The sequence below is a fragment of the Prevotella communis genome (genome assembly GCF_022024115.1).
Classification (GTDB): domain Bacteria; phylum Bacteroidota; class Bacteroidia; order Bacteroidales; family Bacteroidaceae; genus Prevotella; species Prevotella communis.
The window spans coordinates 2,304,274-2,419,616 of record NZ_CP091792.1; the positions used below are offsets into that span (position 1 = coordinate 2,304,274).

96 protein-coding genes, 4 tRNA genes, 1 other RNA gene and 2 pseudogenes (2 of these 103 only partly in view) are annotated in these 115,343 nt (G+C 49.8%); 48 read left to right on the forward strand and 55 right to left on the reverse strand.

Annotation, left to right across the window (positions count from 1 at the left end):
- The 13 genes from L6468_RS09605 to L6468_RS09665 all read left to right on the forward strand — a co-directional run.
- Nucleotides 1–42 carry the end of a bifunctional folylpolyglutamate synthase/dihydrofolate synthase gene (locus L6468_RS09605; protein WP_237793086.1) on the forward strand. Its footprint begins 1,278 nt before the window's first position, so only the last 42 of its 1,320 coding nucleotides appear in the window; its start codon lies off the left edge, out of view; it ends in the stop codon at nucleotides 40–42.
- Nucleotides 43–143: 101 nt separating this feature from the next.
- Nucleotides 144–1,235, forward strand: a complete 1,092-nt coding sequence (locus L6468_RS09610) for an aldose epimerase family protein (protein WP_091817400.1) — start codon at nucleotides 144–146, stop codon at nucleotides 1,233–1,235.
- A 20-nt stretch (nucleotides 1,236–1,255) separates the two neighbouring features.
- On the forward strand, nucleotides 1,256–2,419 hold the full coding sequence (gene galK, locus L6468_RS09615) for a galactokinase (RefSeq protein ID WP_091817397.1): 1,164 nt from the start codon (nucleotides 1,256–1,258) through the stop codon (nucleotides 2,417–2,419).
- 46 nt (nucleotides 2,420–2,465) lie between these two features.
- Complete coding sequence (locus L6468_RS09620; protein ID WP_091817395.1) at nucleotides 2,466–2,897, forward strand: hypothetical protein; 432 nt, start codon at nucleotides 2,466–2,468, stop codon at nucleotides 2,895–2,897.
- A 2-nt stretch (nucleotides 2,898–2,899) separates the two neighbouring features.
- The gene (locus L6468_RS09625) at nucleotides 2,900–4,117 is read left to right on the forward strand and encodes a GH25 family lysozyme (RefSeq protein ID WP_091817392.1); all 1,218 of its coding nucleotides are present in this window, start codon (nucleotides 2,900–2,902) and stop codon (nucleotides 4,115–4,117) included.
- Between the two features lie 149 nt (nucleotides 4,118–4,266).
- On the forward strand, nucleotides 4,267–5,823 hold the full coding sequence (locus tag L6468_RS09630; RefSeq protein ID WP_091853706.1) for a sensor histidine kinase: 1,557 nt from the start codon (nucleotides 4,267–4,269) through the stop codon (nucleotides 5,821–5,823).
- Between the two features lie 36 nt (nucleotides 5,824–5,859).
- Nucleotides 5,860–6,558 carry a response regulator transcription factor RprY gene (rprY, locus tag L6468_RS09635; RefSeq protein ID WP_091817388.1) on the forward strand — a complete coding sequence of 233 codons (699 nt, stop codon included), beginning with the start codon at nucleotides 5,860–5,862 and terminating at the stop codon, nucleotides 6,556–6,558.
- Nucleotides 6,559–6,573: 15 nt separating this feature from the next.
- Nucleotides 6,574–8,913 (forward strand): transglycosylase domain-containing protein, encoded by a 2,340-nt coding sequence (locus L6468_RS09640; RefSeq protein WP_237793087.1) that lies wholly within the window; start codon nucleotides 6,574–6,576, stop codon nucleotides 8,911–8,913.
- Between the two features lie 114 nt (nucleotides 8,914–9,027).
- Nucleotides 9,028–10,821, forward strand: coding sequence for a dihydroxy-acid dehydratase (gene ilvD, locus L6468_RS09645; RefSeq protein WP_237793088.1), 1,794 nt, complete (start codon nucleotides 9,028–9,030; stop codon nucleotides 10,819–10,821).
- A gap of 57 nt (nucleotides 10,822–10,878) precedes the next feature.
- Nucleotides 10,879–12,588, forward strand: coding sequence for a biosynthetic-type acetolactate synthase large subunit (ilvB, locus tag L6468_RS09650; protein WP_237793089.1), 1,710 nt, complete (start codon nucleotides 10,879–10,881; stop codon nucleotides 12,586–12,588).
- A gap of 3 nt (nucleotides 12,589–12,591) precedes the next feature.
- Nucleotides 12,592–13,140 carry an acetolactate synthase small subunit gene (gene ilvN / locus L6468_RS09655; protein ID WP_091817378.1) on the forward strand — a complete coding sequence of 183 codons (549 nt, stop codon included), beginning with the start codon at nucleotides 12,592–12,594 and terminating at the stop codon, nucleotides 13,138–13,140.
- A 24-nt stretch (nucleotides 13,141–13,164) separates the two neighbouring features.
- Nucleotides 13,165–13,923, forward strand: a complete 759-nt coding sequence (locus tag L6468_RS09660; RefSeq protein ID WP_237793090.1) for an acyl-[acyl-carrier-protein] thioesterase — start codon at nucleotides 13,165–13,167, stop codon at nucleotides 13,921–13,923.
- Between the two features lie 89 nt (nucleotides 13,924–14,012).
- Nucleotides 14,013–16,172: an elongation factor G gene (locus L6468_RS09665; RefSeq protein ID WP_091817371.1), complete on the forward strand. Its 2,160-nt coding sequence runs from the start codon at nucleotides 14,013–14,015 to the stop codon at nucleotides 16,170–16,172.
- A gap of 85 nt (nucleotides 16,173–16,257) precedes the next feature.
- Here the strand turns inward: L6468_RS09665 and L6468_RS09670 are convergent.
- Nucleotides 16,258–16,340: transfer RNA gene (locus L6468_RS09670), tRNA-Tyr, on the reverse strand.
- Between the two features lie 165 nt (nucleotides 16,341–16,505).
- Here L6468_RS09670 and L6468_RS09675 point away from each other — a divergent pair.
- On the forward strand, nucleotides 16,506–17,381 hold the full coding sequence (locus L6468_RS09675) for an alpha/beta hydrolase (RefSeq protein ID WP_237793091.1): 876 nt from the start codon (nucleotides 16,506–16,508) through the stop codon (nucleotides 17,379–17,381).
- A gap of 497 nt (nucleotides 17,382–17,878) precedes the next feature.
- Here L6468_RS09675 and L6468_RS09680 read toward each other — a convergent pair whose 3' ends face one another.
- Entirely contained in the window at nucleotides 17,879–18,514 is a 636-nt protein-coding gene (locus tag L6468_RS09680; RefSeq protein ID WP_091817366.1) for a lactate utilization protein, read from the reverse strand.
- 195 nt (nucleotides 18,515–18,709) lie between these two features.
- Between L6468_RS09680 and L6468_RS09685 the strand changes: the two genes are divergently transcribed.
- The 3 genes from L6468_RS09685 (at nucleotide 18,710) to L6468_RS09695 (ending at nucleotide 19,007) form a co-directional block, all read left to right on the forward strand.
- A tRNA-Ser gene (locus L6468_RS09685) sits at nucleotides 18,710–18,796 on the forward strand.
- Between the two features lie 27 nt (nucleotides 18,797–18,823).
- Nucleotides 18,824–18,895: transfer RNA gene (locus L6468_RS09690), tRNA-Glu, on the forward strand.
- A gap of 40 nt (nucleotides 18,896–18,935) precedes the next feature.
- Nucleotides 18,936–19,007, forward strand: a tRNA-Glu gene (locus L6468_RS09695).
- A gap of 88 nt (nucleotides 19,008–19,095) precedes the next feature.
- Here L6468_RS09695 and L6468_RS09700 read toward each other — a convergent pair.
- Both L6468_RS09700 and rnpB read right to left on the reverse strand, forming a co-directional pair.
- Nucleotides 19,096–20,421 carry a YihY/virulence factor BrkB family protein gene (locus tag L6468_RS09700; protein WP_091853712.1) on the reverse strand — a complete coding sequence of 442 codons (1,326 nt, stop codon included), beginning with the start codon at nucleotides 20,419–20,421 and terminating at the stop codon, nucleotides 19,096–19,098.
- A gap of 92 nt (nucleotides 20,422–20,513) precedes the next feature.
- Nucleotides 20,514–20,894: RNase P RNA component class A (rnpB, locus tag L6468_RS09705), an RNA gene on the reverse strand.
- Between the two features lie 287 nt (nucleotides 20,895–21,181).
- Between rnpB and L6468_RS09710 the strand changes: the two genes are divergently transcribed.
- Genes L6468_RS09710 through ispE form a run of 4 tightly spaced genes read left to right on the forward strand, consistent with a single transcriptional unit; the run spans nucleotide 21,182 to nucleotide 26,028 of the window.
- On the forward strand, nucleotides 21,182–22,618 hold the full coding sequence (locus L6468_RS09710) for a PDC sensor domain-containing protein (RefSeq protein ID WP_237793092.1): 1,437 nt from the start codon (nucleotides 21,182–21,184) through the stop codon (nucleotides 22,616–22,618).
- Nucleotides 22,602–24,530 (forward strand): sensor histidine kinase, encoded by a 1,929-nt coding sequence (locus L6468_RS09715; protein ID WP_237793093.1) that lies wholly within the window; start codon nucleotides 22,602–22,604, stop codon nucleotides 24,528–24,530. Before L6468_RS09710 ends, L6468_RS09715 begins: the two co-directional genes overlap by 17 nt.
- Entirely contained in the window at nucleotides 24,530–25,183 is a 654-nt protein-coding gene (gene nth, locus L6468_RS09720) for an endonuclease III (protein WP_091817354.1), read from the forward strand. The genes L6468_RS09715 and nth overlap by 1 nt, the downstream gene beginning before the upstream one ends.
- A gap of 14 nt (nucleotides 25,184–25,197) precedes the next feature.
- The gene (gene ispE, locus L6468_RS09725; protein ID WP_237793094.1) at nucleotides 25,198–26,028 is read left to right on the forward strand and encodes a 4-(cytidine 5'-diphospho)-2-C-methyl-D-erythritol kinase; all 831 of its coding nucleotides are present in this window, start codon (nucleotides 25,198–25,200) and stop codon (nucleotides 26,026–26,028) included.
- Here the strand turns inward: ispE and L6468_RS09730 are convergent.
- From L6468_RS09730 to L6468_RS09755, 6 genes are all read right to left on the reverse strand, one after another.
- Nucleotides 26,018–26,284 (reverse strand): PqqD family protein, encoded by a 267-nt coding sequence (locus tag L6468_RS09730; protein ID WP_091817348.1) that lies wholly within the window; start codon nucleotides 26,282–26,284, stop codon nucleotides 26,018–26,020. The genes ispE and L6468_RS09730 overlap by 11 nt on opposite strands.
- On the reverse strand, nucleotides 26,281–26,760 hold the full coding sequence (locus L6468_RS09735) for a S24/S26 family peptidase (RefSeq protein ID WP_091817344.1): 480 nt from the start codon (nucleotides 26,758–26,760) through the stop codon (nucleotides 26,281–26,283). Before L6468_RS09735 ends, L6468_RS09730 begins: the two co-directional genes overlap by 4 nt.
- Nucleotides 26,736–27,620 (reverse strand): hypothetical protein, encoded by an 885-nt coding sequence (locus L6468_RS09740; RefSeq protein WP_091817341.1) that lies wholly within the window; start codon nucleotides 27,618–27,620, stop codon nucleotides 26,736–26,738. The genes L6468_RS09735 and L6468_RS09740 overlap by 25 nt, the downstream gene beginning before the upstream one ends.
- On the reverse strand, nucleotides 27,607–28,059 hold the full coding sequence (locus L6468_RS09745; RefSeq protein ID WP_143005762.1) for a hypothetical protein: 453 nt from the start codon (nucleotides 28,057–28,059) through the stop codon (nucleotides 27,607–27,609). The genes L6468_RS09740 and L6468_RS09745 overlap by 14 nt, the downstream gene beginning before the upstream one ends.
- Nucleotides 28,060–28,093: 34 nt before the next feature.
- Nucleotides 28,094–28,954 (reverse strand): sigma-70 family RNA polymerase sigma factor, encoded by an 861-nt coding sequence (locus L6468_RS09750; protein ID WP_091817336.1) that lies wholly within the window; start codon nucleotides 28,952–28,954, stop codon nucleotides 28,094–28,096.
- A 114-nt stretch (nucleotides 28,955–29,068) separates the two neighbouring features.
- A complete protein-coding gene (locus tag L6468_RS09755; protein ID WP_237793095.1) occupies nucleotides 29,069–30,562 on the reverse strand; it encodes a Do family serine endopeptidase in 1,494 nt (497 codons plus the stop codon).
- A gap of 239 nt (nucleotides 30,563–30,801) precedes the next feature.
- Between L6468_RS09755 and L6468_RS09760 the strand changes: the two genes are divergently transcribed.
- The 7 genes from L6468_RS09760 to rlmH all read left to right on the forward strand — a co-directional run bounded on the left by L6468_RS09760 (nucleotide 30,802) and on the right by rlmH (nucleotide 39,346).
- Nucleotides 30,802–32,025, forward strand: coding sequence for an HD domain-containing protein (locus tag L6468_RS09760; RefSeq protein WP_237793096.1), 1,224 nt, complete (start codon nucleotides 30,802–30,804; stop codon nucleotides 32,023–32,025).
- A 44-nt stretch (nucleotides 32,026–32,069) separates the two neighbouring features.
- The gene (lpxD, locus tag L6468_RS09765) at nucleotides 32,070–33,107 is read left to right on the forward strand and encodes a UDP-3-O-(3-hydroxymyristoyl)glucosamine N-acyltransferase (RefSeq protein WP_237793097.1); all 1,038 of its coding nucleotides are present in this window, start codon (nucleotides 32,070–32,072) and stop codon (nucleotides 33,105–33,107) included.
- 4 nt (nucleotides 33,108–33,111) lie between these two features.
- Entirely contained in the window at nucleotides 33,112–34,494 is a 1,383-nt protein-coding gene (locus L6468_RS09770; protein ID WP_237793098.1) for a bifunctional UDP-3-O-[3-hydroxymyristoyl] N-acetylglucosamine deacetylase/3-hydroxyacyl-ACP dehydratase, read from the forward strand.
- Nucleotides 34,495–34,503: 9 nt separating this feature from the next.
- On the forward strand, nucleotides 34,504–35,274 hold the full coding sequence (lpxA, locus tag L6468_RS09775) for an acyl-ACP--UDP-N-acetylglucosamine O-acyltransferase (protein WP_237793099.1): 771 nt from the start codon (nucleotides 34,504–34,506) through the stop codon (nucleotides 35,272–35,274).
- Complete coding sequence (gene miaA, locus L6468_RS09780) at nucleotides 35,271–36,167, forward strand: tRNA (adenosine(37)-N6)-dimethylallyltransferase MiaA (RefSeq protein WP_237793100.1); 897 nt, start codon at nucleotides 35,271–35,273, stop codon at nucleotides 36,165–36,167. Before lpxA ends, miaA begins: the two co-directional genes overlap by 4 nt.
- Nucleotides 36,164–38,545: a transglycosylase domain-containing protein gene (locus tag L6468_RS09785; protein ID WP_237793101.1), complete on the forward strand. Its 2,382-nt coding sequence runs from the start codon at nucleotides 36,164–36,166 to the stop codon at nucleotides 38,543–38,545. The genes miaA and L6468_RS09785 overlap by 4 nt, the downstream gene beginning before the upstream one ends.
- 330 nt (nucleotides 38,546–38,875) lie before the next feature.
- Entirely contained in the window at nucleotides 38,876–39,346 is a 471-nt protein-coding gene (gene rlmH / locus L6468_RS09790; RefSeq protein ID WP_091817317.1) for a 23S rRNA (pseudouridine(1915)-N(3))-methyltransferase RlmH, read from the forward strand.
- 52 nt (nucleotides 39,347–39,398) lie between these two features.
- Here the strand turns inward: rlmH and L6468_RS09795 are convergent, their stop codons facing one another.
- The 13 genes from L6468_RS09795 to L6468_RS09855 form a co-directional block, all read right to left on the reverse strand.
- Nucleotides 39,399–41,804, reverse strand: a complete 2,406-nt coding sequence (locus L6468_RS09795; RefSeq protein WP_348535108.1) for a glycoside hydrolase family 2 TIM barrel-domain containing protein — start codon at nucleotides 41,802–41,804, stop codon at nucleotides 39,399–39,401.
- A gap of 133 nt (nucleotides 41,805–41,937) precedes the next feature.
- The gene (locus L6468_RS09800) at nucleotides 41,938–42,360 is read right to left on the reverse strand and encodes a hypothetical protein (RefSeq protein ID WP_237793102.1); all 423 of its coding nucleotides are present in this window, start codon (nucleotides 42,358–42,360) and stop codon (nucleotides 41,938–41,940) included.
- Nucleotides 42,338–42,742 (reverse strand): hypothetical protein, encoded by a 405-nt coding sequence (locus L6468_RS09805; protein ID WP_237793103.1) that lies wholly within the window; start codon nucleotides 42,740–42,742, stop codon nucleotides 42,338–42,340. Before L6468_RS09805 ends, L6468_RS09800 begins: the two co-directional genes overlap by 23 nt.
- 64 nt (nucleotides 42,743–42,806) lie before the next feature.
- A complete protein-coding gene (locus tag L6468_RS09810; protein WP_237793104.1) occupies nucleotides 42,807–45,218 on the reverse strand; it encodes a DUF3987 domain-containing protein in 2,412 nt (803 codons plus the stop codon).
- Nucleotides 45,215–45,604 (reverse strand): hypothetical protein, encoded by a 390-nt coding sequence (locus tag L6468_RS09815; RefSeq protein WP_237793105.1) that lies wholly within the window; start codon nucleotides 45,602–45,604, stop codon nucleotides 45,215–45,217. The genes L6468_RS09810 and L6468_RS09815 overlap by 4 nt, the downstream gene beginning before the upstream one ends.
- An 88-nt stretch (nucleotides 45,605–45,692) precedes the next feature.
- Nucleotides 45,693–46,388: a phage antirepressor KilAC domain-containing protein gene (locus L6468_RS09820; protein WP_237793106.1), complete on the reverse strand. Its 696-nt coding sequence runs from the start codon at nucleotides 46,386–46,388 to the stop codon at nucleotides 45,693–45,695.
- A 23-nt stretch (nucleotides 46,389–46,411) separates the two neighbouring features.
- On the reverse strand, nucleotides 46,412–46,693 hold the full coding sequence (locus L6468_RS09825; protein ID WP_237793107.1) for a hypothetical protein: 282 nt from the start codon (nucleotides 46,691–46,693) through the stop codon (nucleotides 46,412–46,414).
- Between the two features lie 263 nt (nucleotides 46,694–46,956).
- Entirely contained in the window at nucleotides 46,957–47,418 is a 462-nt protein-coding gene (locus tag L6468_RS09830) for a hypothetical protein (RefSeq protein ID WP_237793108.1), read from the reverse strand.
- The gene (locus tag L6468_RS09835; protein ID WP_237793109.1) at nucleotides 47,388–47,894 is read right to left on the reverse strand and encodes a hypothetical protein; all 507 of its coding nucleotides are present in this window, start codon (nucleotides 47,892–47,894) and stop codon (nucleotides 47,388–47,390) included. Before L6468_RS09835 ends, L6468_RS09830 begins: the two co-directional genes overlap by 31 nt.
- 165 nt (nucleotides 47,895–48,059) lie before the next feature.
- Complete coding sequence (locus L6468_RS09840; RefSeq protein WP_237793110.1) at nucleotides 48,060–48,941, reverse strand: helix-turn-helix transcriptional regulator; 882 nt, start codon at nucleotides 48,939–48,941, stop codon at nucleotides 48,060–48,062.
- 41 nt (nucleotides 48,942–48,982) lie between these two features.
- Nucleotides 48,983–49,696: a four helix bundle suffix domain-containing protein gene (locus L6468_RS09845; protein WP_237793111.1), complete on the reverse strand. Its 714-nt coding sequence runs from the start codon at nucleotides 49,694–49,696 to the stop codon at nucleotides 48,983–48,985.
- Nucleotides 49,697–49,809: 113 nt separating this feature from the next.
- On the reverse strand, nucleotides 49,810–51,549 hold the full coding sequence (locus L6468_RS09850) for a RagB/SusD family nutrient uptake outer membrane protein (RefSeq protein WP_237793112.1): 1,740 nt from the start codon (nucleotides 51,547–51,549) through the stop codon (nucleotides 49,810–49,812).
- An 11-nt stretch (nucleotides 51,550–51,560) separates the two neighbouring features.
- Nucleotides 51,561–52,001: a hypothetical protein gene (locus L6468_RS09855; RefSeq protein ID WP_237793113.1), complete on the reverse strand. Its 441-nt coding sequence runs from the start codon at nucleotides 51,999–52,001 to the stop codon at nucleotides 51,561–51,563.
- Nucleotides 52,002–52,501: 500 nt separating this feature from the next.
- On the opposite strand from L6468_RS09855, the gene L6468_RS09860 reads away from it, so the two are divergent.
- Together L6468_RS09860 and L6468_RS09865 are read left to right on the forward strand one after the other, a co-directional pair.
- On the forward strand, nucleotides 52,502–53,053 hold the full coding sequence (locus tag L6468_RS09860) for an HU family DNA-binding protein (protein ID WP_237793114.1): 552 nt from the start codon (nucleotides 52,502–52,504) through the stop codon (nucleotides 53,051–53,053).
- Nucleotides 53,054–53,292: 239 nt separating this feature from the next.
- Nucleotides 53,293–53,394, forward strand: coding sequence for a smalltalk protein (locus L6468_RS09865; RefSeq protein ID WP_237793115.1), 102 nt, complete (start codon nucleotides 53,293–53,295; stop codon nucleotides 53,392–53,394).
- Nucleotides 53,395–53,467: 73 nt separating this feature from the next.
- On the opposite strand, the gene L6468_RS09870 is transcribed toward L6468_RS09865, so the two are convergent.
- The 9 genes from L6468_RS09870 to L6468_RS09910 form a co-directional block, all read right to left on the reverse strand.
- Nucleotides 53,468–54,940 carry a glycoside hydrolase family 28 protein gene (locus L6468_RS09870; RefSeq protein WP_431356626.1) on the reverse strand — a complete coding sequence of 491 codons (1,473 nt, stop codon included), beginning with the start codon at nucleotides 54,938–54,940 and terminating at the stop codon, nucleotides 53,468–53,470.
- 126 nt (nucleotides 54,941–55,066) lie between these two features.
- Entirely contained in the window at nucleotides 55,067–55,798 is a 732-nt protein-coding gene (locus tag L6468_RS09875; RefSeq protein ID WP_091817307.1) for a YebC/PmpR family DNA-binding transcriptional regulator, read from the reverse strand.
- Nucleotides 55,799–55,835: 37 nt separating this feature from the next.
- On the reverse strand, nucleotides 55,836–58,283 hold the full coding sequence (gene pheT / locus L6468_RS09880) for a phenylalanine--tRNA ligase subunit beta (RefSeq protein WP_237793116.1): 2,448 nt from the start codon (nucleotides 58,281–58,283) through the stop codon (nucleotides 55,836–55,838).
- A gap of 113 nt (nucleotides 58,284–58,396) precedes the next feature.
- Complete coding sequence (locus L6468_RS09885; protein ID WP_091853734.1) at nucleotides 58,397–59,191, reverse strand: prephenate dehydrogenase; 795 nt, start codon at nucleotides 59,189–59,191, stop codon at nucleotides 58,397–58,399.
- Between the two features lie 3 nt (nucleotides 59,192–59,194).
- Nucleotides 59,195–60,259, reverse strand: a complete 1,065-nt coding sequence (locus L6468_RS09890; RefSeq protein ID WP_091853736.1) for a bifunctional 3-deoxy-7-phosphoheptulonate synthase/chorismate mutase type II — start codon at nucleotides 60,257–60,259, stop codon at nucleotides 59,195–59,197.
- A gap of 3 nt (nucleotides 60,260–60,262) precedes the next feature.
- Nucleotides 60,263–61,423 carry a pyridoxal phosphate-dependent aminotransferase gene (locus L6468_RS09895; protein ID WP_237793117.1) on the reverse strand — a complete coding sequence of 387 codons (1,161 nt, stop codon included), beginning with the start codon at nucleotides 61,421–61,423 and terminating at the stop codon, nucleotides 60,263–60,265.
- A 32-nt stretch (nucleotides 61,424–61,455) separates the two neighbouring features.
- A complete protein-coding gene (locus tag L6468_RS09900; RefSeq protein ID WP_091817292.1) occupies nucleotides 61,456–62,286 on the reverse strand; it encodes a prephenate dehydratase in 831 nt (276 codons plus the stop codon).
- A 230-nt stretch (nucleotides 62,287–62,516) separates the two neighbouring features.
- Nucleotides 62,517–63,395, reverse strand: a complete 879-nt coding sequence (locus tag L6468_RS09905) for a tetratricopeptide repeat protein (protein ID WP_237793118.1) — start codon at nucleotides 63,393–63,395, stop codon at nucleotides 62,517–62,519.
- 76 nt (nucleotides 63,396–63,471) lie between these two features.
- Nucleotides 63,472–63,660 (reverse strand): hypothetical protein, encoded by a 189-nt coding sequence (locus tag L6468_RS09910; RefSeq protein WP_237793119.1) that lies wholly within the window; start codon nucleotides 63,658–63,660, stop codon nucleotides 63,472–63,474.
- 160 nt (nucleotides 63,661–63,820) lie between these two features.
- Between L6468_RS09910 and L6468_RS09915 the strand changes: the two genes are divergently transcribed.
- The gene (locus L6468_RS09915; RefSeq protein WP_237793120.1) at nucleotides 63,821–65,059 is read left to right on the forward strand and encodes a type IX secretion system plug protein; all 1,239 of its coding nucleotides are present in this window, start codon (nucleotides 63,821–63,823) and stop codon (nucleotides 65,057–65,059) included.
- Here the strand turns inward: L6468_RS09915 and L6468_RS09920 are convergent.
- From L6468_RS09920 to bamG, 6 genes are all read right to left on the reverse strand, one after another.
- Complete coding sequence (locus L6468_RS09920) at nucleotides 65,038–65,655, reverse strand: radical SAM protein (protein WP_237793121.1); 618 nt, start codon at nucleotides 65,653–65,655, stop codon at nucleotides 65,038–65,040. The genes L6468_RS09915 and L6468_RS09920 overlap by 22 nt on opposite strands.
- On the reverse strand, nucleotides 65,648–66,502 hold the full coding sequence (locus L6468_RS09925; RefSeq protein WP_237793122.1) for an energy transducer TonB: 855 nt from the start codon (nucleotides 66,500–66,502) through the stop codon (nucleotides 65,648–65,650). The genes L6468_RS09920 and L6468_RS09925 overlap by 8 nt, the downstream gene beginning before the upstream one ends.
- A gap of 199 nt (nucleotides 66,503–66,701) precedes the next feature.
- Nucleotides 66,702–68,849 (reverse strand): peptidylprolyl isomerase, encoded by a 2,148-nt coding sequence (locus L6468_RS09930; protein ID WP_237793123.1) that lies wholly within the window; start codon nucleotides 68,847–68,849, stop codon nucleotides 66,702–66,704.
- Between the two features lie 95 nt (nucleotides 68,850–68,944).
- Nucleotides 68,945–70,219: a hemolysin family protein gene (locus tag L6468_RS09935; RefSeq protein ID WP_431356686.1), complete on the reverse strand. Its 1,275-nt coding sequence runs from the start codon at nucleotides 70,217–70,219 to the stop codon at nucleotides 68,945–68,947.
- Nucleotides 70,219–70,755, reverse strand: a complete 537-nt coding sequence (locus tag L6468_RS09940; RefSeq protein ID WP_091817271.1) for an LPS export ABC transporter periplasmic protein LptC — start codon at nucleotides 70,753–70,755, stop codon at nucleotides 70,219–70,221. The genes L6468_RS09935 and L6468_RS09940 overlap by 1 nt, the downstream gene beginning before the upstream one ends.
- Nucleotides 70,756–70,833: 78 nt before the next feature.
- A complete protein-coding gene (bamG, locus tag L6468_RS09945; protein WP_237793124.1) occupies nucleotides 70,834–72,096 on the reverse strand; it encodes a BamG family beta-barrel-assembly machinery protein in 1,263 nt (420 codons plus the stop codon).
- A 186-nt stretch (nucleotides 72,097–72,282) separates the two neighbouring features.
- Between bamG and L6468_RS09950 the strand changes: the two genes are divergently transcribed.
- From L6468_RS09950 to L6468_RS09995, 10 genes and pseudogenes are all read left to right on the forward strand, one after another.
- On the forward strand, nucleotides 72,283–73,356 hold the full coding sequence (locus tag L6468_RS09950) for an Lnb N-terminal periplasmic domain-containing protein (protein ID WP_237793125.1): 1,074 nt from the start codon (nucleotides 72,283–72,285) through the stop codon (nucleotides 73,354–73,356).
- Nucleotides 73,346–74,932 (forward strand): alkaline phosphatase family protein, encoded by a 1,587-nt coding sequence (locus tag L6468_RS09955; protein WP_237793126.1) that lies wholly within the window; start codon nucleotides 73,346–73,348, stop codon nucleotides 74,930–74,932. Before L6468_RS09950 ends, L6468_RS09955 begins: the two co-directional genes overlap by 11 nt.
- A 104-nt stretch (nucleotides 74,933–75,036) precedes the next feature.
- Nucleotides 75,037–78,411, forward strand: a complete 3,375-nt coding sequence (gene secA / locus L6468_RS09960; protein WP_237793127.1) for a preprotein translocase subunit SecA — start codon at nucleotides 75,037–75,039, stop codon at nucleotides 78,409–78,411.
- Nucleotides 78,408–79,112, forward strand: coding sequence for an ABC transporter ATP-binding protein (locus tag L6468_RS09965; protein WP_237793128.1), 705 nt, complete (start codon nucleotides 78,408–78,410; stop codon nucleotides 79,110–79,112). Before secA ends, L6468_RS09965 begins: the two co-directional genes overlap by 4 nt.
- Before the next feature lie 103 nt (nucleotides 79,113–79,215).
- Nucleotides 79,216–79,512 (forward strand): annotated as a pseudogene (locus L6468_RS09970) (HU family DNA-binding protein); the annotation flags it as partial.
- 252 nt (nucleotides 79,513–79,764) lie between these two features.
- Nucleotides 79,765–81,342, forward strand: coding sequence for an Rne/Rng family ribonuclease (locus tag L6468_RS09975; protein WP_237793129.1), 1,578 nt, complete (start codon nucleotides 79,765–79,767; stop codon nucleotides 81,340–81,342).
- Between the two features lie 121 nt (nucleotides 81,343–81,463).
- Nucleotides 81,464–83,791: a hypothetical protein gene (locus L6468_RS09980; RefSeq protein ID WP_237793130.1), complete on the forward strand. Its 2,328-nt coding sequence runs from the start codon at nucleotides 81,464–81,466 to the stop codon at nucleotides 83,789–83,791.
- Between the two features lie 53 nt (nucleotides 83,792–83,844).
- Nucleotides 83,845–85,035: a glycosyltransferase family 2 protein gene (locus L6468_RS09985; RefSeq protein WP_237793131.1), complete on the forward strand. Its 1,191-nt coding sequence runs from the start codon at nucleotides 83,845–83,847 to the stop codon at nucleotides 85,033–85,035.
- Between the two features lie 164 nt (nucleotides 85,036–85,199).
- Entirely contained in the window at nucleotides 85,200–86,375 is a 1,176-nt protein-coding gene (locus L6468_RS09990; RefSeq protein ID WP_176756985.1) for an ATP-binding response regulator, read from the forward strand.
- 23 nt (nucleotides 86,376–86,398) lie between these two features.
- Complete coding sequence (locus L6468_RS09995; protein WP_237793132.1) at nucleotides 86,399–87,457, forward strand: endonuclease/exonuclease/phosphatase family protein; 1,059 nt, start codon at nucleotides 86,399–86,401, stop codon at nucleotides 87,455–87,457.
- A gap of 67 nt (nucleotides 87,458–87,524) precedes the next feature.
- Here L6468_RS09995 and L6468_RS10000 read toward each other — a convergent pair.
- The 14 genes and pseudogenes from L6468_RS10000 to L6468_RS10065 all read right to left on the reverse strand — a co-directional run.
- Nucleotides 87,525–87,983, reverse strand: a pseudogene (locus L6468_RS10000) (alanyl-tRNA editing protein); the annotation flags it as partial.
- Between the two features lie 12 nt (nucleotides 87,984–87,995).
- On the reverse strand, nucleotides 87,996–88,853 hold the full coding sequence (locus tag L6468_RS10005) for an inositol monophosphatase family protein (RefSeq protein WP_237793133.1): 858 nt from the start codon (nucleotides 88,851–88,853) through the stop codon (nucleotides 87,996–87,998).
- A gap of 130 nt (nucleotides 88,854–88,983) precedes the next feature.
- The gene (locus L6468_RS10010) at nucleotides 88,984–89,400 is read right to left on the reverse strand and encodes a hypothetical protein (RefSeq protein WP_237793134.1); all 417 of its coding nucleotides are present in this window, start codon (nucleotides 89,398–89,400) and stop codon (nucleotides 88,984–88,986) included.
- Entirely contained in the window at nucleotides 89,378–89,782 is a 405-nt protein-coding gene (locus tag L6468_RS10015; RefSeq protein ID WP_237793135.1) for a hypothetical protein, read from the reverse strand. The genes L6468_RS10010 and L6468_RS10015 overlap by 23 nt, the downstream gene beginning before the upstream one ends.
- 63 nt (nucleotides 89,783–89,845) lie before the next feature.
- A complete protein-coding gene (locus L6468_RS10020) occupies nucleotides 89,846–92,113 on the reverse strand; it encodes a DUF3987 domain-containing protein (RefSeq protein WP_237796670.1) in 2,268 nt (755 codons plus the stop codon).
- Between the two features lie 155 nt (nucleotides 92,114–92,268).
- Nucleotides 92,269–92,655 carry a hypothetical protein gene (locus tag L6468_RS10025; protein WP_237793136.1) on the reverse strand — a complete coding sequence of 129 codons (387 nt, stop codon included), beginning with the start codon at nucleotides 92,653–92,655 and terminating at the stop codon, nucleotides 92,269–92,271.
- Nucleotides 92,656–92,743: 88 nt separating this feature from the next.
- Nucleotides 92,744–93,439 (reverse strand): phage antirepressor KilAC domain-containing protein, encoded by a 696-nt coding sequence (locus L6468_RS10030; protein ID WP_237793106.1) that lies wholly within the window; start codon nucleotides 93,437–93,439, stop codon nucleotides 92,744–92,746.
- A 23-nt stretch (nucleotides 93,440–93,462) separates the two neighbouring features.
- Entirely contained in the window at nucleotides 93,463–93,744 is a 282-nt protein-coding gene (locus tag L6468_RS10035) for a hypothetical protein (protein ID WP_237793107.1), read from the reverse strand.
- A gap of 288 nt (nucleotides 93,745–94,032) precedes the next feature.
- On the reverse strand, nucleotides 94,033–94,626 hold the full coding sequence (locus L6468_RS10040) for a hypothetical protein (protein ID WP_237793137.1): 594 nt from the start codon (nucleotides 94,624–94,626) through the stop codon (nucleotides 94,033–94,035).
- Nucleotides 94,627–94,629: 3 nt separating this feature from the next.
- Nucleotides 94,630–95,715 carry an AAA family ATPase gene (locus tag L6468_RS10045; RefSeq protein ID WP_237793138.1) on the reverse strand — a complete coding sequence of 362 codons (1,086 nt, stop codon included), beginning with the start codon at nucleotides 95,713–95,715 and terminating at the stop codon, nucleotides 94,630–94,632.
- Between the two features lie 83 nt (nucleotides 95,716–95,798).
- Complete coding sequence (locus L6468_RS10050) at nucleotides 95,799–96,566, reverse strand: hypothetical protein (protein WP_237793139.1); 768 nt, start codon at nucleotides 96,564–96,566, stop codon at nucleotides 95,799–95,801.
- Between the two features lie 219 nt (nucleotides 96,567–96,785).
- Entirely contained in the window at nucleotides 96,786–97,763 is a 978-nt protein-coding gene (locus L6468_RS10055; RefSeq protein ID WP_237793140.1) for a hypothetical protein, read from the reverse strand.
- Between the two features lie 158 nt (nucleotides 97,764–97,921).
- Complete coding sequence (locus L6468_RS10060; protein WP_237793141.1) at nucleotides 97,922–99,976, reverse strand: DEAD/DEAH box helicase; 2,055 nt, start codon at nucleotides 99,974–99,976, stop codon at nucleotides 97,922–97,924.
- Nucleotides 99,976–101,646, reverse strand: coding sequence for a site-specific DNA-methyltransferase (locus L6468_RS10065; RefSeq protein ID WP_237793142.1), 1,671 nt, complete (start codon nucleotides 101,644–101,646; stop codon nucleotides 99,976–99,978). The genes L6468_RS10060 and L6468_RS10065 overlap by 1 nt, the downstream gene beginning before the upstream one ends.
- A gap of 979 nt (nucleotides 101,647–102,625) precedes the next feature.
- Here L6468_RS10065 and L6468_RS10070 point away from each other — a divergent pair.
- Together L6468_RS10070 and L6468_RS10075 are read left to right on the forward strand one after the other, a co-directional pair.
- Nucleotides 102,626–103,159, forward strand: coding sequence for an HU family DNA-binding protein (locus L6468_RS10070; protein ID WP_237793143.1), 534 nt, complete (start codon nucleotides 102,626–102,628; stop codon nucleotides 103,157–103,159).
- A gap of 70 nt (nucleotides 103,160–103,229) precedes the next feature.
- Nucleotides 103,230–103,328, forward strand: a complete 99-nt coding sequence (locus L6468_RS10075; RefSeq protein WP_176756895.1) for a smalltalk protein — start codon at nucleotides 103,230–103,232, stop codon at nucleotides 103,326–103,328.
- A 65-nt stretch (nucleotides 103,329–103,393) separates the two neighbouring features.
- Here L6468_RS10075 and L6468_RS10080 read toward each other — a convergent pair whose 3' ends face one another.
- Nucleotides 103,394–105,013 (reverse strand): alpha-amylase family glycosyl hydrolase, encoded by a 1,620-nt coding sequence (locus tag L6468_RS10080; protein ID WP_237793144.1) that lies wholly within the window; start codon nucleotides 105,011–105,013, stop codon nucleotides 103,394–103,396.
- On the reverse strand, nucleotides 105,000–105,887 hold the full coding sequence (gene fabD, locus L6468_RS10085; protein ID WP_237793145.1) for an ACP S-malonyltransferase: 888 nt from the start codon (nucleotides 105,885–105,887) through the stop codon (nucleotides 105,000–105,002). The genes L6468_RS10080 and fabD overlap by 14 nt, the downstream gene beginning before the upstream one ends.
- Before the next feature lie 243 nt (nucleotides 105,888–106,130).
- Here fabD and pyrB point away from each other — a divergent pair, with 243 nt between their 5' ends.
- From pyrB to L6468_RS10110, 5 genes are all read left to right on the forward strand, one after another.
- The gene (gene pyrB, locus L6468_RS10090) at nucleotides 106,131–107,078 is read left to right on the forward strand and encodes an aspartate carbamoyltransferase (protein WP_091819280.1); all 948 of its coding nucleotides are present in this window, start codon (nucleotides 106,131–106,133) and stop codon (nucleotides 107,076–107,078) included.
- A 16-nt stretch (nucleotides 107,079–107,094) separates the two neighbouring features.
- The gene (locus tag L6468_RS10095) at nucleotides 107,095–107,541 is read left to right on the forward strand and encodes an aspartate carbamoyltransferase regulatory subunit (protein ID WP_091819281.1); all 447 of its coding nucleotides are present in this window, start codon (nucleotides 107,095–107,097) and stop codon (nucleotides 107,539–107,541) included.
- A 31-nt stretch (nucleotides 107,542–107,572) separates the two neighbouring features.
- Nucleotides 107,573–108,772: a GTP-binding protein gene (locus L6468_RS10100; protein ID WP_237793146.1), complete on the forward strand. Its 1,200-nt coding sequence runs from the start codon at nucleotides 107,573–107,575 to the stop codon at nucleotides 108,770–108,772.
- A gap of 221 nt (nucleotides 108,773–108,993) precedes the next feature.
- Nucleotides 108,994–110,274 carry a serine hydroxymethyltransferase gene (gene glyA, locus L6468_RS10105; RefSeq protein ID WP_237793147.1) on the forward strand — a complete coding sequence of 427 codons (1,281 nt, stop codon included), beginning with the start codon at nucleotides 108,994–108,996 and terminating at the stop codon, nucleotides 110,272–110,274.
- An 87-nt stretch (nucleotides 110,275–110,361) separates the two neighbouring features.
- A complete protein-coding gene (locus L6468_RS10110) occupies nucleotides 110,362–114,726 on the forward strand; it encodes a CotH kinase family protein (RefSeq protein WP_237793148.1) in 4,365 nt (1,454 codons plus the stop codon).
- A 69-nt stretch (nucleotides 114,727–114,795) separates the two neighbouring features.
- On the opposite strand, the gene L6468_RS10115 is transcribed toward L6468_RS10110, so the two are convergent.
- Nucleotides 114,796–115,343, reverse strand: the 3' portion of a protein-coding gene (locus tag L6468_RS10115) for a leucine-rich repeat domain-containing protein (protein ID WP_176756945.1). Its footprint extends 259 nt past the window's final position; 548 of the gene's 807 nt are visible here — the last part of the coding sequence; the start codon falls outside the window, past its right edge; it ends in the stop codon at nucleotides 114,796–114,798.

Consider the following 115,343-nt stretch of genomic DNA (forward strand, 5'->3'; position numbering starts at 1 on the left):
AGTACGTATGTGGTATCAGACTTTATGAAATCGCGCATTTAGTTGTTTTTAACACCAAATTTTTACCGATTTGTTTGCACAAGTCGGTATTTTTTTGTTACTTTGCAAAAGGAATAATTAATTCGTAACTAAAAACAAACATTATGGCGAACACAACAGAAAATGCGAATCTGTGTGGTCTGAAGCGCGAAGACTTCCAGACCACAATTAATGGTAAGAAAACCGACCTTTACATTTTACGCAACCGCAAGGGTTACGAAGTAGCTATCTCAAACTATGGCGGTGCTATCTGTGCCATCATGGTTCCCGACAAAGACGGCAACGTTGGCAACGTCATTCAGGGACACGCCAATATCCAGCAGCTTATGAGTGGAAACGAACCATACCTTTCAACACTGATTGGTCGTTGGGGTAACCGTATCTGCAAAGGTACGTTCATCCTGAACGGCAAAGAGTATCAGGTAGCACTCAACGATGGTCCTAACCACCTGCACGGCGGTCTGAAGGGATTCAACGCAAAGGTATGGGATGCCCGTCAGATGGGTCCACGTTCACTGGCTTTGCACCGTGTTTCTTCATACGGTGAAGAGGGCTACACAGGCGAGCTCGACGTCACAGTAGAATTCACCTTCACAGATAACAATGAACTCGTATTGGAGTATCTGGCTACCACCAACAAGAAGACCGTTGTCAACCTGACACACCACGCTTTCTTCTCATTGGCAGGTACAGCCGATCCTACTCCTACAGTAGACGATCTGGTTTGCGAGATTAACGCAGACTTCTATCTGCCCACCGACGCAACAGCCATTCCTACAGGTGAGATCCTGAAGGTAGAAGGCACACCATTCGATTTCCGTCAGCCCAAGGCTATCGGCAAGGAGATTGATGCAGACAATGAGCAAATTAAGTTTGGTAAGGGCTATGACCACAACTACGTACTGAACAAGCAGGAAGAGGGTGAGTTGAGTTTCGCCGTACGTCTGACAGAACCCAAGAGCGGACGTACGCTGGAGTGCTACACCACAGAGCCTGGTATGCAGCTCTACACAGGTAACTACCTGAATGGTTACAAGGGAGCTAACGGTGCGACCTTCCCCCGCCGTTCAGCAGTATGTCTGGAGGCACAGCACTTCCCCGACTCTCCCAACCGTCCCTACTTCCCCAGCGTTATCCTGAATCCAGGTGAGCGTTACAAGCAGAAGACAATTTACAAGTTTGGCGTTGTCAAATAAAACAGAACTAAAATACATCTATGGATATTGAATTTGTAAGAAGTCGCTTCATCAAGCACTTTGACGGAAAGACAGGAAATGTCTATGCATCTCCTGGCCGTATCAACCTGATTGGTGAACATACTGACTATAACGGCGGATTTGTCTTCCCTGGCGCGGTAGACAAAGGAGTAATCGCTGAAATGCGCGCCAACGACACAGAAGACACCGTGATGGCCTATGCTATCGACCTGAAGGACCGTGTGGACTTCAAGTTGAGCGACCCTGCAGGTCCCAAGGCTTCCTGGGCCCGCTACATCTACGGCATCGCATTGGAAATGAAGAAGTTGGGTGTTCCCGTGAAGGGTTTCAACATTGCCTTTGCTGGTGATGTACCCCTCGGTGCCGGTATGTCTTCAAGTGCTGCCATGGAAAGCTGCTTTGCCTGTGGCCTCAACGACATCTTCGGCGACAACAAGGTCTCTCAATGGGACATGGTGCTGGCTGGTCAGGCAACAGAGCACAACTACTGCGGCGTGAACTGCGGTATCATGGACCAGTTTGCCTCTGTATTCGGCAAGGCAGGCTGTCTGATGCGCCTTGACTGTCGCAGTCGTGAGTTCGAGTATTTCCCATTCAAGCCCGATGGCTATCGTCTGGTATTGCTCGACTCTGTAGTGAAGCACCAGTTGGCTGGCTCACCCTACAACGATCGTCGCAACTCATGCGAGAACGTGGTGAAGCACATCCAGGCTAAGCACCCCGAGGGCAAGTTTGAGACCCTGCGCGACTGCACATGGGAGCAGCTCGAAGAGGTGAAGGCCGAGGTTGGTGAAGAGGACTACAAGCGCGCTAAGTTCGTGCTTGGCGAGAAGGACCGCGTACTGGCAGTCTGCGATGCCCTGAACGAAGGCGACTACGAGAAGGTGGGCGAGTTGATGTACAAGACACATGAAGGTCTGTCAAAAGACTACGAGGTTTCTTGTGAGGAACTCGACTTCCTGAACGATATCGCCAAGGAATGCGGCGTTACCGGTTCCCGTATCATGGGCGGCGGCTTCGGTGGCTGCACCATCAACCTGGTACGCAATGACCTGTATAAGCAGTTCGTCGAGACTGCCAAACAGAAGTTCAACACCAAGTATGGCCATGAGCCCAAGGTTTATGACGTAGTCATTGGCGATGGCTCTCGCAGACTTTGCTAAACAATAAAAGCCCCCTGAGCCATCAGGGGGCTTAAATTTTAATATTATGTTTCAGATAGACCGTTCATATATAGACCACATATCCTTAGAATCTATCCAGGGACACATCTGGGATATCCGTACAGACCACAAGGACGACCCCACCCTGCCCAGAATAGAAAACTACCACATCACGGAGAAAGCCTTCGAGGATTATCTGGAGAAGAAACAGAAATTCGAGGACTTCAAGGACTCCTGGCGTACCCGTCGCTACATCATCCTGGGATTGGCATTTATCATCCCTGTGGCATTGTTCAGTCTTTTAGTAAGAGGTTCAAACACAGCACTCTACGCCTATTCGTCAGGTTTCCTGCTCTGCACGCTCATCTATTTAATCTACACATTAATAGAAGCGACAAAAGCCAAGAAATTCCGCAACAACCCATACGAAACATTTATTAAAGCATTATTATCCTGGGAGGCGAATCAACGCGCCTGATTATGCACTACTTATTATCCATCATATTAGCTATCAGTTCGTTTAGTACAAAACACCAACAGATACAAAACGAGCTCACTTATTACCTACAACGCCACTCCGTCCAGGACGAAGGTTTTGATATGGTTGCCCGTTATGCTGAAAAGGGTGACTCCACCTTAGCTGCCTATATGCCAAAAGGCAAACTGACGATGACCAGTTTCCTGCATCTGAAAGACTATCCCCGCGAAGGGAAATGCCTGACAAAAGATATGTATGGTCGCATTATCATAGGTCAGTTTCATGCCGACACACTGATGTACGGCATCCGCATTGACGCCCACGGCACCTATGCAGGCCAGTTCGACAGACACATGATGGCCAGTGGACACGGTTCCTACCAGTCGGCCGACTATCAATACTACGAAGGTCACTGGGAGATGGACAGACGTCATGGCTTCGGTTTCTGCGTATCACCCGATTTCCTGAAAGCCGGCATCTGGAAGAAAGACCGCTATATGGGCGAAAGAATGGTATATACCACAGAGCGCATCTATGGTATCGACATCTCGCGCTACCAGCATGAACAAGGGCGTAAGCGCTTCAATATCAACTGGAAGCAGCTACGCATCAAGGGACTTGGACGCCGTATCAGCACCAATCGCGTCAATGGCGAGGTGGACTATCCCGTTTCGTTTGTCTATATCAAATCAACGGAAGGCATCTCAATCCTGAATCGCTATTACGCGAACGACTATAGGAGTTGTCATCTCAACAAGATTCCCGTTGGAGCCTATCATTTCTTCTCCACCCGCCAGGATCCCACAGCTCAGGCCAATCATTTCCTGAGACATACCAGTTTTAAGCGTGGCGACCTGCCCCCAATGCTCGACATAGAACCCAGTGATGCCATGATCAAGCAGATGGGCGGTCCTGAGATACTATTCAAGAATATCCGTACCTTCCTGAAGGTTGTAGAGAGACGACTGGGCGTCCGTCCACTGCTGTATATCAACCAGCGCTTTGTCAACACTTGGCTGGACTATGCCCCAGACCTGAAGAAAGACTATCATTTCTGGATTGCGCGCTATGGCGAGTACAAACCCGACATCCATCTGTCATTGTGGCAACTCAGCGCCGACGGCTATGTGAAAGGCATCCAGGGACATGTGGACCTGAACGTATTCAACGGCTATCAGGGACAGTGGGAAGAATTCGTTAGCGAGCATTGCATACGCTGAGCAAAACGACACTTTATAATTCAATATTTTTAATTACACAAATAATTTATTGTTAAATACTTAAAATATTAACAAAATCAATTAACCAAAAATACCGTTGTATTTAAAAACTTCCTATCTTTGCGACATCGAATCAAGAAAATAAGAAGATGAAGAAATCAACGATATGGGTCATAGCAATCATCATGGGTCTTTCCTTCCTGGGATTACTCTACATGCAGATCTCTTACATCGAAGAGATTGCCAAGATGAAGAAAGAACAATTTGATGAGAGCGTCAACAGAAGTCTTTATCAAGCCTCCAGGAATCTGGAGCTTAACGAGACGCTGCGCTACCTTGAGAAAGACGTCAACGACGTTGAGCGCAGAGCCTATTCACAGGATTCCGTCATTGTCAACGGACTTGATGGCAGCATCCAGCACGCCCATCAGTTCTCCGTATCAGCAGAGGACGGCACCTTCTATTCAGAGTTTGAGCTGAAGACCTTCGCCACCAAGCCAGCCAATGTGCCCAAGGCCATGATGATGCGTACAGACAAGGACCAGTTGTCGGAAGCTACGAAATCGCTTCAGGAGATTGTGCGCAATCGCTATGTCTATCAGAAAGCCCTGCTCGACGAAGTCGTATATAATATATTGTATACAGCCAGTGAGAAGCCCCTGAAGGAGCGCATCAATTTCAAGCTCCTGGACCAGGATATCCGCAACGAACTGCAGAACAACGGTATCGACATCCCCTACCACCTGACAGTATCTACTGCCGACGGACGTGAGATTTACCGTTGTCCCGAATATAACGAGAAAGGTGAACAGTGGAGCTATTCACAAACCCTGTTCCACAACGATGCCATCAACAAGCGAGGCGTTGTCAGGATTCACTTCCCAGACATGGACTCATACATCTATTCCAGTGTACGGTTCATGATTCCTGCCGTGATTTTCACCATCGTCCTGCTGCTCACATTCATCTTCACCATCGTGGTCATCTTCCGTCAGAAGCGTTACACAGAGATCAAGAACGACTTCATCAACAACATGACCCATGAGTTGAAGACCCCTATCAGCAGTATCTCACTGGCCGCTCAGATGCTTGGTGATGAGTCAGTTACGAAGAGTCCTACAATGATGAAGCACCTCAGCACCGTGATTGGCGACGAGTCGCGCCGTCTGCGTTTCCTCGTAGAAAAAGTGCTGCAGATGTCCATGTTCGACAGAAAGTCGACCTCCTTCAAGAAGAAAGAGCTCGACCTCAACGAACTCCTGGAGCAGACTGCTGCAACCTTTAATCTCCGCGTAGAACATACAGGCGGCAAGATCAACACCGAGATAGAAGCCGTTGACTCTGCCATCTTCGTGGACGAGGTGCACTTCCAGAATGCCATCACCAACCTGTTGGACAATGCCGTGAAATATCGTAAGGCAGACCAGCCCGTCAATATCCATATCCGCACATGGAACGAGGGCGAGCACCTCTGCTTCTCCATCAGCGACGACGGCCAAGGCATCAAGAAAGAGAACGTAAAGAAAGTCTTCGACAAATTCTACCGCGTCCATACAGGTAATGTACACGATGTGAAAGGCTTTGGACTGGGTCTAGCCTACGTGAAGGAGATTATCAACCTGCACGACGGAGAGATCAAGTGCGAGAGTGAGTTGGGCAAAGGCACCAAGTTCACTGTCAAGCTCCCTATTTTGCAAGAGAATTAAACAATTAGAATATTAATCATTTAAACATTTAGAATTATGGAAGACAGACTAAAAATCTTGCTTTGCGAGGACGACGAGAACCTCGGCATGTTGTTGCGTGAATATCTGGCAGCCAAAGGCTATGAGGCCGAGCTATGCCCTGATGGAGAAGCCGGTTTCAAGGCTTTCACAAAGACCAAGTTCGATATCTGTGTGCTCGACGTGATGATGCCCAAGAAAGACGGTTTCACACTGGCTCAGGAGATCCGCACCGCCAACGCCGAAATCCCCATCATCTTCCTCACCGCCAAGACCCTGAAGGAAGATATCCTGGAAGGTTTCAAACTGGGTGCCGACGACTATATCACCAAGCCCTTCTCTATGGAGGAGCTCGTATTCCGTATTGAGGCCATCCTGCGCCGCGTTCGTGGTAAGAAGAACAAGGAGTCTACCATTTACCGCATCGGCAACTTCGTGTTCGACACCCAGAAGCAGTTGCTCACCATCGGCGACCAGCAGACCAAGTTGACCACCAAGGAGAATGAGCTCCTGGCTCTGCTCTGCTCACACGCCAACGAGATCCTGCAGCGCGACTTCGCCCTGAAGACCATCTGGATTGACGACAACTACTTCAATGCCCGTTCTATGGATGTGTATATCACCAAGTTGCGCAAACATCTGAAGGATGACCCACAGATTGAAATCATCAATATCCACGGTAAAGGTTATAAACTCATCACACCAGAAGAGGAATAAACAGCACCATTGCATATGAGAAAATGGTTTATCGGATTCCTATGGACACTGCTCGCCGTTGTTGTCATCGGCGCAGCAGTGTGTTTCTGGGCTATATCCGAAGGAAAGATAGGCTACATGCCTCCTATCGAGGACCTGCAGAACCCCATCAACCGTTATGCCACACAGGTATATTCCTCTGATGGAAAACTGCTTGGTACATGGAGCATTAGCCGTGAAAACCGTGTCATGGTAAACTACTCAGAGATAGCGCCGTCGCTCATCCAAGCCCTTGTGGCCACTGAGGACGCCCGTTTCTATGAGCATTCCGGCATCGACTTCTACGCCCTGGGGCGTGCCATCATCAAACGTGGCGTCATGGGTCAGAAAGCAGCCGGTGGTGGTTCTACCATTACACAGCAGTTGGCCAAACAGCTCTTCTCAGAGACAGCCCATTCTACGATGGAGCGTGCCCTGCAGAAGCCCATTGAGTGGGTTATCGCCGTGAAGCTGGAGAAAAACTACACGAAGGACGAGATTATCACCATGTATCTCAACTACTTCGACTTCCTCCATAATGCGGTGGGTATCAAGACTGCAGCCAACACCTATTTTTCAAAAGAGCCATCAGAACTGACGATTACTGAGAGTGCCACACTGGTAGGCCTCTGTAAGAACCCCTCGTATTTCAATCCTGTGCGATACCCCGAGCGTTCACTGGAGCGCCGTAACGTCGTCTTAGGCCAGATGCTGAAAGCCGACTATCTCACACAGGAAGAGTATGACAGTTGCTGCCAGGTGCCTTTGAACCTGAACTTCCATGTTGCTGACCATAATGACGGAGAAGCCACCTATTTCCGCGATTTCCTGGCCCATTACATGATGGCAAAGAAACCCGTAAGGTCCGACTATCCAGACGGTTACTACGTGAAGTACTACATGGACTCCCTCTATTGGGAACAGGATCCGCTGTATGGCTGGTGCAACAAGAACGTGAATCGCAATGGCGAGCACTACAACATCTACACAGATGGTCTGAAGGTGTATACCACCATCGACTCACGCATGCAGCAGTATGCCGAACAGGCCTGCTACGACCATATTGTGAAGTATCTGCAGCCAGAGTTCAACAAGGCCATGCGCAACAAGCCCAACGCGCCCTATTCTCGTAATCTGACGCAGGCCGAGATACAGAAGATTCTGCAGCGCAACGTCCGTCAGTCAGAGCGCTATCGCGTGATGAAGAACAGTGGCAGTAGTGACGAGGAAATCAGGCGTGCCTTCGCAACGCCCGTGCCCATGACCATCTTCACCTACCATGGCGAGGTGGACACCACGATGACACCGATGGACTCTATCCGCTATTACAAGTCGTTCCTGCGCACAGGCTTCTTCAGCATGGAGCCCCAGACAGGAGCCGTGAAGGCCTATGTGGGTGGACTCAATTTCCGTCATTTCGCCTACGACATGGCTACACAGGGACGCCGTCAGGTAGGTTCTACCATCAAGCCCTTCCTCTATTCACTGGCTATGGAGAACGGTATGACACCCTGCGACGAGGTGCCCAATGTGCAGGAGACCTATATGGTCAACGGCAAGCCATGGACCCCACGTAACGGCAGTCGTGCACGCTATGGTGAGATGGTAAGCCTGAAATGGGGTCTTCAGCAGTCAAACAACTGGATATCAGCTTATTTGATGATGCACCGTCTGACACCGGAAGGTTTTGTAACCCTGCTCCACAACTACGGCATCCGCAATCCTGAGATTCACCCGGCACCATCACTGTGCCTTGGTCCCTGCGAGATTTCCGTTGCCGAGATGGCCAGTGCCTACACCGCCTTCATCAACCACGGTATCCGTTCGGCACCATTGTACGTCACCAAGATTGTGGACAACGAAGGCAACACGCTGGCCGAGTTCAAGCCACGCATGAACGAGGTTATCAGTGGCGATGCAGCCGACAAGATGTTGTACATGCTTCGTGCCGTTGTTGATGGCGGTACAGCCGGACGCCTGCGCTTCCGCTATAACATCACGGCACCGCTGGGCGGTAAGACAGGTACGACCACCAACAACAGCGACGGATGGTTTATGGGCGTAGCCCCAAGACTCGTCTCTGCCTGCTGGGTAGGAGGTGATGACCGCGATATCCACTTCGACTCCATGACCTATGGTCAGGGTGCCTCCATGGCGCTGCCTATCTTCGGTCTCTACATGAAAAGTATCTATGCCGACTCCACCCTGCCCTATTCACAGGATGACCAGTTCGACCTACCCCCTGGATTTGACCCGTGTAGCACTGAGGACGATATGCGCATCGTTGACGGCGCACCTGGTGAAGCTGACGAAATCATTGAACAGATTTTCGAATAATCTTTGATTTTAATTATAATTTGGTAGTTTTCCGCAAATTTACTAACGAAAGTGTTGGTGATTTGCGGAAAATGCTTTATTTTTGCAGTTCTTTAAGAAAATCAAGATACGATTATGAAACATCAACTGAGAAGTAGCATCTGCACAGAAGGCAGACGTATGGCAGGAGCGCGCGCCCTTTGGGTGGCAACAGGTATGAAACGTGAGCAATTCGGCAAACCTATCATTGCCATTGTCAACTCCTTCACCCAGTTCGTCCCTGGTCATACCCATCTGCACGAGATTGGTCAGATTGTCAAACAGGAAATCGAGGCCATGGGATGCTATGCAGCAGAATTCAATACAATAGCCATTGATGATGGTATCGCCATGGGACATGATGGCATGCTCTATTCACTGCCCTCACGCGATATCATTGCCGACTCTGTGGAGTATATGGTCAACGCCCATAAGGCAGATGCCATGATTTGCATCTCCAACTGCGACAAGGTGACACCAGGCATGCTGATGGCCTCTATGCGCCTGAACATCCCCACCGTGTTCTGTTCTGGCGGACCTATGGAGGCAGGCAAATGGCGTGGCGAGAATGCCGACCTGATCACAGCGATGATCAAGGGTGCCGACCCCTCTGTATCCGACGAGGAGATGGCTCAGATTGAAGGCTGTGCCTGTCCTGGATGCGGCTCATGCTCAGGTATGTTTACTGCCAACAGCATGAACTCACTCACAGAGGCTATCGGCCTCTCTCTGCCAGGCAATGGTACTATCCTGGCTACCCACGCCAATCGTATCGAACTCTTCAAGGCTGCTGCCCGTCAGGTGGTAAAGAATGCCCTGGCTTACTATGAGGATGGCGACGAGAGCGTACTGCCTCGCAATATCGCTACGCGCGATGCTTTCCTCAATGCCATGACCCTCGACATCGCCATGGGTGGCTCTACCAATACGGTGCTCCATCTGCTGGCTGTGGCTCAGGAGGCTGGTGCCGACTTCACCATCAAGGATATCGATGAACTGAGTCGTAAGACGCCCTGCCTCTGCAAACTGGCTCCCAACACGCAGAAATACTCTGTTCAGGAGTGCAACCGTGCCGGTGGCATCCTGGGCATCATGAACGAGCTCAACAAGGGCGGACTTATCCGCACCAATGCGCCTCGCGTGGATGGCATGACGCTGGGCGAGGCCATGAAGGCTTATGATATTACTAGTGAGACTAGTAAGACTAGTATCTACTTCTCTGCCCCAGGCAACCGATTCTCTACCAAGATGGGCTCACAGAGCGAGGTATATCCATCACTCGACACAGACCGTGCCAATGGCTGTATCCGTGATATCGCACATGCCTACACCAAGGATGGCGGACTGGCTGTGCTTTTCGGAAATATCGCACAGGACGGTTGTGTGGTAAAAACAGCCGGTGTTGACGAGAGTCTGTGGCATTTCGAAGGTCCTGCCGTGGTCTTCGACTCTCAGGAAGATGCCTGCGAGGGCATCCTTGGCGGTAAGGTGAAGAAAGGCGACTGCGTCGTCATCACCCACGAAGGTCCCAAGGGCGGTCCCGGCATGCAGGAGATGCTCTACCCCACCTCATACATCAAGTCTATGCATATGGGTAAGGAGTGTGCCCTGATTACCGACGGACGCTTCTCTGGTGGCACCAGCGGCCTCTCTATCGGCCATATCTCACCCGAGGCAGCCTCTGGCGGCAACATCGGCAAGATTAAGGATGGCGACATCATCGAGATTGACATCCCCAACCGTTCTATCAACGTAAGACTCTCAGACGAGGAACTTGCAGCCCGTCCTCAGCAGCCCCTGAAGCGCAATCGCGTGGTCAGCAAGGCGCTGCGTGCCTATGCACAGAGCGTATCGTCAGCAGACAAGGGCGGCGTTAGAATCATTGATTAAGACTCTCCCCCGCCCCCTCCCTGGAGGGAGGGGAGAAATTACATATTTATCAGAGAAATGTTGAAAGATAGAATTACAGGCGCAAAAGCGCTGATGCGCGCACTACAGGCCGAGGGCGTGAAGACCATCTTCGGCTATCCTGGTGGCAGTATCATGCCCACCTACGACGCGCTCTACGACTATACACGAGGCGAGAAAAAATGTTTCGACCATATCCTGGTACGCCACGAACAGGGAGCTACCCATGCTGCTGAGGGCTATGCCCGCGTCAGTGGCGAGGTTGGTGTGGTACTGGTGACCAGTGGTCCTGGTGTGACCAACACGCTGACAGGTATCGCTGATGCCATGATGGACTCTACGCCTATCGTAGTCATTGCCGGTCAGGTGCCTACAGGTGCGCTGGGTACTGATTTCTTCCAGGAGGTCGACCTCGTAGGCGTGGCACAGCCTATCTCCAAGTGGAGCTATCAGATACGTCATGCATCCGATGTGGCATGGGCTGTGAGCCGTGCCTTCTATATCGCGCGCACAGGACGTCCTGGTCCTGTGGTGCTCGACTTCACCAAGAACGCACAGACTGAGGAGATTGACTGGGAGCCCAAGAAATGCGACTTTATCCGTTCTTACGTGCCCTATCCTAAGCTCGACAACGAGGCTGTTCGCCAGGCTGCCGAACTCATCAACAACGCGAAGCGTCCTTTGGCACTCGTGGGTCAGGGCGTAGAACTGGGTAACGCGCAGGAGGAACTGAAGGCATTCCTCGAGAAGGCCGACATCCCTGCCGGACGCACCATGCTGGGACTCTCTGCCCTGCCCTCTAATCATCCGCTCAACGTAGGCATGCTGGGTATGCATGGCAATTATGCCGTGAACCTGAAGGAACAACAGTGCGACGTACTCATCGCTATCGGCATGCGCTTCAGCGATCGTGTGACAGGAAACCTGAAGACCTACGCCAAACAGGCCAAGGTGATTCATCTGGATATTGACCGTTCTGAGATTGACAAGAACGTGAAGGCCCATGTGGCTGTGGTGGCCGACTGTAAGGAGTCGCTCCCTGCCCTCACGGCGCTGGTCAGCAAGAACAACCATCAGGAGTGGCGCGACTCTTTCCATGAGCTCGACGAGAAAGAGCGTACCAAAGTCATCGAGCCGGCCATCCATCCCAAGGAGGGTCCACTGCTCATGGGCGAGGTGGTCAATGCTGTTGCCGAGCAGGCAAAAGAAGACGCCATACTCGTAACGGATGTTGGTCAAAACCAGTTATTTGCAACCCGTTACTTCAAGTATCACAATAAGCGCAGCATCTGCACCAGTGGTGGTCTTGGCACCATGGGTTATGGTATGCCTGCAGCCATCGGTGCCACCTTCGGTGCCCCTGATCGTCAGGTATGCTGCTTCATGGGCGATGGTGGTTTCCAGATGTGTATCGAGGAACTGGGCACCATCATGGAACAGAAGGCGCCAGTGAAGATGATTCTCATGAACAACCACTACCTGGGCAACGTACGCCAGTGGCAGGACATGTTCTGGATGCGCCGCAAGTCGTTCACCAAGATGATGAATCCCTGCTACGAGCTCATCGCTCAGGGCTACGGCATCCCCTATCAGGCCGTGACAGACCGTAAGGACCTGGCGTCAGCCATCGAGAAGATGTTTGCCACCGATGGTCCATTTATCCTGGAGTGTGCTATCAAGGAAGACGATGACGTGCTGCCTATGACGCCTCCAGGTATGGATGTTGATAAGATGAAATTGGAGATTTAAAATATGGAAGACAAGAAAAAATTATACACCCTGCTCGTCTATTCTGAGAACGTGGCAGGTATCCTGAACCAGATCACCGCCGTGTTCACCCGTCGTCAGGTTAATATCGAGAGTCTGAACGTATCGGCCTCCAGCATCCCTGGCGTACACAAATACACCATCACCGCCTGGAGCGATGAAGACCAGATTAAAATCATCACCCGTCAGATTGAGAAGAAAATCGACGTGGTGAAAGCCAACTATTTCACTGACGACCAACTCTTTATCCGCGAGGCTGGCCTCTATAAACTTTCTACGGAGAAGGTGCTGGCCAACCCTGAGATTTCGCGCACCGTGCGTCGCTATGACGCCACCATCACGGAGGTGAACCCCACCTATACCATTGTGATGAAGAGCGGCAAGACCGACGATATCATCGAACTATTCCGCGCGCTCGACGCCTACGAGTGCGTGCTGCAGTACACCCGCTCAGGTCGTATTGCCGTGACGCGCGGCATGCAGGAGCAGGTCAGCGCCTTCCTCGAAGAACGCGAGGAGACAAGGGAAGCGTGAATCTTATCAATATGAAATAAAAATATGAAAAACATGGATAAAATAGGAAAATACGAATTCTTGGCCGAGCCGTTCCACTGCGACTTCTCAGGCCGTCTTTTCATGGGCCATCTGGGCAACCACATGCTCAATGCAGCCGACTTCCACTCGTCGGCCCGAGGCTTTGGTATGAAATACCTCATGACCATCAACCGCTCGTGGGTGCTCTCGCGCCTGGCTATCGAGATGGAGGAGATGCCCCAGCAATACACCAAGTTCAATGTGGAGACATGGGTAGAGAGTGCCATGCGCTATTTTACCAGCCGTAACTTCGCCGTCACAGGTGTTGATGGCAAGGTCTATGGCTACGGACGCTCTATCTGGGCCATGATCGACACCGACAGTCGCCAGCCAACGGACATCTTCTCGATAGACAATGGCGCCATCAACAACTGGATTGTGGCAGACAAGGACTGCCCTATCGACAAGGGCGGACGCGTGAAGATGAGCGACGGCGCCGAACTCATCCGCACCATCGACACTTTTTACAATGATGTAGATATCAACGGGCATATCAACTCCGTGAAATACATTGAGCACGTGCTCGACCTCTGGGACCTCGACTGGTATCGCACACATGCCATCAAGCGCTTCGAAATAGCCTATGTGGCCGAGGCTCACGCTGGCGACAAACTCTCTTTCCATCAGGAACATACGGCCGACGACGAGTACTGCGTCCGCATTGTTCGCACGGATGGCACCGAATGCTGTCGCAGCAAAGTGACATTTACAAAAATATCTTAATTTTTCTGATAAACCTTTGGCGTTTTCAATGAAAATGCCTAATTTCGAACCCACAATTTATTATACCTATAACCTAAAGACTATAAAGTATGAAAGTTTATCAGACAAACGAGATTAAGAACATTGCATTGCTTGGCAGTGCGGGTAGCGGCAAGACTACTCTTGCCGAAGCAATGGTTTACGAGGCCGGCATCATCAAGCGTCGCGGCACCGTAGAAGGTAAGAACACCATGAGCGATTATTTCCCCGTTGAACAGGAATATGGCTACTCGGTGTTCTCTACTGTTTTTCATGTGGAGTGGAATAACAAAAAACTCAATATCATTGACTGTCCAGGTTCAGACGACTTCGTAGGTGGTGCCATCACCGCCCTCAACGTCACCGACCAGGCTGTTATTCTGCTGAATGGCCAGTATGGCCCTGAGGTAGGCACCCAGAATGCCTTCCGCTACACAGAAAAGCTGCAGAAGCCCGTCATCTTCCTGGTAAACCAGTTGGATAAGGAGCACTGCGACTTTGACACTATCCTTACTAATATGAAGGAGATCTACGGTGAGAAGTGCGTACCCGTGCAGTATCCTATTGCCACAGGTCCTGATTTCAACGCCGTGATCGACGTGCTTCTGATGAAGAAATACTCATGGAAGCCCGAAGGCGGTGCTCCTATCATTGAGGAGATTCCTGCCGACCAGATGGAGAAAGCAAAGGAGTTGCACGCTACCCTCGTAGAGGCTGCTGCAGCCAACGATGATACACTGATGGAGAAATTCTTCGAGAGCGAGAGCCTCACTGAGGACGAGATGCGCGAAGGTATCCGCAAGGGTCTGGTAACCCGTTCTATCTTCCCCGTGTTCTGCGTCTGCGCAGGCAAGGATATGGGTGTGCGCCGTCTGATGGAGTTCCTGGGCAATGTGGTGCCCTTTGTGAGCGAGATGCCCAAGGTGCGCAACACCCGTGGCGAGGAGGTCACCCCCGATGCCGCAGGCCCCACATCGCTCTATTTCTTCAAGACGGGCGTAGAGCCCCACATCGGCGAGGTGCAGTATTTCAAGGTGATGAGTGGCGCTGTGAAGAGTGGCGACGACCTGACCAACTCCGACCGTGGTTCTAAGGAGCGCATCGGCACCATCTATGCATGTGCAGGAGCCAACCGCATCCCAGTTGACGAACTGAAGGCCGGCGACATCGGCTGTACCGTGAAACTGAAGGACGTGAAGACCGGCAATGCCCTCAACGGCAAGGACTGCGAGTGGCGCTACGACTTCATCAAGTATCCTAATTCTAAGTATTCTCGCGCCATCAAGGCCGTCAACGAGGCCGAGACCGAGAAGATGATGGTGGCCCTGACCAAGATGCGTCAGGAAGACCCCACATGGGTTGTAGAGCAGTCTAAAGAGCTTCGCCAGATCATCGTTCATGGTCAGGGAGAATTCCACCTGCGCACCCTGAAATGGCGTATGGAGAACAACGAGAAGATCAAGATTGAGTATATCGAGCCCAAGATTCCTTATCGTGAGACCATCACGAAGATGGCACGTGCCGACTATCGCCACAAGAAGCAGTCAGGCGGTGCTGGTCAGTTTGGTGAGGTCCACCTGATTGTAGAGCCCTATGCTGACGGTATGCCCGATCCTACATCATTCAAGATTAACGGCCAGGAGTTCAAGATGAACATCAAGGGCAAGGAAGAGATCGACCTGGAATGGGGCGGCAAACTCGTCTTCATCAACTCCGTGGTGGGTGGTGCCATCGATATGCGCTTCATGCCCGCTATCCTCAAGGGTATCATGGAACGCATGGAACAGGGTCCTCTGACAGGTTCTTACGCTCGCGACGTGCGCGTTATCGTCTACGACGGTAAGATGCACCCCGTTGACTCTAACGAGCTCTCATTCATGCTGGCTGCACGTAATGCATTCAGCGCTGCCTTCCGCGAGGCTGGACCTAAGGTGCTGGAGCCTATCTACGACCTCGAGGTCTATGTACCTGCCGACTATATGGGCGACGTGATGAGCGACCTGCAGGGGCGCCGTGCCATCATCATGGGTATGGACTCTGAGGCTGGCTATCAGAAGCTCTCTGCCAAGATTCCTTTGAAGGAGCTCTCCAACTATTCTATCGCACTGAGCTCTATCACTGGCGGTCGTGCATCGTTCACCACCAAGTTTGCCTCTTACGAACTGGTGCCAAACGATATCCAGCAGACCCTTATCAAGGAGCACGAGGCCGAACTCAAGGACGAGGACTAACCCCTCGCCTATCGATAAACGAAAAAAAAGATGCGTCTCAAAAGAGGCGCATCACTTTTTTGTTTTCAAAAAGCTTTTAGTGAAGTGGGTGCTGATGGATTCGAACCACCGAAGTCGAAAGACAGCAGATTTACAGTCTGCCCCATTTGGCCACTCTGGAAAACACCCGTTTTTCAAAAGCGAGTGCAAAGGTACTGATTTTTTTCGAGACTACCAAATATTTTTCGCAGAAAAAAATCTTTTCAAAGAAAAAGTACGTCTTGTTTAAACCTCAGGATAGTGCCCCCGTCTAATTACGTAGTAAATTTAATCAATCATTAATTGCTTAAAACAATGAAAAAAATTTATTTCGCAGCATTGCTTTGCCTCTCTGTGATCACAGCCAATGCCCAGGAGCCCCAGATTCCCATGTTCGGTGGCCCACAAATTGATGTAAAGTTTAATGAGTACAAGGCAGCCCCTCAGGGTTTCGACCAGGAGCGCGAAGGCATCGTCAAAGGCACCGTGCAACTCATTGAGTATCAGTCCGAATCTGTTGGTACCACCCGCAAGGCCAACGTCTACCTGCCTCCCGAGTACGACGCCAAGAAAAAGTACAGTGTGCTCTACCTGCTCCATGGCATCGGTGGCGACGAGAACGAGTGGTACAGAGACGGTGGTGTGCCCCACATTATCATGGACAACCTCTATGCCGACGGAAAAATAGCCGACATGATTGTGGTCATGCCCAACGGACGTGCCCAGAAGGACGACTCACGTGCAGGAGGCATGGGTTCTTTCAGAGCTTTCGGTGATTTCGACAAAGACCTCATCGGCAGTCTGATTCCCTACATCGAGAAGAATTTCAGCGTCTATACCGACAAGAACCACCGTGCCATCGCCGGTCTGTCAATGGGTGGCGGACAGTCGCTCAACTTCGGACTGGGCCATATGGACGTCTTTGCCTACGTAGGCGGTTTCTCTTCTGCACCCAACACCATGCGTGCCGCACAGCTCATCCCTGATGTGGACAAGGTGAAGAAGGAAAACAAGCTCCTGTGGATGGTATGTGGCGGTGCCGACGGACTGATGAACAACAGTGCTCAGCTCAAGGCCTTCTGCGACGAGAAGGGCATCCCCTGCACCCTTATCAACTATCCAGAGCAGGGCCACAACTTTGTAGTGTGGAAGTACGGACTCTACAACTTCGCCCAGCTGATTTTCAAATAAAACACGCTTCTACAGAGCAAAATACAGAGGATGAGCCATGTGACCCATCCTCTTTTTTTTATTTCTCATACCTATTTCGGATTAACCAAACCTTACAATCTTACATTCTTACAATCTTACATTTGGTATAAAAAAAATGCGGAGAGAAGTATAAGTAATATAATAATATTATAATATTATTATATTACTTAACTCCAACCTCAAAAAAAACATATGAAATGTAAGAATGTAAGATTGTAAGATTGTAAGATATTCATGTTTTCATATTTCTTGACAAATAATAATTGTAGATATCATTTTTTATGAGTACCTTTGCATCGTCAATAAGGGATAAATATTGCGCCCTAACTAGCGAGAATAATTTTCCTAGTGCACGAGGAAAATTGGAAGCACGAAGACACTATAGAAGCCCGAAATTGACACCAATAAAAATAATTAACAATACCATTTAAAACACATTTAGATTATGCCATTCTTTGAACTCATTAACCAGACCATCAGTATCCTAGGTTTTCACCTACCAACACAACGACATGTCGGCCCTGAGGGGAGTTCCTGAGGAAATGGACATAGTTACAGATAGACTGCGACGAGTTGCAGTTATGACACACACCGTCGGTCTTGCAAGGCGTCTTGACATCGAAGCGCGCCGCGTTGGTAGGCGCCGCCGTGCTGCGCGCCCTAGCCAGAGCAGCCTCCACACTTTGAGCCACCTTATTTATACCGACGATAAAGATCACCTTCTTCGGTCCCCAGGTGATGGCAGCCACCCGGTTTCCGTTGCCATCAATGTTCACAATGACGCCATCCTCAGAGATAGCATTGGCGCTAGACAGATAGACGTCTGAAGAGAACGCCCTGAGATATATCGCTTGTGCTTCCTCTGGCGTTGCAGCGAGGTCACGGTCGAGCACCTCGAGTGTACCACGGTCTTTAAGATACTGGGGGATACCCATGTCGCGGACAGTCATTGTACCGCCCCACGTCACACTGCTTCCGTCCTCAATGAGTTCAGAAACTTTCTTCACGGCCTCTTCTGCCGTCGCACAATAGAAGCCCTCCATATGCCGGCGCTTCAGGTTCTTGATAACGGTCTGAGCCAACTGCTCATTTCTTTGTTCCAGTGGTGTCATAGCAAAAAACTAGTTTATTCTCTTCTATAGTATATATATTTTGCCTGCAAATATAAGAAAAAAGAGCCATATTCGGCCATAATTTAAAGAAAACAGAAAATTATTGCAAAAAAATTTGTGAGAGTCAGAATTATTTCGTACCTTTGCACCCGCATTTGAGCGAGAATGCTTTTCGGACACCTTTAAGGGAACCGAGGAAGTTTGGGTGAGTGGCTGAAACCAGCAGTTTGCTAAACTGCCGTACGGGTTCCCGTACCGGGGGTTCGAATCCCCCAGCTTCCGCGCTCATAATATTACTGAAGAACCAATGGTCGATTCATCTAATGGTTAGGATACAAGATTCTCAATCTTGGCATAGGGGTTCGATTCCCCTATCGACTACGAAAGGGTTCTTTCAAGGTAAAAAGATTTATAAATGAATGGTCGATTCATCTAATGGTTAGGATACAAGATTCTCAATCTTGGCATAGGGGTTCGATTCCCCTATCGACTACAAAAAAGGCTTCTCATTTTTGAGAAGCTTTTTTTGTTTTTCAATTCTTAATTCCCACTCGCCTTAGGCGGCACTTCTTACTTAAATCCTAACTCCTTTCCACCAAGTCCTCCAGCTTCACATCCTTTGCCTGCTTGAGGTAGCCCATGCGCATCACCACAGCACGCCCCCACTCCGCATTCATCAGGTTGCTCAGCGGAAGGTCGAGCTTCCAACTGCCCTGCGCCTCCAGACGATCAATCATCACACCCACACTGAGATTATCAAGACTCTCGGCAGGCACAAAGACAGAGGTAGCACCCTTCTCATCAGACGATACCTCGATGACCATTTTAGCCTCGGCCAACTTAAACAGCAGGTCGTTGACAATACGGATGGGGATGCCCGTCTCCTTACGCAGATCATCGGCCGAGGGAGCCGCCTTGCCATCAGCAAAACGACGACAGATGCGCGACATGAGCAGAGCGGAAATCATCAGCTGGTAGCGATGCGAGATATCATCGGTATGCGCGTCGTAGTCGTAGAAATCCAGGTTCTGCGACGTATAGGTCAGTTCGGCACCAAACAGGCAGATAGTCCACGATATCTGCACCCAGAGCATAAACAGAGGCAGGGCAGCAAAAGAACCGTAGATGGCGTTATAGCCAGTGACCCACATCTGAGAATGGATATACACAAACTGCACCATCTGCATGGCGATACCCGAGAGGATGCCTGGCACAATGGCGTTCTTCACCTTGACATGCGTATTGGGCATCAAGACGTAGAGGGCGATGAAGAGCAGACACATCAGGAAATATGGCGTGGCATCAATAAAAAACTTCAGCGTAGAGCCCAACAGCAGGAAATCGTCCATGGAGTTGGCCATCGTGGCCAGAAACAGGCTGAGACCCGACGACACCACGATGAGGATGGGGAAAAGAAAGAACATAGACAGATAGTCCGTGATGGTACGGAAGATGCTACGTTTCTTCTTCACCTGCCATATCTCATTAAAAGTCAGCTCGATATTGTTGACCAGCATCATCACCGTGTAGAGCATAAAGATAAGACCCACACCCAGGAAGATGCCACTCTTGGTATGCACCAGATAACTGTTGACGAAGCCAACGATGACCTCGGCCACCTGAGGCTGCGACGAAAACGAGTCGAGGAACCATACCTCTATATACTTATTATAGCCGAAGCCGCGCGCTATGGCAAAGACCACAGCCAGGATGGGCACGATAGCCAGCAGCGTGGAATAGGTAAGCGCCGAGGCCTGATTGACCACACGCTTGGTGGTAAAGAAACGGATAGCCAGTGAGGCCACCTTGATAATCTCGTAGCACACACGGCGCACAGGCGACAGTTCCTCATCAGGAATACGCCAGATATCCACCTGCAAGAATCGTATCAGTTTTTTTAGTCCCATAAGCCTCTATAAAGCGGAAGCCGCTCGACCTTTGGTCGCTTGCACGGCAAGAAATTTTTCACTTTTCACTATTCACTTTTCACTAAAAAAAAGAAAGCATTGCCCCTATAAGCCGGGTTCTGTGCCAGCATTGCTGCCGGTGCCTGCCATTTATCTACTACGCATGTCACCATACGTCTCTAGCGTTCTACCCTCCATCGCATCCACGAAGGAACTCGGGCGGGCAACCCTGACATGGCGATGGTATACATGAACTTGCGGCCTCCAGTGGGAACAGCACAACGATCACCCGCTGCCTGGTGGTCTCTTACACCACCTTCTCACCCTTACCTCGCAAGCGAGGCGGTCATTCTCTTCTCCCCTGACCAACTGTCACCAGCTGCTTCTACTTTCAGAAGTGGAGCGCCCTGTGCCGCCCGGACTTTCCTCTCGTCTCTCCTTTCAGAAAGGCCAGCGACAAGCCGGAGCAGTGCTTTCAGCCTGCAAAGGTAGTGCAAATCGAGCGAAAAACCAAATTTATTTGAGTTTTTCCGAGATGCAGCCTACCTTCGACAAAGTCAGAGGTTGTAAAATTAGTGGCCAAAGGAACCAAAAGTATGATGCAAAGCACAGTAATTAACATTTTTTTTGAAACATACGTATTGTTTTTTCATGACAAATGCTTAATTTTGCTCACAAATATACTGTGAACATGCTACGTGCACCTAAAATAATCAACAAATCACTATCCATAAGGCTTAGTTTGATGATAGTGTTGGCCATGTCTATTTTGCTTCTGGCCTCAATGGTTTGCATGTTGTATTTTTCCAGGAAAGCCGTTAAGGAAGAGGCCACCCTGAACGCCCAGCAGACACTCGACGGCACCATTTCCCGCATAGACAACGTATTGCTGAGTGCCGAACAGACAGCCGGTAATTTCTACTTCATGATGCTTCCCCACCTGAACCAACCAGAGCAGATGTATAAGTTCAGCAGGGAACTGGTAGAGTCAAATCCCTTTATCATCGGCTGTGCCATCGCCTTTGAACCCGGTTTCTATGAAGAGGGCAAGGAGTTCATGGCTTATTATCACCGTACGGACGAATACGATCCCACACTGGTAAGGTCAGAGACATTTGGCTACTCACGCTATACCCAGCAGGCGTGGTACAAACAGCCTATACAGACAGGCAAATCGGGATGGATGAACCCCATGTCCGATGTGGAGGGTGTGACAGAGCCCATCGTCACCTTTGGAATACCCATACACCAGAGTGGCAGCGAGAAGCCCATCGGCGTGATGGGTATCGACGTGTCGCTCAAGTTGTTGTCAGACGTGGTACTGGCCTCCAAACCCTCGCTCCACTCATACAGCATCCTGTTTGACGGCGACGGTACGTATATCGTTCACCCTGACACCAGCAAACTATTCCACCAAACCATCTTCACGCAAGAGGAATACAAGACGGAGGACGGTCTGAAGGAAGCCGCAGACGCCATGCTCAGGGGCGAGTCGGGCTACAGACCATTCATGAAGAACGGCGCCAAGCAGTTTATCTTCTACAAGCCCTTTACACGACTTGCCGTGAAGGGTCGCTCCATGGAGACGCTCAACTGGCACGTGGGCATCGTCTATCCCAAGGAGGACGTCTATGGCGAGTACGACAACCTGTTGTACTATGTCTTTGCACTCGCCATCGTCGGCCTGATACTGATGTACATACTCTGTCATGTTATCATACGCTATATGCTGCATCCGCTGAAACTGCTCACCACATCGGCACAGCGCATCGCAGAGGGCAAGTTTGACGAGCGCATCCCTGCCAGTCACCACTCTAACGAGATAGGACATCTGCAGGACAACTTCAGGGCGATGCAACAGTCGCTGGCTGTAAACATCGGCGAGATGGAACAGCAGAAAGTCACGCTGCAGAAACGTGCCGACGAACTGAAAAAGGCTTACAACGATATCAAGAAGGCCGACCGCATGAAGACGGCATTCCTGCACAACATGACCAACCAGATGATTACGCCGGCAGCGCAGATAGACAAGGATGTAAGCACGATGTTTGCCGGCACCACGTCAACAGACGGCATTCTCACCCTGACGGAGGATGTACAGAAGAACGGTGAGGCCATCACCAAACTGCTCAACGACCTGATAAACATGTCGGAAGAGGAAATGAGAAAGGAGGACAGCTATGAAAATGAAGATTAGACTGCACCACCTTTCCACCAGGCTCGCCTTCGTGATACTGCTGCTGGCAGCACCCGTCTTCATCACGACGATAGGTGCGCTTTTCCTGGAGGCACGACAGGTAATCAGACATAAGGCCGTAGGACGTGCCAAGAGTGCGCTGAACGCCAGTATGCAGCGCCTGGACAGAAACCTGCTGGCGGTACAGACGGCCACCGAAGCGTACAGCTGGGTGCTTGAGGAGCAGTTGCACCCCGACTCATTCCTGACGCTCTCGCACAAGGTGGTGGCCCTGAACCCGCATATAGACGGCTGTTCGGTGAGCGGCGAACCTTTCCTGTTTCCCGACAAGGGGCGCTACTACTCGGCCTATACCGTGAGAGAGGACGACAGCGTGAAGACCGTGGTGGAAGATATATATGAATATTTCCAGAAGTCATGGTACAAACTGCCACACGACCAGGATGCTGCCTGCTGGGAGATATTTTTCGACGAGACCGACTCGCTGACGCTGACCATCGACGGCATGCTGGCATCGTACGGCCGACCGCTGCACAACCAGGACAACGAGGTGGTGGGCATCATCTCTACAGACCTGTCGCTGCTGAAAATCACAAAGATCATCAATCACGAGCGCCCCTACCCCAACAGCTATTTCATGATGCTCGACCACGACGGACGCTACGTGGTGCATCCCGACACTACGCGTCTGTTCAAAAAGACCATCTTCGACGATGCCGACCCTCGCACGCAGCAGGACCTCATCGCACTGGGTCACCAGATGACGGCCGGCAAGGAAGGAGGCATGGCGGTATATGTTGACGGCAAGGGTTACTTGGTGTGCTACAAGCCTGTGCCGGGCACTGACTGGAGCCTGGCCATCGTGTGTCCTGACAATGATATCCTGAAGAATTACTACATGCTGACCAACATCCTGGTACCCTTGCTGGTCATCGGATTGCTGATCATCGTGCTGCTGTGCTACAGGGCCGTGTCGCAGAGTTTCAGCAGCATCAGAGAACTGCTGGCGAAAACACGTATGATTGCTGAGGGCAACCTGGAGGTGTATATACGGCGCAGTAAGCGGATTGACGACATTGGACGACTGCAAAACAGTTTTGCCGCCATGCTACAGGCACTGCAGTTCCACATTGGCATCGTGCGCTTTATCACAGACAAACTGCAGCTGCGCAATAAGGAATTGGAAGAGGCCACGAAACTGGCTCAGGAGGCCAACAAGCAGAAAACGGCCTTCATTCAGAATGTGTCGCACCAGATACGCACCCCACTGAATATCGTCATGGGATTCTCGCAGGTGCTCCACGATACGACAGGAAAGAAGGAGGCGCTGCCCGAAGAGGAGATGAAGAGCATCGTCAGCACAATGGATCATCAGGCAAAACTGCTCCACCGTCTGATCAGCATGCTGTTTGACAGTTCCGACTCGGGCTTCTCCGAGGAACTGCGCACAGCGCAATTCGACATGGTGAGATGCAACGATATGGCACGCGAGTGTCTGGAATACCTGAAGAGCCACTACCCCAATATTCACATAGAACTCCAAACGGAGGTCGACGATGATGTCTGTGTAGAGTCCAACCGGGTTTACCTGATACGCTGTCTGAGTGAGCTGCTGTACAACTCTGCCAAATACTCTGACAGACAGCATATCGTCCTGAGAATCGTACCCACGGGCAGCGCCATACGCTTCATCGTAGAGGATACGGGTAAAGGTATCTCTGAGCCTTATCGCGACCTGATGTTCAAATTCTTCACAAAGATAGATGACCTGTCTGAGGGTTTGGGATTAGGACTGCCGCTGGCTAAGCGCCACGCGCTCAACCTGGGTGGCGACCTATGGCTCGACGACAGCTACCAAGAGGGGTGCCGCTTTGTGCTTGAGATTCCGTTAAAGCAGATTGAAAACGATTAATGAGAAGAGAAGAGAGATACAAACTGGTATTAGACTATTTTAGGAAGGAGATGCCCGAGGTGGACACAGAACTGACGTATGGCAGTGTGTTTCAACTACTGGTGGCTGTGGTGCTGAGTGCACAGTGCACGGACAAACGCGTGAACCAGGTGACACCCGAACTGTTTCAGCGCTATCCTGACGCGCAGCACATGGCACAGGCCGAACCCGACGAGATACTGGATTACATCAGTAGCGTGAGCTACCCTAACGCGAAGGCGAAACATTTGTCGGAGATGGCTCGACTGCTGATGGAGCGGCATCAAGGTCAGGTGCCTCAGGATATGAATGCGCTACTGGATTTGCCTGGCGTGGGACGGAAGACGGCCAACGTGATGCAAGCTGTAGCCTTTGGGCAGTCGGCTATGCCTGTAGATACGCATGTGTATAGGGTGAGCCACAGGTTAGGACTGGTCACGAAAAAGGAAAACACGCCCTACAAGGTGGAGATGATGTTAAGAAAACACATTCCTGAGCAGGAGATGGCGCAGGCCCACCACTGGCTGCTGCTCCACGGACGCTATGTATGCACATCGCGCAAGCCGCATTGCGAGAAATGCGCGCTGGAGCCATTATGTCCAAAGTATTTAGAGGATTCAAGATTAGAACACTGAGATAAAAAGAAAAAATGATTGTATTTCCTATTGCAAAGATTAATTTAGGACTGAATGTCGTAGAACGCCGGCCAGACGGCTATCACAATCTGGAGACCGTATTTTTCCCTGTAGAACTGAAGGATGCACTGGAGGTGCAAGAGATGAACGAGGCGTTCCCCTCGCCCTTCGACTGTGACCTGAAGGTAACGAATATCCATATTGAGGGCGACGAGCAGCGCAACCTGGTGGTGAGGGCCTATAACCTGCTGAAACAGGACTTTCCACAGATGCCACGCGTACATGCACACCTCTATAAGGCTATTCCCACGCAGGCCGGCATGGGAGGCGGGTCGAGCGACTGTGCCGCAATGTTGCTGGCGCTGAATGAGATGTGCCACTTAGGACTGACAGAACAGCAGTTGATTGACTATGCCGCACGCCTGGGTGCCGACTGTCCGATATTCATCCTGAACAAACCGGCTTATGCCGAGGGTATCGGAGAGCGTCTGCAGACGATAGATGTGAACCTGAAGGGCTACTACCTGGCTATCGTCAGACCTGACATCCCAGTGCCTACGAAAGAGGCGTTTTCACGTATTGTACCCCAGAAGCCCGCGAAGAACTGTCGTACCATCGTCAGTCAGCCTATTGAGACATGGCGCGACGAACTGGTGAATGATTTCGAGACGAGCGTCTTTGCCCTGCACCCCGAGATAGGACAAATAAAAGAACGGCTCTACCAGATGGGAGCCGTCTATGCCGCTATGAGTGGTAGTGGCAGTGCGCTGTTTGGCATCTTCCGCGAAGAGCCAGACCTCAGAGCCGACTTTGGCACGATGTATAACAAGGTGCTTAGGCTATGATGCCTGCCTCCTGCCACTTGGCAATGAGTTGGGTGGCATCCTGACGGGCAGTAGCCTCATCAATATCATATTCCTCAAGGAGCAGTTTCGTCAGCGTGTCAGCGTCAAAATCTGCTCCTTGAATGTGTTGCCACAGGTAGGCAGCCGACTCGTTCATGCTGATGATACGACTGAAATCAATATTCTCAATACCTTCTGCCACGATGATATTCTCACCGCAGATGGTACGCAATTTAAAACCTTTCTTTGTCTTCATTTGAATCGTTGGGGTATATGGGGATAAATAATAAATAGCAGGTAACGACGGAGGGGATAGAGGCGCGTCCACCACCAGGAATAGAGGCGCCACTTACGTCCGTCAGTACGGTCGAGCGTCTGTCTGCCCTTCCGATAAAAGCCCACGGCCTTTGCCCTGATGTCACTCAGCATACAGTGTTCGTCGCTGAGGTTGCCATCGCCACGAAGGGTCACCTGTCTGCCCTCGATACGGATGATGCGATGGAGCACGAAGAGACCCTTTGAAATCTCGGCCAGCACGGCATCGCCCACCTGCGGATGGTCGCAAAGCTGCAGCAGGGCCTTGTCGCGCCCGTCTTCCAGGAAGGGGCGCATACTGCGTCCACGCAAGGGAAGAGTGGCTGTATGCCCTTCGTTCAACTGCTCTATGACAAAGGGCAGGAACACATCATTGGGCATCTGGACGGTCTTTATCTGGTGATGGTCTTGTGGCATAGCACGGCTGCTTCTTGATCAGGTAAACAATACAGGGTATAGACAGGGGTGGTCTCGATGATACGTGACACGGCATCGCACAGGTGGTTGTAGATTACCGCGTCCCACTTCATGCTGCTACAGGCTGGAAGCACGGAGGCGAAAGCCTGAACGGGGCCCAGTTGCTCAATACGGTTCTGGGGGGCACGCTCTATACGGGTGACAGCACCCAGGCGGGCACGCACAGGACGATAGCAGGGCGTCTTACCACTCCAGGGAGAGCCAAAGATATAGGGCAGTCCGTCGTCCATGATTCGAACGATAGGATTATCATCGTTCATCAGCTGGCAGTCCTCGATATGTTTCAGCCAGAGCGAGGAATGTGTGCTCTTGCCGGTACCACTCTGGGCAATAAACGGATAGCCATAGCCATGATGCATGATGGTAGAGGCATGAATCAGCATGGTGTGCCGATAGGCCCCAGCAAAGGCATAGGCCAGCATCAGGGCATCATTAAGTCCGAAGGAGCGCATCAGCCAGTCGCCATTCAGCGCACAACGACAATCGGAGAAATCGCTATTGGCAATCAACAGACAGCAGTCGCGATCGTGGATATCACGGATGATAAACTGATAGCCTCCGTCAGGCAACTGATAGACCAGGGTGTCGCCATTGCCAGTATCAAACTTCCTGACGAGTTTCTTGTTGCCCGCAGGACGGATGGTGTCATCGACAGTCAGCGTGAAAAGAAAATCATCCGACTCCTGACAGCACTGAAACGCTCCAAAGGAAGGGAGCAGCGTCATTGAGTTGACAGTGGTGTCAGCGAACCGGATGCAGACTTGATGCCCTGCAATGAGAAAGACATTACTGTTCGGCATTCACGTCGTCGAAATAGTCACGAAGATTGATGGTCTTGAAATGAAACTCCTTATCCTCCAGATAGCGCAGGTCGTACTGCTGGTGCTGGTTCTTGGACTGCTGGGTATAGAGTTTCTTGAACTTCAGGAATTGCTTCTCCACCTTCTTCTTGTTCTTATTGGCATATACCACACAGGTGCGACGGGGCATCTGCTTCTGATTGGCCAGGAAGTCGCGCAACTGATAGGAATACAGTTCGCGCGTCTGCAAGAAATTATTCTTCTTCTCAATCCATGCGCTGTCAATCTCCTGCACATTGGTGAAGTGCACAATAGTATCATTAAACGAAGCTGCAAAACCAAAGATGTACATCTTGGGCACCTGCACCTTCTTGGCACTTGTCTGCACGCTCATGCCGAGTGCCATCACAGCAATGAGCATCATTACGACTCGTTTCAAAATATCACTAGTTTTATTATATTCTCTACTAAAATTAACCCAGATAGCTTTTCAGCATCTTGTTCTGGGTGTTGTTGCGGAGGCGGCGGATAGCCTTCTCCTTGATTTGGCGCACACGCTCACGGGTGAGACCATATCTGGTGCCAATCTCCTCAAGCGTCATCTCAGGCTGCTCTATGCCATAGTAGGCCTCGATAATCATGCGCTCACGCTCATTGAGACACGAGAGGGCCTTCTGTATCTCCTGACGAAGCGACTCCAGCACGAGCTGCTTGTCGGCAGAAGGCGAGTTATCGTTGACCAGCACATCCAGCAAGGAGTTGTCCTCGCCATCGGCAAAGGGTGCATCCACGGATACATGTTTGCCATTGATGCTCAGGGCCTCGTCAATCTTCTCCAGGGGCAGGTCCACCTGCTCAGAGATTTCATCAACCGACGGACGGCGCTCGTTTTCCTGTTCAAAGCGACTCAGCACCTGACTGATCTTATTGACGGAACTGACCTGATTAAGGGGCAGACGCACGATGCGACTCTGCTCGGCTATGGCCTGGAGGATGCTCTGACGAATCCACCACACGGCATAGGAGATGAACTTGAAGCCACGTGTCTCGTCAAAGCGCTCTGCAGCCTTGATAAGCCCCAGATTGCCCTCGTTGATGAGGTCTGGCAACGACAGGCCCTGATTCTGATATTGCTTCGCGACACTGACAACAAATCTAAGATTGGCTCTTGTGAGAGTTTCCAATGCTTTCTGGTCACCTTTCTTAACACGTGCTGCAAGTTCTACTTCTTCCTCCACAGTAAGGAGCTCCTCCTTGCTGATTTCCTGAAGGTATTTGTCAAGCGACTCGCCATCACGGTTAGTGATTGATTTAGTTATCTTCAATTGTCTCATAGCTCTATCAGTTTCTAGTCAATGTGCAAAGGTAAACCAAAAAAATGATATGGCCAAAAAAAAAGTGCAGATTCTTGGATAATCCTCAAATCTGCAACCTTTTATGAAAATAAATCAATCGTTCTGCAGCTGTACGATGAAGTAGCCGCGCTTACCAGTGGGGAAGATACCCTTGATAACGAGGACGGGCTCCTTAGAGGTAGAAGCATCCTTGACAATATCCTGCAGATCCTCAACAGTATTCATCGCCTCGTCGTTGACGCGCTGGATGATGAAGCCCTTAGGCACACCAGCCTCCTTCATCTTGCCGGCATTGACCTTGATAACCTCCAAACCGTAAGAAATTTCCAACTGCTCCTTCTGTGCCTTCGTCACCTCACGGAAGTCGGCTCCCAGCACGTCGAGGTCGGCATTCTTCACCACCTTGGTGTTGCCCTGCTCGTTGCGCAGCGTCACCGTCTTCGTCTGCTTCTTCTTGTTGTGCAGGTAGGTCAAGCTAATCTTATCGCCAGGACGCTTCTGGGCAATCAAACCAGAGAGGTCGCCAAACTTCGTCACCTTGTGGCCATCCACCTCAGTGATGATGTCGCCCTTCTCAATGCCAGCCTCGGCAGCAGCGCTATTCTCCACAACCTCAGCCACATAGATACCCTCCATAGTGCCATAGTCAGCATCCTTGCCATCCTCCTTCTCAATGTCAACCTGTGTCTTCACGTCGCGTCCGCTGATACCAATCATAGCACGCTGCACGGTGCCATACTGCTTCAGGTCGGCCACCACCTTGTTCATCATCGCCGTAGGAATAGCGAAGCCATAGCCGCTATATGAACCTGTCTGGGAATAAAGCATGGCATTGATACCAACCAGTTCGCCATTGGTATTGACAAGGGCACCACCTGAGTTACCTGCATTAATGGCAGCGTCGGTCTGGATGAAGCTCTCCACGCCATTGGCACCCAGTGTACGGGCCTTGGCTGAGATGATACCAGCAGTAACGGTATTGGTCAGACCGAGGGGGTTACCAATAGCCAGCACCCACTCACCTACCTTCACATTGTCACTGTTAGCAATACGGATAGCAGGCAGGTTCTTGGCATCAATCTTGATGAGTGCCAAATCTGTCGTTTTGTCAGCACCGATGATACGGGCAGAGTATTCCTTGTTGTCATTCAGCGTGACTGTCAGTTCGTCAGCACCGTCAACCACGTGGTTATTGGTGACGATATAGCCGTCTGCAGAGATGATGACACCAGAACCGGTGGCAGTCTTCTTAGGCGTCTGCACCTGCTGTTTGCGTGTGCCGCCCTGACCACGCTGTCCGCGTCCAAAAAAACCTCCAAACGGATCACTGAAGAAATCGTCAAAGGGGTCGCTCTGCACTTCTACAGTCTGGATTTTTGAATTCTGCACGTATTTAATATGTACAACACAAGGCAGCGCCTTTTCAGCTGCATAGGTCAGGTCAACAGGTTGAACGGCTGTGGCCGTTGACATTTCCAAAACTTCCGGCTCTTGCGTAGCAGCCTGTGTCTCACTGAATGCTGCTACTGAGAAAACAAGGGCTGCCATACTAAGAGAGGGCACCACATAATTTAAAATCTTTTTCATATCTTCTCGTATTATGTTAATGATTATTTCTTGCTAGAAAGCGTTGATGCAAATATATAGGCAAAAATCATGAAACTGACAATATGTCTCGATTTTTTCTTGCATTTTAACATTTCACGCAAAACCTTTAAAATCCGTTTGCTCGCTGACGAAAGAAATTTGCATTCGTTTAATAATTTAATTTAAGTAAATTTTTGCTTTTCACGCCATTTTTTCGTACCTTTGCAGTCAGAAGAATTATGGACGACGCAAAAATCATCAACGACCCGGTATTCGGGTTTATCAAAATACCACGCGGCCTGCTTTATGACATCGTGAAGCACCCGCTGTTTCAACGACTCAATCGCATCAATCAACTGGGTCTGGCATCTGTGGTCTATCCAGGTGCCCGCCATACGCGTTTTCAGCACTCGCTGGGGGCCTTCCACCTGATGAGCGAAGCCATCCAGTCGCTCCAGCAGAAGGGACAGTTTATCTTTGACTCTGAAGCCGAGGCAGTAGAGGCGGCCATCCTGATGCACGACATCGGGCACGGCCCGTTCTCGCACGTACTGGAGAATACCCTCATCAGGGGCATCTCCCATGAGGACATCTCGCTGATGATGATGGAGCAGATCAACAAGGATTTGGGAGGACAGTTGAACCTGGCCATCTCTATCTTCAAGGACCACTATCCGAAACGTTTTCTGCACCAGTTGATATCCAGTCAGCTGGACATGGACCGACTGGACTATCTGCGTCGTGATTCGTTCTTCACCGGTGTCACGGAGGGCAATATCGGCTCTGCCAGAATCATCAAGATGCTGAACGTGGTAGACGACCGTTTAGTGGTTGAACAAAAGGGTATCTATTCACTCGAGAACTACCTGACTTCCAGGCGGTTAATGTACTGGCAGGTATATCTCCACAAGACGGCTGTTGCCTACGAAAAGGTGCTGGTCAACATGCTGACCAGGGCAAAGGATCTGGCCAAACGGGGACATCAGGTATTTGCGTCGCCTGCCCTCTCCTACTTCATCGAAAACGATGTCAACGCACAATGGTTTGCCGACCACGAAGAGGCGCTTCACATGTACGAGGAACTGGACGACAGCGACATCTGGAGTGCCATGAAAGCATGGAAGCATTCCGATGACAAGATACTGTCGACCCTGGCTACGGATATGCTGGACCGCCGCATCTTCAAGGTGGAGGTACACGACAGTCCCATCACCGACGAACGTATTGACGAGCTGCAGACCATGATAGCGCGGAACATGGGCATCGACAAGCGCGATGCCCACTACATGATGAGCATCAACAGAATTCAGAAAGATATGTACGCCGTTGACGACGATTCTATCGACATTCTCTACAAAGACGGCACCATCAGGGACATCTCGGAAGCCTCGGAGATACTGAATGTGGCGCTTCTTTCTAAAAAAATACGAAAATATTACCTTTGTTATCAACGTTTTCAATAAAAATGCTTATCTTTGCATCCTAAAAAGAACACTGAATCATTATTATGGAGTTTACAGCCAAACAAATTGCCGAGTTTATCGGTGGCCGAGTGGAAGGCAACGATAATACAGCCGTCCATACATTTGCAAAAATAGAAGAGGGTCAGCCTGGAGCTATCTCGTTCCTCTCGAACCCCAAATATACCCACTATCTTTATGAAACAGCTTCCAGCATCGTCTTGGTGAACGATGATTTGGAATTAGAGCAGGAAGTGAAGGCTACACTGATTCGCGTAAAGAATGCCTACGAGGCTGTGGCCAAACTGCTGCAGCTCTACGAATCAATGAAGCCTAAAAAGACGGGCATCGATCCACTAGCTTTCGTATCACCTAAGGCCACACTGGGAAAAGACGTCTATGTTGGTGCATTCGCCTGCATCGGCGATGGTGCTGTCATTGGCGACGGCACACAGATTTATCCCCACGTAGTGATTGGCGAGGGTGTGAAGATGGGAGAGAAATGTCTTATCTATCCTAACGTCACCATCTATCAGGGATGTAAGATTGGTCAGAACGTAACGATTCACGCCGGCAGCGTCATTGGTGCCGACGGCTTCGGTTTCGCTCCCAACGTAGAGGGTTACGATAAGATTCCACAGATTGGTATCGTCATCATTGAGGATAATGTGGAGATTGGTGCCAATACCTGCGTAGACCGTTCTACGATGGGTGCTACCGTCATCCACAAGGGTGTCAAGCTGGACAACCTGATTCAGGTGGCTCACAACTGTGAGATTGGCGAGAACACGGTGATGTCTGCCCAGGTAGGCATGGCTGGCAGCACAAAGATCGGTTCGTGGTGTATGGTGGGCGGACAGGCTGGTTTCGCTGGTCATATCCACGTAGCCGACAAAACATTCGTGGGTGCTCAGTGTGGCGTCATCGGTGACACCAAGGGCAATGGCGAACAGCTGATTGGTTCACCTGCCATGGATCCAAAGGTGTACTTCAAGGGCATGGCCATCCTGCGCCGTCTGCCTGATATGTACAAGGAGATGAGCGCTCTGAGAAAAGAATTGGAAGAATTAAAAGCAAACAAATAAGCATATGAAACAGAAGACTCTGAAAGGCAGTTTCTCGCTCTGCGGAAAAGGCCTGCACACTGGACTGAGCCTCACGGTGACGTTCAATCCCGCTCCAGAGAATCATGGTTATAAGATTCAGCGCATCGATCTTGACGGCATGCCTGTCATCGACGCTATAGCCGAAAACGTAGTAGACACACAACGCGGCACAGTGCTTGGTAAGGGCGACATCCGCGTTTCAACAGTAGAACACGGTCTGTCAGCACTCTATGCACTTGGTATTGACAATTGCCTGATTCAGGTAAACGGTCCTGAGTTCCCTATCCTTGACGGCTCTGCCATCCAGTATGTCAATAAGATTGAGGAGATTGGTACTGAGGAACAGAATGCGCCAAAAGACTGGTATGTCATCCGCAAGAAGATTGAGGTAAGAGACGATGAGACCGGCTCTTGCATCACCATCCTGCCTGATGAGCAGTTCTCACTCACCACCATGTGCTCATTCGAGTCAAAATTCATCAACAGCCAGTTTGCAACGCTCGACGATATCACCAAGTATACCTCTGAGATTGCAGCTGCACGTACATTCGTATTCGTACGCGATATCGAGCCACTGGTTCAGGCTAACCTGATTAAGGGTGGTGACATGGACAACGCTATCGTCATCTACGAGCGTCAGACCACTCAGGAGCGTCTCGACATGCTGGCTGACCTGCTGCATGTAGAGCATCGCGATGCTACCGAACTGGGTTATATCCAGCACAAGCCACTGCAGTGGGAGAACGAGTGCACACGTCACAAGTTGCTCGACGTGATTGGCGATATGGCCCTCATCGGTAAGCCCATCAAGGGACGTATCATTGCAACACGTCCTGGACATACTATTAATAATAAGTTCGCGCGCGAGATACGCAAGGAGATTCGCAAGCACGAGATTCAGGCACCTGCCTACGATCCCAATGAAGAGCCTGTGATGGACGTGAACCGCATTCGTGAGCTGCTCCCCCATCGCTATCCCATGCAGTTGGTAGATAAGGTCATCGAGATTGGTCCTACAAGCATCGTTGGTGTGAAGAATATCACCAGCAACGAGCCATTCTTCACCGGTCACTTCCCTCAAGAGCCCGTCATGCCTGGCGTACTTCAGATTGAGGCTATGGCACAATGTGGCGGTCTGTTGGTACTCAACGCCGTTGAAGAACCTGAGCGCTGGTCAACCTATTTCATGAAGATTGACGGTGTCAAATTCCGTCAGAAGGTAGTTCCTGGCGACACCCTGATTTTCAAGGTAGAGCTGATTGCTCCTCTCCGTCATGGTATCTCAAGCATGCACGGCTATGCTTTCGTAGGCGACCACGTTGTTTCTGAGGCCACCTTCACCGCCCAAATTGTAAAGAACAAGTAAAAAGACAATATGAATCAAATACATCCCCTAGCAGTAGTTGACCCTGAAGCTAAACTGGGTGACAATAATATCATCGGTCCATTCTGCGTTATCGACAAGAATGTGGTGATGGGTGATAACAACCACCTGCTAAATAATGTGACCATCCATACAGGTGCCCGTATAGGTAGCGGCAACGAGTTTTTCCCTGGTGCCTCTATCTCAACAAAGCCTCAAGACCTGAAGTTTAAAGGAGAAGAGACAACCTGCGAGATTGGTGACAACAACTCTATTCGCGAAAACGTGACCATCAGTCGTGGTACGGCCAGTCGCGGCAAGACCGTCGTTGGTTCTGGAAACCTGTTGATGGAGAATATGCACATAGCCCACGACTGTATCATCGGTAATGGTTGTATCATCGGCAACTCAACCAAGTTTGCCGGAGAAGTGGAAGTTGACGACTTCGCCATCATCTCAGCCGAGGTGCTATTCCACCAGTTCATCCGCGTAGGCAGCTACGTCATGATTCAGGGTGGCAGTCGCACCAGTCAGGACATTCCTCCCTACATCATCGCAGGTAAGGAACCCATCCGTTTCGCTGGCGTCAATCTGATTGGCTTGCGTCGTCGCGGTTTCTCTAATGAGACCATCGAGATGATTCACGATACCTATCGCACCATCTATGCCAAGGGCATTATCAAGGATGGTGTTGCAGAGGCACGTTTAAAATATCCCGATAGTAAAGAGGTTGAATATATCTGCTCGTTCTTTGAGAACTCAAAGCGCGGAGTCATTCGTTGAAAAAGACGCTGATAGTCATTACCGGACCTACTGCCGTTGGAAAAACGGATTTATGTCTGGACATTGCCAAATATTTTGGCATTCCTATCATCAATGCCGACTCTAGGCAGATTTATCGTGAAATAAAAATCGGTACAGCCGCACCTACTGAAGAACAACTTCGGCAGGTGCGGCATTATTTTGTGGGAACACAGGCATTGACGGATTATTACAGCGCCTCTATCTATGAACAGGAGGTGATGAGCCTGCTCGACACGTTGTTCCAGACATCCGACTATGCCCTGCTCTCTGGTGGCAGTATGATGTATATCGATGCTTTGTGCAACGGCATCGATGATATCCCGACGGTAGATGACGAGACGCGTAACACGCTGAAGAGGCGCTTGGCTGAGGAGGGACTGGAGAGTCTCTGCGAACAGCTTCGCGTGCTCGACCCGGAGCACTACGAAATCGTGGACAAGAAGAATCCACGCAGAGTGGTTCATGCCCTGGAGATTTGTCTGATGACAGGTCGTACCTACACATCATTCCGCACCAATGAACACAAGGAGCGTCCATTCAACATCATCAAGATTGGTCTTACGCGTGATCGTGAGATTATCTACGAACGTATCAACAGGCGCGTGGATATCATGATGGAGCAGGGATTCCTTGACGAGGCACGCAGCGTCTATCCTCTGCGCCACCTCAATGCACTGAATACGGTTGGCTACAAGGAACTGTTTGCCTACCTGGATGGCACGTGGTCACTCGACGAAGCCATAGAACGCATCAAGGGCAATACACGCCGGTATGCCCGCAAACAACTGACCTGGTACAAGAAAGACCCTCTTGTCACCTGGTTTTCACCCGATGATAAAAAACTGATTCTCAATCATATCATTAAACAATGAATTATATCAGGAAAATCACTGCAGCCACATGGCTCTACTGTAAGAAAGCATTCAAATGGTATATGGGTATATTCAAGGGACGTCCTTGGTATATCAAGCTATTATCGGCAACGGCCTCTGTCATTGTCGCCTTCATACTATATCTGGGAGCTGTTGACATCAACTTCTTGGGATTGTTTGGTAAATCGCCCAGCATGGGCACCATTATCAACACACGTCCGGCTCAGGCTTCAGAGATCTATAGTGCCGACAGTGTGATGATTGGCAAATACTTCAGTGAAAACCGCACACCTGTGACGTACAATGATGTGAACCCTGTCTTCTGGACCGCCCTGATTGACACCGAAGACGAGCGTTTCTATCACCATTTCGGCATTGATTTCCAAGCTTTTGGTGCCGCATTAAAGGACTACGTCATCCATCATGATGCACGTGGTGCATCAACCATTACCCAACAGTTGGCCAAGAACCTTTTCCGCGTGCGTACAGAATATTCTACCGGTCTCCTGGGCAGCATCCCTGGTGTCAAAATGCTCATCATGAAGACCAAGGAGTGGATCACAGCCGTGAAACTGGAAGCCAACTTCAGTAAGGAGGAGATTCTGACAATGTATGCCAACACCGTTGACTTCGGCTCTAACGCCTTCGGCATCAAGACGGCCTGCAAGACTTATTTCAACACCACGCCACAGCACCTGACCCCCGAGCAGGCCGCCGTGCTGGTGGGCATGCTCAAGGCCACCACCTACTATAATCCCCGCCTGCATCCCGAGAACAGCATGAACCGCCGTAACGTGGTGCTGGGCAACATGTTGCAGCGAGGTCACCTCACCCAAGAGCAGTACGACAGCCTCACCATCAAACCCATTGAACTGGACTACAGCGTTGAGAATGCCTATGATGGAAAAGCGCTCTACTTCCGCGAAGCCGTGAAGGAATACCTGAGCGACTGGTGCAGAGAGAATGGCTACGACCTCTACACAGATGGACTGAAGATCTACACCACCATCGATACCGCCATGCAGCGCTATGCCGAACAGGCGGCATGGGAAAACATGAAACAGTTGCAACAGCGCTTTAACAACCACTGGGGCAGAGTCAATCCCTGGCAAGACGAGTATCATCGCGAGATACCTAATTTCATTGAGAACATCGCCAAGCGCCTGCCCTACTACAAATACCTGGACAAGCGTTTCGACCATAATCAGGATTCTATCGACTTCTATCTGAACCAGCCACACCCCGTGAAACTGTTCAGCTATGACGGTCCCTACGAAACAGAGATGAGCACGCTCGATTCCATCCGCTATATGGAGCATTTCATGCACTGTGGCTTTACGGCCATCGAACCAAAGACAGGATATGTGAAAGCCTGGGTAGGCGACCTTGACTTTGGTACATGGAAATACGACAAGGTGACAGCGATGCGCCAGCCCGGTTCTACTTTCAAGCTCTTTGTCTATACAGAAGCCATGAATCAGGGACTGACACCCAACGACCGCCGTGAGGACTCATATTTCAGTATGAACGTATGGGACAACGAACAGAAGAAGGAAGTGCTATGGGCACCTACCAATGCCAACGGATTCTTCACAGGCTATAACATGACCTTGAAGTCAGCCTTTGCCCAAAGCGTCAACTCAATCGCTGTTAAGATAGGACAAGAGATGGGTATAGACCGCATTGCAAAGACGGCGCACAAGATGGGTATCAAGAGTCCGCTTCACGAGACGCCCTCACTCGCCTTGGGCGCCAGCGATGTGAACCTGCTGGAACTGGTCAACGCCTATTCTACAATCGTCAATGACGGAATGGCACACGAGCCTGTACTCGTGACACGTATCCTCGACCGCGACGGCAATGTCATATACGAGGCATCCACCGAGCAAACCGAGGCTGTAAGCTATAGGTCTGCATTCTTTATGCAACAGATGCTGATGGCTGGCATGCGTGAACCAGGCGGAACCAGCATGAACATGTGGCGATATGTCAGGAATTTCAGTGATACCGACTTTGGTGGTAAGACAGGAACATCCAACAACCACTCTGATGCCTGGTTCGTAGGCATCAGTCCCAATCTGGTGTGTGGCGCATGGGTAGGCGGCGAATATCGCGCCATCCACTTCCGTACTGGTGAACTGGGACAAGGCAGCCGCACAGCACTCCCCATCTGTGGGCAATTCTTCGAGTCGGTTCTTAGCGACAAGCGATTTAAGCACTATCACGGCAAATTTGGTGCCCCTCGAGATGCCAGCATCCTGGACAGCATGTATCAGGGTATCAGCACCTACGAACCACTCGACAGTCTTGAAGAAGACAGTCTTGACGCCGAGCAGGAGCAAAATAACGAAGAAATACAGGATAGTATTGGCGCTTAGTATAAAAAGCCAAAAACAAGTTGTCGATAAAAATTCGGATAAAATAGACGAATATAGGCATTTTGAGGACTAACAAATGTTAAATAAGCGAATTGTGCACCCACACAACATTTTTTCATAAAAAAAGTTTAAGAAAAACTTGCGCAGTTCAATAATTTTCCATACCTTTGCCAACGTTATCCTGAAAACAATCTTTTTACCTTAAAAGAACTAATACCTATTGAAGATAAGGCGATTGGCTGTGAAGCCCGTCGCTTTTGCTTTTTTATATACGTCCGTATCTGATATTTACAGAAAAATCACTATCTTTGCAGCTGAATACAAGCAGATATGAAAACAGAACTAATCTTAGTTGGCAAAACCGTCAACAAACATTTCATTGCAGGCATCAACGACTATGCCGAACGTATCAGCCATTATATGCCCTTCAACATCATAACGATTCCTGAACTGAAAAACACCAAGAATCTCACGGAAGAGCAACAAAAGACGGCCGAAGGTGAGCTTATCCTTAAACAGATCCAGCCACAAGACACTGTGGTGCTTCTGGATGAACGCGGACGCGAACCACGCAGCGTTGAACTGGCTTCATGGCTTGAGCAGAAACGCAATACGGCCCGCCGACTCGTATTCGTCATTGGCGGACCGTATGGATTCTCTCCTGCTGTCTATCAGCGTGCTAATGAGCAGTTATCACTCTCACGCCTCACGTTCTCACATCAGATGGTGCGCCTGGTGTTTACAGAGCAGCTCTATCGCGCTTGCACCATCATCAAGGGTGAGCCTTATCATCACGAATAAAAAAAACACGCCACGCCCCCTCTCCTCGTCGTTCAGGAAAGGGGCGCGGACGTTATAGCGTGTGCAGTTTTGTCTTTACAGGTTTCATTCCAGGGGCACTAGCGGTGAGTACCACCTGCCCCTTTGCGCCAGCCTTTGAGCGCAGAATCACCGTGCACGTGCCGTTATAAAGACTGCGCCTGCAGCCCACGAGCATCTCGTTAGAGTTGATGTCGCCATTCACCACACCCACGATATCAGCAGGTCCCTCAACAGCGAAAGTCACCTCGCCAGCAGCCGTCTGCACCCTTCTGCCTTTCCTGTCCACAGCCACCACCTGCACATGCTGCAAGTCCGTGCCGTCGGCCCTCCACGCAGCGTTGTCAGTCTCTGCTTTCAGACGCACCGCCTCCGACGTTGTCTCTATCTGATGACGCGCCACCTCGCGCCCGTTGTTGCGCGCGATAGCCACCAGTTTGCCCTGCTCGTATTTCACGTTGTTCCAGCGAATCTGGTTGCGCATCTTCGCATCCTTCACGTCGTTCAGTTTCTTGCCCAGCGACCGGCCGTTGAGCACCAGTTCCACCTCCTCAGCATTCGTATACGTGACCAGCGACAGCACCTGTCCCTGCCTGCGGTTCCAGTGGTCAGTCATGCCGTCGTTGCCCGTCTGCACACCATTCCACATCATGTCGCCCTTCTTCTCGATCACCCCAATGTGCACCACCGGCTCATCAGCCTTGAAGAAACTCTTCATGTAGTACGCCTTCGGCTTCGCGTTCAGTTCCAGGTCGAACACTCCCTGACTCCAGCCCTTTGCAGGCCATCCCTGACTCTCGCCCAGGTAGTCTATAGCCCCCCAGTAAGCCAATCCCATGACCCGCTGCAAGTCCATCTCGAAAAAGTTCTGTCCCATAGCAGCCACCGACGCCTCACTCTGGTAGAACCTCATCCAGGGGAATCGACGCCCGTCGCCCGGGAAGTACATATATCTGTAGTTGTAAGCCTGCACATCCGTCACCATAGCCAGGTCGCACGGCAGCGAGTCCGTCTGCCAGTTGCGGTAGCGCGGATGCATGGCCACCGTGACCAGTCGTGTGGAGTCGTAGCGATGAATCAGTGTGCGCATCAGTTTAAACATCGTCACGCCAAAATCGTTAAACGGCTGGTTAGCATCCTGTTGCAGTTCGTTGCCCAGGCTCCACATCACCACGCTGGGCGAGTTTCTGTCGCGTTTGATCCACTCCGGCACATCCGTTTGCCACAGCGCCTCAAACGGCACCCGTCCGCCCGTATGCTGACGCGTCCATTTGTCGTAGAGCTCATCGACCACCAGGATACCATTCTCGTCGCACAGTTCGATGAACTCCCTGCTGTAGGGATTATGACTCGTGCGGATATGATTGATGCCAAACTGCTTCATCAGTTGTATGCGTTTCTCGATGGCCCTGGGATAGGCAGCCGCGCCCAGTGCGCCCAGCGAGTGGTGGTTGGCATACCCCTTCAGCAGCACCTTTTTGCCGTTGAGCAGCAAGCCCTCGTTGGGCGTTACCTCGACGGTGCGAATGCCGAAGCGCTCCTTCACACAATCCACCGCCACCCCCTTCTCGTTGTAGAGCGTAGCCACGACGGTGTAGAGGTTAGGATGGTCCGTGTCCCACAGTTGCGCATTGGGTATCTCCACCTCGGCCAACTGCTGTTCCACGATGCGTGTAGGCGTAGAGCGACGCATCTCTGTCCTCCCCTCATAGACCGTCTGTCCCTGCGGGTCGAGGATGCGCAGCGCTACCGGCATTTTCTTGTCGCGCCCGCGCGAAGCCACCTCGGCAGCGATGGTCACAAAGCGGTTGTCGCGCGTGGTGATGCGCAGCGGGTGACGCTCAAAATACAAGTCGCGGTTGGTGCTCACCAGTTTCACGTCGCGAAACAGTCCGCCCCCCGTGTACCAGCGAGAGTTGCCAGGATCGCGCGTGTCGGCACACACAGCCACCACGTTGTCCTGTCCCACCTTCAATTCCTGAGTCACGTCTATCTGGAACCCCACGTAGCCATAGTCCGTACCTCCCACCTTCTTGCCGTTCACATATACATCGCCCACATACATGATGCCACCGAAATCCAGCAGCAGTCGGCGCCCCCTGAGCGAGTCGGCCGGCACCAGGTGCAACCTGTACCATCCCTGCCCCATCTCCTTGAAGCCACGACTGCTCAGTCGGCTCTTGATATTGGCTGCAGGATCGTCATTATCAGCCTTCTCGCCAGCCGCAGGCGCCACCCACGGTTGCTCTATCTGGAAGTCGTGAGGCAAGCTCACCGTGCGCCATCCTGCGTCGTTCAGTTCCACGGCCGCCCCGTTTTCCACGTTGCCCGCCTGGAAGTGCCAACCGTTGTTCAGCACGGCCACGCTGCGCTGCGCCATAGTAGGCTGCACACACACAGCCGCCAAGGCCAGCAAAGTCCAAAATTTAGTTTTCATCATTTTGATTTGTTCGTTTTTAGTAATTGCGAATCCACTGTTGGAAATCCGACTGCAAAGATAGCGAAAAAAATGCGATTCCCCCGCTATTTGCAGTCGAATTTAAAGTATTTTCATGATTCTGGGCGTGCAGGTGTCAGATGCCGTTTCTGCACAGTTCCCATCCTCTTAGCATAGCAAACCAGTCGAAGCCCTCCGTGCCGCACTCCTGGATGCCCATGGCCGCGCCGAGGGCTATCCACCTGCCGGGCTTGTCGCTGGGTATGCCCAGCGGCTCGTCGGGCCCTATGCCCGTGAGTCTCGACACATTCTCTATATACGCCCGCGTATTATTCTCGTTGGGCGGTGCCCAGCGCGTGACTATCGCACGGATGGTATAGAGCCGATACGTGTGATAGTAGGTGCGGGTGAGCAGCACGAAGGCTGCCCGCCAGCCATACGCCATTGTTTCAAACTGACAGAACTGAGCATCTGTCTGCAAGGCCTTCATGCCCTGCCATTTATCCTTTGAACGTCTTATATTCAGCGGATTATTATTACGAATTCCTCTTGCAATCATTTCGTTTCTTCTTGTTTACGTTTATTGGTGTACTATTTGGAAAGGCTTCACTATAAGCCTTATCGAGCGCTTTCAGATTGACTTTCCGATAGCTGACGCCCGTTTTTACAGCCACGATAGCACGCAACAGTTCACGGTGCTTGCGCGGATAAAGACTCGGTATCGGCAGCTCGTTCCAGCCTTTCTGAGGCTCGTCATCGACCACAGCCATGTGACACACCTCCCAGATAAAATCGTCGGTGGCTTCGCTGCCAAACCATGCCTTCAACACATTGCGGATGCAATACCGCTTACACTGACCTCCGAGGAGGCGCCTCGTGCGCTCCAGCCTGCGCCAGAGCAACACAAAGCATTCCTGCGAATTGTTTAATTCTAAATTCATAATTCTAAATTTCAATATATCATAAAATCGATTTTGACCAAATGACCTTGACCAAATGACCACGTTACAACTTACGATAATTACCATCCTCTTCCAGTATCACGAGCTTTTGTTTGCGCCAATTCTTCAGCATCTGCCGCACGGTGTTATGGTTCACGTTGGCACCCTTCACCGCCACCGATTGCTGCATAGCCTGCTCGAAAGAGAACTGGATGTCCAGTCGCTCAAAGATGGAGTCGTTCTTGCCGCGCTTGGTGCGCTCACCGTTCATATTGCCGGCGTAGTCGCGACTCTGGAAGGCGTTCTCTATGCGGTCGCGGAAGAAGTAGAGCGCGTTCTCCAACAGCGAGTCGGCTATCACGTCGTAGACCTCCAGCATCGTGGGCGTCTGCGCCTTCAGCAGCATCTCCTTCCATAGTCCCGGCTGCTGCTTCAACTGTGCCTCTGCTCTGGTCAGCCCGTGCTTCTGAATAAGGCTTTCGCACACCTTGCATAGCATCAGACAGCACGTCATTCTTTGGGCTGTGACGCAGACGCGGAAGCGCTGACGGGCACGGGTGCGGTCGTCGTTCTTCATCGTCTCCAGTCGGATGCGCTCCACCCATTCACGGCCCTTGGCCTCCAGCTTGGGCAGCACCACCTCGCCATACATCAGCGGCAACAGATGGGCTATCTGCTGGATGCGGTCGCGCTGGCGGTCGGTCAGCACAGGCGGCTTGTCCTGCAGCGGTGCAAAGGTATTGTCGGGCGTACGGGCCACGGCGATACGGCTCTGGAAACCGTCGGTGTAGTTGTTCACCACGCGATACAGCGCATCGGGCGTGCCGCACATACACACGTTCCACAGCAGTTTGTCGATATGCACGTTCACCGCGTCAGCACTCCTTGCCTCACGCTCGTACTTCGTACCGTCGTAGCTCTGGCGCAGCATCACGGAGAAGTCGCTCATCGTGGATTTCCATTTCTGCGCCACGGTATCGGCCTCGGGTGTAAACGAGAAGGCGTGCTTGCCCTCCGTGTTGGCCAGACGCTCGGCCAGGTTGGCCACCGTATTGTTCAGCGTCAGACAGCGCACGGGCAGTTTCGGTTCCTCGGGCTGCTCCTTCTTATTCTTCGCCGCCCGCTTCTTGGCACGCCACTCATCCTCCTGCACCTGGTACATCTTGTCGAGCGCCTGCACCTCACTCATCCACGCCTCCACCACGGGGTCGATGCCACCCTTGCCGCTGGCAAAGTCGCCGGCGATATAGGCAATCAGGTTCAGCCCTCGCTTCTGCCCGTGCACATCCAGCTGCACGCCCGTGGCCAGCGTACCGATACAGGGGCAGATGGCGGTGATAACAGGCATGGAGAGCTGAGGACCGACGGCATCGATGGAGTCGCGGATGCCCATCGGCATTCGCTTAAGGGAAGAGTGAAGAGTGAAAAGTGAAGAATTTGCTACCGCATCATCATTGTCATCTTCATCCGCTAGGCCCTCCTCCCCTTTGGGGAGGTCGTGAGAGGTTAAGGCATTCAGTGTGTTGCGCAGCCTCTGCGGAAATCCGTTGTACTCCGAACTCAGTGCACTCTTAATCTTCGCCCGTTTCTCCTCTTCGGGGAACCCGTTGTAGCAGGGAATCACCTGATCCAGCCAGTCAGCATTCTTGCCACAGATATGCCTCAGGTCGCAGGCCAACTGATAGGTCAGCGTGTCGCGGTCGCCAATGGTCGGTTCAAACCCGTGGTTGTTCAGCTCCCAGTACTTCTTCAGTATCTGCTCAAACGGTATGCCGTGGTAGTCGCTAGGGAATTTATTGTCTAAGGAGTCTAGGAGTTTAGGAGTTTTTTCATCAGCACCTTGTCCTGATACTCCTTGATTTCTATTATTTGTAGTTCCATCAAATATCTCCTGCTTCACACTCTCGCTCACATTCTCCTCAAACAGTCGCTTATCAGGACCATAGAGCACATAGCTTCTCGGTACAGCAAACGACCCGCGAGCCAGGTCTTTTGTCTTGGAGTCATCGGTTACGCCAAGCTTAGCAGCAAGCCACTGTTTCGACTGGTCTATGCGCTCCGTTGGCGACAGATGGCCGAACTGACTTGGAATGATATACACTATGCGCAAGCCCTTGCCCGAACAACTTACGTGTACCAATACTATCAGATGCTCCAGCTCCAGCATAATAAGCGTCTGCACCAGTCGTTTCCACACCTCGCGCGGGTCTTCGCCGTTCAGCTCATCCAGATCCAGATAGGCCATATTCGTAGGCACAGCACTCTTGGCGTGTCGGTGCCCGTCGGTATAATGGGCCATAAACATGAGCAGCGGCAACCCCTGCTTCAGCGTCTTTGCCTCGTCACTATCGTGGTCTACGGTGGTCAGTTTCTGGCACACCTCTGCCACAACTGGCGAGTCCAGAATCTCGTTCAGTTTATCCTGAGGGCAAGCCAGAACCTGCGCTGACTTGCCATTCTTACAGTATGAAATCATCGTCTATGTCCCCTTCCATTTATCAGTTCGCGAATCACTTTCTGCGCTACCGCGCTGGCCTGACGCACCAGTTTCTCGGGCAACTGCCCCAGCTGATCCTCGTCGAGCGAGAAGTAGAAATAATATCGCTTATCCTTACCGTGCGACAGCGAACAGTTGTCTTCGCGGAATATAGGTTTGTTTTTGTGTCGTTTAGGTTTCTCAGTCATATACACGTTGCCGTCGCGCATCCCTTGTACGTGGAAATCGCCATGAAAGGCTTCTGCTGCCACATCCTCGCAGCACTCAAAATCAAGTGTACGCAGTCCTGATTCTTGCTTGCCGAAGGTCATCAGACCCTCGACCATTACCTGTTGTCCTAAAATAGGTGTTCTTCTAGTTTTCATTTTACTTAAGTTTTGCGAGCAGAAGTTTCAGAAATCCGATGGCCATCTTCACGTGAAGACTTCTTTCGCCTCAACTCAAGTTAGTTTTTTAGTGAAACAATGATTTGATGAATTCCTTGCCCTGCGGTGTCCACACCATGTATGGGCGCTGCTTCTTGTCACCATTCAGGGCGTAGTAGTGAAACATGCGTTCTTCCGTATAGCCGCATTCAGTATATTGGGCCTTGAGCTTGTAGCGTGAACCGTTCCAATACTGTATGCCCTTGTCCACCAAGAAGTGGTTCAGCGCGTTCGCCGTTGTTTCCAGGCTCTCGGCCACCTCTGATGCAGTGAAACAGTCGTCAGCAGGCAGGTTGGCACGCGATATGGTGCGAGCTATAATCTTGTTGGCCTCCTCAACCATCTCGCCCTCAGTCAGTGCCTCGCCAGTGCGCAGGTTCCTTGTTGGCAGATAACCGCCCGTCTGACGAATCTGCGGCAGCACCTCAGCCGTTACCCAGCGCTTAAATTCCTTAGCCTGCGGCAGCTTGGAGCTGAGTACCAGGGAGTAGAGACCAGACTCGTTGATGATAATCGTTTTCTGAGTTCCACCAAGGGGGCCCTGAATCAGGGCGTCCTTTTTGTCCTCATCATCAACATGAGCCGCTAAAGCATTACGACTTTTAGCATATCCCAGCGCCTGTGCCACATCCTTACCCACAAAGAAAGTCTCACCTTTCTCATTTGTCATTGTTCGAACCTCGCCGAACATATCATTCTTAAAAATCTGAATATTTGTTGTCATTGTTGTTTTTACCTTTTTATTTTTTACCTATTTACCTTTATCAGGTCTGTCGCCAGTATTTCCTGGAACGTCTGTCCCTGATATTCATGTGTAGAGAATCGGAGGGTGGCGATGACGATGTCACCCTCGTAGAACCTGCACGCCGCCAGATTACCCAGCATGGCGCACACATATTCATTTTCAAACTTTGAGCCCAGCTCCTTCAGCACGATGTTGCACTTCTGGATAACGCCCGACTCCTGTTTACTTGACTGTACGCTGAAGGCCTCGCCCTGGCGTACCACTTTCAAAATCTTTGTTTCCATTTTGTTGTTATTAAAAATCTGTTATTATAAATTTGTTAATGTGTTCTTGCGTCCTTTCAGTAGCAAGCGAGCAAAGCTCGAGCGACTGTGTCTTTAAAAACCCATTACTCTGTCTTTAAAACCCATTACTGTGTATCAACATGTCAAAGATCGCCTTGTCGTTGTTCGACGATGCAAAATTAGGCACAAAAAAAAGGTGCATGAAACAACGTCATGCACCTCTGTAGGTTATTCTGTAGGTTATGTAGGTTATTCTGTAGGTATTACGCTGTGCGCCTGTCCTCAACGGCATTTTTATACGCCTCCATCAGTTGCAGCACCCGCTGCTTGGCACCCTGCTGCGCCCATTTGTCCACATGCAGGCGCATATACGGATTATTTCTGAACGTATTCGACAGCAACCCCTCCTGACAATGGAAGTCGCGCTCAAACTGCCTCATATTATTGGCATAGCCGTAGCAGTCGCGACACGTGCAGAAGATGACCGCCAGCGCACTGTCGCCCCAGAAGTATTGACGCACACTGTCTACACATGTCGCCAGCGTCGCTACATCGGGCTGCTCATCATCCTGAGGCGCGTCTGGCGTCTTTGGCTCCGGCACGTGCTGGTTGACCGTCGCCCCGGGCATGGCAAACACACAGCCGCGGATATTGCCGTTGAATACCTGACAGTTTGAGCCAGGCTCAAAATTGTTCACAACATTTTTCTGATTGTCTTTTTCCATTTTTTCTTGTTCTTTTTGATATCGTTACGTTTCTTGTTATTCTTATTCCTGTCGCTCTGGACTTTGCCAAACTTACCGCTCACCCGGTCGTTGAACACCTGCGAACTGCTGCCCGCCTCGAAGTGGTTGTGAATCTCCATAGGCTTCGCACGCACCTCCGTCTCCAGGTGCTGTCGCTCCGTCTCCAGATGCTGGTTTCTCGCCTCCAGCAGTTGCCGTTGCAGGTCGTCTATCTCCTGTTGGTGCTGACGGCGCAGATCTTCTATCTCCTGATCCCGCTGCTCCAGCTGCTCGTTCAGGTCGTCCACCTCCGCCTGCAGCCGCTCGTTCTCGGCCTGGATATCGCCAATCACCTCCGTGGCCCGTGCCAGTCCGTCCAGCATTTTCATCTGTTCCATCATTCTTTCGCGCTCCCTGTCGAGCGCACGCCTGGCGCCATCGCTCCAATCTCTCAGTTCGTCAAAATTTACGTCCATTCTCTTCTAAGAATTTATAGTCCGTGAATATTACCACTACCGCAATGATATAAATCCAAAAAATCGCATCCATAATCTTAATGTTTTTAGTTCGACATATATTGATTTCGGATTGCAAATATACAACAGAGGGTGTCCCAGAAACCGGGGACACCCTCTTGAGATTTAATATCTATTAAGCATTTCTTTTATGATTTTACACATTTTAAGGCGAAGTTCAGGCGGGTCGACCACTTCCACGCCATGGTCGTATTTCAGCAGTTCGCCTAGGAAGTCGGGCGTGGGCCTGACGTCGAGCGTAAAGTCGGTATAGGCCTCGGTCGTGTCTGCCACCCGCTGCGAGTGGTGAAGTGGCAGCGTGCGCAGGTAGTTGGCCGTCTTGCCGTAGGCACGCACCACCACGTGCGTCAGCGGCGTTGTCTCGTCGGTCAGCACACCGTAGTATTCGCCGAAGTACTGCTCTGACGAGAAGTCGGCAGGCATCACGAAGGTCTCGTCGGTCATCTCTACCGACAGCATGCGGTCCAGCGAGTAGGTAGCCATGTGGTGGCCCGTAAACACCAGCAGATACCAGCGACGTCCCCACAGCTTCAGCACGTAGGGCTCCACCGTCTTCTCGCTCACCTCACAGCCGAAGCGCTGGTAGCGCATGTGCAGGCGGCGGTTCAGTCTGATGGCCTTGATTATCATCGGCAGGAACTGCTCGCCCTCGGGCACGCTCTCCAGAATGATGCGGTCCTTCACCGTCGAACTGTCGGCCAGTGCCACGTTCACCGTCATCGTCGACAGCAGCCAACTCTCAATCGAATGGTCGGCCAGCTCGCCCGGGTTCGAGAAATAATACTGGTACTTCTCGTCGCACTCCATCATCAGGCCAAACAACTCGAAGATTTTGTCACGATAGCGGTTGAACGACGAGCGATAGAGCGTGTCGCCCATCTTGTCGGCCGTCCATTTCTCCTGCAGCGCCTTCAGCGTGAGGCGCTCGTTCTGCCTGATGGTCGTTATCAGCCACAGGCACTGTCGTATTGTGTTGCTTTGATACATAGTATTTGATTCTAGTTGAGACTAGTCAAAACTAGTTTCCTTTATCCTCTTCTCTTTTCCCTTTCCTGCCGCAGCAGCACCTCCAGATGGCGCTTCTCATTGAGAAGCTGCTCAATGCGCTGCTCCAGGATAGGCACCTGCTGACGCAGGCTCTTGTTCTCTTCCCTCAGCCGCTGCAGGTCTTCGTCTATGCCCTTTCTGTAGCCCGTGCGGGCCGCATACATACGCTCCTTGATGCCACCCTGAGTGACAAACTGCTTATCAAGGCCACTCAGATAGGTCTTCATCATCTTGTCTGTCATGTGCAGCAGGGTCAGCGCCACGTTGCATTGCTCCTCGTCGCCCCACCGTTCAAAATAGGGTTCATAGTCGCTCACTTTATTATGCTGCCTGCAAAACTTCAGCAGCGTGTCGTAGCGGGGATTACCACTATCCCACACGGTAAGATGACGCGTGCAGAGGTAGTCCTCATAGTCTGCGCGCAGTTCCTTTAGCGACGAGCGTGCCACATTCAGCAGTTTCAGCTGCAGCTCTGTGGATGTCATGCCATCGGCAAATCCCTCTATGATATTCTGCTTTCCCGAGCGTGCCGCCTGTATCATCTGATCTACAGTGCGGTCAGCCTTAGCAGGCAGGAAGCGCTTGGCAAAATGATATGTCAGCGCATATAGCACCTCTGTCTTCTGATAAAAGAAGAGGTCCTGGTATTGCACCTCGTTCTGCAACACCTTCGGAATTTCCTTATCCTTGTCCATTTTTACCTTTTTACCTTAATAGAACCAATAATTTACCTGCAAAGGTACAAAAAAATCCCGCTCTGTTTGTGGATAGAACGGGAAAAATATTTATAAAAAAATTGAATCGAATCCTAGTATCCGGGATTTTGTGTGATATTGGGATTTGACATGATATCCACATAAGGAATTGGCATCAGTAACTCATAGTCGAAACAACCCGTAACAGATTGTGCCTGACCTAAACGCTTAAGAGCAGCCCAGTACCCAAAGTCGGCATAGGTGTATTTCTTCCATTCTGCAGCAACACCCTCTGGGCCTGAAGTGGCACCTCCATCACCTAATGAAACGTTAGTCTCCAATACTAATCCATCCTTACTGCCTGTAATTTCATACAGATACAACTGATGATGGGTGATAGTATAAACAGGGATATATGGTCCCGAGCTAGCTTGAGCCATTGCCCAGATAACAGGTCTTTCCATAGTTTGAAGAACAGACCTCGTCTGATAGATATACGAATCCTTGTCTATCTGGCTCAACGTATTCTGAGCCGCGCTTTTGCTCCCCAAAGTCAGTTCAATCTCTGCTTTTAGCATCTTGCCGGCATCCTTGTTGAAATAAAGTTTTCCTTCATTCTGATAATTACTTTCAGGGAGATTGCCCAAAGCATTGCAGATATCGCTGTATGCCAGTTGAAAGACTTCACTTTGGCTGCGTTGCGGTATGTTGCTGGCTTGTTCTGAAGACATGATTGCCTGAGTGATAACGGGGACGTTACCCCACAGCATGCCAAGGTTATAATAGATAAAGGCCCTGATGGCTCTCACTTCTGCTAAAAATTGCGTAACCTGCTGATTTAGTTGAAGATCACCTCGTTCTGCCATCTCTAGAGTGTAGTTGATTCTGTTTATGGTGCTATAAGCTGCCTGCCATGTATTGCTGACTACAGGACTCTGGGCAGATATCTGGTGTACTGTGTTAGGGGTTGATCTGGTTGCCTCCAATTGCAGTTGTCCCTCAACAAATGATGCGCAACTGGCATAAATAGGAGCACGGAGCGCAACAATATTTGACTGATAATCCTCCGTAATAGCATCCATGCTTTGATACACCACTTTGGTTAACACGACAGTTGCCTTGAGCTCGTCATCAAGTGTGCCCTCCATGCGCACGCTTATGGTACTATCTTTCTGCGAGAGCAAGGTGTAGACATACATCGGCTCGCTCGTCTGCTTATGATAGGTCTCTATTCTGCCGTTTTTGATGAGCCATGCGTCCTCCATAGAGTGGAAACCTACGCACGAACCGTCTTTCTTAAATGAGATTTCCTTATCCTTTTGGATATATGAGTTTCTGCCCTTTTCGATAGTAAAGTCCTTGACCTTCCATGAGAAGTCTCCTGCAATCAAATCATCAGTAAACGTCAACACAGGCTGGACGACACCGCTATCATCATCACTCTCACGGTCGAAATAATACTTAAAGGTGACGCCATTGTTTGCAGCACCCTCCCATATCATTCTTTTCCCGCTGAAGGTCACGGTAATAACAAAAGTGCCTCCGTTGTTGCTTTTGACCGTAACGGTGTTGCCATTGACAGAATAGGTGCCAGTATAGCCAAAGGATTGGGCGGTAGATGTATAAGTACCGCCTGCGTTGATTGTCACCTCTTTACCCACCATCAGGCCATCATAAGAATGACCTTGCTGCGTGTCGGTACTCTTAACGCACATCCATGTACCGATAGCTTTACTGATGAGTTCGCCATCAGAAATGACCTCAGTCTTCTCATCGTCGTCACCGCATGATACCATCGTAGGTATCATTAATGTCGCGAGCAAAAGAACGCACAAAAGTTTGAAATGTTTCATATCTTTCTCTGTTAAAAATCAGTATTACACCATTCGTAAGCATTACTTAGCCAAATACCAACTTGCTTGCTTCGGTCTAATTGAAGATATAATTTATTGGGCACACCTTCTTGGGTAATCTTCTGAATCGTACCTTTATACTTCGTAGGTATTCCATATGTAACAAAGGTGACATCAATGTTTGTACCCGATAGAACATAGGACATTGTATCTTGGTTGCAGACCCAAGAATCTACAACTTGTTGTGTAATCAAATGTCCGTTTCGGAACTTAATATATAGATTCTCATATTTAAATGATGGGACAGATTCCAATTCAGCTTTAGTAATATCGCAATAAACTGGGGTGTTGTCTATCCTATCATCGTCACCGCACCCACTGATTAATGACATAAGCATCATTGGCAATGCCAAAAGGAGGAACCTCTTCATAATAAGTTGTAGATTTTTCATATTATCGGTATCAAATACTTATATTTTTTGCAAAGGTACAAAAAATCCCGCTCTATTTGTGGTAGAACGGGAAAAAAATTTAAAAAATGTTTTTGCAGTTATGAATCATAGGACGCCTAGTGGCTTTTTATCATTTTACAATCTGTGGTCATTTGGTCAAGGTCATTTGGTCAAAATCAATTTCGGGAACGCGGTCATTGCTCACTATATATAAATATAAATATTTATATTATAGTGGCGGATTTTGACAGTCAGTTTTCGATTTTGACAAATGACCAAATGACCAAATGACCGCGCAAGACACAAAAATAGACAAAATAATCTTGGATATGTATTCGTAGACCGCAATGGAAATGTAGTACCTTTGCATTGTCAAAAATGAGCAACACGCCGTATCGCTGACAGCAAAACGCCGGCTCGCTGAAAGCAACACGCCGTTTCTCTCAAAACGACACAAATAAATCTCAAATCTCAAACCTTAAACCTCAAAATTAAAAACTATGGGAACAATTGAAATTAAGAAGGTGGAACGCAAGGTGACTGTGGGCAAGAAGGGCGAGCAGCGCCAGCAGGTGAAGAAGACCTACGGTAAGATTATCTATCGCGGCACGCTGCGACTCACCGACATGGCCGAGCACATCATGAAGCACGGCAGTATCTATACCGAGGACGTGGTCATCGGTGTGATCACCAAGCTGAAGAGCTGCATGCAGGAGATGCTGGCCGACGGCTACAAGGTGAAGCTCGACGGCATCGGAACCCTCTACCCTGTCCTCACCTCCAAGGGCGTCAGCGACGCGAAGGACTTCAGCGCATCCGAGAATGTCACCCGCTTGGGCATCGCCTTCCTGGCCGACCAGAGCAAGAAGTCTGCCTACAAGGCTTCCGCCATGCGTCAGGGCGCTACGCTGAGCACCCAGCTCTACAGCGAACTGACGGGTGAGGAGACGGAGAACGGAAACACGGAGTCAGGGAATAACGGAGGCACGGAGAACGGCGGCGGCAGTTCTAGCTCCGAATCCGGCAACGGCGGCGGTCCCGTCAATCCTTAAGCCTCGCACAGAGGTGATAATCTCACACAGAAATCACGGAAATCACAGAAATGAGAATCGCCAGCGATTCTTTATCCGCTGAATCCGATTAATCCGTGGTCGAAAGATTTCCGTGATTTCTATTTGCTTTGCAAATACTGGAGGCGCAGCCAATTTCTGTGATTTCTGTGATTTCTGTGTGAACTTAAAATAATCAGCGTGAAATATTAATCAATCAGTGTGAAACCTAACCATTTAAAATGATGAAGAACAAGACATTTTGGAAATTCGCAATCCAGACAGCCATTAGTGTGCTGTCGGCCATCGCAACGGCACTGGGAGTGACCAGCTGCATGGCATGAGATTCATGACCGATGAATCGTGATGAGAAGGGGGAGCACCGCAGCAACGGTACTCCCCTCTCTCTGTTTTTTATTACTGATAGAGCGTGATATTCACGTTTTTCTTGGTGATATTCCTGCTATACTGGAAGGTGGCATCATGACGGGCGGAGATGTGGATATTCTCCAGGTGGATGCCGTCTATGGGCATCTCGGGCAGCCCGTTGAACTCCATAGCATAGCCGGCATGATAGCAGTTCACGTTGCGGATGTCTATATGGCGGAATACGGGCGTCTCGTCGGTCACGGGCATCGCAGCCACACTGGTGCTGCTGGTGCCGCCCTCGGCCAGCACCTCGGCCACCGACTTGCCACCATAGTACATATTGAAGGTCACGGCATAGGTGGCGATATTGGTCATAGAGATGCCGTCGATGAAGATATTCTCCACGATGCCGCCGCGACCGCGGGTGGACTTGAAGCGCAGGCCCACATCGGTGCCCACAAACTGGCAGTTGCGCACGGAGATATTCCTGACGCCACCACTCATCTCTGAGCCCACCACAAAGCCGCCGTGACCGGCAAAGACGGTGCAGCCGTCGACCACCACATTCTGGCAGGGCATACCGCGTCGGCGGCCGTCGGCATCCTTGCCGCTCTTGATGCAGATACCATCGTCGCCGGCATCGAAGCGCGAGTTGACGATGAGGGCGTTCTTGCACGACTCTAAGTCGAGCGCGTCGCCATTCTGCGCATAGGCAGGATTTCGAGCCAATATACGGTCGATGATGATATTCTCGCACATCAGGGGGTGGATGTTCCATGCGGGCGAGTTTTGGAAGATGACGCCCTGCAGCAGCACGTTTCTGCAATCCACCAAACTTACCATCACGGGGCGCAGAAAGCGCTTCACGGCCTGCCAGTCGGCCTCTGTCTGAACGTCGGGCACATTCATGTTGGCGCCCTTTTCGCCCTTGGCATAGCCCTCTGAAGGCACCCAGTAGTCTTTTCTTATGGCCACGCTGCCGGGGACGGCCAGCAGGCGCTTCCAGTGGCTGTCGGTGACCTTGGCCCGCTTCACGGGGCGCCAGTACTGTCCGTTGCCGTCGATGACGCCATCTCCCGTGATGCTGATATTCTCGGCACCGCTGGCACTGAGGGGCGACTGGCAGCGGCGGGTGTCGAGCCCCTCGAACGAGGTGCTGACGAGGGGATAGAGCGACTCGTCGGGGGCGAAGAGCACCACGGCCCCTTTCTCCAGGTGGAAATCAATGTTTGACCGGAGCACGATAGGTCCGGTGAGCCACACGCCGCGGGGCACGATGAGGTGTCCGCCACCCTGCAGGCTCAGTGTCTTGATGGCCTTTGCAAAGGCGTCGGTGCAGAGCTTGGTGCCTGTGGGGTCGGCACCGAAATCGGTCAGCACCACCCGTCGCCCGGGTATCTTGGGAGCCTTGAATTCCGGCAGGGCAAAGGGCAGGTTGGCTGTGTACTGTTTGTAAGGATTCTTGGCCGCGGCACACACAGCCACAGCAACGAGCATAGCAGAAATTAGTTTTCTAAGCATAGTTAGTATTTTGTTTTGAGTATTTTAGTTTGGCGCCAAAGGTACGAAAAAAAAGCGATACAAGCAAAAGAAAAAGCGAGAAACCTAAAGATTCTCGCTTTTTTTTATACGAAACGCGGCAAGGCCTTACGCCTCCTCGGGCTTCATGTTGGTATAGACGGTCTGCACGTCGTCGAAGTCCTCGAGCTTCTCCACCATCTTGTCGATGGTCTCGCGCTGCTCGGCCGTCACGTCCTTCAGGTCGTTAGGAATACGAGTGAACTCGGCACCGGTCACCTCGAAACCGTTCTCCTCCAGATGCTTCTGCACTGCGCTGAAGCTTGAAGGGTCGGCATAGATAGTGATGCTGTTCTCCTCCTCGTCCTCGTCGTACTCGTCCTCCACGCCGTAGTCAATCAGGTCGAGAATCATCTCGTCCATATCCAGTCCGTCCTTCTTCTTGAAGGTGAACACTGCCTTGTGGTCGAAGAGGAACGACAGTGAGCCCTGTGTGCCCAGGTTGCCATTAAACTTGTTGAACACGGAGCGCACGTCGCCCACGGTGCGGGTGGTGTTGTCGGTCAGCGTCTCCACGAAGATAGCGATGCCGTGAGGACCGTATCCCTCGTAGTTCACCTCCTTATAGTCGCTCTGGTCCTTACCCATAGCGTTCTTGATAGCACGCTCAATGTTGTCCTTTGGCATGTTCTCGCGCTTGGCGTTGGCAATGATAGCACGCAGCGCAGGGTTGTTCTCGGGCTCAGGACCACCAGCCTTCACGGCGATGGCAATCTGCTTGCCGATTTTTGTAAATGTCTTGGCCATGTGGCCCCATCTCTTCAGCTTTGTAGCTTTACGATATTCAAATGCTCTTCCCATTGTATTTAATTCTTAATTCTAAATTCTTAATTCTAAATTAACGAAGTTCAGCATTTAGCTGCTTCTTCAGGTTGGCAATCAGCTTCTGCATGATGGCATCAATCTGCTTGTCGTTCATGGTCTTCTCTGTGTCCTGCAGGATGAAGTTCACTGCATACGACTTCTTGCCCTCAGGCAGGTTCTTACCCTCATAGACGTCGAAGAGCTCTACCTTCTTCAGCAGTTTCTTCTCCGTCTGACGGGCAATCTGCTCTATCTGGGCAAACTCCACGGCATTGTCAACAAGCAGAGCCAGGTCGCGACTCACGGCAGGATGCTTGGAAATCTCGGTGAAGGTCACCTCGTTCTTCTTCGTGGCCTTCATCAGTTGCGTCCAGTTGAGTTCGGCGAAATAGACGGGTTGCTGCAGGTCGAACTGCTTCAGCAGCTTCTTTGACAGGATACCCATCTCGATGAGTTTCTTGCCGCCGCGGTTCTCGATGACGATGCCGGCAGAGAAATCAGGATTCTCGCTCTTCTTCTGCACCATCAGGCCCTGCTTCATGCCTATGCGACTCAGGATATTCTGCACATAAGCGGCCAGTTCGTAGTAGGTAGAGTCCTCGTTGGGATGAGCCCAAGAGCCCTCTACACGCTTACCGGTGACCCAGATGCCCATGAAGTTCTCTTCCTTGTAGGCCTGAATAGGATTCTCCTCGTTCAGCTTCTCGGGGTCGAAGAAATAGCAGTTGCCAAACTCGAAGAAACGCAGGTTGGCCTGCTTGCGCTTCACATTGTGCTCCACGCTCTCAAGACCGCCGTAGAGCAGCGTCTGACGCATCACGCCAAGGTCGCTCGACAGGGGGTTCATAATCTTCACCACGGTGTCGCTCTCACCATAGTAGGCAGTCTTGGTGAGCGAGTTGTTCAGTATCTCGTTGAAGCCAGCACCCACCAGCTGCTCAGACACCAGGTTCTGCAACTTGTGCTTGCGGTCTTCCTCGCCCTTGATGACGAGGCTCGACTTCAGCTGTGTGGGTATCTCCACATTATTATAGCCATAGATACGCAGGATATCCTCTACCACGTCGCAGGGGCGAGTGACGTCCACGCGATAGGCGGGAATCTCCAGTTTCAAGCCCTCGGCCGTCTCCTGGAGCACCTTCATCTCCAGCGTCTGACAGATATTCTTGATGGTTTCTACGGGGATATCCTTGCCCACGAGGTTGTGCACGTAGCTGTACTGCAAATCGACGACGGCATTCTCCATCTTCTCTGGATAGACGTCGCAAATCTCCATAGACACCTTTCCGCCAGCCAACTCCTTGCAGAGCAGGGCGGCCTGCTTCAGGGCGTAGATCACGCCATTGGGGTCGATGCCACGCTCAAAGCGGAACGAGGCGTCGGTGCTCAAGCCGTGACGGCGGGCCGACTTGCGAATCCACGTGGGATGGAAGTAGGCGCTCTCGAGCACCACGTTTGTCGTGGTCTCGTAGGTGCCGCTACCCTTGCCACCGAATACGCCGGCTATACACATGGGCTCCTCTGCATTGCAGATAGCCAGGTCGCGCTCAGAGAGCTTGTGCTCCTCGCCGTCGAGGGTCACGAAGGGTGTGCCCTCGGGCATCGTCTTCACCACAATCTTGCGACCCTTCACCATATCGGCATCAAAGGTGTGCAGGGGTTGGCCGTAGGCCATCATCACATAGTTGGTGATGTCCACGATATTATTGATAGGACGCAAACCGATGGTGGTCAGCTTGTTCTTCAGCCAGTCGGGCGACTCCTTCACCTGGCAACCACTGACGCTCACGCAGGCATAGCGCTTGCAGGCCTCTGTGTTCTGAATCTCCACCTCGATGGGGAGGTCGTGATTGTCGACAGCGAAAGCGTCGTCGGAGGGGCGGTGCAGACTTGTCTCGTAGCCGTTTTGCTTGAGCCAGGCGTAGAGGTCGCGCGCCACGCCCCAATGAGACAGGGCATCGGCACGGTTGGCAGTGATGTCCACCTCGATGAGCCAGTCGCTCTCCAGATTGTAATACTCGGCAGCGGGCGTACCTACCACGGCGTCGTCGGGCAGCACGATGATACCATCATGACTGGTGCCCACGCCTATCTCGTCCTCGGCACAGATCATACCGTTAGACTCGACGCCACGCAGTTTGGATTTCTTGATAACAAATTCCTGGTCGCCGTCGTAGAGCACGCAACCCAGGTCGGCCACGATAACTTTCTGACCAGCAGCCACATTGGGTGCACCACACACAATCTGTGAGGGTTCGCCCTTGCCCAGGTCAACTGTGGTCACGTGCAGGTGATCAGAGTTGGGATGCACTTCGCAAGTGAGCACCTTGCCCACGTAGAGTCCTTTCAGCCCACCACGAATGGACTGCACTTCTTCCAGAGCGTCAACTTCAAGTCCCGTAGAGGTCAGCGCATCACATACCTGCTGCGGCGAAAGGTCGAAATCAACGTATTCTTTCAGCCATTTATAAGAAATATTCATTCCTAAAACAATTGTTTAAATTCGAATTCGGCTGCAAAGGTACAAAATAAATTGCAATTAACGCCAAAAAAAATCTGATTATCCATTGCGAATAACCAGATTTTCTCGTTTTTCTATCGCTTTATTTCAATGTCGCGGCGCACATTGTCGCGAATCTTGGTGAGATAGCGCTTCATGGCGGCAGCATCTTTTGTGTCGATAATCTCGAGCAGCTCCTTTAATTCTGTACGGATTTGCGACACCTGATCGTGGGTGTAGGGGTTGAACAGGATTTCCTGCAACAGGTAGTCGTCCTCATTGAGCACGCCCTTGGCAATGCGCATGTGGCGCTTGAAGGTGGTGCCGGGCGCATCCTGATGTTTCATCACGGCCGCAAAGACAAAGGTGGAGACGAAGGGGATACTCAGCGAGTAGGCCACCGTCTTATCGTGCTCCTCGAAGGTGTACTCGTAGATGTTGAGCCCCAGCTTCTGGTAGAGGTCCTTGAAGAAGCAGCGCCCCATGCAGTCGCCCTCCTGGATGATGATGGCGTTCTCCTCTGACAGTTGCTGCAGGTTGGCAAACGTGGGTCCAAACATGGGGTGCGTGGACACGTAGCGCATGCCCGTCTGCTCGTAGAAGTCCTTCAGGTCGGTCTTCACGGAGGCTATGTCGCTGATGATGCACTCCTTGGGCAGATAGGGTATCACCTCCTGGAACACGGGGATGGTGTATTTCAGCGTCACGGCATTAATCAGCAGCTCGGGCTTGAAGGCCTGAATCTCTTCGTAAGTAGTAAACCGCTGGCAGTTGTAGGTGAAACGCATGCGCTTGGCATCGCGCTCGAACACAGCCACCTCGTGGTCAAAACTCAGCAGGTCGATGAAGAAACTTCCCATCTTGCCTGCTCCCATCACTAATATTCGCATTTCTTATTTGTTGATAATTTCAATCTGTTGTCTTACACTCTCTTCGTGGATGCCCTCGAAGACTTTTGCCACAAACTCGGAACCCATGCCCAGAAGCGAACCCTGCGCGCCTCGCTTGGCCAGAATCTCGTTGTAGCGCGAGGTCTGCAGCACGGTCATATTATGCTCTTTCTTATACTGACCAATCTCACGGCACACACGCATACGCTTAGCCAGGAGGTCCATCAACTGGTTGTCCAGTTCGTCAATCTGCTTGCGCAACTGCTGGATGCCTTCTGTGGTGGCGTGCTCGTCGCGGATAACGAGCAGCGAGAGGATATAGTCGAGCACATCGGGCGTCACCTGCTGGGCGGCATCGCTCCAGGCTTTGTCGGGGTCACAGTGGCTCTCCACAATCAGGCCGTCGAAGCCCAGGTCCATAGCCTGCTGACACAGAGGTGCAATCAGCTCACGACGTCCACCGATATGACTGGGGTCACTGATGATGGGCAGCTCAGGAATACGACGATGCAACTCGATAGGAATCTGCCACATAGGCATGTTACGATAGATTTTCTTGTCGTAGGAAGAGAAACCACGATGGATGGCGCCCAGACGCTTCACGCCTGCCTGATTGAGGCGCTCCAACGCACCAATCCACAGTTCCAGGTCGGGGTTCACGGGGTTTTTCACAAACACAGGGATGTCAACACCCTTCAGCGAGTCGGCCAAAGCCTGCATAGCAAAGGGGTTTGCTGATGTACGGGCACCAATCCAAAGGATATCAATGCCATACTTCAATGCCAGTTCCACGTGCTCAGGCGTTGCCACCTCGGTAGAAACCAACATCTTCGTTTCCTCTTTCACCTGCTTCAGCCATTGCAAGGCAGGTTCGCCGTGACCCTCAAAGCCGCCTGGCTTCGTACGAGGCTTCCACACACCAGCACGGAAGTTGTGGCATCCTTTCATTGCCAACTGCTTGGCAGTGGTCATCACTTGTTCCTCGGTCTCTGCAGAACAAGGGCCTGCAATCACAAAGGGACGTTCATTGTCACTCGGAAGGTTCAGTTTTTCTAGTTCCAGTTCCATATCTTATAATGCTTTTTTGATTCTTTCTAATGCTTCTTGTATCTTTTCCTCCTTGGCACACAGCGAGATGCGGATATAACGCTCACCATTTGAACCAAAGATAAAGCCTGGGGTGATGAAGACGCGAGCCTCATGGAGCACACGCTCCGTCAGGTCTTCCACGTTCTGAATTTCAGCAGGTATCTTGCCCCAGAGGAACATGCCCACCTGATTCTTATCGTACGTACAGCCCAGCACATCCATAATCATCTCGGCCCACTGGCGACGACGGGCATAGGTCTCGATGTTATATTCGCGATGCCAAGCCTCATCATTCTTATAGGCCTCGGCAGCTGCCAATTGGATGCCACGGAATGTACCACTCTCAATATTGGACTGTACCTTCAGTATCCACTGGATGAACTGTGGATTTGAGGCACAGAGGCCCACACGCCAGCCTGGCATATTATGGCTCTTCGACATCGAGTTGAACTCAATACAGCAGTCCTTAGCGCCTGGTACCTGCAGGATGCTCAGGTGCTCCTCGCTCAGGATGAAGCTGTAGGGATTGTCGTTGACCACTACAATGTCGTGGTCCTTGGCAAATTTCACCAGGCGCTCATAGGTCTTCATCTGGGCACGACCACCCGTTGGCATATTGGGATAGTTGGTCCACATCAGCTTAACCTTCGAGAGATCCATCTTCTCCAGCTCATCGAAGTCAGGCTGCCAGCCATTATCCTCACGCAGGTTGTAGTTCACAATCTTTGCACCCAGAATCTTTGAGAGCGAGGTGTATGTGGGATAGCCAGGATTAGGCACCAGTACCTCATCGCCAGGATTCACGAAGGCCAGCGTCACGTGCAGGATACCCTCTTTGGAACCTATCAGGGGCAGCACCTCGGTCTTGGCGTCGATATCTACGTTATACCAGCGCTTATAGAACTGTGCCATAGCCTCGCGCAACTCAGGTGTACCCTGTGTAGGCTGATAGCCGTGTGCATTGGGCTGGTTGGCCACCTCACACAGTTTGTCGATGGTCTGCTTTGAAGGAGGCATATCCGGACTGCCGATGGCCAGTGAGATAATATCCTTACCTTCGGCATTGAGTTGTGCCACCTCCTTCAGTTTCCTGCTGAAGTAGTACTCCTGTACTAAACTTAATCTGTCTGCTGGTTGTATCATAATTATCAAATCAAAATCTTAAATCTCAAATCTCAAATCGCCCTATACTCTCCCAGGATTTTCAAATCACGTGTCAGGGGGATAATGGCATCCACCGCCTGACGGTAACGGGTCAGGTCGTTATAGGTCACATCCACATAGAACAGGTACTCCCACTCCTTGCCGATGATGGGCAATGACTGAATCTTTGTCAGGTTAATCTTATAGAACGACAGGATAGCAAGTACTGCTGAGAGCGAACCCTCTTCGTGAGGCAGGGAGAAGACGATGCTAGCCTTGTTTGACTCCACGAGCGGACGCAGCATGTCGGCTTTCTGAGGTGCCGAGCACACCAGGAAACGTGTATAGTTGTGCTTATTATCCTCGATACCGTTCTCCAGCACCTTCAGTCCATAGAGCTTTGCAGCCTCGGCATGACAGATAGCAGCCCATCCCTTATGGTGACCCTCGGCTATCATCTTGGCCGAACCTGCCGTATCGTCCCCTTCCACAATACGCAGATTGGGATGATGCTCTAGGTAGTGACGCGTCTGCATCAGGGCCACAGGATGAGAGTGCACCTCTGAGATGGTGTCCCAGTCGTCCTCTGGCAGACAACAGATGCAATGGGTGATGTGCAACTTATGCTCGCCCACCACCGTTGTACCACTGTCGCGCAGCAGTTCGTAGTTGTGCAACAGGCTGCCGGCTATCGTATTCTCGATGGCGGCCATACCTATCACCGTTGGGTCCTGACGCATACTCTCATACACCTGTTCAAAGGTGTTGCAGCAAATCAACTGCAACTGTTCTCCCTCGAAATACTGATGGGCGGCAATGTCGTGGAACGACCCGATCTCTCCTTGTATTGCTATTCTCTTCATACTCTAAAAAGAAGCCCCACTTTCACTCTTCGTGAAGCGGGGCCTTATTTAATTTTTTCAATGTTACAACTCATCATTTTTACATACGACTACCCGCTTCACAATTGCTTGTAAAGTAATAATAAAAATAGAAGTATGCATTAAATTTTATCATTTTTGTTACTATTTGTTATTTTCGAGTGCAAAAGTATAACAATTCTTTCAAATCACCAAACTTTTTCTTGTTTTTTTTACAATCCAAATGGATTAATGGCAGAATAGACGCGTTTCATAGCCTGTTCTACGCCTTCGGCCGAGTAATCACCACTCACATCGGCCAGTTCGTTGGGGTTCATCTCCAGCAGTTTCTGCATATCTTCCTCCGCACCTTTCTTGTCGCCCTGCTCGTAGCGTATCTGGCCACGCTCACGATAGGCATCCATCTGGAATGGATTCAGGTCTATCACCTTATTATAAATATTAAGGGCATCATCATTCTGTCCCTTGACATGAGCCACGCGTGCAGCCATCAGCAGCACCTCCTCTTCATCTTCGGTATGCGCCATCAACCAGTTGACATCCTCTTCCGCACCATTCACGTCGCCCAGTTTCAGAAGTGTCTTGGCACGAAGCAGACGGGCATCGTCCAGTTGTTCATTCAATACGATAGCTTTGGTCAAACGGGCAATACCGTTAATCAGATCACCCTGACCCAAAGCGGCCTGCGCCACCATATAGTTAGCCATGCCGTTTTCAGCATCCACACCCAGTGCCTGTTCACAGAAATTTTTCATCTGTTCATAATCCTCCTGCATATAAGCCACATGGGCTGCATGCAACATGATAGCAATATTATCCGGTTCGGCCTTGATGATGATGTTCAACTCCTCCAGGGCCTCATCCAGACGATTCAGGCGAATCAGTGTCTGAGAGAGATAATCATGCACTTCCAAGTCTTCCTGGATTTTCAGCGCCTCACGAAAACATTTCTCCGCATAATCAAACTGTCCCATGCGCATGGCTTTCACGCCATCATATTTAAACACGTCAAAGTTTTTAGCCTCGGCATTCTTTTTCTCTTCTTCAGGGTTACTCTCCTCCCCTCCGAAAAACGATTTCCAAAATCCCATAATTACAAATTATTTAAATTTTGGCGCAAAGTTACGAAAAAGTCGAGAGAAATGCAAAAGGAAAACTTGTTTTTCTTTATGATTTAAACAGATCTCCTTCCACCATTCTGCTTTCTATACGGGCACGCTCACGTCTCTGGTCAAGAGAGGGCACGTCGCACTTCTCTTGCGAGGGTGCAGGCTTATCCTCTGCCATCTCTTTAAAATCACCCATCAGGGCTACTGCTACTACTGAAATGATGTAAATCCAAAATAATGCATCCATAATCTTAATTGTTTTTTGAGTTATACATATTAATTTCTGGTTGCAAATTAAAGCGGAGGTCGTCCCAAAACGCAGGACACCCTACCCTGAATTAACTTCATTTAAGAAAATAATTCGATTCTGGCGTCCAATTTCACAGTTTTTTAGGTATCTTTGCCGCATGAAGAAGAAAATAATACTGGCCTTGCTCATGCTGGCACCGTTGTCGCTGAGCGCATGGCATAGCATAAAGGCACCAAATATCAAGAGTCTGCAGGTCATCAAGAACGATGACTTTGAGGCGCTCCCTGTATTGCAACTACATGGGCGAGACGTGCTGAGCATCAGCTTTGATGAACTGTCGCACAACTACCACCGCTTTATTTACCGCGTGGAACCCTGCAATCCCGACTGGACACCTGCAGAGGGACTCTTTGAGAGCGACTGGCTGGAAGGGCTTAACGACCAGCCTATAGAGCAGTATGATAACTCTATCAACACCACAGTCCTCTACACCCACTACGAGCTGCAGTTTCCCAACGAGCACACCAACCTGCGCATGAGTGGTAACTACAGGCTGCACATCATTGATGATGACAGCGAAGAGGAAGTCCTTGTGGTGGAATTGCGCGTTGCAGAACCCATCATGCTGGTAGGATTGGGCATCACCACAAACACAGACCTGGACCTGAACGGCCGATACCAGCAGGTAGGGATGACGGTGAAACTCAACGGACTCAGGGTGACAAGACCCAACGAGGAGATACAGACGTTTGTGATGCAAAACGGACGGGAGGACAACATGAAGGTGAACGTCACGCCAAATTATATCACCAACCAGAGTCTGCAATGGGAACACAACAAGCATCTGATATTCGATGCGGGTAATGAATACCATAAGTTCGAGATACTGGATCCGCGTCACACCACCATGGGACTGGCAGGCGTCAGATGGGACGAAACGACGAAGACCTGGCATGCAATGCCCATGCCCTGCGAACCCAGAAGGAGCTACCTCTATGATGAGGACACCAATGGTGCTTTCCTGCTGCGCAACAGCGACAACTATGACGCAGAACGAACATCAGACTATGTCTATGTACACTACGTTCTTCAGCCCTATCGTCCATACACAGATGCAAACATCATTGTAAACGGCAGATGGACCACAGACGCCTCGGACAACTACGTTATGACTTACAACGAGGAAAGCAAGACATATGACCTCACCGTGATGCAGAAACTAGGCTACTACAACTACCAACTGCTCCTGACGGATTATGACGGCACCACACATACGCTACCAGAGGAAGGCAGTTTCTTCCAGACAGAGAACACCTACCAGGCATTCGTGTATTATAAAGCCACAGGGGCACGAGCCTGGCGACTGGTGGGATATCAGGAGGTGACGTACAAATAATCAAAACAGTCAAAATCGCAGAAGCCCATTGTCTGCAGCACTTCCATACTCTTTTGTCTATCCTCCTCGGTGTTGTAATCAGGAATATGGGGCAATCGGATGGTTACTTTCTGACAATAGTCGTGACTAGCCAACCACGACAGATTCTCCTGTACAAGCCGGTTATCCCTTGAGGTATATCGCCGATAGATATCGGGATTCATGTCCTTCACATCAATATAATAATGGTCAATAAAGGGAGCCACGGCTTCAACAGCCTGCAGGGGTACATTCAGGGATGTCTCTATATAGATATGCCATTCCGCAGGACACAGTTGACAGAACGCAACTATCTCACGACTTCTGAGCAACGGTTCACCACCGCCAAAAGTGATGCCGCCGCCAGTAGCCTGGAAATACAGATTATCAACCATCACCTCATCTAGGATCTCCTGCACACTCATCTTTTTCCAAATGCCGTCAGCCTGCAAGCATTGCATATTCAGACAATATTTGCAGCGGAGCGGACAGTCGTGAAAAGCCACGAGCGTTGTCACGCCCTGTCCATCGGTAACCAGTCGGTGACGACAAAGACCGATAAGAGGGATGCTATTCATTCAGGCGAAATCTTACTGGAAGGGTAAAACCTACTCTTCTCGAAATCCCATTCTCCTTGCCTGGAAACCATTTAGGCATTGACTCCACCACCCTCAATGCTTCTTTATCCAGCAACGGATGAACGCTTTTAATAACCTTCGCATTAGTGATGGTGCCGTCTCTCTCCACAATAAAAGTAACTACTACCCGTCCCTCGATGCCTTTCAACATACATTCTGACGGATAACGTATATTCTCATCAAGAAAAGCCATTAATGCGGCATCACCTCCACGGAACATTGGCATCTGCTCTACAATGCCAAACACTTTGTTTAGATCTGGCTGTGGGGGACATTCGTCAACGACTACTTCCCCTACTCTCAGCACATGTTCCTCTTCCACTATGGCTGAATCCTTCATTTCCGTCGTGGTTTGGGATGCTGGGGCTTCAAACGGCGCAGTACGCTTCTTGATTGTTGCAGGGTCTTTCTTTATAATGACAGAATCAACAGGCGAGCGATATGCCACGTCGCCATCAACATGCTCCATCGTATCAATAACAGATTTGCAATGGCTGAGCGAATCCTGTCCCTCATCTATTTTATTCTCCGGCTTTACCTTATTATTACAGCCCGTCAATGCCGCAAGTCCTGCCGATATGCCAATGATAGCAACAGCCTTACCCAACTGCCGACGCATATCCAACTGCTGTTCCAGATATCTGACCTCAGCCTCACAAGCCGGACATGTACCAAGACACTCACCCTGATAATGACACACGCGTGGTTCATACTTGATGCCATTAGCATCGGCCACCTGCTTGCGGATGGTCTTCAGTACGCTGCAAATTGATTTTCCTTTTGACATAGATACTTTCAGGTTTTTATTGTTGATGCTGCAAAAGTAGTAATTAAACTTATTTCTGCAAAAGAAATGGCAGAAAAAGAATAAACAAGTAGTAAACAACCAGTAAACAAGGTTGTAAATAGCCGGTAAACAGGGACAAAAAAAGGGGAATGTGTCGTCATAAACACATTCCCCTTTGTATTTTATTTCGTCCCTTCTATTAGAAGAAGATGTAACGATTATCCTTGATGTCAAGGTTGTTGTACAGCTCCTGCATAGCCATGCGAACAGTCTGCTGCATGCCCTGCTGGCTCAGCATCTGCTGCTGTTGAGCGGCGTTGAACTGTACACCTGCACGAGCAGCACGATCCAGAACCTGGAAGAAGTAAGCGCCAGAACGACCCTTGACAGGAGCCTTAGAAACGGCACCCTTCTCAACACCTGCCACAGCACCACTCAGGGCAACCTCAGGTGACATTGCACCAGGAACATAAGCGGGAGAAGCGAAAGTGATGTGAGAAACGGTGTCAACACGAGCACCCTGAGCCTTAGCCTCAGCGATAGTCTTCACATTAGCCAGCTTCTCGGCCAACTTAGCATATTTCTTGTCGATGAGAACCTCCTGCTTCAGAGTCTCCTCAACAGAAGCCATTGACTCGTAGCCCTTAGGATTAACCTTGCTCAAACCTACAACCAACAGGCGGTCGTTATCGCCACAACGGTCATATACCTGTGAAATCTGGTTCTCCTCTGCCTCACTGAACACCCACTTCAAAGCATCGTGAGTAGAACGGATGTTGGCAATGGTGTGGTCAGTATTTCTGATGGTACGATCCAGAACGGTATAGCCATACTCAGCAGCCTTCTCCTGAAGACCTGCCAAATCCTGACTCTCGCTCACAAACTGACTGAACTTGTTGTAAGCCTCGTTATAAGTCTCGTTAGAGAAATCGATAGTACGCTTAACGATAGCTACGTCATACTTTTCTACAGAACCACGACGCTGAGTAACCTGCAACACAACGTTACCCTGAGCAAAGGTGAGATTCTTCACCTCGTTAACAGGTGCATTCAGAAGTGTTGTGAAATACTGCTTATCATCAGCGCTCAGTGTAGAAGCCTGCTCATAATCCGTAGAACGCATCCATGTCTTCTCAGCACGCTGACCATAGTTCTTTGCAATTGAATCGAAAGGAGCACCAGCGTTGACAGCTTTCACAATGCTATCAGCAGAAACTGCAGCACCATTCATACCCACCAAGGAGATGAAACGGTACTCGATAGAGTCGGCTACGCTGGTCTTACCCAGGAACTTCACTACATTGAAGGTGTTATCACGGCTCTCGAAAGGAGCTGTTACCTGACCTACGCTCATCTTCGTGATGCTATCAGCCAAATCTGTGGGCAGGGCAGCACGTGAAACGGGGAGACCCAGATAAGAAACATTACTCTGAGAAGTACGGATAACCTCTGTCACAGCAAGGCTGTCACCCTTGAGTTCAGCATAAGCCTTGTTCATCACCTTCATCAGTTCATCACGGTCTTTCTGAGAAGCAGCAACCTGAACGCTTACAAACTTGATGTCACGAGAATCCTGATAGTTCTTGAAACCTTCCTTCAGTTCCTCGTACTTAGCCTTCAGATCAGCCTCAGACACCTCAACGTCGTTATCGTTAATCTGGCTGTAAGACATTGAAGCAACGAGAGCCTGACTCTCAATGTTCTGATTGTCGAAAGCTGCCTTAGCAGAAACAGGGTTTGACAGAACGCAACCAGCGAGCAGCATCTGATACTTGTTGGTCAGCAGGTTCTGAGCCAGCATCTTCTCTGCAAGAGCCCAGCTATGAGTGAAAGCCTCATACTCCTCAGCTGCCTGAGCGTTGGTCTGAGCCTGAGCCTTCATATTCTCACGATACACATTCACCTTGTTAATGTCCAGCGTACGAGTCTGAGGATCAACAAGTCTTGAAAGCAGAGGATTCTGCATAATAGCAGGGTGTGTACCTTCCTGGAGCACCTTCACAACCTCGTCATCGGTAACGGTGAGGCCCAGTTCCTTTGCTTCTTTCTCAACCATCTTGTTCAGCACGCAGGTATTCCAAACCTCGTCACGCAAGCTGTTAAGCTGCTCTTCGTCAAAATTACCCTGACCCAAGAACTTCAACAGTTCCTGATACTCTCCGACGAGGGTCTGATACTCCTGAATGTCGATCTTATCGCCATCGATAGAACCAGCGATGCTGCTGTCCATCTGAGCGCGACCTCTACAAGTGCTAAAACCATCTTGTGCAATGAAGCCTACGAGACCCAAGGCCAAAATACCGACCAAGGCAGGTCCCCAGCTTCTGATTTTTCCAATTGCTGCCATTTTTTCGTTTTTAGTTTTTATTTATTTTTTATTTATAATTTTCTTGATTTACAGCCCGCAAAGTTACTAAGTTTTCTTGAATTATCGGCATTTTTTTACAAAAAATTGGTGTCTTCAACCACTTTTAGCCTGACAAGTTCTATTTTTGTAGCTGTATTTTTAATGATTTTGAATTCAAAACGACCAATTTTCACGACTTCATTCAGTTTGGGGAAGCTCTGATACTCATGGAGAATCAGTCCGCCAACAGTCATGTAATCATCATTTTCCGGCAAATCCAGGTCAAACATCTCATTGACCTTCTCAATCTCCAGACGGGCGGAAAGCAGATATTCACCATGTTCCAACTGCTTGGCCACATAGTGAGTAGAATCGTGCTCATCCTCAATATCTCCAAAAATCTCTTCCACGATATCCTCAAGTGCCACAAGACCACTCGTGCCGCCAAACTCATCAACCACCACGCCCAGCGATTTCTTCTGAGCCAGCAGCGTCTGCATCATCTTACTGGCGGCCATCGTCTCGGGCACAAATATCATTGTGCGCAGGCTCTTGGTCCAGTCCAGCGGGTTACGGAACATCTCCGACGAGTGGATATAGCCGATGATATGGTCGATATCCTCGTGATAGACCACAATCTTGGAATGTCCGCTCTCTATGAATTTCTGTTTCAGTTGTTCTATATCACACGTATCCTCAATCGCATCTATCTCCGTACGCGGCACCATACAGTCGCGCACCTTTGTCTCCGAGAAATCCAGGGCATTCTGGAAGATACGTACCTCCTCCTCGATATCCTCCTCGTTCTTGGCATTATCGATACTGCTCTGCACCAGATAGTCCAGATCCACCTTAGTAAACTCCTTGTCTTCCGTCGTAGAGTGCCATTTGATGCCAAACATGCCCAGCAACTCCTTCGAGAGCATCGTGGCAAAACGGGAAATGGGATAGAGCACCACATAGCACAGCCACGCAGGAAGCGCGAAAAAGGTCAGCATCATGTTGGCATTGCTCTTGAAGATAGTCTTAGGCAGGAACTCTCCCGTAAAAAGCACTATCAGCGTAGAGAGGAGCGTATCTGCCGTCACACGGGGAGCACCCTCCGGCAGTGGTGCAAAAAGGGTCTTGTCAAAGATATCAGCAAAGAGGATACCATAGACCACCAGGGCAATATTATTTCCAACGAGCATCGTGGACACAAAAGTATTGGGATGCTTATAGAACAGCGCGATGGCCTTCTGTGTCAGCCCGTTTTTCTCGCGTCCCATCTCCACCAGCATCCTATTGCTCGATACGAACGCTATCTCCATCCCTGAGAAGAAGGCGGAGAATATCATTGCAATTAGTAGTCCTATAATCAGTGGTGTCATTATTTCTTGTTTTCTGTGGAATCAGCCTTTTCCTCCTCCAGGTCATTGGGCAGGAATGAGCCTTTCGAATTAGTCACCATGTAATGCGTCATCTGCTCATCACTACGGAAATAGGTGCCCTCTATCGTACGTTCCGGCGTAACCAGGCGCGAGAAGACGGTGCTATAGAACTCATGTCTCAAACCGTCCCAATACAACTCCTCGCTCGTATAGATGAGTCCGTTGGTATTGCGCACATTCACGCGCCCACGCAATTTCCACAGACGCTGCTGGTCGAAATACCAGGCCGTATCAGCCTGGATATAGCCCTGGACACGGAATTTCTCGTCAAACTGTTCGAAGAAGATACCCTTCATAAACTCCCATCGCGAGGGCTGTCGCACCGTATTCACGTCCCACTGTTCCGTCACAATACGATATTTGATAACACCAGAGTCACTAATCAGCGTATTGACGCCATATGTCGTCATCATAGACACAGAGTCCTCCGGATTCACAGCAGGAGCCGTATGCTCGTGCGCCTCACTACAGGCCATCAACAGCGTAAGGGCAAGGACACTCCCCACCCCACACAGTCGTTTTATATAATTTTCAATTACCAATTGTCAATCAGTTTAGTCCACCTTCCACTTAGCAAACCAACGCTCATTAAACGTCAGACCGAGGTTGATGCGGAAAGTATTCTCAGTAATCAGGTCTTTGGCTGAAGTATGTGCCCACTGTGCGCTGATATTCAGGATAGACCTGTTGTTGTAGCTATTCTGCAAGGGTATGCCAAAACCGGCGCTGACACTCATCTCCTTGGGCCCCTCTTTGCCATTTATATAATAATAAGGTGTAGCATAGCCTGCTCCAATACGATAATGAACGCGGGACAGCAGGTTACGACTTGTGCTGTTAGGCACATAGTCAGCACCTACATTCACCTTGTATGAATCCTTCAGCAAACCGCTACGCAAGGCATAAACCGTATTGGCACCGCTCTGTACAGAACCAGGAAAATCAACACTGCCCCACTTCTGCATCATCACATCAGCACCAACAAACCATTTCGTACCATGTGTCCATCCCAGGCCAACGCCATAGGTCATAGGCACGCTCAACACATTCGTTGCGTCGTAAACGGTAGAGTCACCATTCTCAATGGTATAGCTGGAACGCAACTTATGTCCCAGGCCTACTGTCACACCCAGCGTCAGGTTATCCTTTCTTGACAAGGGCTGTTCCCACTGGGCACCCAACGTCACCAGATAGCTGTTCACATTACCAGAATACTTCCTTGAGAAGTCATTCACATACGTGGTACTGCTGGAAGAGATAGAACGTTCGAAAGTGCCCCAGAAATATGCCACATTAGCACCTATTGACAAAGGTTTCACCACATTCCATCCGATACCGACAAAAGCCTGATGCAGGCCACCAGAACCCTTTGTGGTCACAGGAACAGAACCAAAGGTCTCGTTGAGCGTGGCAGTAGAGGAATACTCGTAACCAATATTTGAATAAGGCAGGATACCGAAACTGGCACCAACCTTCGGCAGCAGCCTGAACGACCCTACCACATATTCAAAATCAGCATTATTGGCGTTTTTCTTACCATTACCTTCTTTGAAATTGGTAACCTGACCCGACAAGCCAATATCAAAGATCATGGTCAGCGAATCAACTGCAGAATAAGAAGCAGGGTTCAGGGAGTTGACCACATTACCCCTTCTAAGGGCCAGTCCGACTCCGTTCATGCCTCTGCTGGTACCCTGTGACTGATCTGTAAGAACACCCAAACCATACTGGCTATAGGGGGAATTCGTACCACTTTGGGCATTGGCAGACAAAGCGCCAACGCCAAAGGCAATAGCTAAGATTATATTTCTTTTCATATACGTTTTCAATATCAGGGTGCAAAATTATTAAAAAAAATCGAACTAAAAGCACTGAAAGTAAAAAATATAGATTAATTTTGCATCGTGAAACAATTCGAAAACATTTTTAGGACTCTTTTAATAGCCATTTTTGGTTTTATAGTACCCACGACAGCCTCGGCACAAGACGAGGTAAGACATCCCATGGACAGTGTGGAGATAGGACTTCTCACCTGTTCGCCTCATGAAGAGATCTACAGCCTCTATGGCCATACAGCCCTTCGCGTTCATGACTTAAGGAATAATGCCGACTGGGTATTCAATTACGGTGTCTTCAATTTCAAGACCCCAAATTTTGCGTTAAGGTTTGTTTTTGGACTGACAGACTACGAACTGGGCATCGCGCCCACCAGACCTTTTCTGGATTATTATGAAGAATGGGGCAGTCAGGTAACGGAGCAGGTGCTCAACCTCACGCCTGAGGACAAGCAGCGCATTATGGATGCGCTCGCCATCAACTACAAGCCCGAGAACCGCATCTATCGCTACAACTTCCTTTACGACAACTGTTCTACACGTCCCAGGGATATCATCGAGCACAACATCGAAGGGAAAATCGCCTACAACCCCAGAAAAGACTATGCACCGTCGTTCAGGGAGATGATCCGTGACCATACCGCGCGCCATCCATGGGCCACCTTCGGCAACGACCTCTTGCTGGGTGTGAAGGCCGATCACAAGACGGATATCCGCGAGCAGGAGTTCCTGCCTGAGAACCTGAGATACGACTTCGACCACGCCACCATTGAGCGGAATGGCGAGATCGTACCGTTAGTAAAGGAACGCAGGGAACTGGTTCGCCCTGGCGTACAGGTTATCGAGGAAGACTTCCCGCTCTCTCCCACCCTGTGCTGCATCCTGCTTCTTGTATTATCCATAGTCATCTTTGCCTACGAGTATATCAAGAAAAAGACGTTACGCTGGTTTGACATCCTCCTCATGACGTTGTCAGGACTGGCTGGTCTGGCGCTCTTCATCATGATATTCTCAGAGCATCCCACTACCAGTATCAACTTACAAATACTTATACTCAACCCACTCTCACTGTTCTTTATCTGGCCTGTACTGAAAGGCAGACGGACTGCGTGGTTCACCCTAAGCATGCTATGCACAATGGCCTTCCTCCTTGGCAGTTTCTGGCAAGACTACGCAGAAGGTATGGAAATTGTGGCATTATGTTTGCTGCTAAGATATTGGAGACATTATCATGACAAATAGATATCTGTACATCACGCTGCTGGCCGTACTCGGCTTCCACGCAGAGACCATGACAGCCCAGGTACAAGGGCAAGTCAAGGATGCACCACGTATCGTGGTGAGCATCACTATTGACCAGTTGCGTAGTGACTATCTGGAAGCTTTCATGCCACTTTATTCCGACAAGGGTTTCCAGAAGTTGCTTAATGATGGCAGAATCTATACCAATGCTACCTATCCCTTCACGCCTATCGACAGGGCATCGGCAACGGCAGCAATCTATTCAGGTACCACACCTTATTATAATAATATTATAGGGCAGCGCTGGCTGAACAGAAAGACGCTGAGACCTGTGGGATGTGTGGACGACGCCAAATACACGGGTGTCAGTACCACGGAGAAAACATCGCCCAACCAGCTGCTCACGTCGACGCTGGGTGACGAACTGAAGATTGCCTCTGGTGGCAAGGCACTGGTCTATGCCATAGCACCCTTCCGTGATGCAGCAGTACTGTCTGCAGGCCATGCTGCCAATAGCGCTATCTGGATTGACGACCAACAAGGCACCTGGTGCTCTACCTCCTACTATTCACAAGCACTTCCGCTCTGGGTGCAGGCCTACAACAGGCTCAGCGCTCCCCGCAACAAGATAGAGTCAACGGAATGGGAGCCTTATTCCTTGTTGGGCAGCAACTACTCATACCTGACTCAGGGTGGCGAGGTGAAGCCCTTCAAGCATAAGTTCAACGGCACGCATCAGTTCCAGCTCTACAAGACCAGCGCGCTGGTCAATTCCGATATCACGGACATGGCCATGCAATGCGTCACCAGCAGTGGCATGGGAAATGACAAAGTTACAGACTTGCTTTGCCTGACCTACTACGCTGGCACTTACGACCAGAAGACCGTGACAGATTGTCAGTTGGAGTTGCAGGACACCTATATCCGCCTGGACAACGAGTTGGGTCGCCTCATGGCATTCCTTGAGGAGAAGATGGGACGTGACAATGTACTCTATATCATCACCAGCACAGGACATTTCGATGAAGAGATACCTGACTACAGCGCCTATAAGATTCCTTCAGGAACGTTCTACATGGCTCGCACGGCGAACCTGATGAACATGTACCTGGGTGCAGTCTGGGGACAGGGCAACTATATCGAGACCACCTATCGCAACCATATCTTCCTGAACCGCCAATTGCTGGAAACCAAGAAGATAAGCATGGGTGACGCCCTCAGTCGTTCGCAGGAATTCCTGGCCATGATGTCAGGTGTGCGTAATGTCTATACATCCCTGCAACTGCTGACCAGCCAGAACGAGCAGACCTTAAAGGTACGCAATGGCTATACACCAGACAACTGTGGCGATATCGTTATCGAGACGGCTCCTGGTTGGACGATTACCAACGAGGAGACAAAAGAAAACGAGATTTCAAGAGCTTCGTTTACACAATTCCCTATTATATTCTTTGGCTCTGGCATTCATGCTGAGCGCATTCAGACACCCGTTACCGTAGACCAGATTGCGCCTACAGTAGCCCGCAGTATCCGTATCAGGGCCCCGAATGCGTGTTTCTCAAAGCCCTTATTCTGAGGTGTAAGAAACAAATAATAAGCGATTTATGCTAATAATTAGTAAAAAATCGCTAACTTTGCACGCAATTTTTTAATAAACGAAACAATATTACAATACAACATATGAATTTAAATAGTATTCTGAAGGCTCTGTTCGGCGACAAATCATCGCGCGACATGAAGAAGATTCAGCCTTTCGTAGAATTAGTAAAAGCAGCATCTCCAAAGATTGAAGCATTGGATAACGACGCACTTCGTGCCCGTACGCAGGAGATTCGTCAACAGGTGCAGGCTGCAGCAAAAGCACAGAAAGAAGAAATTGAGAAGTTGAAGGCCACTATCGAGGAGACTCCCCTGGATGAGCGTGCCGATATCTTCGCCAAGATTGATAAGAAGGAGAAAGAGGCCCTCGAGGAATACGAGAAAGCCCTCAACGAGGTGATGCCCGAGGTCTATGCCATCGTGAAAGAGACGGCCCGCCGCTTCGCACAGAACGAGGAGACCATCGTGACAGCCAACGACTTTGACCGTGAACTGGCTGGCGACCCACGCAAGGACTTCGTCACCATCGATGGCGACAAGGCTATCTATCATAACCACTGGACAGCTGGTGGCAATGACCTGAAATGGGAGATGATCCACTATGACGTACAGCTCTTCGGTGGCGTCGTACTGCATCAGGGAAAGATTGCCGAGATGGCCACTGGTGAAGGTAAGACCCTCGTTGCTACCCTCCCTGTATTCCTGAACGCCCTGACAGGTAACGGCGTACACGTTGTAACCGTGAACGACTACCTGGCTAAGCGTGACTCTGAATGGATGGGCCCGCTCTATATGTTCCATGGACTGAGCGTCGACTGTATCGACAAGCACCAGCCCAACTCTCCCGAGCGTCGCAAGGCCTATCAGGCAGATATCACCTTTGGTACCAACAACGAGTTTGGTTTCGACTATCTGCGTGACAATATGGCCATCTCACCTGCCGACCTCGTACAGCGCGCCCACAACTACGCCATCGTCGACGAGGTTGACTCCGTGCTGATTGACGATGCCCGTACGCCTCTGATCATCAGCGGTCCCGTGCCCAAGGGCGAGGTACAGATGTTCGAGGAATACCAGCCTCTGGTAGAAAAGCTCTTCGGTGTACAGAAGCAGTTGGCCACACAGTTCCTTGCTGATGCCAAGCAGAAGATTACCGAGGGTCAGAAGACCAATAATAAGGAAATGATTGAAGAGGGCTTCCTCTCACTCTACCGTTCTCATAAGTCACTCCCCAAGAACAAGCCCCTTATCAAATACCTCTCAGAAGAGGGTATCAAGGCCGGCATGCTGAAGACTGAGGAGAAGTATATGGAGAACAACAACCGCAAGATGCCCGAGGCCGTAGAGCCCCTGTATTTCGTGGTTGACGAGAAGTTGAACTCTTGCGACCTCACAGACAAGGGTACTGCCTGGCTGGCTAAGCAGGTCAACGATGCAGAACTCTTCGTATTGCCCGATATCGCCGGACAGCTGTCTGCCCTGGAAGCAGAAAAGGGTCTCTCTGACGAGGAGCGCCTGAACAAGAAGGACGAGCTGATGAACCACTACGCCATCCAGAGTGAGCGCGTGCACACCCTGCAGCAGTTGCTCAAGGCTTACACCATGTTCAACAAGGATGATGAATACGTGGTCATCGATGGTGAGGTGAAGATTGTGGACGAGCAGACAGGCCGTATCATGGAAGGCCGCCGCTGGAGCGATGGTCTGCACCAGGCCGTAGAGGCTAAGGAGCACGTGAAGGTAGAGGCTGCCACACAGACCTTTGCCACCATCACCCTGCAGAACTACTTCCGTATGTACCACAAGCTGGCTGGTATGACAGGTACGGCATCTACTGAGGCTGGTGAGTTCTGGGATATCTACAAACTGGATGTTGTGGAGATTCCTACCAACAAGCCCATTGCCCGTAATGATATGGATGATCGCGTGTATAAGACAGCACGCGAGAAGTACAAGGCTGTGATTGAAGAAGTTGTCAAGATGCGTAAGGCTGGTCGTCCTACGCTGATTGGTACTACGAGCGTCGAGATTTCAGAGTTGCTGAGCCGTATGCTCGATATGTATGTTGATCCTGAGACAGGCAAGCGCGAGGGTATCCCCCACCAGGTGCTCAACGCCAAGTTGCACCAGAAGGAGGCCGATATTGTGGCTCTGGCAGGTCAGCAGGACAGCAACGGTATGGGTGCCGTTACCATTGCCACCAACATGGCCGGTCGTGGTACCGATATCAAGCTTTCACCAGAAGTAAAGGCTGCCGGTGGTCTGGCCATCATCGGTACCGAGCGTCACGAGAGCCGTCGTGTAGACCGTCAGTTGCGTGGTCGTGCCGGACGTCAGGGTGACCCGGGTTCTTCTGTATTCTACGTATCATTGGAAGACAAGCTGATGCGTCTGTTTGCCTCTGAGCGTATCGCCTCTGTGATGGACCGTCTGGGCTTCAAGGAGGGCGAGATGATTGAGAGTCCTATGATTTCACGCAGTATCGAACGTGCACAGAAGAAGGTTGAGGAGAACAACTTCGGTATCCGTAAGCGCCTGCTGGAATATGATGACGTGATGAACAAGCAGCGTACGGTTATCTACGAGAAGCGTCGTCACGCCCTGATGGGTGAGCGTATCGGCATGGATATCGCCAACACCATCTGGGACCGTGTGTCTACGATTATTGAGCGCAACGACTACGAAGGCTGCAAGGAGGAATTCCTGCATCTCTTCGCTATGGAGGTGCCCTTCACCGAACAGCAGTTCATCAACGAGAAGCCCGAGAAACTGGCCGAGGATGCCTTCCAGGCTGCATTGGCCAACTTCAACCGCAAGACCGAGCATATCCGTGAGGTAGCATGGCCCGTTATCCAGCGTGTTTACGAGGAGCAGGGTCATATGTACGAGCGTATCATGGTGCCCATCACCGATGGCCGTCGTGTCTACAACATCGCCTGCAACCTGAAGGAAGCCTACGAGACTGAGTGTAAGGTTGTGGTCAAGGAGTTCGAGAAGCAGATGCTGCTGCATATCATTGACGAATCATGGAAGGAGAATCTGCGTGAGCTCGACGAACTGCGTCACTCTGTACAGAACGCCAGCTACGAGCAGAAAGACCCATTGCTTATCTTCAAGCTGGAGAGTGCAAAGGTATGGGACAACATGATTAACGAGATGAACAACCGCACGATGGCTGTGCTGAACCGCGGACAGATTCCTGAGATGCAACAGCAGGAGGTTCGCGAGGCTGCCCCCGAGGAACACACCAATCGTCAGCAATACACAGAGAACAAGCAGAGCGTTCAGGAAGAAGAGCTCGTTGACAGAGGTCAGCAGGCTGCAGCACAGAACGATACCCGTGCCCAGCAGCCCCGCACACCTATTGTCAGGGACAAGATGCCAGGACGTAACGATCCCTGTCCCTGTGGAAGCGGTAAGAAATTCAAGAATTGTCACGGAAAAGGTCTCGTATGATAACGATCTCGAATCTTAAGAAACAATTTGGAGAAACAAGAGCATGTGATATCCCCGCGTTTACTATTAACGACGGGGATATCCTTGGCTTAGTTGGTAACAACGGAGCGGGAAAGACAACCCTTTTCCGCATGATACTCGACCTGCTGAAGCCCGATGAGGGAGAGGTGGGTATCAATGGCATCAATCCGGCCTTATCGGAAGAGTGGAAACAACAGGTCAGCGCCTATATCGACGAAGGTTTCCTGATTGACTACCTGACGCCTGAGGAGTATTTCTCTTTCCTTGGGAAAATATGCGGAACGCCACAGGAGATTATCAATGAGCGCCTGAAGAAGTTCGAGCATTTCGCCGGTGGCGAGATCTTCGGTCAGAAGAAACTGATCCGCAACCTCTCTGCAGGTAACAAGCAGAAGGTTGGCATCATCTCTGCCCTTATCAGGGAGACACCTATCGTCATCCTGGACGAGCCCTTCAATTTCCTGGACCCCACCAGTCAGAATATCCTGAAGCGTGCATTGAAGGAGTATGCCGCAGAGACACATGCCACCATCCTTGTCAGCAGTCATAACCTGCAGCATACCGTAGAGATCTCCACACGCATAGCCCTATTGGAAAAAGGAACCATCATTCGCGACCTATCTAACAATGATTCAGAGGCTAAGCAGGAATTAGAGGACTATTTCAAGGACTCAGAATAAGTCTTTTTGCGAGTTTTTTTTCAAAAAAAAGCAAAAAAGTTTTCATATCTGACTGAAAATGAGTATCTTTGCAGTCCGAAATTAGAAACATCATAAAAATCTTAAAGAAAATACAAAGATGACCAAAGCAGAAATTGTCAAAACAATTGCTATGCAAACAGGTGTCAATGCCAAGGAGGTATCTACTGTGGTAGAAGCTTTTATGGAAGAAATTCGCACCAGTTTGGCCAATAATAAAGAGAATGTATACTTGCGCGGATTTGGCAGCTTTATCGTAAAGCATCGTGCTCAGAAGACTGCCCGCAATATTTCCAAGAACACAACACTCGTCATTGAAGCTCACGACCTGCCCGCTTTCAAGCCCTGCAAGAGCTTTATCGAGCGCATGGATAACAAATAAGAATTGGATTGACAAGCGATTTTAATTTAAATAACAAATAATATTTTTACAACTATGCCAAACGGAAAGAAAAAGAAGGGCCACAAGATGGCAACTCACAAGCGTAAGAAGAGACTGCGCAAGAATCGTCATAAGAGCAAATAAATCAGCTTAGACGTAAAAGAAAGATGAAAGGAGTGTACCAACCATTATTAAATGTTTGGTGCGCCCTTTTCAGTTTTTATGAGTAACAAATCAAGTTAAGACAAACACATGACAAGCGAAGTTATCATTGATGCGCGCCCCAAAGAAATCTCCATCGCATTGTTGGAAGACAAATGCCTGGTGGAGTATCAGAACGAGCCCCGCGAGGCCTCGTATGCTGTGGGCAACATTTATGTTGGCAAGGTTCGGAAACTGATGCCAGGACTCAACGCTTGCTTCGTTGATGTTGGTTCTGAGAAAGATGCTTTTCTGCATTATCTTGATTTAGGACTTCAATTCAGCTCTTACGAGAAATACCTGAAACAGGTAGCAAGTGACAGAAAGAAACTCTATCCCATTCAGAAAGCCACTATCCAGCCTACCCTTCCCAAGGAAGGAAGTATTCAAAATATTCTGAAGGTTGGACAGGAAATCATGGTTCAAGTAGTCAAGGAGCCCATCAATACCAAGGGTCCCCGACTCACCTGCGAACTAAGTTTTGCCGGGCGCTACATGGTATTGATACCTTTTGGAGATAAGGTTTCTGTATCTAGTAAAATTAAACGTGGAGAAGAGCGTAGCCGACTGAAGCAGCTGGTACAAAGCATGAAGCCCAAGAATTTTGGCGTCATCGTAAGAACCGTTGCAGAAGGAAAGAAAGCTGCTGAACTCGACCAGGAACTGAAAGTACTCTTGAAACGATGGGAAGACGCCATCACCAAGGTACAGAAGACGACAGAACGTCCACAGCTGGTCTTTGAAGAGCAGACAAGAGCCGTTGCATTGCTGCGCGATTTGTTCAACCCCACCTATGACGGCATCCATGTTAACGATCCTGAGATCTACAACCAGATCCATGATTACGTCTCTTTGATTGCCCCAGAAAAAGCAAGCATTGTCAAGTTGTACAAAGGCAATGTGCCCATTTTCGACAATTTCGACGTAACCAAGCAGATTAAGTCTGGTTTTGGACGTACCGTTAACTACAAGCGCGGCGCATACCTCATTATTGAACACACAGAGGCTATGCACGTGGTCGACGTCAACAGTGGTACACGTATCAAGAAAGAAAACGGACAGGAAGCCAACGCCCTGGAGACCAACCTCGGTGCAGCCGACGAGCTGGCACGCCAGTTGCGACTCCGCGATATGGGTGGTATCATTGTCGTAGACTTTATCGACATGAACCTGGCAGAGGACCGTCAGCTGCTCTACGAACGTATGTGCGAGAACATGAAGAAAGACCGTGCTCGCCATAACATCCTGCCATTATCAAAGTTCGGGCTGATGCAGATTACGCGTCAACGCGTGCGTCCGGCCATGGATGTTGCCGTAGAGGAGAGTTGTCCCACCTGTCATGGCACTGGAAAGATTAAATCCAGCATTCTGTTCACAGACCAGTTAGAGAGCAAAATTGACCGTCTTGTCAACAAGATAGGCATCAAGCGTTTCACACTCCATGTCCATCCTTATGTTGCCGCATTCATCAATAAAGGCGTATTCTCATTGAAACGCCGCTGGCAACTGAAATACGGATTGGGCATTCGCATCATTCCTAACCAGAAGATGGCCTTCCTGCAGTACGAGTTCTACGATGCAAACCGGCAGTTCATCGATATGCAGGAGGAAAACGAAGTGAGCAAGTAAGAAAAAGATGCAACTTTCAAAAAAAAGAGAGTTGCATCTTTTTTTTATGGATTGATAATTTTGCCATTTCAAAAAAAATTCATACTTTTGCAGAGTATTACTCACTGAAACTACAAATATCATGGAACTAAAGAAGTTATTCTCCACGATCCTACTACTCACAGCTATACCTTGTACGTTATTTGCACAGCCGTCTGTGACAGGCGACACACGATTTGCCCGTGGTGCCACCATGGCTTTTGGTCGTATTAAGTCCATTTCGGCTAATGGCGGTCCTGCCATCGCAAAGCGTGGTTTCTGTATTGCTGAGAACCCCAACCCTACTGTTGACGATAGCGTCAGCACAAAAATGCTATCAAGTAATGGCACCATCTATTATTTCGTGAATCTGAAACCATCCACAAAATACTATATGCGCGCCTATGCCACCAATCAGAGTGGTGTAACAGGCTACGGAGATGTTATCAAGTTCTATACCCTGCCCAAGGGAAATGTGACCTACTGGTATAACAACGGAGGTGACGATGCTGCCAACACCCGCATCAACAATGCACTTACCGATGCCTGCAACATTTTCAGTAACCTCACCAGTATCCAGAAGAAGTTCAATGTTGGCTATAGCGCAGGCACTCCCACAGCCGACTGCTATTACGACGATGAGCCCTGGATGAACATGGGTGCCAACTCATCCTATCAGCGCACAGGTACCATCATGCACGAGATGCAGCACGGACTGGGCGTTATCCCCTACACCACCCAATGGAACAAGAACATCCTGCGTTCAGGTCTTAACGGAGACGGCAACGGCACAGGCTACTGGCTGGGCGACCGTGTTTCGGCCTTCCTCGATTTCTGGGACAATACCACAGGCTCCCGTCTGAATGGCGACTACCAGCATATGTGGCCCTATGGCATCAATGGTGCCCACGAGGACGACGGTACGCTGAAGACCTATTACGCCAACGCCATGATTGGTCAGGCCCTTGGCGAGGATGGTCTGGAGCACCGTTCCAACACCTTTGCAGAGCCCTGCTACCTCTTCGATCAGGAAGACAACGTGAAATACTACCTGAAGAACGAGTCAGACGAACGTGGTCTCTATACCTCTTACCTCACCCTGACTAATACGGGTGCACTGAAATGGAAGACTATGTCGAGCGCAGAGGTCCAGCAAAACGACAGTGCTGCCTGGTATATCACCTTTACGCCTGATAACCAGTACTATCAGTTCCGCAACGTAGCCACAGGCAAGTACCTCACCTATAGCGGCGCCTTCATGCTCATGAACCGTGAGACCATCACCAATGCCGATAATTTCCATCTGATGAAAGGACGCGTTGACGTAGGTTCCGGTAGCCAGGCAAAGCGCGGCTACTGGCTGATTCACCCCACGGGCAACCTCACGCCCAACTGTCTGCAGGCTAATGCCAACGGTGCTATTGGCAGCGCTACCTTCAATATTGCCAACACGGCTACTGCCCAGCGCTGGCTCATCCTTACCGCCAGCGAGGCCGAGCAGATTGAGGCTAATCTGGTGGAAGGCATCAAACAGAAGACTACTGATGTTCTCTCACATATCAAGCCATTGGCAGAAGTGCCTCATACCGAACGCGTTGAGGGTGCCAACCAGGCCTTTGCCGATGCCATCAGCAGCATCGAGAGCCGTATTGCCAGCAGCAATAATATCACAGAGTTAGGCACACTCACAGACGAGGCAACAGCTGCAGCGCTGAACTTCCTCAGCGGCGTGTCACCCACAGACCTGTCGAAACCCTTCGACCTGTCATACCTGCTGACCAATGCCACCCTCGACTCCAACAGTGACGGATGGTCAGTAGCAGCCACCATCAATTACGGTTGCGCAGAATTCTACCAGAAGAAATTCGACTTCAACCAGACAGTCAAGAATCTGCCAGCCGGCAACTATCAGGTCGGCGTACAGGCCTTCCAGCGTCCTGGTTCTGCAGCCGATGCCTATACCGCCTACAACAGTGACAACGACAACGTGACCGTCTTCTTGTATGGCGCTACCAAGGCTAAGAAGATCAAGCAGATATGCGCAGAGATGCAGACCAGGAAACTGGGCGGCAACGAGTCTACCATTGGCGGCAATAAGTACGTGCCCAACAATATGGAGGCTGCCAGCATCTACTTCAAGAAAGGTCTCTACCAGAACCGTGTCACCACCAGCGTGGCAACCAAGGGAGGCCAGTTGAAGATGGGTCTCCGCACCACAAAGATGGATAATAGCTACTGGGCTATCTTCGATAACTTCCAGCTGTACTACTTCGGAGATGTTGATCCCGACAACCCCACAGGCATTGTGGAACACCAGGTAAAACAGCAGACTGCCGACACCTGGTTTGACATGCAGGGACGACGGATACAGCAGTTGCCCACCCGTAGCGGCCTTTACATCATTGGCGGACGGAAAGTCATCATCAAATAACAACTAACCTGTCAGACCACTAACCGCGCTCTAGTATATATCTAATATATAATATGGTGATAACGTTGAAAATCATATTCTGGCTCTGCCTGGCCCTCGTAGTCTACACCTATGTAGGCTACGGAGCCGTGCTATATATCATCCTGAAAGTCAAGAACATCTTCTTCCGGAGGGAAACAACCCCCATCCTACCCCTTGACCCTCAGCTGCTGCCCGATGTCACGCTGATGATCTGCGCCTACAACGAGGCCGACGTCATCGAGGAGAAGATGCAGAATATCCGGGCACTCAACTATCCCCAGGATAAGCTATGCGTGATGTGGGTTACCGATGGCAGCAACGACAACTCCAACGAGCTGCTGCAGGCCTATCCCGAGGTCAAGCTCGTTTATTCACCCGAACGCAAGGGAAAGGCAGCTGCCATGCAACACGGTCTGCAGGAGAACAAAGCCGAATACGTGATCTTCACCGATGCCAACACCATGCTGAATGCCGATGCCATCCGCGAGATAGTGCGTCAGTTCATGAAAAAGAACGTCAGTTGTGTATCTGGCGAGAAGCGCGTGGCAGCCCGTCATGCCGGTCAGGCTACTGCCGAGGGCGAAGGTGTCTACTGGAAATATGAGAGCATGCTGAAGCGTTGGGACAGCGAACTCTATTCTGCCATGGGCGCTGCCGGCGAACTCTTTGCCGTGCGCATGAGTCATTATCTCCCTGCTCCCAGCAATGCCCTGCTCGACGACTTCATGATGTCCATGCTCATCTTGAAGGACGGCCATCGCATAGCCTATACCAACGAGGCCTATGCTACTGAATACGGTTCTGCCAGCACTGCCGAGGAGTCCAAGCGCAAGCGCCGCATTGCAGCAGGAGGCCTGCAGAGCATCTGGTGGCTGCGCAGCATGATGAATCCCTTTGCCTACCCCAAGGTAGCCTTCCAGTACGTATCCCATCGCGTGCTGCGCTGGAGCATCACCCCCCTGGCCCTGTTTGCCCTGTTCCCCCTGAACCTCCTGTTGCTTTTCGCAAGCGGTTCACTCATCTACCAGTTATTGTTCCTCCTGCAGCTCTTCTTCTACCTGTCAGCTCTCACGGGTCATATCCTGAAAGTCTCAGGTCGCAGAAACAAGTTGCTCTACATACCCTGCTACTTCCTTTTTATGAATCTGAACGTCTTCCTTGGAATAGGCTATCTGATGTCACATAAGGACAGTGGAACATGGGAAAAAGCACGAAGAGGGTAAAAAAACGCAAAAATAAGTAACAATTTCGTGTTTTTCTTTCGTATTTAGAAAAAAATGATTACTTTTGCACATTGAATGTGAATGTTCATGCGATGAATTCAGAAGAAATAACAGCACTTCAGCAAAAAAATTCCGAACTAGCCGAACAACTAGAGTTAGTAAAAATGCAGTTGGACAAAGCCAACCGCAAGCTCAAGGAATATGAAGAAAAGGCCGAAAAGGCCGAAAAAGCGAGCAAGATGAAATCCTTGTTCCTTGCCAACATGTCGCATGAAATTCGCACACCCCTCAACGCTATCGAAGGTTTCTCCCGTGTCATGGTAGAGACAGACTCTCAAGAAGACCGCATGAACTATATGGAGATTATTGAGAGCAATAACAACCGTCTTCTTAGTCTTGTCAACGAGATCCTTGATCTCTCACGCGTTGAGAATGGTGAGATAACCATCAAGAAAGAACCTACGGATTTGAACTATCTGATGAAGAGTATCAAGCAGTTATTCAAATTCCGTTGTCCCGAGACAGTCAGCCTGACGTGGAACAAGCCCGCAAGTCCAGTAAGCATGGAGACCGATGCCAACCGTATCACGCAGGTATTCTCAAACCTTATCTCCAACGCCCTCAAGCACACACCTAAAGGTGTTATCTCCTTTGGCTATGAGTTGCTGAGCGACACGCAGGAGATCCGTTTCTTCGTCAAGGACACAGGTACCGGTATCGACCCCAAGTTTATCGAACATATCTTTGATGCCTACGCTTCTCAGGATGCCGAGCAGCAGCGCGGTTTCGGCCTTGGTCTGGCCCTCTGCCGTATCATTGTAGAGAAGATGGGAGGCACCATTGAAGTAGACTCAACCTTGGGCAAAGGCTCCATCTTCACATTCACCCTGCCTTTCTCAGGTTCTATCAGTGGCGTCGCCGTTACCACCCGTTCAAACAACATGCGCACTCTGCGTGTAAACAACCCCGTCAACCAGGAAGCCCTGAAGACCGTGTTGGTTGTTGAGGATGAGGAGAGCAACTACGAGCTGATACGTATTGTGCTGCAGAAGCGCTATAACCTGATACATGCCCGCAATGGTATTGAAGCCGTGACGATGAACGAGGAAGAGCATCCCGACATCATTCTGATGGACGTCAGAATGCCCGAGATGGACGGTCTCGATGCCACCCGTATCATCAAGGAGGTCAACAACAAGGTGCCCATTATCATCCTCAGTGCCTATGCTTTCCCAGAGAATATCCGTGAGGCAAAAGCAGCCGGTTGCGATGAGTTTATGGCAAAGCCGTTCAATGTAGAAGACCTCATTGAGAAGATTAATCACTTCATTGGATCATAAATTCACCCCCACCAATACATATTATGGGTAAACTGGGCGTTTACAAATACATCTCTTTCATGTTGCTGCTCATCAGCACGCTGATGGCCGTTTTCACACTCTTTGGACTTTTCGGAGGCTCTTCCGACCCTGCCTCAGGTACTGCAATCGCCATGCTGGTCTATGCCCTTCCATATCTGTTGGGGGGTAATGTCATCATGCTGATATACTGGCTCATACGCCGTCACTGGCAGTGGCTGGCCATTCCCGCCGTTCCCCTGCTGTGCGGCATCCCCTATATTGGCACCGTCTATCAGCCAGGCCTGTTCAATGATGGCGAGACAAGTCGTTCCGGAGTCAAGATAGCCACATACAACGTGGCCATGTTTGGCCGAGAGACATCAGGCTTCAAGGCGCTGGATATCCTGGCCGAGATGAAACGTCAGAATGTAGATATCCTCTGTATCCAGGAATATGAGAATGTGAGTGGCGACAAACTCAACTCCGACAGCTACAAAGGCTACTTCCCCTATTCCGCCACAGGTCGCGGCGATATGATCATCTATAGCCGCTATCCCGTAGAGCGTCACGAGACCATCGATTTCGGTCCTACCAACAATAGTGCCATGTGGGCCGACATCAATATCAACAGTCGTATTGTGCGTGTGTTCAACGTCCACTTGGAGACCACCGGTTTCAACAGCGCCCTCCATAACATGGCCAAGAACGAGCTCCAGGGCCGTTCTATCGAGGACAATGCCTTCATCCGCCTTGTCTATGGCAACTATACACGCGGCATGGCTGTACGCGCTCGTCAGGCTGATTTGGTAGCCGACCTCATCCGCACATCCGATTATCCCTGTATTGTCTGTGGTGACTTCAACGACGTGCCCTACTCCTATGTTTATAAGACGATGCTTGGCGACCTGGTGGATGGTTTCAAGGAGTGTGGCGAAGGCATTATGTACACCTATAATGGCGGCAGGAAAAAAGTGCGCATCGACTATATTTTCCACGACCCCAGCTTAGAGGGTGAATCGTACTACACAAAGGAAATCAATTATTCCGACCACTTCCCCGTATTCATGAAGATAGCCTTTTAAAGGAATCAAGGAGTTAAGACCTCTAGACTATCGTCTTAACTCCTTAACTCCTTAACTCCTTAACTACTTATACTATTTTGAACCTCACCCTGAACGAGCGTTCCTGTTCGTCCCAGTTAGTGCCCAGCATCTCAAACCGTCCTATCTGACTCGTTGAGCGTACGTGTTTACCAATGCACGGACACACATCATAATCGCCTATACGCACCAGTCGGATAGTCTCGCTGGCATCCTCTGGCAATCGGTCCAGCACCACCCCCTCAGGAATACTATCACGCGTGACAAACTCGAACCTCACAGGCAAATCCTCTGCTATCAGCTCGTTCATCCTGCGTTCAATCTCTTTTTCCTCTTGTCGCGAGGGCTTATGATCCAGGTGAAAACTCATCTTGCTCTTCTTTCTCTCCACGTGCGCATTATAGCTGCGCCCGCATCCAAAGAGCCTTATCATCGTCTGGTTCAACAGATGCTCCGCCGTATGCGCAGGCGGAAACTCCTCCTTGTTATGCTCGTTCAGAATATAATCTTCCATCGTTATTCACGCCGTTTTAATCACATCAAGCAAGTCCTTCTGTATCACCCCGTTAGTAGCCACCACATTATTGCCCTGCGTAAAATCCTCAGAGCCTTCATAGTTGGTCACCATGCCGCCAGCCTCCTTCACTATCAGCGCACCCGCCATAAAGTCCCACTGGCCAATATATTTCTCCGCATAGCCATCATATCGTCCGGAAGCCACATAGCAGAGCGCCATTGCGGCAGAGCCACACATACGGATGCTGCCCACGTTGCCATACAACTTGTCTATCAGATGCTTAATCACGGGCTTATAGGCATCACTGTTGTAAGGCAACTGCAAGCACAGCAGCGCATCCTGAATCTTCTGGTTGCTGACTTTCAACTTTAAACTTTCACCTTTCAACTCTACATACGCTCCTCCCCCTTTCCAGGCACAGTAGCACTCATCGTGACACACCTCATAGACCACGCCAATCAGTATCTCCTTGCCTTGCAATAAGGCGATGCTCACGGCGTATGGCGCATACTGATGGATAAAGTTCGTGGTGCCGTCCAGCGGATCTACCACCCAGGTGAGGGCTGAAGACTGAGGGCTGATGGCAGAATCCTCTTCCATCTTACATCTTCCTTCTTCCATCTTCGTCGTTCCCTCCTCAGTAATAAATCCTGCCTCGGGCAACAGCTGTCGCAAAGCACTCACAATCTGCTTTTCCGACCCTTTATCCACATACGACACATAGTCGTGCGCATGCTTACGCTCCACGCTTTCCAAGGAGAATTTTCTTCTCTCCTCCCTGATATAAGCACCCGCCTGCTTCGCTATCTCGCAGACGCCGCGCGTCAATTCCTCTAACATAAAATCTTTATCTTCATCCATTAATCTTCCGATTTTCATGCAAAGGTACAAAAAATCCCACATCTTCCCTCGCTTCTTTCAAAAAAAATGCAAGTTTAAAAGAACATCAGGAACAAGACGCTCGTCTGTTCCTGATGTCCTATCAAATTATCTACTCTCTCGCCAAGGCCCAGCCATCGAGCAAGGCTATCCAATCCAGTCCTTCCGAGCCACATTCCTGGACGCACATTGCGGCACCCAACTTCATCCAGCGGGCGGGCTTATCACTGGGGATACCCAAGGGCTCGTCGGGACCGATGCCCGTGAACCTGCATACATTCTCGATATACGCCCGGGTGTTGTTCTCATTTGGCGGCGCCCACCGGTTGATTATCGCCCTGATGGTATAGAGACGGTACGTGTGGTAGTACGTGCGTGTCAGCATCACGAAGGCTGCACGCCAGCCATACGCCATGGTTTCAAACTGACAGAACTGAGGGTCTGTCTGCAAGGCCTTCATGCCCTGCCATTTATCCTTTGAACGTCTTATATTCAGCGGATTATTATTACGAATTCCTCTTGCAATCATTTCGTTTCTTCTTGTTTACGTTTATTGGTGTACTATTTGGAAAGGCTTCACTATAAGCCTTATCGAGCGCTTTCAGATTGACTTTCCGATAGCTGACGCCCGTTTTTACAGCCACGATAGCACGCAACAGTTCACGGTGCTTGCGCGGATAAAGACTCGGTATCGGCAGCTCGTTCCAGCCTTCCTGAGGCTCGTCGTCAACCACAGCCATGTGACACACCTCCCAGATAAAATCGTCGGTGGCTTCGCTGCCAAACCATGCCTTCAACACATTGCGGATGCAATACCGCTTACACTGACCTCCGAGGAGGCGCCTCGTGCGCTCCAGCCTGCGCCAGAGCAACACAAAGCATTCCTGCGAATTATTTAATTCTAAATTCATAATTCTAAATTTCAATATTCATAAAATCGATTTTGACCAAATGACCTTGACCAAATGACCACGTTACAACTTACGATAATTACCATCCTCTTCCAGTACCACGAGCTTTTGTTTGCGCCAATTCTTCAGCATCTGCCGCACGGTGTTATGGTTCACGTTGGCCCCCTTCACCGCCACCGATTGCTGCATAGCCTGCTCGAAAGAGAACTGGATGTCCAGTCGCTCAAAGATGGAGTCGTTCTTGCCGCGCTTGGTGCGCTCACCGTTCATATTGCCGGCGTAGTCGCGACTCTGGAAGGCGTTCTCTATGCGGTCGCGGAAGAAGTAGAGCGCGTTCTCCAGCAGCGAGTCGGCTATCACGTCGTAGACCTCCAGCATCGTGGGCGTCTGCGCCTTCAGCAGCATCTCCTTCCATAGTCCCGGCTGCTGCTTCAACTGTGCCTCTGCTCCGGTCAGCCCGTGCTTCTGAATAAGGCTTTCGCACACCTTGCATAGCATCAGACAGCAGGTCATTCGCTGGGCTGTGACGCAGACGCGGAAGCGCTGACGGGCCCGGGTGCGGTCGTCGTTCTTCATCGTCTCCAGTCGGATGCGCTCCACCCATTCACGGCCCTTGGCCTCCAGTTTGGGCAGCACCACCTCGCCATACATCAGCGGCAACAGATGGGCTATCTGCTGGATGCGGTCGCGCTGGCGGTCGGTCAGCACAGGCGGCTTGTCCTGCAGCGGTGCAAAGGTGTTATCGGGCGTGCGGGCCACGGCGATACGGCTCTGAAAACCGTCGGTATAGTTGTTCACCACGCGATACAGCGCATCGGGCGTGCCGCACATGCACACGTTCCACAGCAGTTTGTCGATATGCACGTTCACCGCGTCAGCACTGCGGGCCTCACGCTCGTACTTCGTACCGTCGTAGCTCTGGCGCAGCATCACGGAGAAGTCGCTCATCGTGGATTTCCATTTCTGCGCCACGGTATCGGCCTCGGGGGTAAACGAGAAGGCGTGCTTGCCCTCCGTGTTGGCCAGACGCTCGGCCAGGTTGGCCACCGTATTGTTCAGCGTCAGACAGCGCACGGGCAGTTTCGGTTCCTCGGGCTGCTCCTTCTTATTCTTCGCCGCCCGCTTCTTGGCACGCCACTCGTCCTCCTGCACCTGGTACATCTTGTCGAGCGCCTGCACCTCACTCATCCACGCCTCCACCACGGGGTCGATGCCACCCTTGCCGCTGGCAAAGTCGCCGGCGATATAGGCAATCAGGTTCAGCCCTCGCTTCTGCCCGTGCACATCTAGCGTCACGCCTGTGGCCAGCGTGCCGATACAGGGGCAGATGGCGGTGATAACGGGCATGGAGAGCTGAGGACCGACGGCATCGATGGAGTCGCGGATGCCCATCGGCATTCGCTTAAGGGAAGAGGGAAGAGTGAAAAGTGAAGAATTTGCTACCGCATCATCATTGTCATCCTCATCCGCTAGGCCCTCCTCCCCTTTGGGGAGGTCGGGAGAGGTTAAGGCATTCAGTGTGTTGCGCAGCCTCTGCGGAAATCCGTTGTACTCCGAACTCAGTGCACTCTTAATCTTCGCCCGTTTCTCCTCTTCGGGGAACCCGTTGTAGCAGGGAATCACCTGATCCAGCCAGTCGGCATTCTTGCCACAGATATGCCTCAGGTCGCAGGCCAACTGATAGGTCAGCGTGTCGCGGTCGCCAATGGTCGGTTCAAACCCGTGGTTGTTCAGCTCCCAGTACTTCCGGATGATATCCGTGAAGGGGATGCCGTGGTAAGAAGAGGGGAAAAGAAGAAGACTCTCCCCCAGCAGACTCTCCCCCATCCCCTCCCTGTGAGGGAGGGGCGTAGATAGAAGACTCTCCCCCATCCCCTCTCTGTGAGAGAGGGGCGTAGATAGTTCAGCTACTTGTGATTGTCCTTGAGTCTGACCACTCCCCTCTCTGAGCAGAGAGGGGCTGGGGGTGAGTCTGAATATCTCATCATCCAGAAATAAAAGATCCTCGGCGCTCCCCGTTGTCGTGAAAAACACCCTCGTGATGTCCTTAGCACCATCGTCGTATTTGACCTCCAGCAGTTCACTCGCCCACTTCAGGTTCTCCTCCTGCGATAGCTCCGGACGGCGACGGAACACCAGGTGATAACCACCGCCGCGGGCACTCTCCTCCAGCATCAGCAGACCCAGTTCCTCCTTCTTCTGCAAGATGCGCTCACGCACCGCGGGCATCTCCTCCTTGGTCAGGTGGTCTATATCCATGCCCACCGTGGTGCTCATCGTCTTTGAGCCCTTCAGCGAGCCGTCTTCATTGGGCAGGCACGAGTAGTTCATCTGCACCAGCTTCGATTTCAGACCTTCCTCGCCTGCTCGGATACGCTCCACCAACCGCCGCTGCTCGCCGCCATTCCTCAGACTCAGATACTCCTCTCTCGTGAGGACAGGGCGCATCCTCTTCGCCCCATCCTTATAATAAATCATGTGTACGCTCATCGCAGTTCGCCTCCTTTCATCATCTCCCTTATTATCTTTCTGGCTATCGCACTGGCCTGACTCACCAGTTTCTGTGGCAGATTGCCTACCTCCTCGTCGTCCAGCGAGAAAACGAAATAGTAGCGGCCGTTACGTCCGTGCGACAGCGAACAGTTGTCTTCGCGGAATATCGGTTTGTTTTTGTGTCGTTTAGGTTTCTCAGTCATATACACGTTGCCGTCGCGCATCCCCTGCACGTGGAAATCGCCATGAAAGGCTTCTGCTGCCACATCCTCGCAGCACTCAAAATCAAGTGTACGCAGTCCTGATTCCTGCTTGCCGAAGGTCATCAGACCCTCGACCATTACCTGTTGTCCTAAAATAGGTGTTCTTCTAGTTTTCATTTTACTTAAGTTTTTGCGAGCAGAAGTTTCAGAAATCCGATGGCCATCTTCACGTGAAGACTTCTTTCGCCTCAACTCAAGTTAGTTCTTAGTGAAACAATGATTTGATGAATTCCTTGCCCTGCGGTGTCCACACCATGTATGGGCGCTGCTTCTTGTCACCATTCAGAGCGTAGTAGTGAAACATGCGTTCTTCCGTATAGCCGCATTCAGTATATTGGGCCTTGAGCTTGTAGCGCGAACCGTTCCAATACTGTATGCCCTTGTCCACCAGAAAGTGGTTCAGCGCGTTCGCCGTTGTTTCCAGGCTCTCGGCCACCTCTGATGCAGTGAAACAGTCATCGGCAGGCAGGTTGGCACGCGATATGGTGCGAGCTATAATCTTGTTGGCCTCCTCAACCATCTCGCCCTCAGTCAGTGCCTCGCCAGTGCGCAGGTTCCTTGTTGGCAGATAACCGCCCGTCTGACGAATCTGCGGCAGCACCTCAGCCGTTACCCAGCGCTTAAATTCCTTAGCCTGCGGCAGTTTGGAGCTGAGTACCAGGGAGTAGAGACCAGACTCGTTGATGATAATCGTTTTCTGAGTTCCACCAAGGGGGCCCTGAATCAGGGCGTCCTTTTTGTCCTCATCATCAACATGAGCCGCTAAAGCATTACGACTTTTAGCATATCCCAGCGCCTGTGCCACATCCTTACCCACAAAGAAAGTCTCACCTTTCTCATTTGTCATTGTTCGAACCTCGCCGAACATATCATTCTTAAAAATCTGAATATTTGTTGTCATTGTTGTTTTTACCTTTTTATTTTTTACCTATTTACCTTTATCAGGTCTGTCGCTAAGATTTCCTGGAACGTCTGTCCCTGATATTCATGTGTAGAGAATCGGAGGGTGGCGATGACGATGTCACCCTCGTAGAACCTGCACGCCGCCAGATTACCCAGCATGGCGCACACATATTCATTTTCAAACTTTGAGCCCAGCTCCTTCAGCACAATGTTGCACTTCTGGATAACGCCCGACTCCTGTTTACTTGACTGTACGCTGAAGGCCTCGCCCTGGCGTACTACTTTCAAAATCTTTGTTTCCATAATTAATTTGTTATTTGTTAATATGTTATTGTGTTAATGTGTCTTTTAAAAAACCCATTACTCTGTCTTTAAATCGTTACTGTGTATCAACATGTCAAAGATCGCCTTGTCGTTGTTCGACGATGCAAAGGAACGTAATCTGACAATCTGGACAAATCTGAGCGAAAAATATCAGATTATTTTCTGTCGGACAACGTAAAACACTAAAAATCAGCACAAAACAAAAAGTGCCCGATTCTCAAATTTGAGAACCGAGCACTCTTAATTTATCGCTCAGATTATGTCAGCTTACTTCTCCGGCTTTTCCCAAAAAGTTTCGGAGTCAAAACTCAGATAAACTCCTGTTTCTAAAGCAAATGCCATCTGATAGTCTTGTATGGTAGACTGAGTTGCAGGAAAGTTTCTCGATAGTACCACATGACAACTCAATACAACAGCATTTTCAAAATCAACATTAATAGATTTCTCGCTTTCACCAAAGATGCGAATTGTGTTCTTTAGTTGTCGTTCTGCCTTCTCAATTGCATTATTTGCAGCAGCCAGTGACCTGCCTTCCGCATTCATCTTGAACTCAACAAACCGAAACTGTTTGTCGTCGAACAAAGCACAGTCTGCAATACCTCCTTGAACGCCCTTCAACAACTGATTATCTATCGATAATAATATTATTTCACGCTTTTGCTCGTTGAACACCAAGAGACCCTTTTCTACATCTTCGCTAGCAGTTCCGAAGCGTGATGCCTTAGATTCCTCATCATCCACCACTAGCAGCAACTCATCGCACTTCATCGACCAGCACTCATCAAATGCCCTATGAAGCATCTTTTTTGTAAATGCCTCATCCAATTGCAATCTGTCGATTGCTACATGATTTACCGCCATAACCTAACTGTTCTTGCTTTTGATGGATTTTACAAACATGCGATATAGTTTATCAAAATCCTCGCCTATAAACATTGAGGCTGTATCAAGTTCGTTTACTGACACCATCCCTGTCTTCTCTGAAATCAGACTCTTGCAGTATATACCTTCCTCGTCGTTAGGATTCAGCGAATAAGCGGCAACGTCTGTTGGATTCACCATAAAGTCTGGATTGACGATCTCCTCTACCTTTTCACGGAACTCCTCTTTAAGATGCATTTTATAGGCCAGCATCAGCACGTTCAGACACGACAACAAATAGGGACTATGGGTTGTTAATACCGCCCGTCTGTCATCCTTGCCTGCCATGCGTGATGAGATAAAGTTCAATATCTCACGCTGATTCTCGGGGAACAAGTTCTGCTCTGGCTCCTCAATGACAAATGAACTAAAAGCATCGGTCTTTATGGCGTAATCTACAATCACCAACATGGGTATAGCCGACTGCAGACCTGATGAAGATGCACTTAGTGGCAACAGTTTATCCTTGCCATTCAGACTAATCATATTACGGTTGTCCTGCTTCACGTAACTCACGTCAAAGAAGGGGATATCATAGACAGGCAGTTCCTTTGTGGCCCTCTCAAACTGACTCATATAATTCAGCAGCAGCGAGGAAATAGGTATCTGCGCACTCCACATCGAAGCGATAGCCTCCGACATATTACCTATCAGATTGCGTTCGGCAGGCACATAAAGGAAGCGCTGTATATCTGCTGGCTGATTGTCGCCCATCTTTACGATGAAATGTCCGTCTTCGTATATCACCTCGCAAGGCATTGTCGCCTCATCGTATTTCAAGTTGTATGAGATATAGCTATCCTCCTGCAGGTAATCGTTTATTCCAAAGTCCTGCAGACGTTTTGTATTATTCAGCCTATCTAAAATATCTGCTTTTAACGATTCTCTGCAAAAAGTCAGCAACTTGGCAATGGTACTCTTTCCACTACCCTGTGTGCCGATGAACAACGTCATCGGGCGTATAATGATGTCGAGATTGCTGATAGGGCCAAAATGGCGGACGGTTAATTTCTCGTATACAACCTTCATAACTCAAGAGTCTTTATTTTGATGCAAAAATACTAAATTCTCTTTTATTATATATCATTTATTGTTATTTTTTACGCTTTTTGTCAATTTTTTGGCACGTAAGCATCCAACAATGGTATGATATGCTCAAAGTCGGCAGTCATCAATCCCCTGCTTGGCCGACCTTTGTCGATATTGGTATATCCCTTGTCATCGCCAAAGAAATCCTTGTTCAATGCCGGTGACCCCTTCAGCCGGAACAGCTTCCTGTCGTCCAGATAGCCCACCATATTCTGCCACACTATCTTTACACGGTCACCGCGGCCGCTTTCCAATAGATGCCACAGCGTTTCCGACAAGTCCTCTTCGTCGTCAGATAGCGGATTTTCGCCCTGTCCCAGGACCGTTTGCAGCATCTGCTTCACCTTACCTTCTATTTCATCATACCTCCAGTCGCCTTTACCAACCAATGTCAATAATTGATTGAGGATACCCTGACGATTAGACGTCAGCGTATCTTTTACTTCAGTTTCGTCCTCTTGGGATGATATAAAGTTGCTATAGTCTACATCAACACCATACTCCTCCGCATGTCCTTGCAGAATGTCGGTTAGGATACATATCTTGTCGAGTAAAATAAAGAAGCTTTCTATTTCTTCCTCTCTATCAGCATCATTAAATGGAATATTGTAAGCAAACTTGCGCCACCACAGGTTGTCATCCTTCATCTGATACCACCGGCTTGCTAATTTCTTTTGCGTAAAATCCTCTATTAGATTTTGTCGCCATCCCATCACTTCATCAAGCAGATACTCGTCCGCACATCCATTGGCCCATTTTACTATTTCATTCTTTGTTGATAAGTATGTCATCGTGAGGGTCTGTGCAAAGCGAAGAACCACATTGTTGGATAGTTGCTCCCCCCAGTTTGCATATGGTGAGGGCTGTTGTGACGTATAGAATGCTACGAGTGTCTGCTGACATTGCTTACGTATATTCCCTAATGAAAATAAACAGTCAGCATTATTCAGTAAGCGGTCTATTCGTGCCTGTAAGGCCGGAGATTTCCCATTCTGTGTCATCATTGCCATTTATCCAAATATTGGGTCATTGCCATAGTATATCCCCAGGAGCCAGTTTTTGACATATTCCAATGGCAGACTATGTTCATCGTCCAGTTCCATATCTACACCATGTTTCTCTGCTATCGGCAGAATGATTTCTAACATATCCTTTGTGAAACTATCACAATCTTCCTTGGTTTTTCGTCCGTCACCAAAACCTTCCCTAATGGGCTTGATTTTCTGCCATACCTCGCGGGCTGCCACGACATAATTCTCTGGATAGTGATGGGGTATCTCACTCCAAAGCGAATCCACCAAAGCGATTTCCTCCGTCGTTAGGTCTAATTTTTCGCCCTTTATCAAATGAACATCTGCATCACTAATAGCATCTTTCAGGCAGTCGATATATCCAAAGCAGTTTCCTGTGTCAGTAAAATCAAGCTGGCGCTGATGCGAATGACACTTGGTTACATACATATCATACAAGGCGAGATCCATTTTCTCAGCCTCTTCACAAGCCACAGCGTACACCATATTAGCAAGAAGAGCCCCCACACGTGTATAGGCAGTAAGAAACTTCAATAGTTCACCGTTGTTTGGTGAGAACTGTCCTCTTCCATTATCACCCATATGAGGAAACCTGTCATCCATCATATTCAAATCAAAGAAATTTGTGAATGGATCGTTCTGCAGCAGGTAAGCCAGCAGACGCATAAGCTCTACAAGCCACCCTGCCAATCCTTCTTGTGGTCCCTGCATCAAGGGATTCTCCTTAATGGGATAAATCGTAAAAATGGTGTGACCAAAGAAATTTGAAACGTGCTCACGGGCAAAATCGCCTTTGGCATCCATGCCAAGCATTTGGTCAGCCACGCTGACTCTTGCCCATTTCTGATAGGCTGCATCTTTATTTTGCAGCCCCTCTATCTCGATGCCCATCTTGCCGAACACCTCTGTCTTATAATATTCCAGCATTTCTGCTGCTGTCTTTTTTAGTTCTGCCATCTTTCTATTTTCAATTTGGTTTGCAAAGGTACAAAAAATCCCGCTCTAATTGGGATAGAACGGGAAAAATATTTATAAAAAATTATATCATGTCAAATCATTGAGCAAAGCAGAGTGATTCGTCATGAGAAACAAGGGCTGTAACCATTTTTTACTTCTTACAAATCTTGTTCTTTTAATGACTTCCGAAATTCCTCGTAGCTGATTTCCCTGAAAACACCTGAGTAATATCTCCTTATGCGCCAATCATCATCTTTCATTATAGGCAGATAGAATCGATAATCTGGCAATTTCTTGGAACATGCTATATAGAGGTCATGCAGCTCTTTTACCTTCTTCTCATACTCTTCCTTACTGATAGTAGTACCTACTGCCACATTTACGCTCTTTACTTCAAAGATATGAATCCTGCCCAGTTTGTCTTTCATGACAAAATCTGGATAAGAGGCATGGATACCATTGGAATAGTACTCGTATTTGATTTCGGAATTCAGAGGATAATTCTTACCCCAGAGGAAGAGTTCATCGTCTTCATCCATTCCTGGCATTTCAAGTTCTGATATGTATTTACGTTTAGATGCCAGCTGCCTGAGTTTGGCAGCCCACTCTTTCTCAGCATAACTATCAAAAGCAAACTTGTCTTTTCCATCCTTACGACTCCATACCCAGTTCAAGCCCTGCTCTTCATGGCTTGTCTCAGTAAATGAAGATGTAACAGGGAACGTTACTTCTTTATCAACGACTACACTCTTGTCGTAATCACAAATGTAGTTGTCATATTTTTCTTTTACCTTATCTATGTTCTCGGCAAACTTATACCATCTTTGAATATCTTCCCTCGAATAGTCGTAACACAAAGACTGCAAATCGTTGGGGACTCTCGACAGTTTTTTGTGCAGTTCGAAGATACTGGTAGATTCAAGTTTATCTAGTTGCCCCTCGATGAATCCCTCGATGTCGAAATCTGCCTTTTGTGTTAGATTCTCAAGTCGTGTTGACTTTACTTTGAAATTATCTTGAATCTCAGTACCTCCACCAAATAATGATACCTGACGTCTTGCCATCATTGTATCAGGTCGTATACCCCATACCCAAGCAGTTGTAGCCAGTCGCTTTTGTTCGTCATTAAGCGTCTCAAAATCAAGTAAGCGTGGATTTCTCCTCACTCTGCCAAGCACCTGTTCGTCTAATTGTTTACTTTTGCTATCGCGGACTTGATAAAGCATGCAAGCACGAGGAATGTCCCAACCCTCGGAAATGACCATTTTAAAGATAATCACATCAATACCACGGTTTCTTGCGTAGTCTTTCCATTGGCTTACAGGTAATTTACCTTTTATGATATCGTTAGTATCGCAAAGGCTATCCTCCCCTTTCTTTCCTTTCAAGTCTACCATCACCATCCACTTCAATCCTTGATTTTCTACCTGGTCAAGAACAGGACGGATGTTGACATTCCATTCCTGTTCTGCTTTACCTTTATTCGATATCTGGATAATTAGGCATGGCTCGACATCGAGTGAGATATATTGCTGCTTTACCTCCTTAAACTTTCTGATTGCATCCTCAACGGTGTCATCCAAACTACCAAATTCAACCCTCTTAATCAAGCATGCTTTCTCTGCCTCACTATCGGTAATCATCACATCTGGTATTTGTCCCTTTTTCTTGTCGGGTGTAGCAGAGAAGTTGATTACCTTGCGAAAGAAGCCTTTAAGTTTTGTGTCGATATTTGATGTTGCCTGATGGCACTCGTCCTTTACCAAATAGATAATTTTATTCTTGCCTTCACCGAAAATGTCTCCTGTCATAGTACGCAGGAAGTTGATCATTGGACCGCGCATCAGCAGACTATCTTCTTTGAACAGGTCACGAGGCAGAACATACACATTGTATCCATCAGGAATCTGTAGACCTTCTTCTCCTGAGATATCGGTTGAAATAAGATAAGGATTCAACTGAGGAAATGTACCATCATCTGCTGTCTCTTTAAATGACTCATAGTCTTGCTTAGCCAAGTCACCTTTAGACAGCGAAGAAACCAAGAATATGACATTCTCGTTGGCTTCAATGATGCGGTTCATCATATCAGCCATCATGCGAGTCTTGCCGCTTCCAGTTGGTGCACGAAAAGTGGTCTCATCCTTCTTGGAAACCTTTTCAACCAGACGGCTAACAGCATTATCTTGTAAGTCTTTTACTTCTTGTAGCATTATCTTCCACCTTTTCTTACTACTCCCTCCCAGTCTTCATCACTCTCAACATACCATTGTGTGTTGGCAAAGTTCTGACATACCCAGTCTATCTTCTCTTTCAGCGTCTTGAACTTTTCTTTTCCGTACAACGTTTCATCAATTATCTCAAATGGAGTCTTTCCATCCGCAGTCATGTGATTGGGGATTCTGTCTATTTCATAGACATCAAGATTGCCACCATAAGGTTCGTTGTCCTTCAGCCAAGAAAAATTTTTGTTTCCATCATAACACTCACCAGTCATAATACGCTTAAGACGTTTTGCTGTAACATCGTATGCTATACCATTGGGATTTGCGTCGTTTACCTCATTTAATTGGCAAAGGAGAAACTTTCTATTTCCACCATCTTTGTTAAGATTTAACACAGCATGCCCAGTTGTTCCGCTTCCTGCAAAAAAATCTAGTATGACAGCGTTTTCTTCATCGCAAACCATCTTTATAAGTGTTTCTACCAATACAGAAGGCTTGGGGTTCCTGAATAGGATATTGCCATTCTCAAATATCGTATTTAGTTCCTTGTTTGCGTTGTCATTATTATATTTGTTGTCAAGATAGGATAGCGTTGTAAAAGCTTTGGTCGTATCAATCATTTCCAATTCACATTTCCCGTTTTTCTTTCTACAATACATATATGACTTAGTGTATATACGATTATTCTTTATAACCAAGAAATCATTATCTTTACCCCATTCTACAGCGTCTTTACCCCATCGCCAAGTCCAATCCTTTATTCCGTGTTCACCGCGTAGTCTCTTCTTATGCAAGTATATGTCACCACCTGGTACAAATTTACGACCTTCAAAATCAATCTCAAAATCCATTCCATTGCTGTATTCAAGGGAATTGTAATCCAATGTCTGCGTAAGAGCATATTTGCCTCGGGTTTCTACGTATTTGTCTTCATACTTATACTTCGACAAGTCTGTCTTGTCTTCCTGACTAAACAAAATATCTTTGTTTAATGTATAAGCAATAATGTAGTCATTGTTCTTTTGAATTGTATTTGTAGTCTTCCCACCTTTTTTAGTTATTCTTGCAACATTGAACAGGAACCTGTTCTCACCGAACACCTCATCAAACAAGCATTTTACATATGCTTGGTTCTTGTCGTCTATGCTACAGAAAATAACCCCCGTATCTTTCAGCAGTTGCTTTGCCAACATTAATCGCGGATAGAGCATCGACAGCAAATTGTCGCGAGTAATACCGTTCTCATAGTTGGTTTTAGCAAAGTCCCCCATGCTGTCTTTGCCGTATGGAGGGTCGATATATATCACATCCACACCTTTTTTATACTGGATCAGCAAGTTCTGCAATGCTTCGTAGTTGTCGCCAATTATAAGTTTGTGCGTGGGTTTTGAGTCGTCTGTATGGAAGCTAAGCGCATCGTTCTTCCTATAGTAACGTATGGTATTATCCATCTTTTCCAGCCTCTTCTCATAGTGGAGACCGGATTTCTTGTAGGTTGTTCCTAACGACATAATCTTGATAGCCTCATCATCGCTGTCAGCCTGCGTGATGAGTTTCTGTAGCAGTTCGGCATTGGAGCGTTCTAGAACCTTATCCTCCAACCGCTGCTCAATCTCAGCTATCATGTCTTGTTTTAGCTGTGATAGTTCCTGTTTCATAACATTCCTGTGATATAGTTCTGCAATCAGACTATATCTCCAGGCTTGCTTACAGGAACATTCTATCCAAACCTAATGACACGAAAAAAGCGCCGACTTGACTCTTCTCTCGCGTCATGAGGTCGTAGGAATGTACCCGAAATGCTAAGATACAAGTCATGCCTGCGCTATCGCACAGACACCAACTTATTTACCCTTGAGCATTTCATCATTGAAATTTCCTACGTTTCATGACGCTCTGAATAAATAGCTGATGCTATTGTTATTTTCCCATAAAAACCGTACCGGCACCTCCACCGAGGCTCTTTACATTACCTTAAGGCAAGCGTCGTGTCACAACGATAAGCCGATACTTCGTTGCAAAAGTACAAAAAAATTATCGGATAAAGCTCGTATAATTCAAAAAACTTAAAATAATCGCGAAAATACTTGGAACTTCCAGCATTAACACTTATCTTTGCAGCGTCAGAATTTATGTTCTGACTATCCGGTAAACATGTGAGGCCCTAGGGGCTGAGAATACCGAGAGGAGTAAGCCTTCATCGACCCTGCTCCGTTTAAAGTCACCTTCGGGTGGCTTTTATCATTTTAAAATCTGTGGTCATTTGGTCAAGGTCATTTGGTCAAAATCAATTTCGGGAACGCGGTCATTGCTCACTATATATAAATATAAATATTTATATTATAGTGGCGGATTTTGACAGTCAGTTTTCGATTTTGACAAATGACCAAATGACCAAATGACCGCGCAAGACAAAAATAGACAAAATAATCTTGGATATGTATTCGTAGACCGCAATGGAAATGTAGTACCTTTGCATTGTCAAAAATGAGCAACACGCCGTATCGCTGACAGCAAAACGCCGGCTCGCTGTAAGAGAAACGCCGTTTCGCTCTGAGACATGAAACATTAAACATTCTTGGCGGAGCCAAGCGGCAAAGCCGAGCGAACCATTAAAAATTAAACATTAAAATCACTATGGGAACAATTGAAATTAAGAAGGTAGAACGCAAGGTGACTGTGGGCAAGAAGGGCGAGCAGCGCCAGCAGGTGAAGAAGACCTACGGTAAGATTATCTATCGCGGCACGCTGCGACTCACCGACATGGCCGAGCACATCATGAAGCACGGCAGTATCTATACCGAGGACGTGGTCATCGGTGTGATCACCAAGCTGAAGAGTTGCATGCAGGAGATGCTGGCCGACGGCTACAAGGTGAAGCTCGACGGCATCGGTACCCTCTACCCCGTGCTCACCTCCAAGGGCGTTGCCGACGCGAAGGACTTCAGCGCCACGGAGAACGTCACCCGCCTGGGCATCGCCTTCCTGGCCGACCAGAGCAAGAAGTCTGCCTACAAGGCTTCCGCCATGCGACAGGGCGCTACGCTGAGCACCCAGCTGTACAGCGAGCTGACAGGCGAAGACACTCCTGAGCCTAGCAACTCCGAGGAGAACGGTGGCGGCAGTTCAAGCTCTGAATCTGGCAACGGCGGTGGTCCAGTAAATCCTTAAACTAAGGGGGTCGCGAAACGCGACTCCCTAAATCCTAAGACAAACGTTAAACCATTAAAACCAAATCATTATGAAGAACAAGACATTTTGGAAATTTGCAATTCAAACAGCCATTAGTGTGCTGTCGGCCATCGCAACGGCACTGGGAGTGACCTCGTGCATGGCGTAAAAGTAAAAAAGTAAAAAAAGTGAGCTCGGCAATTTGCCGGGCTCACTTCTTTTATGACGTTTTTCCTAGAACTTATACACCACGGCACCTCGTGGAGGCAGTGCAATGGATACCTGCTGGTCGCGTATCAGGACCAGTGAGACCTGAGTGCCTGTGAGGAGATCCACAGCCTTGTAGGCCTTCTCCAAGAGGTTCAGATAGTCGAAGGCGTGGCTGGGGATGGTGATGTCTGTCGTAACAGGCATGTCGGCAAAGTTGGCCACCACAAAGAGCGTCTCCTTGCCAGCCTTGCGCAGGAAGGCATACTGCTGGCGATACTGCTGATTGGCATACATCACATCAAACATCAGACCCTCGGAGACGGCTTTCTCAGAACGGGCGATATTCAACACCTTATTATATATCTGCGTCAGCGCGTTATAGCGGGGCTGCAAAGACCAGTAGTCGAAGATGGTGGTGCGCCCGTCGCGTCCGCTGAAGCCCTCGGCATCCATGCCACGCTCGCCCCACTCCTGTCCGAAATAGAGCATGAAGGGATTCTGCTGCATCAAGGCATTGACCACCAGAGCCGGTACGGCTTTCTCGCCAGAGCCTGCAAAGAAATCGCTGGCCACACGCTGCTCATCATGATTCTCAAGGAAATAGAGCATGTGGTCACGGATATCGTCGGTCTGCTGCCAAGCCCAAGTGATGGCATCCGTATCACGACGATGACAGATCACATCACGCATGGCATCATACATACCCACCTTGTCGTAGAGATAATCAAAACCAGAGGCGATGTAATGGCGATACTCATTGGGATTATACACCTCGCCAATGAAACGGATATCGGGATACTGCTTGCGCACCTGCGCCGTAGCCCATGCCCAGAAATCGGCAGGCACCATCTCTGCCATATCGCAACGGAAGGCGTCAACACCCTTTCCAGCCCAGAAGAGCAGGATATCGAGCATCTTCTGCCACGTATTAGGTATGGGGGAGAAATAGCCCACGCCACCAGCATAATAATCTACGCCATAGTTGAGCTTCACCGTCTCGTACCAGTCGTTCATGCCCGGCGCATTGTGGAAACAATCGTTACCCGTAGCACGGGCAGGCATCTCCTGATAAGGCTCTTTCTCGCCATGATAGAGGTCGAAATAAGGCATGAAGGCCTGACCGGGACAATAATAGAAATTATTGCGGGCAGGGTTGAAGCCCTCGTTGGGATTATCATCCTCGCCCAGGTCGCGCACGCCAGCAGGCTTACAGATACTCTTATACTGACGTGCCACATGGTTGGGCACGAAGTCGATAATCATCTTCAGTCCGGCACGATGGGTGCGGGTGACAAGCCGTTCGAACTCCTCCATACGACGCTCCACATCCACAGCCAGGTCGGGGTCGATATCGTAATAGTCGGTGATGGCATAAGGCGAACCTGCCCTACCCTTCACCACAGCAGGATGCTGGCGAGGGATACCATAGCGAGAGTAGTCGGTCATCGTGGCATGACGGATGACACCAGTGTACCAAATATGAGTCACGCCCAACTCCCTGATTTTCTTCAGGGCGCTGGGCGTGAAATCGTTCAGTTTTCCACATCCGTTCTCTTCTATCGTACCATTAACCACAGGGGTATTGCTACGATGACCGAAAAGACGGGTGAAAACCTGATAGATGATAATCTTATGCAATGCCATGAGCACTTACTTCCTTGTTAATCTTGGCAATCATGCCCTGCAGAGCCTTACCAGGACCGCACTCTGTGAAGTCGTCGGCACCGTCGGCAATCATATTCTGCACACACTGTGTCCAGCGTACAGAAGAGGTGAGCTGAGCGATGAGGTTCTGCTTGATCTCTGCTGGCTCTGTATGAGGCTTACCGTCCACATTCTGATAAACAGGGCACTTAGGAGTCTGGAACTCTGTTTTCTCGATAGCAGCCTGGAGCTCGTCCTTAGCGGGTTGCATCAGGGGGCTGTGGAAAGCACCACCCACCTTCAGGGGCAGGGCACGCTTAGCACCGGCAGCCTTCAACTGCTCGCAAGCCTCGTTGACAGCGTCCACATTACCAGAGATAACCAGCTGGCCAGGGTTGTTGTAGTTAGCACAAACCACGATATTGCCTTCGCGATTGATACCAGCACAAACCTCCTCAACTTTCTCGTCGGGCAAGCCGATGATAGCAGCCATCGTAGAGGGAGCTGCCTCACAAGCCTTCTGCATAGCCATAGCACGAGCGTAAACCAGACGCAAGCCGTCTTCGAAACTCAGGGCACCAGCAGCAACGAGTGCTGAGAACTCACCCAGAGAGTGACCAGCAGTCATAGCGGGCTGGAAGGCGTCGCCCATGCAGATAGCAGAGATAACTGAATGAAGGAATACGGCAGGCTGAGTGACCTTAGTCTGCTTCAGGTCGTCGTCCGTACCCTCGAACATAATATCTGTGATTCTGTAGCCCAGAATCTCGTTAGCCTTTTCAAAAAGTTCCTTTGCTGTTGCGTTGTTGTCGTAGAGGTCCTTACCCATTCCTACGAACTGTGCTCCCTGTCCAGGGAAAACAAATGCTTTCATTTTTTTCTACTTAATTTATTGATGAATAAATGTTTGCGGCTGCAAAGGTAGTGCAAATCGAGCGAAAAACCAAATTTATTTGAATTTTTCCGAGATGCAGCCTACCTTCGTCGGTATTTTCCGACAGAATTAATAATAAAATATTGAAAATCATTAAGCGGCAGCAAATTTTTCACTTTTCACTATTCACTTTTCACTTAAATTTCGTAACTTTGCAGCCTGAATAAAACAATTCAGCCATCTATGGATAAACATAATTTCGTCACCATTGCCGATCTCACTCGTGAGAAAATCCTCTACATGATTGAGATGGCACAGGAGTTTGAAAAGCATCCCAACAGAGAATTGCTCAAAGGCAAAGTCGTTGCCACCTTGTTTTTTGAGCCCAGTACCAGAACCCGCCTTTCTTTCGAAACAGCAGCCAACCGACTTGGCGCACGTGTCATAGGCTTTGCTGACCCAAAGGTGACCAGTGGCACCAAGGGCGAGACACTGAAAGACACTATTCTGATGGTATCCAACTATGCCGATGTCATCGTGATGCGCCACTATATCGAGGGGGCTGCACAATATGCCTCTGAGGTTGCTCCGGTACCCATTGTCAACGCTGGTGACGGTGCCCATCAGCATCCCTCACAGTGCATGCTCGACCTCTACTCCATCTACAAGACGCAGGGCACACTGGAGAACCTTAATATATATATGGTGGGCGACTTGAAATACGGACGTACCGTTCACTCACTGCTCATGGCTATGCGCCACTTCAACCCCACATTCCATTTCGTGGCTCCCAAGGAATTGGCTATGCCCAAGGAGTACAAGCTCTACTGCGACGAGCACGGCATTAAGTACCAGGAGCACACGGCATTCAACGAGAAGGTGATTGCCGATGCCGACATCCTTTATATGACGCGTGTACAGAAGGAGCGTTTCTCGGACCTCATGGAGTATGAGCGCGTGAAGAATGTGTATGTGCTGAACAACGAGTTGCTGAAGAATGCTAAGCCCAACATGAAAATCCTGCATCCGCTGCCACGCGTGAACGAGATTGCCTACGAGGTGGACGACAACCCACATGCTTACTATATCCAGCAGGCTGGTAACGGACTCTTTGCACGTGAGGCTATCTTCTGCGATGTGCTGGGCATCACACTCGATGATGTGAAAAACGATAAGACGATTATCAAGTAATTGAAAATTGACTATTATGAATAAGAAGGAAAGATTAGTGGCTGCCATCCAACATGGTACCGTTATCGACCACATACCCACAGACAAGACTTATCAGGTAGCCTCCATTCTGGGCCTGTTCAGTCTGCAGACCCCTGTTACCATCGGTTTCAACTACCCTTCAAAGAAAGTGGGATGCAAGGGTATCATCAAGGTGTCGGACAAATTCTTTACCGACGACGAGATATCACGCCTGTCGGTGGTGGCCCCAAACGTGATACTGAGCATCATCCGCGACTATGAAGTAGTGGAGAAGAAAGCTGTGGTGACACCAGCTGAGATCAAGGGTATCGTGAAGTGCAACAACCCCAAGTGCATCACCAACAACGAACCCATGCAAACGCATTTTCACGTGCAGGACGGTATCCTGACTTGCCACTACTGCGAGAAGGAACAGGATATCAACAAGGTGGAACTGGTTTAATTTAGAATTAAGAGTTAAGAATTAAGATAAGATGAAAGAAACTCCCGTATTGCTGCTGACAGGTTATCTGGGTAGCGGCAAGACAACATTACTGAATCGTATCCTTTCCAACGAGAAGGGTATTAAGTTTGCCGTTATCGTGAATGATATCGGTGAGGTAAATATCGACGCCACACTGATTCAACAAGGTGGCGTGGTGAACCAGCAGGACGACTCGCTGGTGGCACTGCAAAACGGATGCATCTGCTGCACACTGAAAATGGACCTCGTGAAGCAGTTGCAGGACATTATCCAGATGCAGCGCTTCGACTATATCGTCATCGAGGCCAGCGGTATCTGCGAACCTGGCCCCATTGCCCAGACCATCTGTTCTATCCCCTCGATGGATCCGGAACTGACAAAGGACGGCTATCCCCGTTTGGACTGTATCGTCACCGTGGTAGATGCCCTGCGTATGCGCGACGAATTTGAGGGTGGTGCGCTGCTCACCCGTCCTGACATCGACGAAGAGGATATCGAAAACCTGGTGATTCAGCAGATTGAGTTCTGTAACATCGTGCTGCTCAACAAGGCCGCTGAGGTGACACCCGAGGAACTGGGACGCATTCGCAGTATCGTGCGTACACTGCAACCCAAGGCCGAAATTATTGAGTGTAACTATGGTGACGTGGACTTTGATAAGATTCTGAATACCAATATGTTCGACTTTGATAAGGTGGCTACGTCTGCAGCCTGGATTCAAGAGGTTGAGCGTCATCATGAGGAGGACGAGGACGACGATGACGACGATGAGCATCACCACGAGCATCACGATGAGCACGAGCACCACCATCACCACCATCATCACGATGAGGGCGAGGCTGAGGAATATGGTATCGGAACCTTCGTATATTATCGTCGCGGTCCCTTCAAACTGGGACTCTTTGATGATTTCGTGGCTCGCAAATGGCCAAAGGGCGTGATACGTGCCAAGGGTATCTGCTATTTCAACGACGAATTGGATATGTGCTACCTCTTTGAACAGGCAGGCAAGCAGGTAAGCATCCGCCAGGCAGGACAGTGGTTTGCCACAATGCCTAAAGACGAACTGGCACAGATGATGGAACGCGACGCGGCCCTGCGTGCCGACTGGGACGAGCAGTATGGCGACCGCATGCAGAAGATTGTCTTCATAGGACAACATCTGGATAAAGAAGCTATCACCAAGGCACTCGATGAGTGCTTGGCATAAGGTAAGGTAAGGTAAAAGTGAATAGTGAAAAGTGAAAAATTTGCTACCGCAAGAAATAGTGAAAAATTTGCTACCGCACATCATAAAAAAGCAAAAAAACAACAGCGGCAGCAAATTTTTCACTTTTCACTATTCACTTTTCACTTTAATTTCGTAACTTTGCAGCCGCTAAAGTGTACAAAATACGGCAATTTTAAACCAACCCAACAAATAAAACAAAAATGAAAAGAGACAACACCATTTTTGAGTTGATCGAGAAAGAGCATCAGCGCCAGTTGAAAGGCATTGAGCTGATTGCCAGTGAGAACTTTGTAAGCGACCAGGTAATGGAGGCTATGGGCTCGTACCTGACCAACAAGTATGCTGAGGGTTATCCTGGTAAGCGCTACTACGGCGGATGTCAGGTAGTAGACGAGGTAGAGCAGCTGGCTATCGACCGCGTTTGCAAGCTCTTTGGTGCAGAATACGCTAACGTACAGCCCCACTCTGGCGCACAGGCAAATGCTGCCGTTCTGCTGGCAGTACTCAAGCCCGGCGACACCTTCATGGGTCTGAACCTGGCACATGGTGGTCACCTGAGCCACGGCTCATTGGTCAACACAAGTGGTATCCTCTATAAGCCCGTAGGCTACAACCTCAACGAGAAGACGGGTCGAGTGGACTACGACGAGATGGAGGCACTGGCACTGGAGCACAAACCTAAGTTGATTATTGGTGGTGGTTCTGCTTACAGCCGTGAGTGGGACTACAAGCGCATGCGTGAGATTGCCGACAAAGTAGGCGCTCTGCTGATGATTGACATGGCTCACCCTGCTGGTCTGATTGCTGCCGGTTTGCTGGAGAACCCCGTGAAGTACGCTCACATCGTTACCTCTACAACCCACAAGACCCTGCGCGGTCCTCGTGGTGGTATCATCCTGATGGGTAAGGATTTCGACAATCCTTGGGGTCTGAAGACACCTAAGGGCGAGATTAAGAAGATGTCTGCTCTGCTGAACAGCGCCGTTTTCCCCGGACAGCAGGGTGGTCCTCTGGAGCACGTTATCGCTGCCAAGGCAGTAGCCTTCGGCGAGGCTCTGCAGCCCGAGTTCAAGGAGTGGGCTAAGCAAGTACAGAAAAATGCCAAGGTACTGGCTGAAGAGCTCATCAAGCGCGGCTTCACTATCGTTTCTGGTGGTACAGACAACCACTCTATGCTGGTTGACCTGCGCTCTAAGTATCCTGAGCTGACGGGTAAGGTGGCCGAGAACGCCCTGGTTGCTGCCGATATCACCGTAAACAAGAACATGGTGCCTTTCGATAGCCGTAGCGCTTTCCAGACTTCTGGTATCCGTCTGGGTACTCCCGCTATCACCACACGTGGTGCTAAGGAAGACCTGATGATTCAGATTGCTGCTTGGATTGAGGAAGTGCTCAATGATCCTACCAACGAAGAAGTTATCGCAAGCGTTCGCGCTCGCGTCAATGAGAAGATGAAGGAATATCCTCTCTTCGCATATTAATTTTTCTACCCTATCACTGCGCTCACTTACCCATGAAAATAGGGAGAGTGGGCGCAGTTTCCTAACTAAAAGCCAACGAACAATAAAATGAACCTAAAGCGAATTTCAATCTTAGCTATTAGTCTGCTGCTTGTCAGTACAAACATTGTTTCTGCCAACAATGACAACTGGACCGACGTCTCTAAACGATTCCTGACAAACACTGATTTCAATCAGGGTAATAGTGACGGATGGACTATAGAGAGTAATGCTGGTCAGAAAGCTGTCAGCGCAAACTTGATGCGTTTCTGGAACGGCACCTTCGATTTCTATCAGGAGCTGCCCCGTCTGCCAAAAGGTCATTATCGTCTGACGGTACAGGGATTCTATCGCTCGCAGGGTGACTCCTACTCGCTCTACAAGAACGGCACGGAACAGCTGAAGGCCTTCCTCTATGCAGGTGAAGTCAGCACGCCGCTGATGAGTGTCTATTCACAGGCAATGACAAGTACGGCAGGCAATCGCCAGCAACATGACGGGAAATACTATCCCGACAACAGCACCAGTGCGGCTGCTGCCTTTGACGAGGGGCTATATACAGGCAACAGCGTAGAGTTTGATGCCGAGGGCAGCATCACGATTGGCGTGAGATGCCAGGAGGCTGGCACCAACAACTACTGTGCCTTTGATAACTTCAAGCTGGAATATGCCAGTCCTATAGGCCCTGACGGGAAGTCGTGGATTGACATGACGGACATGCTCTTAAAGAACCCGGGATTCACCAATAACGACACAAATGGCTGGGAATGGGAGAGCAATGCCAGTTCGCAGACCGCCAATTACGACTGTATGGAATTCTGGAACGGCACATTCAATATCTCACAGCTCATCAAGAACGGTCCTCAGGGCAAATACCGCCTCAGCGTACAGGCTTTCTACCGCTGTCAGGACAACCAGACCAACTGGGGAGGCGACTATTCCGACCACAGGAATGGCACGCAGAACATCACGGCTTATCTGTATGGTGCCGATGATGCCCAGCAGATGATGAGCATCTACGACCAGCAGATGAGGAACTACGTGGACGGTTGCTGGTATGTGGAGGGAGACAACGGCTATGAATTCTATCCCAACAACATGGCAACGGCACGTGCTGCCTTTGATGATGAGATGTACTGGAACACGCTGGAGTTTGAGGCCGGAGGCGATTTCCGCGTCGGACTGAAGTGTGAGAGCAACATGAGCAGCAACTGGTGTATCTTCGATAACTTCCAACTGGAGTACTATGGTGACGTGGTGAAGGTAAGCAGTATCACCGTGGATGCCGACAAAAACGAGCTGATTATCGGTGAGACGGCTACGGCTACGGCTACGACATCGCCTGCCAACGCCACATTCACGTGGGTAGAATGGTCATCTGACAATGAACAAGTGGCAACAATCAATCAGGAGGGACTCATCACAGCACATGCTGTTGGTACGGCTCATATCACCGCTACTGCCCTCGACGGATCGGGCACAAAAGGGAGGATGACAATCACCGTCACAAGAAATCCTGCCACGGCCAGTTCTCTGTTTATCAACGAGATAATGGCGGCAAATATAGACGAATACATCAGTCCGGCGTTCAACTTTGACGGTTGGATAGAGGTATTCAATCCTACTGACAGGCCTGTGGAACTAAATGGACTGAAAATCAGTGACCCCATGAACGGAGAGGGACCCTGGACAATGCCACAGATGATGGGCGTTGTCCCTGCTAATGGCTATCGCCTCATCTGGTTTGACTCAGCCACCCTTCGTCCGGACCAGGTTCCTTTCAAGTTGAATACTGATGGTGGTACCATCTGCATTACCGACGAAAACGACAATGTCATTGTTTCGCAAGACTATCCTGCTGCATTGGAACGTATCAGTTATGCACGTGCCACAGACCAAACGGGCGCATGGGGCTATACTGGAGTCTCTACGCCTGGCGCATCGAACAACGGCATCACGCTGCTGACACAACAACTGGCGGCTCCTGTGGTTGACCAACCCTCCCAGCTGTTTGATGGCAGCCTGACAATCAACGTCACCATTCCTGGCGGTTGCACGCTGCGCTACACTACAGACGGCACGCTGCCTACACTGCAGAACGGACAGATTAGCACATCGGGACAGTTTACTATCGATAACACCTGCAATTTCCGCTTCCGCTTGTTTAGCAGCGACCTGTTGCCTTCGCGCGTCACCACACGTTCCTATATCCTGCGCGACAGGAACTATTACTTGCCCGTGGTGGCTGTTGTGACTGATCCCGACTTCCTTTACAACACGGAGATTGGTGTCTTCGAGAAAGGACCTAACGGACGTCCTGGCAACGGACAGGATGATAAATGCAACTGGAACATGGACTGGGAGCGCCCTGTGAACTTCTCTTTCCTCGATGGTAATGGCAACATGGTACTCAATCAGGATGTTAATCTTGAGATGTGTGGCGGATGGAGTCGTGCCTACACGCCTCATTCCTTCAAGCTGAAAGGCAACAAGGAGATGGGGGGCGAGAAGAACCTGCCCTACCCCTTCTTCAAACAGAAGCCTTATATCCGCAACCGCACCTTACAGATTCGTAATGGTGGTAACGACACCTATGCGCGTTTCAAGGATCCTGCCATCCAAGTGATACTGGAAAGCTCTGGCATCGACATTGACTGTCAGGGGTATCAGCCCGTGCACGAGTTTATCAATGGTAACTATATAGGTGTGCTCAACATGCGCGAGCCCAACAACAAGCACTATGTCTATGCCAACTACGGATGGGATGAGGACGAGATAGACCAGTTTGAGATGTCGCCAGACTCTGGTTACGTGCAGAAATGTGGCACGCCTGATAGTTTTAACGAGTTGGTTGATGTGCTCTCGCCAGACGCAGCAAATAATGACACCTACGAGGAAATCTGCAGGGTGCTGGATATTGATGAGTTCATCAACTATATGGCAGCACAGATGTATCTGGGCGGCACCGACTATCCTCAGAACAACGTGAAAGCTTATCGCTATCGCGACGGCGGCCGTTTCCGCTTCGTCATCTTCGACCTCGATTTCGCTTTCAATACGTCTGATCAGTTTAACGTGTTCTTCAACAAGGAGGACTATTGGTTTGACCAGTTGCGCCCGGCATCATTAGGACGTATCCACGACCGCATCCGACTGGTAACGCTCTTCAGGAACCTGCTGCAGAACGAGGATTTCCGCCGCCGCTTCATCGATGCCTATTGTATTATGGGGGGTAGCGTGTTTGAGTCGTCACGCTGCGACAGCATCATCGATGAGCTGCTGGACCGCGTGCAGCCTGCCATGCGTCTGAATGGAGGGTCGGCAAGTAGTAAGGCCAGCGAGATAAAGAATAATTTCCGCAATCGTCTCAGCTACGCTATCAATGCGTTGAAAAACTATTACGCCTTCAACCTCTCATCAACAACGGCCAGACAGGTGACACTGAACAGCGACGTGGAAGGTGCAAAACTCTATATCAACGGCATCGAAGTGCCTATGAGCACATTCAACGGTAAACTCTTCGCCCCAGCCAAACTGAAAGCGGTGGCACCAGCCGGCTATGAATTCCACTCATGGAGAAAGGATGGCGCACTCTATAGTAATAAGGAGGAGATAGACCTGCCTGAAAGCAATATCAACCTGACGGCTCACTTCACAGCTCTCACGGATGCTAAGAAGAAACAGGTTGGCATCACCCCCGTACGTATTAACGAGGTGAGCGGTTCTAATGACAGTTTTGTGGATGAATACTACAAAAAGGGTGACTGGGTGGAACTCTACAACACAACCGAACAGCCTATCGACGTAGAAGGTATGTACCTCTCTGACAACGCATCGAAACCCACGAAATACCAGATTACCAAGGGTCATACCAAGGCGCAGACCATCATCCCTGCCAAGGGCCATCTACTGATATGGTGCGACAAGCGCGAAACGACTGATAACGGCCTGCATGCCTCGTTCAAGATTGATGGCGACGGTGGCCAGCTCATTCTGACAGCAGCAGACAAGAGTTGGACGGATACCTTCATCTATGGAGCCCATGATGCCAACACCACCATCGGGCGCTATCCCGACGGTGCCGCTGAGGTGTATGCAATGAATGTGGCTACGATAGCAAAGGCCAACAGACAGTCATCCTACATGATTCCTGTTGAACAGACTGTAACCAACAGTATCGAGACACCTCTCATCGCCTCGGCCAATGGGCTGCGTGTGATCTATGGCAACCAGCAGGTAATGGTGAAGAGCGACGAAGACGGCATCGCTACCATCAACATCTTCAATGCCAACGGTATGCTGATGGAGCAGACAACAATCAGCATCAAGGGCGGACGTGCCCGTCTGGACATGAGTCATCTGACACCAGGCCTCTACATTGCCCGTGCGATCGATGCAGGTGGCACCAGCGTCAGTTGCAAGTTCAGGAAATAAGGCATCACCCTCATGACCTCATAAAGAAGAGCAACCTGCGTGGGTTGCTCTTCCTCTTTTTTTTGTGTGTTATATTTCCATAATATTAGAGAAATCCCGCCAGCCGGGAGCCGACGCATAGGCGTCGAGCGTGCCCCGTGGTACATAGAGTGTGGCATTGGTATTAAAGAATGCCACATAGCCGCATTGCGGTGGGGTGATACTTTCCACCCGGACCTCCGCCAGGTTCCCGCAATGCAGGAACGCGCCATCGCCAATGGAGCGTACACTTTGCGGAATAACGACAGACACCAGATCATGACACTCCGAGAATGCCAGGTTACTGATCTGCTGCAGTCCGGCAGAAAGCACTACCGACGTCAGTCCGCTGCACTCATAGAAAGCACCATCGCCCAGCGCTTCCACATTGTCGGGAAGCACCAGCTGACCGAGTCCTTCACAGCCACAGAAGGCATAGTCAGCGAGAGCACGGACAGTCTGCGGTATCACGGTTGTCCGGCACCCATAGACCAGCAGGTCCTCGCCGGTGCGGATAATCGCGTTACAGTTGTTGCGTGAGTCAAATACGGGGTTACGTCCATCCACCTGCAACGATGTGAGGTTAGGACAGAAATTGA

Coding starts and splice junctions, on each gene's coding strand:
- L6468_RS09610 (WP_091817400.1), top strand. CDS start 144: ATGGCGAACACAACAGAAAATGCGAATCTGTGTGGTCTGAAGCGCGAA.
- galK (WP_091817397.1), top strand. CDS start 1,256: ATGGATATTGAATTTGTAAGAAGTCGCTTCATCAAGCACTTTGACGGA.
- L6468_RS09620 (WP_091817395.1), top strand. CDS start 2,466: ATGTTTCAGATAGACCGTTCATATATAGACCACATATCCTTAGAATCT.
- L6468_RS09625 (WP_091817392.1), top strand. CDS start 2,900: ATGCACTACTTATTATCCATCATATTAGCTATCAGTTCGTTTAGTACA.
- L6468_RS09630 (WP_091853706.1), top strand. CDS start 4,267: ATGAAGAAATCAACGATATGGGTCATAGCAATCATCATGGGTCTTTCC.
- rprY (WP_091817388.1), top strand. CDS start 5,860: ATGGAAGACAGACTAAAAATCTTGCTTTGCGAGGACGACGAGAACCTC.
- L6468_RS09640 (WP_237793087.1), top strand. CDS start 6,574: ATGAGAAAATGGTTTATCGGATTCCTATGGACACTGCTCGCCGTTGTT.
- ilvD (WP_237793088.1), top strand. CDS start 9,028: ATGAAACATCAACTGAGAAGTAGCATCTGCACAGAAGGCAGACGTATG.
- ilvB (WP_237793089.1), top strand. CDS start 10,879: ATGTTGAAAGATAGAATTACAGGCGCAAAAGCGCTGATGCGCGCACTA.
- ilvN (WP_091817378.1), top strand. CDS start 12,592: ATGGAAGACAAGAAAAAATTATACACCCTGCTCGTCTATTCTGAGAAC.
- L6468_RS09660 (WP_237793090.1), top strand. CDS start 13,165: ATGAAAAACATGGATAAAATAGGAAAATACGAATTCTTGGCCGAGCCG.
- L6468_RS09665 (WP_091817371.1), top strand. CDS start 14,013: ATGAAAGTTTATCAGACAAACGAGATTAAGAACATTGCATTGCTTGGC.
- L6468_RS09675 (WP_237793091.1), top strand. CDS start 16,506: ATGAAAAAAATTTATTTCGCAGCATTGCTTTGCCTCTCTGTGATCACA.
- L6468_RS09680 (WP_091817366.1), bottom strand. CDS start 18,514: ATGACACCACTGGAACAAAGAAATGAGCAGTTGGCTCAGACCGTTATC.
- L6468_RS09700 (WP_091853712.1), bottom strand. CDS start 20,421: ATGGGACTAAAAAAACTGATACGATTCTTGCAGGTGGATATCTGGCGT.
- L6468_RS09710 (WP_237793092.1), top strand. CDS start 21,182: ATGTCTATTTTGCTTCTGGCCTCAATGGTTTGCATGTTGTATTTTTCC.
- L6468_RS09715 (WP_237793093.1), top strand. CDS start 22,602: ATGAAAATGAAGATTAGACTGCACCACCTTTCCACCAGGCTCGCCTTC.
- nth (WP_091817354.1), top strand. CDS start 24,530: ATGAGAAGAGAAGAGAGATACAAACTGGTATTAGACTATTTTAGGAAG.
- ispE (WP_237793094.1), top strand. CDS start 25,198: ATGATTGTATTTCCTATTGCAAAGATTAATTTAGGACTGAATGTCGTA.
- L6468_RS09730 (WP_091817348.1), bottom strand. CDS start 26,284: ATGAAGACAAAGAAAGGTTTTAAATTGCGTACCATCTGCGGTGAGAAT.
- L6468_RS09735 (WP_091817344.1), bottom strand. CDS start 26,760: ATGCCACAAGACCATCACCAGATAAAGACCGTCCAGATGCCCAATGAT.
- L6468_RS09740 (WP_091817341.1), bottom strand. CDS start 27,620: ATGCCGAACAGTAATGTCTTTCTCATTGCAGGGCATCAAGTCTGCATC.
- L6468_RS09750 (WP_091817336.1), bottom strand. CDS start 28,954: ATGAGACAATTGAAGATAACTAAATCAATCACTAACCGTGATGGCGAG.
- L6468_RS09755 (WP_237793095.1), bottom strand. CDS start 30,562: ATGAAAAAGATTTTAAATTATGTGGTGCCCTCTCTTAGTATGGCAGCC.
- L6468_RS09760 (WP_237793096.1), top strand. CDS start 30,802: ATGGACGACGCAAAAATCATCAACGACCCGGTATTCGGGTTTATCAAA.
- lpxD (WP_237793097.1), top strand. CDS start 32,070: ATGGAGTTTACAGCCAAACAAATTGCCGAGTTTATCGGTGGCCGAGTG.
- L6468_RS09770 (WP_237793098.1), top strand. CDS start 33,112: ATGAAACAGAAGACTCTGAAAGGCAGTTTCTCGCTCTGCGGAAAAGGC.
- lpxA (WP_237793099.1), top strand. CDS start 34,504: ATGAATCAAATACATCCCCTAGCAGTAGTTGACCCTGAAGCTAAACTG.
- L6468_RS09785 (WP_237793101.1), top strand. CDS start 36,164: ATGAATTATATCAGGAAAATCACTGCAGCCACATGGCTCTACTGTAAG.
- rlmH (WP_091817317.1), top strand. CDS start 38,876: ATGAAAACAGAACTAATCTTAGTTGGCAAAACCGTCAACAAACATTTC.
- L6468_RS09795 (WP_348535108.1), bottom strand. CDS start 41,804: ATGATGAAAACTAAATTTTGGACTTTGCTGGCCTTGGCGGCTGTGTGT.
- L6468_RS09800 (WP_237793102.1), bottom strand. CDS start 42,360: ATGATTGCAAGAGGAATTCGTAATAATAATCCGCTGAATATAAGACGT.
- L6468_RS09805 (WP_237793103.1), bottom strand. CDS start 42,742: ATGAATTTAGAATTAAACAATTCGCAGGAATGCTTTGTGTTGCTCTGG.
- L6468_RS09810 (WP_237793104.1), bottom strand. CDS start 45,218: ATGATTTCATACTGTAAGAATGGCAAGTCAGCGCAGGTTCTGGCTTGC.
- L6468_RS09815 (WP_237793105.1), bottom strand. CDS start 45,604: ATGAAAACTAGAAGAACACCTATTTTAGGACAACAGGTAATGGTCGAG.
- L6468_RS09820 (WP_237793106.1), bottom strand. CDS start 46,388: ATGACAACAAATATTCAGATTTTTAAGAATGATATGTTCGGCGAGGTT.
- L6468_RS09825 (WP_237793107.1), bottom strand. CDS start 46,693: ATGGAAACAAAGATTTTGAAAGTGGTACGCCAGGGCGAGGCCTTCAGC.
- L6468_RS09830 (WP_237793108.1), bottom strand. CDS start 47,418: ATGGAAAAAGACAATCAGAAAAATGTTGTGAACAATTTTGAGCCTGGC.
- L6468_RS09835 (WP_237793109.1), bottom strand. CDS start 47,894: ATGGACGTAAATTTTGACGAACTGAGAGATTGGAGCGATGGCGCCAGG.
- L6468_RS09840 (WP_237793110.1), bottom strand. CDS start 48,941: ATGTATCAAAGCAACACAATACGACAGTGCCTGTGGCTGATAACGACC.
- L6468_RS09845 (WP_237793111.1), bottom strand. CDS start 49,696: ATGGACAAGGATAAGGAAATTCCGAAGGTGTTGCAGAACGAGGTGCAA.
- L6468_RS09850 (WP_237793112.1), bottom strand. CDS start 51,549: ATGAAACATTTCAAACTTTTGTGCGTTCTTTTGCTCGCGACATTAATG.
- L6468_RS09855 (WP_237793113.1), bottom strand. CDS start 52,001: ATGAAAAATCTACAACTTATTATGAAGAGGTTCCTCCTTTTGGCATTG.
- L6468_RS09860 (WP_237793114.1), top strand. CDS start 52,502: ATGGGAACAATTGAAATTAAGAAGGTGGAACGCAAGGTGACTGTGGGC.
- L6468_RS09865 (WP_237793115.1), top strand. CDS start 53,293: ATGATGAAGAACAAGACATTTTGGAAATTCGCAATCCAGACAGCCATT.
- L6468_RS09870 (WP_431356626.1), bottom strand. CDS start 54,940: ATGCTTAGAAAACTAATTTCTGCTATGCTCGTTGCTGTGGCTGTGTGT.
- L6468_RS09875 (WP_091817307.1), bottom strand. CDS start 55,798: ATGGGAAGAGCATTTGAATATCGTAAAGCTACAAAGCTGAAGAGATGG.
- pheT (WP_237793116.1), bottom strand. CDS start 58,283: ATGAATATTTCTTATAAATGGCTGAAAGAATACGTTGATTTCGACCTT.
- L6468_RS09885 (WP_091853734.1), bottom strand. CDS start 59,191: ATGCGAATATTAGTGATGGGAGCAGGCAAGATGGGAAGTTTCTTCATC.
- L6468_RS09890 (WP_091853736.1), bottom strand. CDS start 60,259: ATGGAACTGGAACTAGAAAAACTGAACCTTCCGAGTGACAATGAACGT.
- L6468_RS09895 (WP_237793117.1), bottom strand. CDS start 61,423: ATGATACAACCAGCAGACAGATTAAGTTTAGTACAGGAGTACTACTTC.
- L6468_RS09900 (WP_091817292.1), bottom strand. CDS start 62,286: ATGAAGAGAATAGCAATACAAGGAGAGATCGGGTCGTTCCACGACATT.
- L6468_RS09905 (WP_237793118.1), bottom strand. CDS start 63,395: ATGGGATTTTGGAAATCGTTTTTCGGAGGGGAGGAGAGTAACCCTGAA.
- L6468_RS09910 (WP_237793119.1), bottom strand. CDS start 63,660: ATGGATGCATTATTTTGGATTTACATCATTTCAGTAGTAGCAGTAGCC.
- L6468_RS09915 (WP_237793120.1), top strand. CDS start 63,821: ATGAAGAAGAAAATAATACTGGCCTTGCTCATGCTGGCACCGTTGTCG.
- L6468_RS09920 (WP_237793121.1), bottom strand. CDS start 65,655: ATGAATAGCATCCCTCTTATCGGTCTTTGTCGTCACCGACTGGTTACC.
- L6468_RS09925 (WP_237793122.1), bottom strand. CDS start 66,502: ATGTCAAAAGGAAAATCAATTTGCAGCGTACTGAAGACCATCCGCAAG.
- L6468_RS09930 (WP_237793123.1), bottom strand. CDS start 68,849: ATGGCAGCAATTGGAAAAATCAGAAGCTGGGGACCTGCCTTGGTCGGT.
- L6468_RS09935 (WP_431356686.1), bottom strand. CDS start 70,219: ATGACACCACTGATTATAGGACTACTAATTGCAATGATATTCTCCGCC.
- L6468_RS09940 (WP_091817271.1), bottom strand. CDS start 70,755: ATGGCCTGTAGTGAGGCGCACGAGCATACGGCTCCTGCTGTGAATCCG.
- bamG (WP_237793124.1), bottom strand. CDS start 72,096: ATGAAAAGAAATATAATCTTAGCTATTGCCTTTGGCGTTGGCGCTTTG.
- L6468_RS09950 (WP_237793125.1), top strand. CDS start 72,283: ATGGACAGTGTGGAGATAGGACTTCTCACCTGTTCGCCTCATGAAGAG.
- L6468_RS09955 (WP_237793126.1), top strand. CDS start 73,346: ATGACAAATAGATATCTGTACATCACGCTGCTGGCCGTACTCGGCTTC.
- secA (WP_237793127.1), top strand. CDS start 75,037: ATGAATTTAAATAGTATTCTGAAGGCTCTGTTCGGCGACAAATCATCG.
- L6468_RS09965 (WP_237793128.1), top strand. CDS start 78,408: ATGATAACGATCTCGAATCTTAAGAAACAATTTGGAGAAACAAGAGCA.
- L6468_RS09975 (WP_237793129.1), top strand. CDS start 79,765: ATGACAAGCGAAGTTATCATTGATGCGCGCCCCAAAGAAATCTCCATC.
- L6468_RS09980 (WP_237793130.1), top strand. CDS start 81,464: ATGGAACTAAAGAAGTTATTCTCCACGATCCTACTACTCACAGCTATA.
- L6468_RS09985 (WP_237793131.1), top strand. CDS start 83,845: ATGGTGATAACGTTGAAAATCATATTCTGGCTCTGCCTGGCCCTCGTA.
- L6468_RS09990 (WP_176756985.1), top strand. CDS start 85,200: ATGCAGTTGGACAAAGCCAACCGCAAGCTCAAGGAATATGAAGAAAAG.
- L6468_RS09995 (WP_237793132.1), top strand. CDS start 86,399: ATGGGTAAACTGGGCGTTTACAAATACATCTCTTTCATGTTGCTGCTC.
- L6468_RS10005 (WP_237793133.1), bottom strand. CDS start 88,853: ATGGATGAAGATAAAGATTTTATGTTAGAGGAATTGACGCGCGGCGTC.
- L6468_RS10010 (WP_237793134.1), bottom strand. CDS start 89,400: ATGATTGCAAGAGGAATTCGTAATAATAATCCGCTGAATATAAGACGT.
- L6468_RS10015 (WP_237793135.1), bottom strand. CDS start 89,782: ATGAATTTAGAATTAAATAATTCGCAGGAATGCTTTGTGTTGCTCTGG.
- L6468_RS10020 (WP_237796670.1), bottom strand. CDS start 92,113: ATGAACTACTCGTGCCTGCCCAATGAAGACGGCTCGCTGAAGGGCTCA.
- L6468_RS10025 (WP_237793136.1), bottom strand. CDS start 92,655: ATGAAAACTAGAAGAACACCTATTTTAGGACAACAGGTAATGGTCGAG.
- L6468_RS10030 (WP_237793106.1), bottom strand. CDS start 93,439: ATGACAACAAATATTCAGATTTTTAAGAATGATATGTTCGGCGAGGTT.
- L6468_RS10035 (WP_237793107.1), bottom strand. CDS start 93,744: ATGGAAACAAAGATTTTGAAAGTAGTACGCCAGGGCGAGGCCTTCAGC.
- L6468_RS10040 (WP_237793137.1), bottom strand. CDS start 94,626: ATGGCGGTAAATCATGTAGCAATCGACAGATTGCAATTGGATGAGGCA.
- L6468_RS10045 (WP_237793138.1), bottom strand. CDS start 95,715: ATGAAGGTTGTATACGAGAAATTAACCGTCCGCCATTTTGGCCCTATC.
- L6468_RS10050 (WP_237793139.1), bottom strand. CDS start 96,566: ATGACATACTTATCAACAAAGAATGAAATAGTAAAATGGGCCAATGGA.
- L6468_RS10055 (WP_237793140.1), bottom strand. CDS start 97,763: ATGGCAGAACTAAAAAAGACAGCAGCAGAAATGCTGGAATATTATAAG.
- L6468_RS10060 (WP_237793141.1), bottom strand. CDS start 99,976: ATGCTACAAGAAGTAAAAGACTTACAAGATAATGCTGTTAGCCGTCTG.
- L6468_RS10065 (WP_237793142.1), bottom strand. CDS start 101,646: ATGAAACAGGAACTATCACAGCTAAAACAAGACATGATAGCTGAGATT.
- L6468_RS10070 (WP_237793143.1), top strand. CDS start 102,626: ATGGGAACAATTGAAATTAAGAAGGTAGAACGCAAGGTGACTGTGGGC.
- L6468_RS10075 (WP_176756895.1), top strand. CDS start 103,230: ATGAAGAACAAGACATTTTGGAAATTTGCAATTCAAACAGCCATTAGT.
- L6468_RS10080 (WP_237793144.1), bottom strand. CDS start 105,013: ATGGCATTGCATAAGATTATCATCTATCAGGTTTTCACCCGTCTTTTC.
- fabD (WP_237793145.1), bottom strand. CDS start 105,887: ATGAAAGCATTTGTTTTCCCTGGACAGGGAGCACAGTTCGTAGGAATG.
- pyrB (WP_091819280.1), top strand. CDS start 106,131: ATGGATAAACATAATTTCGTCACCATTGCCGATCTCACTCGTGAGAAA.
- L6468_RS10095 (WP_091819281.1), top strand. CDS start 107,095: ATGAATAAGAAGGAAAGATTAGTGGCTGCCATCCAACATGGTACCGTT.
- L6468_RS10100 (WP_237793146.1), top strand. CDS start 107,573: ATGAAAGAAACTCCCGTATTGCTGCTGACAGGTTATCTGGGTAGCGGC.
- glyA (WP_237793147.1), top strand. CDS start 108,994: ATGAAAAGAGACAACACCATTTTTGAGTTGATCGAGAAAGAGCATCAG.
- L6468_RS10110 (WP_237793148.1), top strand. CDS start 110,362: ATGAACCTAAAGCGAATTTCAATCTTAGCTATTAGTCTGCTGCTTGTC.